We start from the raw sequence: 113321 nt of genomic DNA, 5'->3' as shown, positions 1-113321 counted from the left end.
CCACAGTACCAACTGACCATCGATGACGAACGGGCCAGCGCCCTGGGCGTGACCATCGCCGACATCAACGCCACCCTGTCGATTGCCCTGGGCGGCAACTACGTCAACGACTTCATCGACCGCGGTCGGGTCAAGAAGGTGTACATCCAGGGCGAACCAAGCGCCCGGATGAGCCCGGAAGACCTGCAGAAGTGGTACGTGCGCAATGGCGCGGGTGAGATGGTGCCGTTCTCCTCCTTCGCCAAAGGTGAATGGAGCTACGGCTCGCCGAAGCTCTCGCGCTACAACGGTGTGGAAGCGGTCGAAATCCTCGGTGCCCCGGCGCCGGGCTACAGTACCGGTGAGGCCATGGCCGAGGTCGAGCGCATCGCGGGCGAACTGCCGGCGGGCATCGGCTACTCCTGGACCGGCATGTCCTACGAGGAAAAACTCTCCGGCTCGCAGATGCCGGCGCTGTTCGCCCTCTCGGTCCTGTTCGTGTTCCTGTGCCTGGCAGCGCTGTACGAGAGCTGGTCGATTCCGATCGCCGTCGTGCTGGTCGTACCGCTGGGTATCATCGGTGCGCTGATCGCCGCCAGTCTGCGCGGGTTGTCCAACGACGTGTACTTCCTGGTCGGCCTGTTGACCACCATCGGCCTGGCAGCGAAGAACGCGATCCTGATCGTCGAATTCGCCAAGGAACTGCACGAGCAGGGCCGCAGCCTGTATGACGCGGCCATCGAGGCCTGCCGCATGCGTCTGCGCCCAATCATCATGACCTCGCTGGCGTTCATCCTCGGCGTGGTACCGTTGACCATCGCCAGCGGCGCAGGCTCGGGCAGCCAGCACGCCATCGGCACCGGGGTGATCGGCGGTATGATCAGTGCGACCGTGCTGGCCATCTTCTGGGTACCGCTGTTCTTCGTAGCAGTGTCGTCGCTGTTCGGCAGCAAGAAGCCTGAATCCGACGCCACCCCTGAAACTACTCGTTATGAGGCTGGGCAATGACCAAGTCTTTGTTATCCCTGGCGGTAACCGCTTTCATCCTCGGCGGCTGCTCGCTGATCCCTGACTACCAGACCCCGGAAGCGCCGGTGGCTGCGCAGTGGCCGCAAGGCCCTGCGTACTCGCCGACCCAGTCGGCCGAGGTGGCCGCCGCCGAGCAGGGCTGGCGTCAGTTCTTCCATGATCCTGCGCTGCAGCAGCTGATCCAGACTGCGCTGGTCAACAACCGTGACCTGCGCGTCGCCGCCCTGAACATCGATGCCTACCGGGCCCAGTACCGCATCCAGCGGGCCGACCTGTACCCGGCGGTATCGGCCAATGGCAGCGGCAGCCGCCAGCGGGTACCGGCGAATATGTCGCAGACCGGCGAAGCGGGCATCACCAGCCAGTACTCGGCTACCCTGGGTGTCAGCGCCTATGAGCTGGACCTGTTCGGCCGTGTGCGCAGCCTGACCGAACAGGCCCTGGAGACCTACCTCTCCAGCGAGCAGGCCCGCCGCTCCACGCAGATCAGCCTGGTCGCCAGCGTGGCCAATGCCTACTACACCTGGCAGGCCGACCAGGCACAGCTCAAGCTGACCGAAGAGACCCTCAAGACCTACGTCGAAAGCTACAACCTCACCCGCCGCAGCAATGAGGTGGGTGTGGCGTCAGCGCTCGATGTGAGCCAGGCCCGCACCGCCGTTGAAGGCGCGCGGGTCAAGCTGGCGCAGTACCAGCGCCTGGTCGCCCAGGACCTGAACAGCCTGACCGTGCTGCTGGGCACCGGCGTGCCGGCCGACCTGCCGGCACCGCTTCAGCTCGACGCCGATCAGTTGGCCGAAGTCCCGGCCGGCCTGCCATCGGATCTGCTGCAACGTCGTCCGGACATCCAGGAAGCCGAGCACCTGCTCAAAGCCGCCAACGCCAATATCGGCGCGGCCCGCGCCGCGTTCTTCCCGAGCATCAGCCTGACCGCCAACGCCGGTACCCTGAGCCCGGACATGGGCGGGCTGTTCAAAGGCGGGTCGGGTACCTGGCTGTTCCAGCCGCAGATCAACCTGCCGATCTTCAACGCCGGCAGCCTGAAAGCGAGCCTGGACTACTCGAAGATCCAGAAGGACATCAACGTCGCCAAGTACGAAAAAACCATCCAGACCGCCTTCCAGGAAGTCTCCGATGGCCTGGCCGCACGCAAGACCTTCGAGGAACAGCTGCAGGCCCAGCGCGACCTGGTGGCCGCCAACCAGGACTACTACCGCCTGGCCGAGCGCCGCTATCGCATCGGGATCGACAGCAACCTGACCTTCCTCGATGCCCAGCGCAACCTGTTCAGCTCGCAGCAGTCGCTGATCAACGACCGGCTCTCGCAGCTGGTCAGCGAAGTCAACCTGTACAAGGCCCTCGGTGGCGGCTGGTATGAGCAGACCGGGCAGGCCAACCAGCAGGCTTCGGTGGAAACACCGAAAGGCTGATCGACCCGCTAGCAGCATCAAGCCCACCCTAGCGGTGGGCTTTTTTGTGGGGCAGCCCACCCCGGCGACCTGAATTAACCATCAAGAACATTCCGTTCGATAATCGCCCCGTTCCGCATTGGGCGAATTGCCTCGCCCTCACCTTCCACCGCACCATCGCCCACGCAACGTTGCACACGCTCTCACAAAAGACGCCCCACCCTGCGGCCCGCACCCGCAGCGCACCGGCTCGCCCGAATAAAAACAAGAGATCCGCAACCGATGAGCACTTTGCAACCCGCACGCCAACTGCTGCCCGGCCTGTTGGCCCTGTCCTGCGCCCTGCCCTCCCTGGCCGCTGAAAGCGGTTTCGTGGAAGGTGCCAAGGCCACCCTCAACCTGCGCAATTTCTACATCAACCGCAACTTCGTCGACCCGGCCAATCGCCAAGGCAAAGCCGAGGAATGGACCCAGAGCTTCATCCTCGATGCCCGCTCCGGCTTCACCCAGGGCACCGTCGGTTTCGGCTTGGACGTGCTTGGGCTGTATTCGATCAAGCTCGATGGCGGCAAAGGCACAGCCGGCACTCACCTGCTGCCCGTGCACGACGACGGCCGCCCCGCCGATGATTTCGGCCGCCTTGGCATCGCGCTCAAAGCGAAGGCATCGCAGACCGAACTGAAGGTCGGTGAATGGATGCCCGTCCTGCCGATCCTGCGCTCGGACGATGGCCGCTCACTGCCGCAGACCTTCCGCGGCGGCCAGCTCACCTCCCAGGAGATCGCCGGACTGACCCTGTATGCTGGCCAGTTCCGTGGCAACAGCCCGCGCAACGACGCCAGCATGGAAGACATGTCGCTCAATGGTCGCGCTGCCTTCACCTCCGATCGTTTCAACTTCGCCGGCGGCGAATACACCTTCAACGACAAGCACACGATGGTTGGCCTGTGGAATGCCCAGCTCAAGGACATCTATCGCCAGCAGTACGTCAACCTGGTGCACAGCCAGCCTCTGGGCGACTGGACCCTGGGCGCCAACCTCGGTTATTTCGTCGGCAGCGAGGACGGTGCCGAGCGCGCCGGCAAACTGGACAACCGCACCGCCTCGGCCATGCTCTCGGCACGCTACCAGGGTCATACGTTCTACGTGGGCCTGCAGAAGGTGAGCGGTGACGACGCCTGGATGCGGGTCAACGGGACCAGCGGCGGCACCCTGGCCAACGACAGCTACAACTCAAGCTTCGACAACGCCAAGGAACGCTCCTGGCAGGTGCGTCACGACTTCAACTTCGTCGCTCTCGGCGTGCCCGGCTTGACCCTGATGAACCGCTACATCAAAGGCGACAACGTGCAGGCCGGCGGCGTCACCGACGGCAAGGAATGGGCACGGGAAACCGAGCTTGCCTATGTGATCCAGGCCGGTACCTTCAAGGACCTGTCGCTGAAGTGGCGCAACTCCACCATGCGCCGGGACTTCAGCACCAACGCGTTCGACGAGAACCGACTGATCATCAGCTATCCCCTGAACCTGCTCTAGCCAGGCCACGTCGCAGGTAAACCCGCTCCAACAAAGAGCACCGCCAACTTTGTGGGAGCGGGTTTACCCGCGCATCGTTCGATCGCCATTAAATAGCCAAAAAGAATAATCAAATCAAATAACATTCTTTGACGCTATATGTAACAACCCGCTAAAACCGAGCCCTGATCCCCGCACCAGAGCCCGAACATGGACCTTCGCCAACTGCGCTACTTCATTGCCCTGACCGAATACCGCAGTTTCGTTCGCGCCGCCGAAGCCATGGGCATTACCCAGCCGGCCTTCAGCCGCGCCATCCAAGGCCTGGAGCAGACCTTGGGTTGCCCGCTTGTCGACCGCGCCAGCAAGGCGCTGCAGCCCACCCCTGAAGGGCAGGTGGTACTGCAACATGCCAGGCGACTCGTCCAGGGCGCCGCGCAACTGAGCAACGATGTGCTCCAGATGACCAAGCTCGACGCCGGCGAGCTGCATTTCGGCAGCGGGCCGGCCCTGGCTGCACGCTTGGTGCCCGAGGCTCTACGCCACTTCATCGAGGCCCACCCTGGGATCCTCACCCGCTTGCAAGTGAACAACGCAGAGCAACTGGGCCAGGCACTACGCCGTGAGCAAATCGAATTCTTCGTCGATGACATCCGCCCCTTCGAGGCCGATCCGTACTTTCATACCGAACCGCTGACGCCACGCCCTGGCCTGTTCTTCTGCCGCCCCGGGCACCCCTTGCTGGCCAAGGACAGCCTGTCGACCAACGACCTGTTCGCCTATCCACTGGCCAGCGCCCTGCTCGTTTCCGGTGTGCGCAAACGGCTGGCCAACTTGAGCGGGCGCAGCGACTTCACGCCTCACCTGCAAACCGAGCACTTGGCCGTGCTGCGCAGTGTCGTGCTGGCCAGCGACGCCATCGGCAACGCCAGCGAAGAGGCGATCGCCGAGGACCTGGCAGCCGGGCGCCTGGTTCGGCTGCACTGGCGCAACCTGCCGCCAGGGCTGGAGGTGCTGAGCGTGCGATGTGGGGTAATCAGCCGCAGTGGCTACCGGCTGTCGCCTGCGGCACGGGCCATGATCGAGACCCTGGTGCGGCTCGACACGCCCGCACAGCCTTGCGCCCGCAGCCTGGGGTAGCGCCATTCGCTGCGGTGATGGCGCACCATCACCTGCATCTGGTTCCAGCGCTGATGACCGGGCGCTATGCTCAGCATGAGCCCTTTCGCGGACGAACCTGCGAATACGCCGGGACAGGCATCAGCCAATCAGGCCCCCAGGGAGGAACAACAGTGAAAGCCCTCGTCGACCACCTGAGCCAGTACGCCAGCTACCACCGTGACCCACGCAATATCGCCACCCATTTCGTCGGGATTCCGCTGATCGTGCTGGCGGTGACCATCCTGCTGTCACGCCCCGGCGGCTCAATGCTGGGTGTGTGGTTTTCCCCGGCGCTGCTGGTCGCCGCCGCCTCGGTGTGGTTCTACCTGCGCCTGGATGTACGCTTCGGGCTGGTGATGGGCGCGTTGCTGGGCGTGTGCCTGTGGATTGGCCAGGCGCTCGCGGTACAGGCCACCGGGCTGTGGCTGAGCGCCGGGCTCGGCGCCTTCGTGGTGGGCTGGATCATCCAGTTCGTCGGCCACTATTACGAAGGCCGCAAGCCGGCGTTCGTGGACGATATCAGCGGGCTGATCATCGGGCCGCTGTTCGTGGTGGCGGAGCTGGCGTTCATGCTGGGGCTGTGTCCGGCGCTCAAGCGCGCGGTGGAGGCCAAGGCAGGTCCTGTGGCGGTGCGCCAGAAGAAAGCCGCAGCCTGACGTCACACGCCTGCGAGGGGCCGCAAAGCGGCCCTGTCAGGATTCACTGCCGCGACTCGACCCCCAACTCATCCCACACCGACTCGGCCAGGTGGAAGGTGGCATTGGCCGCCGGGATCCCGCAGTAGATTGCACTCTGCATGATCACTTCCTTGATCTGCTCTCGCGTCACGCCGTTATTGGCGGCCGCGCGCAGGTGCAGCTTGAGCTCCTCGTTGCGGTTCATGCCGATCAGCATGGCGATGGTGATCAGGCTGCGGGTATGCCGGGGCAAACCCGGGCGCGTCCAGATATCGCCCCAGGCATGCCGAGTGATCATCTCCTGGAACTCGCCATTGAAGTCGTTGAGTTTTTCCAGGCTGCGGTCCACATGGGCATCGCCAAGCACGGCGCGGCGTACCTGCATGCCTGCCTCGTAGCGTTGTTTCTCATCCATTGCCAATTCCTCAGCAGGCCAGCAGAAAATCGAGCACCCGGCGGGTGAACGGCGCGCCGATCTCGACATTGGACAGGTGCGCCGCGGCAAACTCCACATAGGCCGCCCCCGGGATCTGCGCCTGCATGAAGCGACCGTGTTCCGGGGTGGTCACCACATCCTCAGTACCCGCGACGATCAGGGTCGCTACCTTAACGCCGACCAGTTGCTCACGAAAATCCGCATCACGCACCGCAGCGCAATTGGCCGCATACCCCTGGGGGGAAGTCTGCGCGAGCATCTGGCAGATACGTTGGGCCTGTTCGGGTTGGGCCTGGGCAAAACCTGGGGTGAACCAGCGGGCAATGGAGGCGTCGCGCAAATCGACCATCGCCTGCTGACCGCCCTTGAGCACCGTGTCGATACGGGTGTTCCACACCTCATCGTTGGCGATCTTGGCCGCGGTGTTGCACAGGGTCAGGCTGAGCAGGCGGTGGCCGGCATTGATGCCCAGCCACTGGCCGATCAGGCCGCCCATGGACAGGCCGACGAAGTGGGCCCGCGGGATATCCAGCGCATCGAGCAGCGCCAGCACATCGCGGCCCAGCTGTTCGATGCGGTAGGGGCCTTCGGTGACCTGCGAGCCGCCATGACCACGGGTGTCGTAGCGCAACACGCGAAAATGCTCGGCCCACGCTGGAATCTGGGTGTCCCACATGTGCAGGTCGGTACCCAGCGAGTTGGACAACACCAGCACCGGGGCGTGCTCTGGGCCGTCGAGTTGATAGTTCAATACGCCATCGGCCAATTGCAGTTGCGCCACAGCGGTCTCCTTCAGGCAGTGAAACGTTGATGTTCGGCCACGGCCCGCGCCACCCAGACGCGGGCCTGACCCAGGTAATGAGCAGGGTCGAGCAGACGGTCGAGTTCTTCGGCGCTCAGCTCGGCGCTGACCTGCGCGTCCTCGCCCAGCACCGCACGCAGATGGCGTTGTTCGACCACTGCACGTTGGCAGCAGTGCTCCAGCAGATGGTGGGCGCGATCACGCCCCAGGCGCTGGGCCAGGACGATGCTCACCGCCTCGGCCAGCACAAGGCCTTGGGTCAGGTCCAGATTGCGGCGCATGCGCGCGGCATCGACCTCCATGCCGTCGGCGATCACCTGGGCCTGGCGCAGGGCGCCGGACACCAGGCAGCAGATTTCCGGCAGGGTCTCCCATTCGGCGTGCCACAGGCCCAGGCTGCGCTCGTGCTCCTGAGGCATGGCGGCGAACATCGTCGATACCAAGCCAGGCACCCGCGTGGCGGCGCCGATGAGCACAGCGGCGCCGACCGGGTTGCGTTTGTGCGGCATGGTCGAGGAGCCGCCCTTGCCCGGCGCGGAGGGCTCGAACACCTCCCCCGCCTCGGTCTGCATCAGCAGGCTGACATCACGCCCGAATTTGCCCAACGTGCCGGCCACCAGCCCCAGTACCGACGCGAACTCCACCAGCCTATCGCGCTGGGTGTGCCAGGGTTGCTCGGGCAGGCTCAGGCCCAGTTCCGCAGCGAGTCCTTCAGCGACCGGCAGAGCCTTGCTGCCCAAGGCCGCAAGACTGCCGGAAGCGCCGCCGAACTGCAGGCACAGCAGCCGTGGGCGCAGTTCTGCAAGGCGCTGGCGATGGCGGGTCAACGCTCCCAGCACGCCGGCCAGCTTCATGCCCAGGGTGACGGGGGTGGCATGTTGCAGCCAGGTGCGCCCCACCAAGGGGGTATCGGCATGCAGCAGGGCCTGGCGCGCCAAAGTCTCGGCCAGCTTGGCAAGATCGGCCTCGATCAGCGCCAGGGCATCGCGCAATTGCAGTACCAGACCGGTGTCCATGGCGTCCTGGCTGGTCGCGCCCAGGTGAACGTAACGCTCGGCCTCCGGTACGCCGCTGGCGATCACTTTGCCCAAGGCCTTCACCAAGGGGATCGCCGAGTTGCCCGCCGTGGCGATGGCCTCAGCTAGGGCGCGGGTGTCATAGCGCTCGGCATGGCAGGCGGTCTCGATGGCCGCCACGGCGCTGTGCGGCACCAGCCCGACGGCCGCTTCGGCGCGCGCCAGGGCAGCCTCGAAATCGAGCATGCCCTGCAGGCGACCGCGATCGCAGAAGATCTCGCGCATGGCGGGCGCTGTGAAGTAAACGTCGAAGAGCTGGTGGGTCATGCAACGTCCTTAATGATCATGATGCAGGTACGCAGCCTGCTTCGGCAGGCGCAGACTGAACAGGAAGGCCACCGCCATCATGGCGGTCACGTACCAGTAGAAGGTGTTCTCCATTCCCAGGGTTTTCAAGCCCAAGGCCACGTATTCGGCTGAACCGCCGAACACCGCGTTGGCCACCGCATAAGCCAGGCCGACGCCCAGGGCACGCACTTGCGTGGGGAACATCTCGGCCTTAACCAGGCCGCTGATCGAGGTGTAGAAACTGACGATGCACAGCGCCAGCGTCACCAGGACGAAGGCCAGGAATGGGCTGGTCACGGTCTTGAGCGCCATCAGCAGCGGCACGGTGAACACCGTCCCCAAGGCGCCGAACAACATCATCGAGTTACGCCGACCAATGCGATCGGACAACATGCCGAACACCGGCTGCAGGATCATGAACAGGAACAGCGCCCCGGTCATCACGAAACTGGCGCTCTTGGCGTTCATCCCGGCGGTGTTGACCAGGAACTTCTGCATGTAGGTCGTGAAGGTGTAGAAGATCAGCGAACCGCCGGCGGTATAGCCCAGCACGGTGATGAACGCCGGGGCGTGGTTACGGAACAGCCCGCTGATGGTGCCGGCATCTTTGTCCTGACGGGTTTCGGCGCTGCTGGTCTCTTTCAGCGAGCGGCGCAGCATCAGCGAGATCAGTGCGGCGATGGCGCCCACCACGAAGGGGATACGCCAGCCATAGGCACGCAGCTCGTCCTCGGTCAGCAACTGCTGCAGGATCACCACCACCAGTACCGCCAGCAACTGCCCGCCAATCAATGTCACGTACTGGAACGAGGCAAAAAAGCCGCGCTGCCCGCGCAAGGCCACTTCACTCATGTAGGTCGCGGTAGTGCCGTATTCACCGCCCACCGACAGGCCCTGGATCAGCCGCGCCAGCAACAGCAGAGCCGGCGCCCAGGTGCCGATGCTCGCATAAGTAGGCAGACAGGCAATGATCAGCGAGCCGCCGCACATCATCAGCACCGAAATCATCAGGGAATTCTTGCGCCCGTGGCGGTCAGCCAGACGGCCGAAGATCCAGCCTCCGATCGGACGCATCAGGAAGCCTGCGGCGAACACCCCAGCAGTATTGAGCAACTGCACGGTGGGATCGTCCGAGGGGAAGAACGCGGGGGCGAAATAGATCGCGCAGAACGCATAGACGTAGAAGTCGAACCATTCCACCAGGTTGCCCGAGGAGGCACCGACGATGGCGAAAATGCGCTTACTGCGTTCTTCGCCTGTGTAATAGCTAGAGGTCATGACGTGCTTACTCCTGGAAGGTCACTGCTAAGTCTAGACACACCCAGTAACAGTCTCGTTCCACTGCCCTGCCTGCCCCTAACGTGGAGCAAGGTTCCAGCAGTCCCATTCGCGGGTAAATCGAGGCGGCGGTTCGGCGCTCCGATTTACCCGCGAATGGTCCAAACCTACCGGACACCTACCCGATCAAACGCGCTCGATCGCCAACGCCAATCCCTGCCCCACGCCCACGCACATGGTCGCCAGGCCTTTGCGCCCGCCGCGCTTCTCCAACTGATGCAGTGCGGTCAGCACCAGGCGGGCCCCGCTCATGCCCAGCGGATGGCCCAAGGCAATGGCCCCGCCGTTGGGGTTGACCTGAGGGGCATCATCGGCGACGCCCAGCTCGCGCAGTACGGCCAAGCCCTGGCTGGCGAAGGCTTCGTTCAGCTCGATGACATCGAAATCCGCCACCGCAATGCCCAGTCGCTCCGTCAGCTTGCGCACCGCAGGCACCGGGCCGATTCCCATCACCCGAGGCGCCACACCGGCGCTGGCCATGCCCAGCACCCGCGCACGCGGGGTGAGGCCGTGCTTTTTCACCGCATCAGCCGACGCCAGGATCAACGCGGCCGCACCGTCGTTGACGCCCGAAGCGTTGCCTGCAGTGACCGTCTTGTCCGGGCCGTTGACCGGCTTGAGCTTGGCCAGGGCCTCCAGGGTGGTCTCCGGGCGCAGGTGCTCGTCCTGCTCGACCAGGGTCTCGCCCTTCTTGTGAACGATACGCACCGGCACGATTTCTTCGGCGAAGAACCCAGCCGCCTGGGCTGCCGCAGCCTTCTGCTGGCTGCGCAGGGCGAAGGCGTCCTGGTCAGCGCGCGAAACCTGATAGTCGTCGGCTACGTTGTCGGCCGTCTCGGGCATGGCATCCACGCCGTACTGGGCCTTCATCAGCGGGTTGATGAAGCGCCAGCCGATGGTGGTGTCCTCAAGCTTCATGTTGCGCGAGTAACCGCTCTCGGCCTTGCCCATGACGAACGGAGCACGGGACATGGACTCCACCCCGCCAGCGATGGCCAGCTCCATCTCGCCGCTGGCAATGGCACGGAACGCGGTGCCGACAGCATCCATCCCCGAGGCACACAGGCGGTTGAGGGTCACGCCCGGAACGCTTTGTGGCAGGCCGGCCAGCAGCAGCGCCATGCGCGCCACGTTACGGTTATCCTCACCGGCCTGGTTGGCACAGCCCAGGAACACCTCGTCGAGCTGCGTCCAGTCGACCTGCGGATTGCGCTCGATCAATGCCTTGAGCGGCACTGCGGCCAGGTCATCGGCACGCACGCCGGCCAAGGCGCCGCCGAAGCGGCCGATCGGGGTGCGGATGGCGTCGCAGATGAATACGTCACGCATCAGGCTTCTCCTGCCGTCTGGCCATGAGCAGCGGCGGTACGGGCTTCCAGGTCGCGCAACGCGCCCAGCTCGACCTCCGTGGGAGCATCGGTGGTCTGCACGCTGTCGGCAAAGCGGATCGGCCAACCGGTGGCGGCAATGATCTGCTCGCGGGTCACACCTGGATGAATCGAGGTGACCACGAACTCATGGGTGCCGGCTTCCGGCTCCATGATGCACAGGTCGGTGATGATCCCGACCGGGCCATCGCCCGGCAGCCCCAGGCGTTTGCGCGAATCGCCGCCCTCGCCGTGGCCGACCGAGGTGATGAAGTCCAGCTTCTCGACGAACGCGCGAGGCGACTGCTTGAGGATGATCAGCACCTGCTTGGCGGAACCGGCAATTTCCGGCGCGCCGCCAGCGCCCGGCAGGCGGGTCTTGGGCGCATGGTAGTCACCGACAACGGTGGTGTTGATGTTGCCGAAGCGATCGACCTGGGCAGCGCCAAGGAAGCCCACATCAATGCGCCCACCTTGCAGCCAATAGCGGAAGATCTCGGCAGTTGGCACCACGGTATCGGCGGTTTCGGCCAGCTCGCCGTCACCGATCGACAGTGGCAACACACTGGGCTTGGCACCGATCGGGCCGGATTCGTAGATCAGCACCACGTCCGGAGAGGACGTCAGGCGCGCCAGATTGGCGGCCTTGGACGGCAGGCCGATCCCCACGAAGCAGACCGCGCCGTTACGCAGGCGACGGGCTGCGGCGACAGTCATCATTTCGGAAGTGGAATAGCTCATTGCGCAGCCTCCGCGGTGCTGGCCAGCTTGGCCTTGAATTCAGTGAAGTCGGCGGTGCCACGGATGTAGGTGTCGATCCAGGCAGTGAACGACTCACGGTTACGGGCGATCGGGTCCCAGGCTTGGTAGAAGCGGTTGTCGCGCTCGTAGTAACCATGGGCGTAGGACGGATGGGCGCCACCGGGCACCAGACATACGGCGCTGAGCGCCCAGGTCGGCAGTACACAGGCGTTCATCGGGGCCTGCAGGTCATCGACGATTTCCTCGACCGTGACGATGCAGCGCTTGGCCGCCAGGGCCGCTTCCTTCTGCACGCCCAGGATGCCCCAGAGCAGTACGTTGCCCTTGCGGTCGGCTTTTTGTGCGTGGATCACGGTGACATCCGGGCGCACCGAAGGCACGGCGGCGAGTACTTCGCCGGTGAACGGGCAGGTCACGCTCTTGATCAGCGGGTTGACCTTTGGCAGATCGGAACCTGCGTAGGCGCGCAGCACGGCAAAGGGCAAGCCCGAGGCACCGGCGACGTAGGCGTTGGCCAGGTCGGCGTGGCTGTGCTCTTCGATTTCGATGGCGTGAGGCCAATGTTTTTCCACCGCATCGCGCAGGCGGTGCAGCGAGCCCACACCTGGATTCCCGCCCCAGGAGAAGATCAGCTTGCGCGCGCAACCGGCACCGATCAACTGGTCGTAGATCAGGTCCGGGGTCATGCGCACCAAGGTCAGGTCCTGCTTGTTCTGACGGATGATCTCGTGGCCGGCGGCGGTCGGGATCAGGTGGGTGAAGCCTTCGAGGGCGACGGTGTCGCCATCCTGGATGAATTGCTTCACGGCGTCATGAAGCGAGAGGATTGCTGCCATTGGAGACTCCTGGTCAGGACGAGTCGGGTCAGGGAGCAGCGGGCCGATGCATCGCTGCGATGGGCTCAGATTAAGGAGGACGCCGGGGTGCTTACAATCCGATAATCGCACTTTTGTGCGATTATCGAACCATTTGTTGTTCTGCTATCCATTCGTTCCAGACCGTAGCGCACGCCCTAAGAGAGCGGGCTTATCCACGAATGCGTCGGTGAGTGCATCCTCGAATTTGTGGGTAACTCCGCTCCTTCACTCCCTGAGCGGTCAGGTCGCGTCGGCGTGGCTCACCAGCCCCTTCACCACCACACCCACGGTGGCCAGCGCCGCCGGCACCAACAGCGCGGTCAGCACCTGCTCGAAGTTCCAGCCCAGCCCCAGCAACGTCGCGCCGCTCCAGGCACCGAGGATTGCGCCGAACCGGCCGATGCCAAGCATCCACGACACCCCGGTGGCACGCCCTTGGGTAGGGTAGAACCGCGCTGCCAGCGAGGGCATGGCCGATTGCGCGCCGTTGATGCACATGCCCGCCACCAGCACCAAGGTGGCCAGCAGAGTCATGTTGCCCAGGCTCTGCCCGACCGCGTAGGCGAATACACCCGCCAATAGATAGAACAGACCAATGACCTTGTGCGGGTTGAAGCGGTCCATCGCCCAGCCCACGCCAACCGCGCTGAGTACACCACCGAACTGGAACAAGGCGCCAATGAACGCGGCCTGCTCCATGCTGGCACCACTGTCACGCATCAGGGTCGGCAGCCAGCTGGTCAGCAAGTAGACGATGACCAGCCCCATGAAGTAGGTCAGCCAGAGCAAAACGGTGCCCAGGCCGTAGGTGCCGGAGAAGATCACCGTGAACACGTTGCCGGCGGCTACCGCCTTCTGTTCCGGCACACTGAAGCTCGCCGCCTCGGCGACTTTGGCAGGTGCGATTGGAGCCAAGGCCTTGCGGACCTTGTCGATCCCGCGATTGCGCACCACCAGAAACCGCGCGGACTCCGGCAACCACACCAGCAGCACCACCGCCAACAGCAGCGGCAGTACGCCACCGAGCAACAGCAGGCTATGCCAGCCGTAGGCGGGGATCAGCTTGGCGGAAATGAAGCCACCGCCTGCCATGCCCAGATTGAAGCCACAGAACATGCTGGTCACCAGCAACGACTTGAGCCGCTCGGGGGTGTACTCGGAGAGCAGCGTGGTGGCATTGGGCATACCAGCGCCCAGCCCCAGGCCAGTGAGAAAACGCAGCACCAGCAGTTGATCGACGTCGGTGGCATAGGCCGAGGCCAGGCTGAAACCGCCAAACACCAGCACCGCCCCGACCAGCACGCCCTTGCGCCCGAAGCGGTCAGCCAAAGGCCCCGACCCCAGGGCACCGAACACCATGCCGATCAGCGCAGCGCTCATCACCGGGCCAAGGCTTGCGCGATCAATGCCCCACTCCTGGGACAGGGCCGGAGCGATAAAGCCCATGGCCGCGGTATCCAGGCCATCGAGGAAGACAATCAGAAAACACAGGATCACCACCCGCCACTGATAGCGGGACAGCGGCTGGTCGTTGATGAAGGACTGGACGTCGAGGCAGTTTCCGACAGCGGTTTGCGGTCTATTCATTGTTGTTGTCCGGAAAATGAGGCGCAGGCAGGCCACTGCACACGGAGGATGTGCAGGGAGCAGGATAAGCGAATGCGTCGGTGGATCAGCCGGAAAGCGGCGACGCTGCAGGCGGGTGCGGCCGCGACAGCGAAAGGACAGTGCTCATGGAGTGCGTCTCGAATGTTGTTATTGTCCGGTCGGCAAACCGACCGTTGCGCAAGACATTAATCAGCACATCCCTGGTGCGCAATTCACGGGAAACGAGACTGTGCGTTAATCGAACAGGAAACGCGTGGCGCCGTTCGGCCTGTGGATAATCGCAGGCCGTGAACGGGCCGCAAAGCGGCCCCGGTACGCTATCCAAACAGCTGGTGGCAGAGGTCGCGGCTGGCCGCCAGCAGGATCGGCAGGAAGCGCTGCTCCAACTCGCTGCGCGTCACCCGGCCCACGTGGGTACTGACGTTGAGCGCCGCCAGTACCTGCCCCGAGGCGTCGTAGATCGGCACCGCGATCGAGCGCAGGCCCTGTTCCAGCTCCTGGTCCACCACGCACCACCCTTGGGCGCGCACCTGCTGTATGCAGGCGAACAGTGAGTCCGGATCGTGCAGGGTTCGACTGGTGCGGGCTTTGAGGTCGGCGCGTTCGAGGTATTCCCAGAGACTGGCATCGTCCAGTGCTGCCAGCAGGATACGCCCCATCGAGGTGCAGTAGGCCGGCAAGCGGCCGCCCACCGAAAGGTCGACCGAGATCAACCGCTCCACCGTTGCCGAACGGGCGATATACAAAATGTCGTCACCTTCGAGCGTCGCCATGTTGGCCGCCTCGTGCAACTGATCGCTGATCCGATCCAGGTAAGGCTGCGCGGAGACCGCCAGAGGTGTCGAGGACAGATACGCATGCCCCAGGGTCAGGACCTTGGGCAACAGCGAATAGGTGCGCCCATCGGTGGTCGCGTAACCCAGTTTGATCAGGGTATGCAGACAGCGGCGCACCGCCGCCCGGGGAATCTCGGTGCGATGGCTGATCTGTGCGATGGTCAGGTGGCGCTTGCGCTCCTGGAAGGCCTGGATAACCGCCAGCCCACGGGCCAGGGAAGTCATGAAATCCGGATCGCCGGTAAAGGCCTGGATACGCTTGGCGGGCGAGGCCACGATCGGTGGGGCCAGTGCAGGCGCTGCGGTACGTCCCGGCTCCGGATTGGCGGAAGCCTTGTCCTGGGTTTCTTCGCTCATGGTGAACCTCAAAAAAAACGGTCGCTTGTGCGATTATCGAACCAACGGCCGATAATCGCAATTGACCGCTGACACTTTTACTTATACCTTTCTCCTGCCACATGTGGCTTCTTTGGAGAGACTGGTCAGGTACCCACCGTAGAAGTCCCCAGGCAACGGCCTCGTTACCCACGAGGCCGTTTTTGTTTCTCTTGTTGTTCGCCCGAACTTTCACGGGCGAGCACACCTCAAACTTTCACGGCCAATCTGATTATCGCCAGTGTGCCCCGTACATAACTTTGAATGTTTTGGGACCTGTCGCTAAAGAATGATGGCCATTGACTTATCGATTGCTATAATCGAACTCGCTGGCCGGATCGCTCACTCAGAACGACCTCGTCGACGTTTCCACCGAGACGCCGCCAGCCAGGTGCAGGGCTCAGGGCCTACTCCCCGTTAATCCAAGTGCCATGTACCTCATGGATCCTGTCGCTGCGACAGCATGTTCGCCTTGGCGACGTAGCCGTGTGCATAACGTTGCATGATGAACGCCAAGGCAAAATATCAACCTATTCGGGTATTACTGTGACGAAAGAAGAACTGCGCGCGGAACTCGAGCGCCAGGCTGAACGTTACAAGGAAGTATACGGTGGTGAAGTGACCACCTACGCCGCGCAATCGGAACCGGAGCGCAAACCCTGGCGCAAGCGCGCCACTGTCCAAGACCAGGTCTTCGCCCAAGAACTGGAAAAAATGGAAAAGGAATTGCGCAGCGAGCACACCTGACCCGTGTGCCTTGCGAAGCAGCGCACCACCGCCCTCAAGGCGTTGGTGCGCGCTGGCGCTTTTTATCGAAGTGCCATGGATGAAATGGAATTACACAAATTTCATACGATCGTTTGAAACACACATCCTATCCATGATTGCGGGTTTTACCTGCTTTTTTATGGATTTTTAGCGATTTTGCTCGTGAAAAACCCCACCTATCTTGCATCAGCTCGCCGCGTCCATGGGATGTTGTCCGTCTCGTCGATCGGTTGCAGGGGCATCGATTGCCAAGGTTTTCTGGCATAATCGCGCCCCCCTATGACCGCCAGACAACCTTCATGATCGATTTATTCAGCGGACTGGATGCGTGGGTGCTGGTGAGCTTGCTGCTCGCTCTGACCTTCGTACTCGCATTCGAGTTCATCAATGGCTTTCATGACACCGCCAACGCGGTAGCCACTGTCATCTATACCAAAGCCATGCCACCGCACCTGGCCGTATTCTTCTCCGGTGTCTTCAACTTCCTCGGGGTTCTGCTCGGCGGCGTCGGGGTGGCCTATGCCATCGTCCACCTGCTGCCGGTCGAACTGCTGATCAATGTGAACACCGGCCACGGGCTGGCCATGGTCTTCTCGTTGCTGGCCGCGGCCATCACCTGGAACCTGGGCACCTGGTATTTCGGCATTCCCGCATCCAGTTCCCATACCCTGATCGGTTCGATCCTGGGCGTGGGCCTGGCCAATGCCCTGCTCAACGACATACCTCTGGGCGATGGCGTCAACTGGCAGAAGGCGATCGACATCGCCATGTCGCTGGTGATCTCGCCCATGGCCGGCTTCGCCGTCGCGGCCCTGGTATTGATCGGCCTCAAATGGTGGCGCCCGCTGTCGAAGATGCACAAGACACCGGAACAACGCCGCAAGCTGGACGACAAGAAGCACCCGCCATTCTGGAATCGCCTGGTGCTGGTGATTTCCGCGATGGGTGTCAGCTTCGTGCACGGCTCCAACGACGGCCAGAAAGGCATCGGCCTGATCATGCTGGTACTGATCGGTATCGTTCCTGCCAAGTTCGTCCTCGACCTGAACAGCACCACCTACCAGATCGAGCGCACCCGCGACGCCACCCTGCACATGAGCCAGTTCTACCAGCGCAACGCCGCCACCCTGGGCGAGTTCCTGGCACTGGGCAAGGCCAAGTCGACCGACCTGCCGGAGCAGTTCAGCTGCAATCCGCAGCAGACCGAGCCGACCATCGCCGCCCTGCAATCGTCGCTGCACGGCGTCACCGACTACCGCGACCTGAGCGCGGAGAAGCGCGTCGAAGTCCGTCGCTACCTGCTCTGCCTGGATGACACCGCCAAGAAGGTCGGCAAGCTCCCAGGTCTGGAAAGCCGTGAAAAGGCCGACCTCGAGAAGCTGCGCAAAGACCTGACCGCCACCACCGAATACGCACCATTCTGGGTGATCGTGGCCGTCGCCCTGGCCCTGGGCCTGGGCACCATGGTCGGCTGGAAGCGCGTGGTGCTGACGGTCGGCGAGAAGATCGGCAAGCAAGGCATGACCTACGCCCAGGGCATGTCGGCTCAGATCACCGCGGCCTGCGCCATTGGCTTGGCCAACGTGTTCAGCCTGCCAGTCTCGACCACCCACGTATTGTCGTCGGGTGTCGCCGGCACCATGGTCGCCAACAAAAGCGGCCTGCAAGGCGGCACCGTGAAGACCATCCTGCTGGCCTGGGTCCTGACCCTGCCGGCGTCGATGGGCCTGGCTGCCGGCCTGTTCTGGCTGGCCTCCAAGGCGATCGGCTGATCGATACCGCTATCATGAAAAAGGCGCCTTCGGGCGCCTTTTTCATGTATTCATGATGCCGAACACCTGTGGGTGCTGGCAGCACCAGCCCACTACCGCCGTTTGCCGCCCAGCAGCGAGCCCATCAGCCCACGCACCAATTGGCGCCCCAACTGATTGGCCGCCTGGCGTACCGCCGACTTGATCGCCTGCCCCGCGGCACTCTGCAAAAACTCTCCGGCCTTGTCGGCAAAGCTCTCCTCATCGGCCTTGGGCTGCGGCGCGGGCTCCACCGGCTCCCCCTTGCGAGCGGTTAACATCTCGTAGGCCGATTCACGGTCGACTGGTTTGTCATAACGCCCCGCCAGTGGCGAGGCTGCAACCAGCGCTTCGCGCTCGGCCTCGGTCAACGGTCCGATACGCGACTGCGGCGGCGCCACCAGTACCCGCTGGACCATTTCCGGCGTGCCTTTCTCCTGCAAGGTCCCCACCAGCGCCTCACCGATACCCAGCTCGGTCAACACGGCGAGTGCATCGAACGCCGGGTTAGGACGGAAACCGTCGGCCACGGCCCTGAGCGACTTCTGCTCCTTGGCGGTGAACGCACGCAGCCCATGCTGGATCCGCAGCCCCAACTGCGCCAGCACCGCATCGGGCAAGTCTCCTGGCGACTGGGTCACGAAATACACCCCTACGCCTTTGGAACGGATCAGTCGAACCACTTGTTCGAGGCGATCCTGCAGAGCCTTGGGGGTGCCGTTGAACAGCAAGTGCGCCTCGTCGAAGAACAACGCCAACACGGGCTTGTCGGCATCACCGCGCTCGGGCAACTGTTCGAACAGCTCGGCCAGCAACCATAAAAGGAAGGTGGCATAGACCTTCGGCGCCTCATGCACCAGCCGGCTGGCATCGAGCAAGTGGATACGTCCACGCCCATCGCGATCCGGGCGCAGCAGATCCTCCAATTGCAGGGCCGGCTCGCCGAACAGGGCCTCAGCCCCCTGCTGCTCCAGAGTCGCCAGGCGACGCAGCAGGGCCTGGGTGGAGCCCGTGGTCATCAATGCACTGTCCTCGCCCAACAATTGCGGGTTGTCCTTAAGGTGCCCGAGCAGCGCCTTGAGGTCCTTGAGGTCCAGCAGCAACAGCCCTTCACGGTCAGCCACCTTGAAGGCCGCGTACAACGCCGCCTGCTGGCTGTCGGTCAGTTCCAGCAAGTTGCCCAACAACAGGGGCCCCATTTCGCTGAGTGTCGTTCGCAAGGGATGGCCCGACTCCCCTGCAATATCCCACAAGGTCACGGGATAGGCCTGAGGGCGATGGCCCAACCATGGCATCCCGGCAATACGCTCGGCCACCTTGCCCTGGGGGGCACCGGCCGCTCCCAGGCCGCACAGGTCGCCCTTCACGTCGGCGGCGAACACCGCGACTCCCGCATCGCTGAAGACCTCGGCCAGGCGTTGCAGGGTCACGGTCTTGCCCGTCCCTGTGGCACCGGCAACCAGCCCATGGCGGTTGGCCAGGCGCATGGCTTGGCTCACTGGCTGGCCGTCAGGCCCCGCCCCTACAACTATTTGCGAAGTATCCGACATCTTCTTTCATCCTCTACTCAAGCTTTGCCGCCTAACGGCCGATATGCCGTGGTGATACTCACTCTGAAAGACAGGAACATCCCGAAAAGGACCTCCGGCGATTGTTGCACTGTTTTCAAACAACCTTCGTGCGAACGACCCGATAAAAACCTTAGCGGACCACGCCATGAACAAAAGCCTTCGTTTCAGCCACAAGATTCTCTTGGCGGCGTCATTGATCGTGATACTCGCGTTCAGCCTGTTCACCCTCTACAACGACTACCTCCAGCGTAATGCGATTCGCGAGAATCTCGAGAGTTATCTGGCTGAAATGGGCGGGTCTACCTCGACCAACATTCGCAACCTGTTCGATGGCCGAATCAAGTTGGTGGAAAACCTGTCGCAGAACATCGCACAGAATCCGGCCAATGCCGAAACCTTCATGGGTCAGCAAGCCCTGCTGTCGAGCTTCCTCACCGTTTACCTGGGCAAGGTGGACGGCGGTTTCAGCGTGCGCCCCGACTCCAAGATGCCCGACGGCTACGACCCTCGCGTGCGTCCCTGGTACAAGGACGGCATGAACGCCAGTGGCGCCATGCTGACCGAACCCTACATCGACCTGACCACCAACAAGATGGTCATCGGTATCCTCAGCAAGGTCTCGAGCAGCGTCGGTGTGGTCGGTGGTGACCTGGCCCTCGACGGCCTTGTGGAAATCATCAATTCGCTGGACTTCGGCGGCATGGGCTACGCCTTCCTGGTCAACGACCAAGGCAAGATCCTGGTGCACCCGAACAAAGACTTGGTGATGAAGTCGCTGTCGGACCTGTTCCCACAGCAAACGCCCAAGCTGTCCGGCGAGCTGACCGAAGTCGAATCCGACGGCCAGGCGCGCTTGCTGACCTTCACCCCGATCAAGGGCCTGCCTTCGGCCAACTGGTACATCGGCCTGTCGGTGGATAAAGACAAAGCCTTCACCATGCTCAGCACCTTCCGTACCTCGGCGGTGATCGCGACGATCGTGGCGGTTGTCATCATCATTGCCCTGCTGGGTTTGCTGATCCGCGTGCTGATGCAGCCCTTGCACACCATGACCCGCGCCATGGAAGACATCGCCGAGGGTGAAGGCGACCTGACCAAGCGCCTGCAGATCCATCAACACGATGAGTTCGGCATCCTCGGCACAGCGTTCAACCGCTTCGTCGAGCGTATCCACGCCTCGATCCGCGAAGTGTCCTCGGCCACCGAACAAGTCAACGAAGTGGCCCTGCGGGTGATCAGTGCTTCCAACTCGTCGATGACAAACTCCGACGAACAGGCCAACCGCACCAACAGCGTCGCCGCCGCCATCAACGAGCTGGGCGCTGCCGCCCAGGAGATCGCCGGCAACGCGGCCCAGGCTTCCCAGCACGCCACCTCGGCGCGTCTGCTGGCCGAAGAAGGCCAGCAGGTGGTAGAGCGCAACATCGAGGCGATGAATCGCCTGTCCGACCTGATCGTCACCTCCAGCGCCCACATCGAGACGCTCAACAACAAGACCGTCAACATCGGCCAGATTCTCGAGGTGATCACCAGCATCTCCCAACAGACCAACCTGCTGGCGCTGAACGCGGCGATCGAGGCCGCCCGTGCAGGCGAGGCTGGCCGCGGTTTCGCCGTGGTCGCCGACGAAGTGCGCAACCTCGCCCACCGCACCCAGGAATCGGCGCAGCAAGTGCAGAACATGATCGAGGAGCTGCAGGTCGGTGCCCGTGAGTCGGTGGAGACCATGGGTCAGAGCCAGCGCCACAGCCAGGACAGCGTGGAGATCGCCAACCAGGCCGGCGAGCGCCTGGACAGCGTGACCGTGCGTATCGGCGAGATCGACGGCATGAACCAGTCGGTGGCTACAGCCACCGAGGAGCAGACCGCCGTGGTCGACTCGATCAACATGGACATCAACGAAATCAACATGCTCAACCAGGAAGGCGTCGAGAACCTGCAGGCTACCCTGCGCGCCTGCTCGGACCTGGAACAGCAAGCCACCCGCCTCAAGCATCTGGTCGGCAGTTTCCGGATCTAGAGCTTCAAGCCGCAAGCTTCGAGCTTCAAGCAGCAAGAAAAGCAGGCGGGGCGCCGCTGGCTCTTGCAGCTTGAAGCTTGCAGCTCGCAACCTGCAGCTTGACGCTTTCCGCTGCCTACCTCCGATCGAACAAACTATCCTTCAGTAAGGTCAACCTTTAGGCGCGTTATCGCCTGCTCATCGCAGCCCGATGACAGACCCGAAGACGATCCCGGAGGGATGCTGATCGTGCACATCGCTGACATCACCATGTTCTACGCCCCGGCCAGTGGCGGCGTACGTACCTATCTTGATGCCAAACATCGCCGACTCGACGCCAGGCCTGGCGTGCGTCACAGCCTCTTGATCCCCGGCGCCAGCGCCACCGATGCCGACGGCATCTACCAGGTGCCGGCACCGCCCCTGCCCTTTGGCAACGGCTACCGTTTTCCGGTGCGCCTGGCCCCCTGGTGCAACGTGCTGCGGCGCCTGCAGCCTGACCTGATCGAAGTCGGTGACCCCTACCTCACGGCCTGGGCGGCCCTCGAAGCGCGGCGCAAGCTCGACGTGCCGGTGATCGGTTTCTATCACTCCGACTTGCCGCTGCTGGTGAGCAACCGCATGGGCAACTGGTTCACCCCCAACGTCGAGGCCTATGTCAGCAAACTGTACGGCAACTTCGACCGTGTACTGGCTCCCAGCCAGGTGATGGCTGACAAGCTGTGTCGGCTAGGCGTCAAGGAGGTGCATGTGCAGCACCTGGGCGTCGACCTGAGTACCTTCAACCCCGAACACCGCGACCCGGGCCTGCGTGCCGAACTGGGGATCCCTGATACCACACGCCTGCTGGTGTTCGCCGGGCGTGGCTCGCGGGAGAAGAACCTGCCGGTGCTGCTTGACTGCATAAGGCGATTGGGCCGCCACTATCATTTGCTGTTGGTAGGCTCGAACATGCCCGCCAATGTGCCGGACAATGTCAGCGTCATCGACCATTTCTGCCCACCTCAAGAGGTCGCCCGGCTGTTCGCCAGCGCGGACCTGCTGGTGCATGCGGGCGATCAGGAAACCTTCGGCCTGGTCATCCTCGAGGCCATGGCCAGTGGCCTGCCCGTGGTGGCGGTACGGGCCGGCGCCTTCAGCGAGATCGTCGATGAACGCTGCGGACGCCTGTGCACGCCCAACGACGCCCAGGCCATGGCGAACGCTGTGCGCGAAACCTTCGAGGCCGGAGTACGTCGGCTGGGCGCCCAGGCCCGCCGCCATGCAGAGCTGCACTACGCCTGGGACCACGTGGTCGATGGCCTGCTGGAGCACTACCAGGCCGTGCTCGGCCACCAGCCGCAGGTACGCGCCCATGGTTGAGACAGATGCCGCGCCGCGCAGCCTGATGCTGGTGCTGCACGATGTCGCGCCCGAAACCTGGCCGGATTACCAGCCGTTCGTCCAGGCCGTGGAAGACCTGGGCACTGTGCCCATGACATGGCTGGTGGTACCGGACTTCCATCATCGCAATCCCCTGTCCCGCTCGCCGACCTTCTGCCGCGTGCTCGAACGACGCCTGGCCCAGGGTGACGAACTGGCCCTGCACGGTTACTTCCATGCTGATGACGGGCCACCACCGCGCAGCGCCCGCGAGTTCTTCATGCGTCGGATCTACACCCATGAGGGTGAATTCTATGGGCTAGACGAGGCCGAGGCCTTGCTGCGCCTGGAAGCAGGCCTGGAAGTGTTCGACCGCCACGGCTGGCCTGTGGCCGGCTTCGTCGCCCCCGCCTGGTTGATGAGCGAGGGTACGCGACAGGCCCTGCGTCGGTTGCCGCTGCGCTACACCAGCACGCCCCAGCACCTCTATCGCCTGCCGGAGTTCACCGCCATCCAGGCCCCAGGCATGGTGTGGAGCGCCCGCAGTGCTTGGCGGCGGGGGCTTTCGCGGATGATCTGCGACTGGCAGGGGCGACGCTGGCGCAATGCAGCCACGCTGCGCCTTGGCCTGCATCCCGTGGATATGCGCCATCCGGACTCCCGCGATTACTGGTTGCAGACCTTGCAAACGTTGCTGGCGCAGGGACGTCAACCACTGACCAAATCCGCCTGGCTGGCGCGTCAGGTCCAGGCATGAGCCGCCTGGGCTGGCTGGGTCTGGCACTGCTGCTGGCATTGCTGGTGCCCACCTTGCTCGGTGGCAGCGATCTGCTGACGCGCCTGCGCGCCTTCGCCCCAAGCCTGATGGCTGTGCTGCTGGGCATGATCCTGCTGTGCTGGGTGATCAATGCCGTGCGCCTGCGACTGCTGCTCGGCCAGCAAGGGGCACGCCTCGGTCGAGTACGCAGCCTGGCGGTGGTCATGGCCACCGAGTTCGCCATCTGCACCACCCCTGGTGGCAGCGGCGGACCACTGACCCTCATGGCCCTGCTGGCGCGCGAGCGTATCGGCCCGGCGCGCAGCGGCGCGGTGTTCGCCATGGATCAGTTGAACGATCTGGTGTTCTTCTTCTGCGCGATGCTGGCCATTGCAGGCTACGCCCTGTTTCACAGCCTGGGGCATAACCAGCAGAGCATGCTGTTGGGCAGCGCCCTGTTACTGTGTTTGGCGCTGATGGCGATTCTCGCGTTGCTGCACTACCGGCATACGGTGATGCGCCTGAACGGCCGGCTGCTACGCCGGTTGGGCATGTCCGTGCAGCGCAGACGGCGATGGGCGCGCAAAGTGTTGCGTTTCGTCCACGCACTGACGGACACCTGGCGCCTGCCCAAGCGCATCCTGATTCTGGTTTTCAGTTTGACCTGTGTGCACTGGAGCCTGCGCTACAGCGTGCTGTACCTGGTTCTGCGAGGGCTGGGCGTCGAGCTTTCGTGGATCCCAAGCTTTCTGGTGCAGATCCTGTCGCTCAGCGCCGGGCAGTTCAGCCTGCTGCCAGGCGGCGCCGGGGCCGCCGAATTGACCTCGGCGAGCCTGCTGACACCCCTGGTGGGCAGCTCGACGGCGGCGGCAGCGATCCTGATCTGGCGCGCGGTCACCTACTACTTCTATCTGATCGCCGGGGGCCCGGTGTTCGTTTGCCTGCTGGCGCGTCCGTTGCTGGCGCGCTGGCGTCGTCAGGCGAGTTGAGCTGGCGCCAGAGCGCAGCGGCACCCGGGAAGTGGGTGCCTGCCTCTTCGCTCATGCGCTCGAGGTCGAAGCGAGCGAGGCAACCCTCGCCCAAGGTGGGCGGCGCCACCGCCGCGGCCTTGTCGCGGGGATCGGCCATCTTCGCTTAGTCGAACACCACGGTCTTGTTGCCGTGCACCAGAACGCGGTCTTCCAGGTGGTAGCGCAGACCGCGGGCCAGCACCATCTTCTCCACGTCACGACCGAAACGCACCATGTCTTCGATGCTGTCGGCGTGGGTGACACGCACCACGTCCTGCTCGATGATCGGACCGGCGTCCAGCTCTTCGGTGACGTAGTGGCAGGTCGCACCGATCAGCTTCACGCCACGCAGCGCCGCCTGGTGGTACGGCTTGGCGCCGACGAACGAGGGCAGGAAGCTGTGGTGGATGTTGATGACCTTTTCGGCGTATTCCTGGCACAGCTGCGGCGGCAGGATCTGCATGTAGCGCGCCAGAACCACGACATCGGCCCCATGCTCCTGGACCAGACGCGAGACCTCGGCAAAGGCCGGTTGCTTGTCCTTGGGATCGACCGGCACATGGAAGAACGGGATGCCGTGCCACTCGACCATACTGCGCAGGTCGTTGTGGTTGGAGATCACGCAGGGGATTTCGCAATCGAGCTCGTCGGTGTGCCAGCGATGCAGCAGGTCGGCCAGGCAATGGGATTCGCGGCTGGCCATCAGCACCACGCGCTTCTTCTGGGCCGAGTCGGTGATACGCCAGGTCATGGAGAACTCTTCGGCGATCGGCGCGAACGCCTCGCGAAACGCTTCGATGCCAAAGGGCAGGGATTCGGCGCGGATCTCATGGCGCATGAAGAACCAACCGCTCTGCTCATCGGAGTGGTGGCTGGCTTCGTTGATCCAGCCGTTGTACAGGGCCAGGAAATTACTGACTTTTGCCACGATGCCGACACGGTCGGGGCAGGCAATCACCAGTCGATAGGTGCGCATGAAGGGGACTCCGGAAACTTCGCAAAGGCGCACATTCTAACGGCCCGCCAGGAAAAACGCAGTAATGATTGCCCCCACTACAGCACACACGCCCGGTCCGCGAGGGGCAAAGGTGCCAATTGAGCCGCCCACGTAGGAAACGATGAATTTGTCGGGCGATATGTAAAATTTTCTTAACCAAATGCCTGCAAAGCCCCACGGCAATTAACAGTTTATTGCCTTTTTAATTGTTTACTTGAGAGTATCGCCTGTCTATTATTGGCCCGAACTGTTTCTCTTTGAACATTGCACTAAGGACCACTCCATGTCCCTGATCAACGAATACCGCGCTACCGAAGAAGCCATCAAGGAACTTCAGGCCCGCCTGGCCAACCTGTCGCAAGATGACAAACTGAAGAAAGAACTGGAGTTCGAAGGCAAACTGCGCGCACTGATGGGCGAATATTCCAAGTCCCTGCGTGACGTGATTGCCCTGCTGGATCCAGAATCCAAACTGAGCAAAGCACCGCGCGGTGCGGTCAAGGCCACTGGCACCAAGCGTGCTCGCAAGGTCAAGCAGTACAAGAACCCGCACAATGGCGAAGTGATCGAAACCAAAGGCGGCAACCACAAGACCCTGAAAGAATGGAAAGCCAAATGGGGTGGCGATGTGGTTGAAGGCTGGGCAACCCTGCTGGACTGACTGACAGCTGGCTGCCTCTCGCACGCCCAATAAAAAACGCCGGCACATTGCTGGCGTTTTTTATTGGGTGTGTACCTTAGCGTTGATACAGCGCCTTCAACTGCTGAACATGTGCCTGCCAGGCCTCCAACACCTCCCTTCCGGCAGCATCTGCAGTTGCCAGGGCGCTCTGGCAAGCCTGCTCGAAGTCACCCAGCGTGTTGGGGGCGCCTAGCCGCGGGTCACTCAAGCGCTGCTGGCAGAACGAGAACCAGCGCTGCCGCTCCTCGGCGTTCAAGGTATCGGGGAAGTTTCTTGCCCGGTAACGGAATAAAAGCTCCGACATCCTGGGGTCATCGAACATCCAGTGCCCCTGCCCCAATTGCACAGGTTCAAGGGTGCGCACTTGTTCACAGAGGCGACGATCCCGGTCCCCCAGAAAACCGTCATACAACTGTTGCTCAGGATCCTCGCTGGGCGCGAACTCATCGCCGCTGTAAATGGCTTCGAGCTTGTCCTGCCAAATATGCTGTTGCTCGGCCAATTGTTCCCCGCGGCGTTGCAACTGCGACATATCCAGACCCAACCGCTGCTGATCGACAGGGCGCAATACCGACAACGGCGCCACGACCGGGCAACGATTGATGTGCACCAACTTCAGCGGAACGGGTAATTGTCCATCAGGCAATTCGTCACGCCGGGTATACAAACATTGTCGTAATGTTTCTGGGGTCTCTTGCAACAACGGCAAGGTATCCAGGTGCAGGTCGCACACAATCAGTGCATTCCGATTACGTGGGTGCCAGGCCAATGGCAATACCACCCCCAGATAATTACGCTCTGCAGAGAAACGGCCGGATACATGTACCAGCGGCTGCAAAAGACGGATCTGCTCCATCACCTTGTGCTTGCTGCGCAATTGGAACAACCAGTCATATAACTTGGGTTGCTTCTGGCGAATCAGGCGGGCCAAGGCGATCGTTGCCCGTACGTCGGAAAGCGCTTCGTGGGCGTGGCCATGATCGATGCCGTTGGCCTTGCTCAGTAATTCAAGGCGCAGGCTGGTGCGACCGTCCTGCTGTGGCCAGACGATGCCTTCCGGGCGCAAGGCATAGGCGGTGCGCACCACGTCGATCAGGTCCCAGCGGCTGTTGCCCCCCTGCCATTCACGGGCATAGGGGTCGAAGAAGTTTCGGTAGAGGCTGTAGCGAGTGACCTCGTCATCGAAGCGCAGGGTGTTGTAGCCCGCGCCACAAGTGCCAGGACGGGCCAACTGCGCATGGATCCGGGTCATGAATTCGGCTTCGCACAGACCGTCGCGGGCCAGTTGCGCGGGAGTGATGCCCGTGACCAGGCAAGCGGCCGGGTGCGGCAGGATATCGTCGCTGGGGCGACAATAAAGGCTGATGGGCGCCTCGATCTCGTTGAGTTCAAGGTCCGTGCGCACGCCGGCGACTTGCAGCGGGCGGTCGCAGCGTGGATTGATGCCGGTGGTTTCGTAGTCGTGCCAGAAGATGCTGGAGCTCACGGGGGCTTCCTGTAACAAGGTCGACCAGAGTCTAGCGACCTGACAGGCCGGTTCACACCCTCGAATTCGCTGCAGCGCGTTGCCGAAAGCTCAGGCGGAGGCGTTGATGGGGCGGAAGCTGAAGTAGTTGCGCAGAGCCTGGACGAAATCATCGTACTCACGCGGGGGCTGCAACAGCATGAAGCCGGCATCATAGTGGCCGGGGGTCTGATCCTCCCGGCACCACAGGCAACTGGCGGTGAGATTGATGCACTGCACCCCGCCACCGACCACCGGCAGGCGCAGTTGCAATTCGAAATCCGGCCCCACCAGTACCGGCAGATGGCTGATCAACATCATGCCATCTTCCGAAGCATTGCCCAGGTAGCCGATCTGCTGGTCGGTGAACCGGTTGTAGACCTTGAGAACACAAGGCAACTGGTGGCGTTCTATATGGCGTTGAATAAACATGGCGTGGTGCGGTCCGTACCTGATGCCAGGAAGACAAGGTACTGGCGGTGAGCGTTACATCTTGTTAACAGATTAGCTCAGCGCGACTCGGCATTTCCATGAAATCAAGAACACCTTGGTGTTAACGCCAAGGTGTACCGGTCGCAGGCGTCGCCACCGCCGACTCGCCTCGCAGGTGCCCAAGCTGCTCGAGGGTCTGCAGGCGCGCCTTGGCGCGGTAGGCGTACTCGTTCTGTGGATAACGCTGTATCAGATACTGATAAGTCTGGGCCGCGTCCATGTAGAGCTTCTGACGCTCCAGGCACTGGCCACGCAGCATCGAAACTTCCGGATGGATGAACGGTCGCGCCCGGCTGGTGCGGTCCACCTCCGAGAGTTCCAGCATCACGCGTTGGCAGTCACCTCGGTCATAGGCTCGGTAGGCATTGTTCAGGTGATGGTCCATCGACCAGCGGGTGCAGCCGACGACACTGGCCGCGACGGCTAAAACGATCAGGGCTCGCATGGGGGATCTCCTTTGATGGACAGTGTATCGGCCTGGCGCGGCAAATCTTCACACGCATCTGCAAGCATACCCCGACCGTTCAAACGCCACCCTGACAAGCGGTGAGGTAGTGCAACGGAACAATGACTACAGCGATATTCAGGAGTAGCCTTTCGCTGCGCTTCACTATAGGAGTCTGTGCATGACCATCCGCCGTACCAAAATCGTCGCCACCCTGGGCCCCGCCAGCAACTCACCGGAAGTGATCGAACAACTGATCCTTGCCGGCCTGGACGTGGCACGCCTGAACTTCTCCCACGGTACTCCAGACGAGCACAAGGCCCGCGCCCGCCTGATCCGCGACATCGCCGCCAAGAATGGCCGCCACGTCGCGCTGCTGGGCGACCTGCAGGGTCCGAAGATCCGCATCGCCAAATTCAGCAACAAGCGCATCGAATTGAAGATCGGTGACAAGTTCACCTTCTCCACCGCCCATCCGCTGACCGAAGGCAACCAGGAAATCGTCGGTATCGACTACCCCGACCTGGTCAAGGACTGCGGCGTCGGCGACGAGCTGCTGCTCGACGACGGCCGTGTGGTCATGCGCGTCGAAACCGCGACCGCCGACGCCCTGCACTGCGTGGTGATCATCGGTGGCCCGCTGTCCGACCACAAAGGCATCAACCGCAAAGGTGGCGGCCTGACCGCGCCGGCCTTGACCGAGAAGGACAAGGCCGACATCAAGCTGGCCGCAGAGATGGACCTGGACTACCTGGCCGTTTCCTTCCCGCGTGACGCCAGCGACATGGAATATGCCCGCAAGCTGCGCGACGAAGCCGGTGGCACCGCCTGGCTGGTGGCCAAGATCGAGCGCGCCGAGGCCGTCGCCGACGACGAGACCCTGGACAACCTGATCGCAGCCTCCGACGCAGTCATGGTCGCCCGTGGTGACCTGGGCGTGGAAATCGGCGACGCCGAGCTGATCGCCATCCAGAAGAAGATCATCCAGCACGCCCGCCGCAACAACAAAGCGGTGATCGTCGCGACCCAGATGATGGAGTCGATGATCCAGAACCCGATGCCGACCCGCGCCGAAGTGTCCGACGTGGCCAACGCCGTGCTGGACAACACCGACGCGGTCATGCTCTCCGCCGAAAGCGCCGCCGGTGCCTACCCGATCGAAGCGGTCAAGGCCATGGCCCGCGTCTGCCAAGGCGCCGAGAAGCACCCGACCAGCCAGAAATCCAGCCACCGCCTGCACACGACGTTCGAACGTTGCGACGAGAGCATCGCCCTGGCCGCGATGTACACCGCCAACCACTTCCCGGGCGTCAAGGCGATCATCGCCCTCACCGAGAGCGGCTACACCCCGCTGATCATGTCGCGCCTGCGCTCGCACGTCCCGATCTACGCCATGTCGCCGCACCGCGCGACCCAAGCGCGTGCATCGCTGTTCCGCGGCGTCTACCCGATCGCCTTCGACCCAGCCTCGCTGCCGGCCGAAAAGGTCAGCCAGGCGGCCGTCGACGAGCTACTCAAGCGCGGCCTGGTGCAACAGGGTGACTGGGTAATCCTGACCAAGGGCGACAGCTACCACACCATCGGTGGCACCAACGGCATGAAGATCCTGCACGTGGGTGATCCGCTGGTCTGATGTTGTAGCACCCAGGGGCCGCTTCGCGGCCCATCGCAGGTTTGGCCAGCGCCCACCGCTGTACCTGTGGGTGCGGCCTTGCAACGCGAAAGGAGGGCAACGCCCTCCTCTGTTCACTCAGGCATGCTCGGTGAACACATCGGCAAACACCTGGTTCCTCGGCACACCGGCAATGAACAGCCGCCGCGCGAACTGCTCCACACTGCCCGGCGCTCCGCACGTCAGTGCCACCGTCTGTCGCGACGACGGGCGCAGCCCCGCCAACGCATCCTGCATCACATCTGCGGTCACGCACCACACATCCACCTGTGGATATCGGCTTGCCAGCTCATTCAAGGGGCCAGCCAGATAATGCCCCTGGCGATCCCGCGCCACGTGCATCACCTTGATCTCCTCCTGATGCCCCTGTCGCAGTGCCTCGCGCAGAATCCCCCACAACGGCGCCATCCCCGTCCCTGCCGCCAGCAGCCATAGCGGCCGATCCTGCCACCCGGCATCGTAGTGCAGGGCACCGCCCCTGAGCTCGCCCAGGCGCAGTTCGTCACCAACGGCCAAATGCCGGGCTTGGTCGCAAAAGGCCCCCGGCAGGCGGCAGTCCAGATGAAACTCCAGGCACGCATCTTCGCCTGGCAGGCTGGCCAGCGAATAAGGCCGTGCAACACCCTGCAGCCACAGCACCAGATGCTGCCCTGCCTGATAGCGCAGAGGCCGCTCGGGTTGCAGACGCAAACGCAATACGTCACCGAACCAGTCCAACTCGCAGACCCGCGCAGGCAGGCCGTCGGCCAGCGGGTCGAAGACGGCGACCTGCAGATCGCCGTTCACCCGGCACTGGCAGGCCAGGCGCCAGCCCTGCTCACGCTGCTCGGTGCCCAAGGCCTCGGGCATGGCATCCTCGGGCAGGCCTTCCAGGCAATGCACCAGGCAGGCGTGGCAACTGCCAGCGCGGCAGCTGTAGGGCACGGCATAACCGGCCTCGTTGAGGGCGTCGAGCAGGTTGCTGGCAGCCGGCACGCTCCAGCGGTGCTCGCCGACGCGAAGTTCGGGCATGATCGAGACATCTCCACACATCACTGCGCCCACTCTAGGGCTTGGCCGGCAATTGAGCAAAAAGGATGCCCACAGCATGCCGACCTTGGTCCAGACCACACGCAGGTGTGCCGGGCACCGATGCACGCTATACTGCCGCGCCCTTTTGCGTCGGCCACTGCCTGCCGGCGCGCCTTGCAAGGTGTTTCGACGCGCTGGTCGGCTGTGTCGAAAGAGCCTTTTTGAATGTTCCCGTCTTTAAGAGGAGCGCGCTGCATGACCGTGATCAAGCAAGACGACCTGATTCAGAGCGTTGCCGACGCCCTGCAATTCATCTCGTACTACCACCCCGTCGATTTCATCCAGGCGATGCACGAGGCTTATCTGCGTGAAGAGTCGCCCGCTGCGCGCGACTCCATCGCCCAGATCCTGATCAACTCGCGCATGTGCGCCACCGGCCACCGCCCGATTTGCCAGGACACCGGTATCGTCACCGTGTTCGTGCGCGTGGGCATGGACGTGCGCTGGGATGGCGCCACCATGAGCGTCGACGACATGATCAACGAGGGTGTGCGTCGCGCCTACAACCTGCCTGAAAACGTCCTGCGCGCCTCGATCCTGGCTGACCCCGCCGGTGCCCGCAAGAACACCAAGGACAACACCCCGGCCGTCATCCACTACTCCATCGTGCCCGGCGACAAGGTCGAGGTCGACGTCGCAGCCAAGGGCGGCGGCTCGGAGAACAAGTCGAAGATGGCCATGCTCAACCCATCCGATTCGATCGTCGACTGGGTCCTGAAGACTGTCCCGACCATGGGCGCCGGCTGGTGCCCGCCTGGCATGCTGGGTATCGGCATCGGCGGCACTGCCGAGAAAGCCGCGGTCATGGCCAAGGAAGTGTTGATGGAGTCCATCGACATCCATGAGCTCAAGGCCCGTGGCCCGCAGAACCGCATCGAAGAACTGCGCCTGGAGCTGTTCGAGAAGGTCAACCAGCTGGGTATCGGTGCCCAGGGCCTGGGCGGTCTGACCACCGTGCTCGACGTCAAGATCATGGACTACCCGACCCACGCCGCCTCGCTGCCGGTCTGCATGATCCCGAACTGCGCCGCCACCCGTCACGCCCACTTCGTGCTGGACGGCTCCGGCCCGGCCGAGCTGGAAGCGCCGTCGCTCGACGCCTACCCGGAAATCGTCTGGGAAGCCGGCCCGAGTGCCCGCCGCGTCAACCTCGACGCGATCACCCCAGAAGAAGTCGCCAGCTGGAAGCCGGGCGAGACCCTGCTGCTCAACGGCAAGATGCTCACCGGTCGCGACGCCGCGCACAAGCGCATGGTCGAGATGCTCAACCGCGGCGAAGAACTGCCGGTCGACCTCAAAGGCCGCTTCATCTATTACGTCGGCCCGGTCGATCCAGTCGGTGACGAAGTGGTAGGCCCAGCCGGCCCGACCACCGCCACCCGCATGGACAAGTTCACCCGCCAGATCCTCGAGCAGACCGGCCTGCTGGGCATGATCGGCAAGTCCGAGCGTGGCCCGACCGCCATCGAGGCGATCAAGGACAACAAAGCGGTGTACCTGATGGCCGTTGGCGGCGCCGCCTACCTGGTGGCCCAGGCGATCCGCAAATCCCAGGTCCTGGCCTTCGCCGAGCTGGGCATGGAAGCGATCTACGAGTTCGAGGTCAAGGACATGCCGGTCACCGTCGCGGTGGACAGCAACGGTGAGTCGGTGCACATCACCGGTCCCGCCCTGTGGCAGAGCAAGATCGCGCAGAGCCTTGCGGTTGAAGTGAAGTAAGCCTGATGTAGCAGCGGCGCCTTCTTCGCGGCTGAACCCACTCCACAGGGCATCCACTGAATCCAACAACAGTGGAGCGCTGGTAGGAGCCGGTTCACCCGCGAAGGGGCCGCAACTGTTCTATCCGATTCTGTCGAACTGCTCCGGCCAGTCCCGCCGGATGAACACCTGTCCTTCACGTCGAACCCGGCGTACCCCCTCCAGATCGACTTCACCCAGCAGCCAGCGGCTGCCCTTAGGGCAAAGCTCGGTGCTCTCGGCAATCACCCCATTACTCGGCATGCCGTAATCCGGCGGCACGAACAGCCCTGCCCGTCCGATATTCTCGTCAAGTGCCGGCGACCAGGCTGCCATGCCCACCGTCGGGCTTTGCAGCACCGCGATCTGGTTCTCCAGTGCTCGGGCCTGGGCTCCAATGCGCACCCGGTGATAACCAGCCTCGGTGTCAGTGCAGCTCGGGGCCAGGATCAAGTCGGCGCCCCGTTCGGCCAAGTGCCGGGCAAGCAGGGGAAACTCGTTGTCGTAACAGATCAGGATGCCCAATTGCCCCAGCGCCGTGTCGAACACCTTGAGCCCTTCCCCGGCAGCGATGTCCCATTGCTCACGCTCGAAGCGGGTCATGATCAGTTTGTCCTGATAACCCAGCACACCGTCCGGTCCGAACAGCCAGGCGCGGTTGCGGTAGCGCCCGTCCGTCTCGAGCAGCGGCAGGCTGCCCGGCTGCAGATAGATCCCCCAGCGCCGGGCGATTCCCTCGCACAAGGCAAGCCAGGGCTCGATCAGCGGCTGGATCCCAACGATCGACCCCTTCAGGTCGCTCCGTTGCTCAGGGGGCAACTGCCCGCTGAGGACCAACCCCGCATACTCAGGCAACAGCAACAACTGCGCGCCGCCCTCGACAGCCTCGGCGCACAAGCTCTGGAGGTGCTCGGCATAGGCCGCCCAGGTCTCGTGCAGCTCTATGGCGTACTGGCAAGCGGCCAGACGGATCACAAGGGCAGTTCCTTGAGCCAGAAGGACATGATCTTCGCCGATGCCTGCTCCTCGTCGAGGTCGCGCCAGGCATAGGTGGTGCGCAGCGACGGCTCATGCAGGAAGCCACGATTGCGCCAGAAACCGTGCAAGGGCTTGTAGTCAGCAGGACGCCGAGGATGCCCGGCCGGCCGCTCGACCGAGCAGAACGCGCAGTAATCGAACTCGGCGAGCTTGTGAGCATAGGACTCGCGCTCGATGAAAAAGCGCACGCCCAGCCCCTGGCCCCGGTAGGCCGGCAATAGCACCGACTCGCCGAAGTAGTAGACGCTCGCGGGGTCGCGCCCCTGGGCCAGGAACGGCTGCTGGAACTCAGGCGTCTCGTCGACCAGAGGCAGGCCCGTGGAGGCCCCCACCACCTGCCCTTGGTCGATGGCCAGCACCGCCAGGCTGCGCCCGGAGCGGGCGTAGGTGGACAAGTAGTCGGCCTCGTACTGCGGCGTACCGTCGTAAAGGTAGGGAAACTCGCGAAACACCGAAAGGCGCAGGCGAGCGAGGTCATCGATGTAAGGCGCAATCGCGGCGCCGTGCAACAGGCGGATTTCCATGCTTAGCGGTCGTTTTGTCGATGTGGATGACGCGCTCGGCTAAGCCGGGCTTGAGGGGAAACCCTATCATCCGGCCCAAGCCATCCCCTTTCCCGTACACGACAGGAACATTGCCATGACCGCTACCGAACTTGTGAACGCTTACTACGCCGCCTTCAACGCAGGCGACATGCCCACCTTCCTCGGATTGCTCAGCGAAGATGTGATTCATGACGTCAACCAGGGTGAGCGGCAGATGGGCAAAGCGGCGTTCGCGGCGTTCATGGACAAGATGAACCGCTGCTACCGGGAGCGTCTAGTGGACATCGTGGTCATGCAGAATGCCGATGGGAGCCGTGCAGCGGCGGAGTTCACCGTCCATGGGGAATACCTAGCCGACGACGAAGGGCTGCCGCCGGCCAACGGGCAGACGTATGTGCTGCCGGCGGGGGCGTTCTTCTATATCCATTGTGGGAAGATTGCTCGGGTGACCAATTACTACAACTTGAATGATTGGGTTGAGCAGGTGGTTTGAGTTTTTGAGGAGCGTGTGAATATCCAATATTGGTGGTGGCGCTGATCGCGCTTTTCGCCTTTACGGCGACCTACGTTGCTCGCGGGCAAAAGTAGGTCACCGTAAGGGCGGAACGGTGAGTCAGCGTCAACAACTCAAATGGATAAACCCACCAACACCAACCCAGCCCCAAAAAACTATCCAAGCACCCGCAAAAACGCCGCCAACCAAGCAGGGTGCGCCGGCCAGGCAGGCGCCGTCACCAGATTCCCATCCACATGTGCCTGGTCCAAAGCGATATCCACAAACCGCCCCCCCGCCAACCGTACCTCAGGCGCACACGCCGGATACGCACTGCACTCACGCCCCTCCAGCACACCTGCCGCCGCCAGCAACTGCGCCCCGTGACACACCGCCGCAATCGGCTTGCCCGCCTGGTCGAAGGCCTTGACCAGCGTCAGCACCCGCTCATCCAGGCGCAGGTACTCAGGCGCCCGGCCACCGGGAATCACCAACGCGTCGTACCCCTCGGCTCGAACCTGCACGAAATCGAAGTTCAAGGCAAAGTTGTGCCCGGGCTTCTCACTGTAGGTCTGGTCGCCCTCGAAGTCATGGATCGCCGTACGCACCGTCTGCCCGGCCAGCTTCTCCGGACACACCGCATGCACCGTATGCCCGACCATCTTCAGCGCCTGGAACGGCACCATCACTTCGTAGTCCTCGACGAAGTCACCCACCAGCATGAGAATTTTCTTGGCCGTCATCGCATCCACTCCTTCCGTTGCATGGGAACAATCCCTGCACGATAGTCCGCTTCAGCGCGTACGGGTACTCACCACAGCTCTAGTCGCGACGATTGAGTAGATTGACCACCAGCCGGTCGAGCCACCCCCACAGCCGCTGCTGCAGCCGACGCCAGAAGGGCCGGGCATGCCAGCGCGCCAGGTCGACTTCCTGGCTGAGGGCGAAGTCTCGCTCGAAGCTGGCGGCCACCGCCGCAGTCAGAGGCGGGTCGAGGGCTTCTACGTTGGCCTCGAGGTTGAAGTGCAGGTTCCAATGATCGAAATTGCATGACCCCACGCTGACCCACTCGTCCACCAGCACCATCTTCAGGTGCAGGAAGCACGGTTGGTATTCGAAGATCCGAACGCCGGCGCGCAGAAGACGGGGGTAATAGCGGTGCCCGGCGTAGCGCACCGCCGGGTGGTCGGTGCGCGGGCCGGTGAGCAGTAGGCGCACGTCGATGCCCTTCTGCGCCGCTCGCCGCAGGGAACGACGCACGCTGAAGGTCGGCAGGAAATACGGCGTGGCCAGCCAGATGCGCCGTTGGCCGCTGTTGAGGGCCCGCACCAGCGAGTGCAGGATGTCTTGATGCTGACGGGCGTCGGCGTAGGCCACCCGGCCCATGCCCTGGCCTTGGGCGGGCACCCGCGGCAGGCGGGGCAGGCCAAAGCCCTCGGCCGGGCGCCAAGCGGTGCGACGGTTGTTGGCGTGCCACTGGCGATCGAACAGCAGTTGCCAGTCGGTGACGATGGGGCCTTCCATTCGCACCATCACTTCATGCCATTCGCTGGTGTCGACGCCTGGGGTCCAGAATTCATCGGTAACGCCCGTCCCGCCCACCACCGCCCAGCATTCATCGACCAGCAACAGCTTGCGGTGGTCCCGGTACAGGTTGCGAACCCCACGTCGCCAACGCAGGCGGTTGTAGTAACGCACCTGCACGCCCGCCGCCTCCAGGCGCTGGCGCAACGCTGAGGGGAAGGCCAGCGAGCCGTAGTCGTCGAACAGGCAGCGTACCCGCACGCCACGGCTGGCGGCCTGCTCCAGGGCCTCGACCACCGCATCTGCACAGCGGCCGGCTTCGACCAGGTACAACTCCAGATCGACCTGGAATTCGGCGCGCACGATCGCCAGGAGCATGCGCGGAAAGAACGCAGGGCCGTCGATCAGCAGTTCGAACTCGTTGCCATCCCGCCAGGGGAAGACCGGCCCCGGCATGTCAGCGGGCGGAGAAGATCAGCACCGCACTCACCGGCACCGATGGGCTGATGGACGCAACACCGGAAAGCTTGCGCAGGGTCGCAAGACCCGGCAACAGATCGAAGTCCTCGGCGCGCAGGATCAACGGCTCCATGGTCACCACCTGGAAACGACGTTCGTCCAGGCGGGTGGCCAGCAGCAAGGTGTTGTAGCGGTGCGATTGCCCGTGCAGGGTCACAGTCACCGGCAGGCGAAGTTCAACCTGGGCGCCATTGGCCAGGTCGTTGATCGGGCGCAGGTCGATCTTCGTCTGTACAAGAGCCTCGGGGAACTTGGCGACCTGGAACAGCTCGTTGCGCATGCGCTCGTCACGTAGCGGTATGCCACCGCTGACCGAATCCATTTCGATGCTGACCTGGGCATTGCCTTTGCTGTCGACCTTGCCATGGAACACCAGGAAGCGGTGCACCTCCGAAGTATCGGCATTCTTGCTGGTGACGAAGGACAAACGCGAGGACTCGCCATCCAGGTGCCAACTGGCATGGGCAGGCAGGCACAAGGTCAGGAGCAGAGCAGGCAGCAGGCGGGGCAGTTTGAACATGTGAAATCTCGTGTAACAAGGCCGTCAACCTTACCCGCCCGCCTTCACTGCAGCAAGCGGCAGCCCTCCCGCGCGCCCACCCAGGCTGCCTGGTTGCGACGCCCCAAGCCTTCAGCGAGCACCTGACGTCGCGCGTGGTCCTCCTCCAGCCTGCCCAAAGGGAGATACTGCTTTACATATCCCCGGCAGTAGGTCTCATCGAAGCCCATGACAAAGCGGCACGAGCAGTACTCCTTGGCCGAGTAGGCCGACAGGATGCTTGGAAAATCCGCCAACGCCCGACGCTCGTGCCACGCCCACCCCAGCAATGCCACCACCAGCAACAGCACGACGCGCCTCATCCGCCCTCCCCGGCAACAGCCGCCAACACCCGCTTGAGCAGTTCGTTGTGCTGGAAGGTGCCGTCGCGGTCATCGCCGTAGCGCACGATCACCAGCTTCTGCGACGGTACCACGTAGAGCGCCTGCCCCCAGTGACCAAGCGCGGCATAGGCGTCTTGCGCAACGTCCGGCCAAGGCGCCGGTTGGCCCGGCAACCGCTGGTTGAGCCACCAGTGCCCGCCCGGATTGGCCTCGCCTGGGATCGCCTCGGCCCGCTCGAACAGCTGCCGATTGAACGCCACCCAGTCCCTGGGCAACAGTTGCCGCGCTTGCCAACGCCCATCACGCAGCATCAGCAGGCCGATGCGGGCCAGGTCTCGCGCACTCAGGTAAAGGTAGGACGAGCCCACGTAGGTGTCGGCGCCATCGCGCTCCCAGACCGCGTGGCGAATGCCCAAGGGCTCGAACAGCGCCTGCCATGGGTAGTCGTCATAGCTGTCGGCAGGCAGCATGCCACGCAAGGCCGCGGCCAACAGGTTGCTGTCGCCACTGGAGTAGCGAAAGCGCTCGCCCGGTGCCACCTCGGCCGGCTGCGCTGCGGTGAAGGCAGCCATGTCGGCGCGGCCACGGGTATAAAGCATGGCCACCACCGAGGACTTGAGCGGTGCGTATTCGTAGTCTTCCTGCCAGGCCAGGCCGCTGGCCCAATGCAGCAGGTCGACGATGCGCAGTTCGGAATGCACCTTGAGCGGCGGATAGTAGCGCCACGCCGGCTCATCGAGGGTAAAACGCCCTTCGCCGTAGGCCACTCCCAGCACAGTGGCCAGCACGCTCTTGCTGATCGACCAGGTCAGGTGCGCCGTGTCGGCACGGGTGGGCGCGACGTAGCGCTCATACAGGATGCGCCCGTCACGGATGACCAGCAGCGCATCGCTGCGCACACCCGTGCGCCCGGTCTCGTCGCGGTCGGGAAAGGCGTAGGCCTCGACCGTCTGCCAGTCGATGGCCGCAGGTTCGCGCTGCCAGTCCGGATCCGGCCATGACTCGGCCCACGCCGAAACGCTCACCCATGCCAGAATGCCCAGCAATTTCCCCAGCCTGCCCATGGCCGCCCCTCACGTGGCTGAACGGGCGAGCCTGCCAGGGTTTCATGACAATCCGACGGCGGCCCAGGCCTTGTGCAGGCGTTTCTCCCGCGCCGCCGTGGCCAGCGCCAGCACGCCCTGGTCGCGCTGCCACAACTGCATCCAGTGGGGCGGCCCGCCCGCCAGGGCTTTGTCGATCGCCTCGCGCAGCGCATGGAACTGGGCGAACAGACCGCCCAGCAGCAAGTGGCAGGCGGCGCTGTCGGCGCACTGTCGGCTGCCCTCGGCGCACCCACCCAGTAGGCCCAGTAAACGCAGCCGCAGGTCCTGGGGCCAGGCGCTTTCCTGACCGACGCCATACAGCCAGGCCACCAATGCGGCGAGCACGTAGAGGTCTTCCAACGAGCGGAAGGGTTTGACGTAGGCATCCCAGCCATCACCGGCAAGCCGTTCGCTGGCGGCCTGGTGCAACTGCAGGCGCGCATGACCGACTTCGGGCATCAACGGCAAGGTGGGCAAGGCCTCCAGCGTCACCCCTGCCTCACCCGGATAGACCACCGCCAGTTGCAGCCGGGGCTTCTCTCCATCGGCCTCACTACGCGCCGCCACCAGCAGCCATTCGGCGTCCAGCCCGGCGGTGACGAAATCCTTGCTGCCGTTCAGGCGCAGGTTGTCTAGCCGGGTTTGCATGTCCGCCGGGCGCACGCTGCGCCGCTCGGTGGCGCACAAGGCACCCAGGCTGGCCGGGGCACTGGGCCACAGCACACGCAGAGCTGCCTGGTAGCCGACCAGAAAGGCCAGCCCCGGCGTGGCCATCGCCCGACCACCGAGCACCGCCAGCTCGAAGGGCGAGACCTGCCCGAGACGCTCGAGCAGGGCGGCGTAGCCTTCACCCAGGCTCTGGGCCTGGGGCTGGCGGTAGGGGTCGTTGACTCGTTGCAACCAGGGCATCGCAGGCTCCTCGTCAGGGGTTGTCACGCAAGCATCACCAAAGCTTCACGGGGGTGACACCGCGCGTACCTAGGCTGACTTTGCACAACAAAGTCGACCGGCCGCAACCCTTGGCTGGCTCATGGAGACTCGCAATGACTCGGACCGCACGCTCTGGCGACACCAGCACTGAACGCCGTCTGCAAGCCGAACGCCTGGTCGGCGCCACGGCGCTGCAGGAAGCACAGGCCCTGCGCTTCAAAGTGTTCAGCGCCGAATTCCAGGCCAAGCTCAAGGGCGCGGAACTGGGCCTGGACATGGACGACTACGACATCCATTGTCGCCATATCGGCGTGCGTGACCTGGCCACCGGCCAACTGGTCGCCACCACCCGCCTGCTCGACCACCAGGCCGCCAGCAGCCTGGGGCGCTTCTACAGCGAAGAAGAGTTCAGCCTGCACGGCCTGCTGCAACTGCAAGGGCCGATCCTGGAGCTGGGTCGTACCTGCGTCGACCCGGCCTACCGCAATGGCGGCACCATTGCCGTGCTCTGGGGCGAGCTCGCCGAAGTGCTCAACGAAGGCCGCTACAACTACCTGATGGGGTGCGCCAGCATCCCCATGCAGGACGGCGGCGTGCAGGCCCAGGCCATCATGCAGCGCCTGCGCGAGCGCTACCTGTGCACCGAACACCTACGGGCCGAGCCGAAGAAACCATTGCCGACCCTGGCCCTGCCGAACAACGTCATCGCCGAGATGCCGCCCTTGCTCAAGGCTTACATGCGCCTGGGCGCGAAGATCTGCGGCGAGCCGTGCTGGGACGAGGATTTCCAGGTCGCCGATGTGTTCATCCTGCTCAAGCGCGACGACCTCTGTCCGCGCTACGCCCGCCACTTCAAGGCGGCGGTCTGATGCCTGGATTGCGGGCAATCGCCCGCCTGTCGCGTCTGCTGCTGGTACTGGCACTGGGCATCGTCATGGCCAGCGTGATCGCCCTGGGCGAACGCCTGGGCCTGAAGCCCTCCTGCGAACGCCGCCAGCACTGGACATGCCTGTTCATGCGGTATCTGGTCGCCACCCTGCCCTTCGAGGTCCGGGTGATCGGCCCTTTACCGTTGCGGCCGATGCTGTGGGTCAGCAACCATGTGTCCTGGACCGACATCCCCCTGCTCGGCATGCTGACGCCGCTGTCGTTCCTGTCCAAGGCCGAAGTGCGCCACTGGCCGCTGGCCGGTTGGCTGGCGGAAAAAGCCGGCACCCTGTTCATCCGCCGTGGCGGTGGTGACGGCCAGCGTCTGTCTCAGCAGATCGGTGAGCAGTTAGGCCAGCAACGGCCGCTGCTGATCTTTCCGGAAGGCACCACCACCGATGGCCGCGCCCTGCGCACCTTCCATGGCCGGTTGCTGGCCGGCGCCATCGACCAAGGCACACCGGTGCAACCGGTGGCGATCCAGTACCTGCGCGACAGTCAAGCGGACCCGATCGCACCGTTCATTGGCGATGACGACCTGGTGTCTCACCTGATGCGTTTGTTCCGCGAGCCGCGCGGGGAAGTGATCATCCAGCTGCTGGAGCCGATCCCCAGCCTAGGCAAGGAGCGGGCGGTGCTGGCGTTCCAGGCGCAGCAGGCAGTTCAGCTGGCCTTGTATGGGGACGACGAGTGGGAAGCGGTGCCGCGACGCCAAGCGAAGGCGGCCTGAGTCGTGTGGCGGTCCAATCGGCCCTTTCGCGGGTAAACCCGCTCCGATAGGGGTGGCGGTGATCCTTGAGGGTTTACCCGCGAAAAGGCCCGTACGGTCGTATGAACGTTCACCGACTCGCCAGCGCAAAAGCCTGCAACTGCGGATAGAACTCGCGAAAATCTGCCAACAACGGCTCGTACAACACCTCCAACTCCCCCATCACCCCGTCCATGCCTTCAGGCCGTGACAACCGCCGGGCGATACCGCGGAACACTTGCTCCAGCGTGTCGAAATCGCCATAGGCGCCCAGCCAGTCGTCCGCGGCCATGAACGGGGCGATATGCGCCAGCCGCCCGGGCAGTGCCGGCTCGGCGAGCAATACGCGGTAGAAGTCTCCCGTGAAGGCGCTCAGCGGCTGTTCGGCGTAATCGCCCCAGTGCCGCGCCAGGCAGTGGTCGAAGAACACATCCAGGACGATCCCGGCAAAACGCCGCCGCTCACGGGGAAAGCGCGCCAGCGCCGTCAGTACCAGCGGGTGGCTGTCGGTGTAGCTGTCGATGTGACGGTGCAGGCGAATCGACGCTTCGAGGGCCGGCGGGAAGCGCCCTTGCAGCGAGCCTTTGACGAAATCGCCATACAGGCTGCCGAGCAGTTGTTGCGGCTCACGACCGCCTAGGTGCAGGTGTGCGAGGTAGTTCATGGCGCTCAGTCTAGCACTCACGCGCCCCATATCGTTATAACGCGATATAGCGATTCGCGCTCAGCTCAGAACCTCTTCATATTTGTATATCGCGAAATACCGATTTATATTTCGCCTCATCGCGATATAACGCTACACACCACGAGTCCCACCATGCCTCTTGATCTCGACGAAATAATAAAAGCCCTCTCCCACCCGGTACGGCGAGAAATCCTCACCTGGCTCAAGGACCCGGCCGCGCAGTTTCCTGACCAGCAGCACAGCACCGAGTACGGCGTCTGTGCCGGGCAAATCGACCAACGCTGCGGCCTGTCGCAGTCGACCGTCTCCGCCCATCTGGCCACCTTGCAGCGCGCGGGTCTCATCAGCAGCCAGAAGATCGGCCAGTGGCACTTCTTCAAACGCAACGAGGACACCATCCAGGCGTTCCTCCAGCAGATGAGCCAAGAGCTCTGACAAGGACCTTGCAATGCCTCTTTCCCTGATGATCCTGGCGCTCAGCGCCTTCGCCATCGGCACCACCGAATTCGTCATCATGGGCCTACTGCCCGATGTGGCGCAGGACCTGGGCGTGACCATCCCCGGTGCCGGCTGGCTGGTGACCGGCTACGCCCTGGGCGTGGCCATCGGCGCACCGTTCATGGCATTGGCCACCGCGCGTCTGCCGCGCAAGGCCGCGCTGGTGACGCTGATGGGCGTGTTCATCGTCGGCAACCTGCTGTGCGCGGTCGCCGCGGACTATGACTTGTTGATGTTCGCCCGTGTGGTGACCGCCCTGTGCCATGGCGCCTTCTTCGGCATCGGCTCGGTGGTGGCGGCAAGCCTGGTACCGGCCAACCGCCGCGCCTCGGCCGTGGCCCTGATGTTCACCGGCCTGACCCTGGCCAACGTGCTGGGCGTGCCCCTGGGTACTGCGCTGGGCCAGGCCGCTGGCTGGCGCTCGACCTTCTGGGCGGTGACCGCCATCGGCGTGATCGCGCTGATCGGCCTGGTGCGCTACCTGCCGCTGCAACGCCAGGAAGAGAAAGTCGACATGCGCGCCGAGCTGGGCGCCCTCAAGGGGGCTGGCATCTGGCTGTCGCTGAGCATGACCGTGCTGTTCTCAGCCTCGATGTTCGCCCTGTTCACCTACGTCGCGCCCCTGCTCGGCGACGTCACCGGCGTATCGCCCCATGGCGTCACCTGGACCCTGCTGTTGATCGGCCTGGGCCTGACCGTGGGCAACATCCTTGGCGGCAAGCTCGCCGACCGCCGCCTAGGGGCGACCTTGGTGGGCGTGTTCGCCGCCATGGCAGTGGTGTCCACGGCTTTGAGCTGGACCAGCACGGCCCTGGTACCTGCCGAGATCACACTGTTCCTCTGGGCCACCGCCGCCTTTGCCGCCGTGCCTGCCCTGCAGGTCAACGTGGTGACCTACGGCCAGGCCGCACCCAACTTGGTTTCGACCCTGAACATCGGCGCCTTCAACCTGGGCAATGCCCTGGGCGCCTGGGTCGGCGGCAGCGTCATCGCCCACGGCTTCGGCCTGACCCGCGTGCCACTGGCCGCGGCGGCCCTGGCGGTCCTGGCGCTGATCGTCACCTTGATTACCTTCCACCAGCGCGGCGGCAACGCCGAACTGGCCACCGCTTCCAACTGACCCTCGCGAGGCTACGACAATGACCACGCTCTTCGATCCGATCACACTGGGCGACCTGCAACTGCCCAACCGCATCATCATGGCCCCGCTGACCCGTTGCCGCGCCGACGAAGGCCGGGTGCCCAACGCGCTGATGGCCGAATACTACGTGCAGCGCGCCAGCGCCGGGCTGATCCTCAGCGAGGCCACCTCGGTGACCCCCATGGGCGTCGGCTACCCCGACACCCCCGGTATCTGGTCGGACGAACAGGTGCGCGGCTGGACCAACGTCACCAAGGCCGTGCACGGGGCTGGCGGACGCATCTTCCTGCAGTTGTGGCACGTCGGGCGCATCTCCCACACCCATTACCTCAACGGCGAGCTGCCGGTGGCCCCGAGCGCGATCCAGCCCAAGGGCCACGTCAGCCTGATCCGCCCGATCACCGAGTACCCGACGCCGCGAGCCCTTGAGACCGAAGAAATCGCCGACATCGTCGAGGCCTACCGCACCGGTGCCGAAAATGCCAAGGCGGCCGGCTTCGATGGCGTGGAGATCCACGGAGCCAACGGCTACCTGCTCGACCAGTTCCTGCAGAGCAGCACCAACCAGCGCACCGACCGTTACGGCGGCTCCCTGGAAAACCGTGCTCGTCTGCTGCTGGAAGTGACCGACGCGGCGATCGAGGTGTGGGGCGCCCATCGTGTGGGCGTGCACTTGGCGCCACGGGCCGATGCCCATGACATGGGCGATGCCGACCGGGCCGAGACCTTCAGCTATGTCGCTCGGGAATTGGGCAAGCGCGGCATCGCATTCATCTGCTCGCGGGAGAAGGAAGCCGACGACAGCATCGGCCCGCTGATCAAGGAAGCGTTCGGTGGCCCGTACATCGTCAACGAGCGCTTCGACAAAGCCAGCGCCAACGCGGCGCTGGCCAGCGGCAAAGCCGACGCGGTGGCCTTTGGCATTCCGTTCATCGCCAACCCTGACCTGCCCGCCCGTCTGGCCGCCGATGCGCCGCTGAACGAGCCGCGCCCGGAGACCTTCTACGCCAAGGGGCCGGTGGGCTACATCGACTATCCGCGGATGTGATCGAAAATCCGCTCCTACAAGCCTTGTGGGAGCGGGTTCACCCGCGAAGACAGCTCAGTAGATTCAGGGCCGGGCGTTGATCTGCTGTTGCAGGTTCTGGATCTGACTCTGCAAGGTATTGAGGTTGCGGGTCACCTGGCTGCGGAAGGCATCGAACTCCTGCACCGAAGCCCCACCGGCGCTAGGCGCCGGGCGGTTGTCGATCTGACTCTTGAGCACCAGCACATCCTGCTCCAGGCTCTCGATCGCCGCACTGGGGTTACCCTGTTTCTTCAAGCTCGCCACTTCGCTGCTCAGGCTCTTGATCTGGCCGTCGAGCTTGCCGCCATCGAGCTGGCCGGACTTGAGCGCGGCCAACTCGCCATTGACCGCCTTGAGCTGCGCCTGCAACTGGCTCTGCAATTCTGTCACCGCTTTTTGCTGTGCACGGGTATCGGCCAGGACCTGCTCCAGGCGCTTGCCCAGATCCCCCGTCTGGCCCGCCACGCCCTGCTGCTGCTTGCTCTGCTCGGCCAGGCTGGCCTTCAGCTGGCGGATCTGCAGCTTCAAGGCCTCGCTACCGGTGTTGACACTGGACTCGCTGGCTTCGACTTTGCCGCTGATCGCCTGCAGCCGCCCCGCGGCTTCTTCGCTGATCCGGGCGAAGCTCTCCTGGGTCGCTACCAGTTGCTGCTCCATCAGCGAGATCTGTTGGAAACTCCACCATCCCAGGCCTGCCAGGGCGATGACCGAGGCCCCCAGCAGCGCCCACAGCGGGCCCGTGCTGGCCGGACGCGCGGCCTTGCGCCGGCTCCGTGCCACGTGCGCCGGGAGCAGTTCATCATCATCCGGGGTACCGGCACGCAGGCTCGGTACATCGTCGAAATCGTCGAGAGGGTCGTTACGCATGGAGGCTTTCAACCACAGTAATAGCAAAGAGGCATGAGTATAAACCGCCAGAGCGGCGCACTGATGACCATTATCCTCAGCCGGGGTTCACTGCTGGCCAGGCACGTTCTTCCACCAAGCGCAGAATTCATCCAGCGCGGTCCACAGGCTGACCTTGGGCCGGTAGTCCAGATGTTGCCGCGCGCGGCTGATATCCAAAGTGAAATCCTTGCTCATCATTTGCGCCCCCAGGCGCGACAGGGCAGGTTGCGGACGGCCTGGCCACAGCAGGCAGGCGGCTTCGTTCAACGCGCCCAGGCTGTAGGCCAGGCCGTAGCCACGGTAGCGGGTAACCTGGGGCAGTTGCATCTGGCGCATCACGTAATTGATCACATCCCACAGCGGCAGCGGCTGGCCGTTGCTGATGTTGTAGGCCTGGCCAAGCGCCTGTTCATCGGCGAACAAAGCGCTGAGCAAGGCTTCGTTGAGGTTGTGCACGCTGGTGAAATCGACCTTGTTCAAGCCATTGCCGATGATGGCCAGACGGCGCTTGCGCTGCAGCTGCATCAGCCTCGGGAAGAAACCGGCATCGCCCGCGCCGATGACCCGCTGCGGGCGCAAGGCCAGCACTTCCAGACCGAACTCCTGGGCGCCGAAGACCTTCTGTTCGGCCAGGCGCTTGGTCGCCGCATGAGAGTCATGAAAGCGCCGAGGCAATGGCTCCTCACGGATATCCAGGCGCGAGGAGCCATTGAAGTACACCGACGGCGACGACAGATGCACCAGGCGCCGCACATGCTCCTTCAAGCAGCCTTCCACCACGTTCTCGGTGACCACCACGTTACCCTGGTGAAAATCCTGATAGCGGCCCCAATGGCCGGTGGCGCCAGCACAATGGACCACCGCGTCGATGCCTTGGCACAGCCGCCGGGCAAGTTCGGCATCGCCCAGGTCGCCTGGAATGAACTGGGCGCCGCGCTTGACCAGATGCTCCACACCCTCGGCGCGTCGGCCATTGACCCGCACCTGCAGGCCCTGCTCCAAGGCAAAGCGCGCAAAGCGCCCGCCGATGAAGCCGCTCGCACCGGTGACCAGAATTCGCATGTAACACTCCGCCTTGCCAGATTACAGATGCAGCTGACGCCGTCCGCGCCTACAAGGGCACCAGCCAGCTCGACGCCGTATGGCGCAGGTGCTCGGTCAGCTGAGCGAGCAACTGCCCGCCATTGCGCCAATGATGCCAGTACAACGGCACGTCGATGGGGGTATCGGTGCAGATTTCCACCAATTGGCCGCTGGCCAGTTGTTCGCGGGCCTGCAATTCAGGCACCAATCCCCACCCTACGCCGGCCTCGGTCATGCGCAGAAACCCTTCGGACGAAGGGCACAGGTGATACAGAAAACTGCCCTCGATCCCCAACGAAGCCAGGTAGCGGTGTTGCAGGAAATCATCCGGGCCGTACACCACTGCCGGGATCCGTGCCAGGCGCCGGGCCTCGAACCCCTGGGCAAAGTGCCGGGCCATGAACGCGGGGCTGGCCAATGCCCGGTAACGCATGGCCCCCAGCAACAAGCTGCGCGCGCCGGCCACCGGCCGCTCGCTGCCACACAGGCACGCCGCCACTTCACCCGCACGCATGCGCTTGAGGCCGACCTCCTGGTCTTCGACCACCAGATCGAGCAATACCTGCTGCCCCGCGCAGAAATCCCCCACCGCACCCGCCCACCACGTCGCCAGGCTGTCGGCGTTGAGAGCGATACGCAGGCGCTCGGGCAGGCCTTCCTCGTCCAGCGCCGGGACCTGGCGCTGCAGGTCACGCTCAAGCAGACGCACCTGCTGCACATGGTTGAGCAACTGTCGCCCCACCTCGGTGGGGCTCGGTGGCGTGGCCCGCACCAGCACCGGCTGGCCGACCCGCGCCTCGAGCAGCTTGATGCGCTGGGAGATGGCCGATTGCGACAGGCCCAGAACTTGAGCAGCACGTTCGAAACCGCCTTGTTCGATGACGGCAGCGAGGGCGGCGAGCAGCTTGTAGTCGAACATCGATTTCTCTAATGCCAGATCAGCTTTATTTGTTTTTCTTATACAGGGTATTTCCTCACAATAGCCAGCATCTTCTTTTGGCAATCAACGCCGGCGCTTGGTCGGCGTCAGTGGAGTGTTCCTGCAATGTGGCAAAGCTATCTGAACGGCATGCTGGTGGCCTTCGGCCTGATCATGGCCATCGGCGCACAGAACGCCTTCGTCCTGGCCCAGAGCCTGCGCCGCGAGCATCACCTGCCGGTGGCCGCGCTGTGCATCATCTGCGATGCCATCCTGGTGGCCGCCGGGGTGTTCGGCCTGGCCACGGTCCTGGCTCACAACCCGACCTTGCTGGCGGTCGCACGCTGGGGCGGTGCGGTGTTCCTCATTTGGTACGGGGCCAAGGCCCTGCGTAGCGCGTGCTCCAAGCAGAGCCTGCAACACCAGCAAGGCCAGGGCATGCGCTCACGCCGCGCGGTGTTGCTCAGCGCCCTGGCAGTGACCCTGCTCAACCCCCATGTCTACCTCGACACCGTGCTGCTGATCGGCTCGCTAGGCGCCCAACAGACCGTACCTGGGGCCTATGTGGCTGGCGCCGCCAGTGCCTCGCTGGTGTGGTTCTCGACCCTTGCGCTGGGCGCGGCCTGGCTTGCGCCATGGCTCGCCCGTCCAGCCACCTGGCGCCTGCTGGACCTGATGGTGGCAGTGATGATGTTCGCCGTCGCAGCGCAGTTGATCTTTTCTTGAGGGGTGAGTTCTAAGCTGCGAGCTGCAAGGCAAAGGCAGACACGGAGCTTTCTTCCAGCTTGAAGCTTGGAGCTCGCAGCTAACCACTATTCCCTATGTTTGTTGCGTGGTTATGCGCAAGGGCCGGTGCTATGATCCAGCCCTTGCGTCGCAAAGCGTGCCAAACGCGCTGACGCACCTCGGGCCGCCCGTGATCGGCCTTGCGCAAACCGCGAACAGACCTGAATCAGGAGATCCACCATGGCTTTTGAATTGCCGCCGCTGCCGTACGCCCACGATGCCCTGCAGCCGCACATCTCCAAGGAAACCCTGGAGTATCACCACGACAAGCACCACAACACCTATGTCGTGAACCTGAACAACCTGGTCCCAGGCACCGAATTCGAGGGCAAGTCCCTGGAAGACATCGTCAAGACCTCCTCGGGTGGCATCTTCAACAACGCCGCTCAAGTCTGGAACCACACCTTCTACTGGAACTGCCTGTCGCCAAACGGCGGCGGCCAGCCAACCGGCGCCCTGGCCGATGCCATCACCAAGGCTTTCGGTTCCTTCGACAAGTTCAAGGAAGAGTTCACCAAGACTTCCGTTGGCACCTTCGGTTCCGGCTGGGGCTGGCTGGTGAAGAAGGCCGACGGTTCCCTGGCCCTGGCCAGCACCATCGGCGCCGGCAACCCGCTGACCAGCGGCGACACCCCACTGCTGACCTGCGACGTCTGGGAACACGCCTACTACATCGACTACCGCAACCTGCGTCCCAAGTACGTCGAGGCGTTCTGGAACCTGGTCAACTGGGCCTTCGTGGCCGAGCAGTTCGAAGGCAAAACCTTCAAGGCCTGATGCCTGGGTAACCTTCGATCCAAGAAATCCGACGCTCATGCGTCGGATTTTTTTTGTGCAGGTTTCGCCAATGACGCCCTCGCACACAAACCCGCCTCGCCGGCGCTTGCCCACACCCGATAGCGCGCTAACATGAATCTTCTGGAAAGTTGATACCGCGCACTCAAGTCGCCAGTCCCCACAACCGATATATTGCCAATGACAGGATTAACGACGGCCGTCACCTGTCGCGACAATCAGTCGATAGTGTATTGCCAAGGGTAATGGCAAAATAATGGCACGCGCATGGATTAAGGAAACCCCATTGAAGCTGGAATTTCGGGACAGCTTGTCGGTCAAGTTGCTCAGGGTCGTGCTGCTCTCGGCGCTGGCTGTCGGCGTTGTCCTCAGCTGCGCGCAGATCGTCTATGACGCCTACAAGACCCGCCAGGCCGTCCACAACGATGCCCAACGTATCCTCGACATGTTCCGCGACCCGTCTACCCAGGCGGTCTACAGCCTTGACCGGGAGATGGGCATGCAGGTCATGGAAGGCCTGTTCCAGGACGCTTCGGTGCGCGCGGCCTCCATCGGCCACCCCAACGAAACCATGCTCGCGGAAAAATCCCGTCCGCTTCAGGACACGCCCGCGCGCTGGCTGACCGACCTGATCCTCGGCCAGCAAAGCACTTTCACCACCCAACTGGTCGGCCGCGGTCCCTACAGCGAGTACTACGGCGACCTGAGCATCACCCTGGACACCGCCACCTATGGCGAAGGTTTTCTGATCAATGCGGTGATCATATTCATCTCCGGCGTGTTGCGCGCGCTGGCCATGGGCCTGGTGCTGTACCTGGTCTATCACTGGCTGCTGACCAAGCCGTTGTCCAAGCTCATCGAGCACCTCACCCAGATCAATCCCGACCGCCCCAGCCAGCATGAGATCCCACTGCTCAAGGGTCACGAGAAGAACGAGCTGGGGCTGTGGGTCAATACCGCCAACCAGTTGCTGGCCTCCATCGAACGCAACACCCACCTGCGCCACGAGGCGGAGAACAGCCTGCAACGCATGGCCCAGTACGACTTCCTCACCGGGCTGCCCAACCGCCAGCAGTTGCAGCAGCAGTTGGACAAGATCCTCGTCGATGGCGGCCGCCTGCAGCGCCGGGTCGCGGTGCTGTGCGTGGGCCTGGACGATTTCAAGGGCATCAACGAGCAATTCAGCTATCAAGTCGGCGATCAGTTGCTGCTGGCCCTGGCTGACCGCCTGCGCGCCCACAGTGGCCGCCTCGGTGCCCTGGCGCGGCTCGGAGGGGACCAGTTCGCCCTGGTCCAGGCAGACATCGAACAGCCCTACGAGGCCGCCGAGCTTGCCCAGAGCATCCTCGACGACCTGGAAATGCCCTTCCCCCTGGATCACCAGAACATCCGGCTGCGCGCCACCATCGGCATCACCTTGTTCCCCGAAGATGGCGACAGCACCGAGAAGCTGCTGCAAAAAGCCGAGCAGACCATGACCTTGGCCAAGGCCCGCTCCCGTAACCGCTACCAGTTCTATATCGCCAGCGTCGACAGCGAGATGCGTCGGCGCCGCGAGTTGGAAAAAGACCTGCGCGAAGCCCTGCCGCGCAACCAGTTGTACCTGGTGTACCAACCCCAGATCAGCTACCGCGATCACCGCGTGGTCGGCGTCGAAGCCCTGCTGCGCTGGCAGCACCCGGAGCTTGGCATGGTTCCGCCCGACCAGTTCATCCCTCTGGCCGAACAGAACGGCAGCATCATCGGCATCGGCGAGTGGGTGCTCGACCAGGCCTGCCGCCAGTTGCGCGAATGGCACGACCTGGGCTTCAGCGACCTGCGCATGGCCGTAAACCTGTCCACCGTGCAGCTGCACCACAGCGAGCTGCCACGGGTGGTGAACAACCTGTTGCAGATCTACCGCCTGCCCCCGCGCAGCCTGGAGCTGGAGGTGACCGAAACCGGCCTGATGGAAGACATCAGCACCGCCGCCCAGCACTTGCTGAGCCTGCGCCGCTCCGGGGCGCTGATCGCCATCGATGACTTCGGGACCGGCTACTCCTCGCTCAGTTACCTGAAGTCGTTGCCACTGGACAAGATCAAGATCGACAAGAGCTTCGTCCAGGACCTGCTGGACGACGATGACGACGCCACCATCGTCCGGGCTGTCATCCAGCTGGGCAAGAGCCTGGGGATGCAGGTGATCGCCGAAGGCGTGGAAACCGCCGAGCAGGAAGCCTACATCATCGCCCAGGGTTGCCATGAGGGTCAGGGCTATCACTACAGCAAGCCGCTGTCGGCTCGCGAACTGACGGCCTTCCTCAAACACGCGCAGCGCAACCAGGTCACCGCGTTCTGACCCCAACGACCGCTTGATCGCGAAAGCGACCCTTGCGCATGATTGCGCACCTGCCCCTTTACACAAAATGCAAATCTTTCGCATTATGTTGCGGTTTCGCAGGCCACACTGTCCAACCTCACGACGCAGGATACCTACAATGATTCGAATGCCTCTGGCCTCCGCCAGTCTGCTGGCCATCGCCATCGCCCTCGCCGGTTGCGGTGAGAGCAAGGATGACAAGGCTGCCGCGCCGCAAGCCCAAGCACCGGCTGCCGCCAGCGCCACCGCAGCGCCTGGGGCTGTCGACGAAGCGGCCGGCAAGGCCGTGGTCAAGCACTATGCCGAGATGGTCCACACCGTCTACAGCGACGCGCTGAGCACCGCCAAGACCCTGCAGACCGCCATCGACGCCTTCCTGGCCAAGCCCAACGACCAGACCCTGAAGGCTGCCAAGCAAGCCTGGGCAGCGGCTCGTGTGCCGTACCTGCAGAGCGAAGTGTTCCGCTTCGGCAACACCATCATCGACGACTGGGAAGGCCAGGTGAACGCATGGCCCCTGGACGAAGGCCTGATCGACTACGTCGACAAGAGCTACGAGCACGCCCTGGGCAACCCGGCGGCCAGCGCCAACATCATCGCCAACACCGAAGTCCAGGTCGGCGAAGAGAAGGTCGACGTCAAGGACATCACCCCTGAGAAACTGGCCAGCCTGAACGAGCTGGGCGGTTCCGAGGCCAACGTCGCCACCGGCTACCACGCCATCGAATTCCTGCTGTGGGGCCAAGACCTCAACGGCACCGGCCCAGGCGCCGGCAACCGCCCGGCATCGGACTACCTGGAAGGCCAAGGTGCCACCGGCGGTCACAACGAGCGCCGTCGCGCCTACCTGAAGGCTGTGACCCAACTGCTGGTCCAGGACCTCGAAGAAATGGTCGCCAACTGGGCGCCGAATGTCAGCGACAATTACCGCGCCAAGCTGGAGGCCGAGCCAGTGGCCGATGGCCTGCGCAAGATGCTGTTCGGCATGGGCAGCCTGTCGCTGGGTGAACTGGCCGGTGAGCGCATGAAGGTCTCCCTGGAGGCCAACTCGCCAGAAGACGAACAGGACTGCTTCAGCGACAACACCCACTACTCGCACTTCTACGACGCCAAGGGCATCCGCAACGTCTACCTGGGTGAGTACACCCGCGCCGACGGCTCCAAGCTGACCGGTCCGAGCCTGTCGGAGTTGGTCGCCAAGGTCGATCCGGCCACCGACGCTACCCTCAAGGCGGACCTGGAAGCCACCGAGGCGAAGATCCAGGTCATGGTCGACCACGCCCTCAAAGGTGAGCACTACGACCAACTGATCGCGGCCGACAACGCGGCTGGCAACCAGATCGTGCGTGACGCCATCGCATCCCTGGTCAAGCAGACCGGCTCTATCGAGCAAGCCGCCGGCAAGCTGGGCATCGCCAACCTGAACCCGGACACCGCCGATCACGAATTCTGATCCGGATGCAGTGGTTCGACAGAGGCGGCCTTCGGGCCGCCTTTTTCATGGCCGCGAAAAGTCCACTGCCGCAGACGCGGGCAACGCCAACCTGACACCGATTTCATCAAGGCAATTGCAAATTGCTCTTATTCAAATTCCATCACCCTGCTAAGCTTGCACGCCGGTTTTTTAGCACTCATCCAGGATCCTCGATGCCCGCGTCGCTGCTCCGACTCTCTCCCTTGCTGCTGGTCGCCGCCCTGGCCGCCTGTGATGACGCCCCGCGTTTCACCCAGGCCGAGCCCGGCGAAGCCCTTTCCGCTGGCAAGGCCACCGTGCAACGCAGCGACCGCAACGCCTTTTCCCTACCCTCGGCCAATCTCTCGCCAGAGCGGCGCCTGGACTTCAGTGTCGGCAACAGTTTCTTCCGCAACCCCTGGGTGATCGCCCCCTCCACCACCACCGCCCGTGATGGCCTGGGCCCGCTGTTCAACACCAACGCCTGCCAGAACTGCCATGTGCGCGATGGGCGTGGCCACCCACCGGAGCCCGACGCCAGCAACGCGGTCTCGATGCTGGTGCGCCTGTCGATTCCCGATCAGCCGCAATATGCCAAGGAAATCGAACGCCTGGGCGTGGTGCCGGAGCCGGTGTATGGCACGCAACTGCAAGACATGGCCGTCCCCGGCGTAGCACCGGAAGGCAAGGTGCGGGTGGAGTACACCACCGAGACCGTCACCTTCGAGGACGGCCATGTGGTGGAGCTGCGTCGTCCGGCGCTGCAGATCACCCAGCTCGGCTACGGGCCGATGCACCCTGATACCCGTTTCTCCGCCCGGGTGGCCCCGCCGATGATCGGCCTGGGCCTGCTGGAGGCGATCCCGGAGGCCGCAATCCTTGCCAATGCCGATCCGGACGATCACAACGGCGATGGCATCCGTGGACGCCCCAACCAGGTCTGGGACCAAACGGCGAACAAGACCGTGCTCGGCCGCTTCGGCTGGAAGGCCGGGCAGCCCAACGTGAACCAGCAGAACGTCCATGCCTTTGCCGGCGACATGGGCCTGACCAGCACCTTGCAGCCGGTCGATGACTGCACGCCTGCCCAGGTCGATTGCCTGGCCGCCCCCAACGGCGACGGCGCAGGCGGCGAGAAAGAAGTCAGCGACAACATCCTGCGCCTGGTCACCTTCTACACCCGCAACCTGGGCGTGCCGGCGCGCCGCGACGTCGGCGCGCCCCAGGTATTGGCCGGCAAGAACCTGTTCTTCCAGGCCGGCTGCCAGGGCTGTCACACCCCGCAGTTCACCACCGGCCCCGACACCCACGAACCCGAACTGGCCAACCAGGTGATCCGGCCGTACAGCGACCTGCTGCTGCACGACATGGGCCCTGGCCTGGCCGACAACCGCAGCGAATTCAAAGCCGCCGGGCAGGACTGGCGTACCCCTCCACTGTGGGGGATCGGCCTGACCGAAACGGTCAGTGGCCACACCCAGTTCCTGCATGACGGCCGTGCCCGCAACCTGCTCGAGGCCGTGCTTTGGCACGGCGGCGAAGCCGAAGCGGCGCGCAAGCATGTACTGACCTTCAATGCCGAGCAACGCGCTGCGCTGCTGGCCTTTTTGAACTCACTTTAACGCGCAAGGAGCCGGGCAATGTTCCGACCCAAACTGTTGTTCACCAGCCTCGCCGCACTCGCTCTCGGTGCCTGCTCGCCCCAGGACCCACAGGCCGTGACCTCCGCCGCCATCGCCAAGCAGGTGATCCTGCCGACCTACAGCCGTTGGGTCGAAGCCGACCGCCAACTGGCCGCCAGCGCCCTGGCCTACTGCGAAGGCAAGGAGTCCCTCGAGACCGCGCGCGCCGACTTCCTCAATGCACAAAAGGCCTGGGCCGAGCTGCAGCCGCTGCTGGTTGGTCCGCTGGCCGAAGGCAATCGTGCCTGGCAAGTGCAGTTCTGGCCCGACAAGAAAAACCTGGTCGGCCGTCAGGTCGAGCAACTGGTCGCCGGCGACAAGCCGATCGACGCCGAGACACTGGGCAAGGCCAGCGTCGTGGTCCGCGGCCTGTCCGCCTACGAATACATCCTGTTCGACAGCAAGCCTGACGTCGCCACGCCTGAGCAGAAGGCCCGCTATTGCCCACTGCTGGTGGCCATCGGCGAGCACCAGAAGGCCCTGGCCGAGGAGATCCTCAAAGGCTGGAACAGCACCGATGGCATGCTCGGGCAGATGACCAAGTTCCCCAACCAGCGCTACGCCGATTCCCACGAGGCGATCGCCGATCTGCTGCGTGCCCAGGTCACCGCCCTGGACACCCTGAAGAAGAAGCTCGGCGCCCCGATGGGCCGCCAGAGCAAGGGCATCGCCCAGCCGCTGCAGGCCGAAGCCTGGCGCAGCCAGTCCTCGCTCAAGAGCCTGGAAGCCAGCCTCAAGGCCGCCCAGGCGGTTTGGGTCGGCGTCGACAACCAGGGTCTACGCGCACTGCTGGGCAAGGACCAGGCTGCCCTGGCGCAGAAGATCGACGACGCCTACGCCGCCTCGCTCAAGCTGCTGGAGGCCAACGACAAGCCGTTGGGCGAACTGTTGGCCGACGATGCCGGCAAACAGACCCTCGACCAGATCTACGACAGCCTCAACGCCGTCCACCGCCTGCATGAAGGCGACCTGGCCAAGGCGCTCAACATCCAGCTGGGCTTCAATGCCAACGACGGTGACTGATCATGCTGCGACGCCAGGCCCTCAAACTCGGTAGCGTCGTGCTCAGCGCCCTCACCCTGGGCGGCTGGAGCCTGTTTCGCAACAGCGGCAGCGCCCCCCTGCTGCTCTCGGCGCGCGACGATGGCGACGGCAGGCACTATGCCGTCGGCTACCGCCTGGACGGCACCCAGGTGTTCGCCACCCAGGTGGCCCAGCGTTGCCATGACATCATCAACCACCCCGAGCGGCCGATCGCCCTGTTCGTCGCGCGTCGTCCAGGTACCGAAAGCTACCTGATCGACCTGCGCGACGGGCGCCTGCTGCAGACCGTCACCTCGCAACCGGACCGGCACTTCTACGGCCACGCGGTGATTCATAAAAGCGGTGAGTGGCTGTACGCCACCGAGAACGACACCACCGATCCGGGGCGTGGCGTGCTGGGCATCTACCGCTTCGAAAGTGATCGCCTGGTCCACAGCGGTGAGATCCCGACCCACGGCATCGGCCCACACCAGGTATCCTGGCTGCCGGACGGCGAAACCCTGGTGGTGGCCAACGGCGGTATCCGCACCGAAGCCGAAAGCCGCGTGGAAATGAACCTCGACGCCATGGAGCCCAGCCTGGTGCTGATGCGCCGCGACGGCACCCTGCTGAGCAAGGAAACCCTGGCCCAGCAGATGAACAGCGTGCGCCACCTGGCCATCGGCAGCGACGGCACCATCGCCGCCTGCCAGCAGTTCATGGGCGATGCCCACGAGACCGCCGAACTGCTCGCGATCAAGCGCCCCGGCGAGCCGTTCAAGGCCTTCCCGGTGCCCGAGCGACAGTTGCAGTCGATGGCCCAGTACACTGCCAGCGTCGCCATCCACAGCGACCTGCGCCTGGTGGCGTTGACCGCACCGCGGGCCAACCGCCTGTTCATCTGGGACCTGGACAGCGGTGCGGTCAAACTCGACGCGTCGATGCCGGACTGTGCGGGCGTGGGCGCGGTGAAGGACGGCTTCGTGGTCACCTCCGGCCAAGGGCGCTGCCGGTTCTATGACTGCCGCAAGGCCGAGCTGGTCGGCCAGCCGATGAACCTGCCGTCCGGGTTCTGGGACAATCACCTGCACCTGGCCTAGAGGACCGCACGGCCCTTTCGCGGCCAAACCCGCGAAAGGGCTGCAAACCAGCCTGTTCGCCCGTCGGCGACCACCTGTCCATCCCTGCCTTCCCCCATCCCTGAAAAACAGGCAATACTTCTCCCATCCGCACGTGGGCAGGATCGCCCGTTGTCGTGCCAGACGAACAACAACACTATCCAAGGAACCGGACTATGCTGCGCCGCCGCATGCTGATCATGTTGGCCGTGGTCCTGCTGATCGTACTGACCTTAGGTGGCATCAAGGCGTTCTCGATCTACAAGCAGATCCAGATGTTCTCCGCACCGAAACCACCGGTCAGCGTCGCTGCGGCAGTGGCCGAAGAGCGCCAGTGGCAGGAGCGTCTGCCTGCGGTCGGCAGTCTCAAGGCATTCCAGGGCGTCGAGCTGAGCCTGGAAGTGGCCGGCACAGTCAAGTCGCTGCACTTCGAGTCAGGCCAGAAGGTCAAGGCCGGCCAGCTTCTGCTGCAACTGGACCACGACCAGGAGACCGCGCTGCTCGGCACCGCCCAGGCAGACCTGGGCCTGGCCAAGGTGGACTTCGGCCGGGGCAGCCAACTGGTGGGCGACTCAGCGATTTCCCGCGGCGAGTTCGACCGCCTCACCGCCCAGTACCGACGCAACCAGGCCGTCGTAGACCAGCTCAAGGCCTCCCTGGCCAAGAAAAGCATCAGCGCCCCCTTCAGCGGCACCATCGGTATCCGCCAAGTGGACGTGGGCGACTACCTCGCCAGCGGCACGGTGATCGCCACCCTCCAGGACCTCTCCAGCCTCTACGTCGACTTCAACGTGCCCGAGCAGGCCCTGCCGCAACTGAGCCTCGGCCAGCAGGTGCTGGTGCAGGTGGCGGCCTATCCGGGCCAGACCTTCCTCGCCAGCCTGAGCGCCATCAACCCCAAGGTCGAGGAAAGCACCCGCAACCTGTTGCTGCGCGCCACCCTGGCCAACCCCGACGGCAAGTTGCTGCCGGGCATGTTCGCCAGCCTGCTGCTGCTGTTGCCCGACCCACATCCCCAGGTGGTGGTACCGGAAAGCGCCATTACCTACACGCTCTATGGCAACTCGGTGTACGTGGTGGCCCAGAAGAAAGACAAGAACGGCCAGGTGGAAAAGGCCGCTGACGGCCAGCCGCAACTGCTCGCCGAACAGCGCACGGTCAAGACCGGAGAACGTCGCGATGGTCTGGTGGTGGTGGGCGAAGGCCTCAAGGCAGGCGAACAGGTGGTGACCGCCGGCCAACTGAAGCTCACGCCTGGCGCTGCCATCCGCATCAGCCACGACAAAGCCCTCCAGCTGGACGGCCAGCGCGCCCCCGGCGCCAACTGATCAGGAGGCTGGCATGGCGTTCACCGACCCGTTCATCCGCCGCCCGGTCCTGGCCAGCGTGGTCAGCCTGTTGATCCTGCTGCTGGGATTCCAGGCCTGGAGCAAGCTGCAGATCCGCCAGTACCCGCAGATGGAAAACGCCCTGATCACGGTGACCACCGCCTACCCCGGGGCCAACGCCGAGACTATCCAGGGCTATATCACCCAACCTCTGCAGCAGAGCCTGGCCAGCGCCGACGGCATCGACTACATGACCTCGGTGAGCCGCCAGAACTTCTCGGTGATCTCCGTCTATGCACGCATCGGCGCCGACACCGACCGCCTGTTCACCCAACTGCTGGCCAAGGCCAACGAGGTCCGCAACAAGCTGCCCCAGGACTCCGAAGACCCGGTGCTGAGCAAAGAGGCCGCCGACGCCTCGGCCCTGATGTACATCAGCTTCTACAGCCAGCAGATGAGCAACCCGCAGATCACCGACTACCTCTCGCGCGTGATCCAGCCCAAACTGGCCACCTTGCCAGGCATGGCCGAGGCGCAAATCCTCGGCAACCAGGTGTTCGCCATGCGCATCTGGCTGGACCCTGTGAAGCTGGCAGGCTTTGGCCTTGCAGCCACCGACGTGACCAACGCGGTCCGCCGCTACAACTTTCTCTCTGCCGCCGGTGAAGTGAAAGGCGAGTACGTGGTCACCAGCATCAATGCCACCACCGAGCTCAAATCCGCCGAGGCCTTTGCCAAGCTGCCGGTCAAGACCGTCGGCGACAGGCGCGTGCTGTTGGGCGATGTGGCGCGGGTGGAAATGGGCGCGGAGAACTACGACACGGTCAGCTCTTTCGACGGCACACCCTCGGTGTACATCGGCATCAAGGCCACCCCTGCCGCCAACCCGCTGGAGGTGATCAAGGAAGTCCGGCGGATCATGCCGACGCTAGAAGCGGAGTTGCCCTCGAATCTCAAGGTCTCCATTGCCTACGACGCGACCTTGTTCATCCAGGCCTCCATCGACGAGGTGATCAAGACCCTCGGCGAGGCCGTACTCATCGTCATCGTCGTGGTGTTCCTGTTCCTGGGCGCCCTGCGCTCGGTGCTCATCCCGGTGGTGACCATTCCGCTGTCGATGATCGGCGTCTTGTTCTTCATGCAGATGATGGGTTACTCGCTGAACCTTTTGACCTTGCTGGCCATGGTGCTGGCCATCGGTCTGGTGGTGGATGACGCCATTGTCGTGGTGGAGAACATCCACCGGCACATGGAAGAAGGCAAGACGCCCTTCGAGGCTGCCCTGGAAGGCGCTCGGGAGATCGCCATGCCGGTGGTGTCGATGACCATCACCCTGGCGGCAGTCTATGCCCCGATCGGCTTTCTCACAGGCTTGACCGGCGCGCTGTTCAAGGAGTTCGCCCTGACGTTGGCCGGCGCGGTGGTCATCTCCGGCATCGTTGCCCTGACCCTGTCGCCGATGATGTGCGCCCTGCTGCTGCGCCACGAAGAGAATCCCAGTGGTCTTGCCCATCGTCTGGACGTGCTGTTCGACGGCCTCAAGGTCCGCTACCAGCGCCTGCTGCACGGCACCCTGAACAGCCGGCCGGTGGTGCTGGTGTTCGCCGTGATCGTGCTGTGCCTGATCCCGGTGCTCTTGATGTTCACCCACAACGAACTGGCACCGGACGAGGACCAGGGGGTGATCTTCATGATGAGCAATGCCCCGCAAACGGCCAACCTGGACTACCTCAACGCCTACACCGATCAGTTCACACCAGTGTTCAAGACCTTCCCCGAGTACTACTCATCGTTCCAGATCAACGGCTTCAATGGGGTGCAGAGCGGTATCGGGGGCTTCCTGCTCAAGCCTTGGAACGAACGCGAGCGCACCCAGATGGAGCTGTTGCCGCTGGTGCAGGCCAAACTGGAAGAAGTCGGCGGCCTGCAGATCTTCGGCTTCAACCTGCCGTCGCTGCCGGGCACAGGCGAAGGCCTGCCGTTCCAGTTCGTGATCAATACCGCAGGCGACTACCCTGCTCTGCTGGAGGTGGCCGAACGGATCAAGGCCCGCGCCCAGGCATCAGGCAAGTTCGCCTTCCTCGACATCGACCTGGCCTTCGACAAGCCCGAGGTGGTGGTGGACATCGATCGGGACAAGGCCGCGCAGATGGGGGTGTCCATGGATGATCTGGGCGGCACCCTGGCAACGTTGCTGGGCGAGGGGGAAATCAACCGTTTCACCCTCGAGGGGCGCAGCTACAAAGTCATCGCCCAGGTCGAACGGCCCTACCGGGACAACGCCGGCTGGCTCAGCAACTACTACGTGAAGAACGACCAGGACCAGTTGCTGCCCCTGTCGACCCTGATCACCGTCAGCGACCGCGCCCGGCCCCGCCAGCTCAACCAGTTCCAGCAACTGAACTCGGCGATCATCCAGGGTTTTCCACTGGTCAGTGTCGGCGAGGCACTGCAGACCGTGCAGGCGATCGCCCAGGAAGAAGCACCAGAAGGGTTCTCGTTCGACTACGCCGGCACCGCACGGCAGTTCGTCCAGGAAGGCAGCGCCCTGTGGGTCACCTTTGGCTTGGCGCTGGCGATCATCTTCCTGGTGCTGGCGGCGCAGTTCGAGAGTTTCAGGGACCCGCTGGTGATTCTGGTCACGGTGCCGCTCTCCATTTGCGGGGCCCTGTTGCCACTGTTCCTCGGGGTTTCGAGCATGAACATCTACACCCAGGTGGGGCTGGTGACGCTGATCGGCCTGATCAGCAAGCACGGCATCCTGATCGTCGAGTTCGCCAACCAGTTGCGCGAGCGGATGGGCGTGGATGCGCGCGAGGCCATAGAAGTCGCCGCAGCCATACGCCTGCGGCCGGTGCTGATGACCACTGCAGCCATGGTATTCGGCATGGTGCCGTTGATCCTGGCGACCGGGGCCGGTGCGGTCAGCCGCTTCGACATCGGCATGGTCATCGCCACCGGCATGTCGATCGGCACGCTGTTCACCCTGTTCGTGTTGCCCAGCATCTACACACTGTTGGCGCACCGGACCGTGGCGACGTCTTCGCGGGTACACCCGCTCCCACCAGGTCAGCGCTGATCCCTGTGGGAGCGGGTTTACCCGCGAAGAGGCCACACAGAGATCACTGATATAAAAACGCCAGGGGCCCATCATTGGGCCCCTGGCGTTTCACCATCACGCGCTCGATCAACCGAACGGTCGCAGCCCTTGGCGCATACCGAACAGGAACAACAGCAGATCATGATCCGGCTGGACCGTGTTCTGCTGCTTCACTTCACGGGGCACCGCGCACAGGCCACCGATCTCGGCCTTGCTGAACACCGCCGGTCTAGGCTCTTCCCACGCCGCCACAGCAGCGGTGGTCACTGCCAATGCCGCGACCAGGAACAAAGCTCGAGCGATTTCTAGTTTCATTGCTCTAACCCTTTGACAGCGCTGCCAAACGCCATCTGGTAAAAATAGAGCAGGCTTTGCCACTGTGCATCGTTGAATGACGAATGGCGTCGCAGCTGTCGCAGATCCTTGGCGGCCGCGCGCTGGCGGCTGATACGCCGGCGGCACTTTTCCAGGTCCAGCAGCGCGACTTCGGCCCTGGCCTTCTCACCCTCGCCGATGACCTTGACGAACACATGCTTGCCATACAGGCAGCCGTGCTGCCAATGGCCCAGGTGCATGCGCGCCAGATTGTCGGCCAGCTCCTTGAGCATGCGTTCGTGCAGCACTTGCGGGTAACGCTCGCGGGCACCTTCGGCATGCCAGGTGTCCAGGTCGACGAACCCGTCGAGCGCCTCGCTCACCAGCAGGGCTCGCCACTGGTGGTCGGCACCGCGCTCGGCGCCAGCGAACACCAACCGCGGCACACGCACGCCAAGCTGCTCGAAACTGTTCAGGGCATCCAGCTCACGCAACACGGTCGGCCGGCCGAACGGATGGCGCAGGCTGCGATAGATGTGACCGACCTGACGCTTGGCATACAACACACGCCCCTTCGCATCGCAAAGTCGCTGCACACCGCTCTCACCGCCACGCCGCTGGTTGGGTTCCTCGACCCATTCACCTTGCTGCTGCCAGTAGTACTCGAACTCGGATCCCGTATTGATCGCTACTGCCATTGAAACCTACCCCTTGCGTAATACGTATACCCGCCACATCGCGTAGAACGGCAGGAAGTCCAGACGCTCCTGAATTCTGAATCCGGCTGTCTCAAACTCTTCTTCGATTGTATCAACAGGTAACACGAAACGATTCTGATAACTGCCCTGCTCGGCCTTTGCACTGCGCCGTTGCTCGAGTTTCTTGCGTCGCCACGCCTTGAAGTTGCCATCCACCCATAGGGACAGGATCACGCTGTCGCGGCTGACCCGATGAAATTCCGAGAGGATCGTCTTGCGGTGGGCGGCATCGCCGATGTGGTGGAACAGGCGCATGCAGAAAATGCTGTCCACGGCGTTGTCCGGCAAATCGATAGCGAATGCGGAGGTCTGCAGGGGGCGTACCCGTGCCACCACTTCTGGCGGCTGCGAGGTGCAAGCGGCCTCGATCATGTCGGCGGAGTTGTCGGCACCGATGATCACCCGATTGGGCTTTTCCGCCAATAGCGGCCAGAAACGCCCTGCACCGCACGGCAGGTCCAGTACCAGGCCAGGCTCCCCTGCCAGCGCCAGGGCGCGGCGGGCCAGTTGTTCGTCACGGTAATGGGAAAGGCGGCGCGCCAGACCATCTTGATGCTTGAGGAAGTATTCCTGGGCATGCTGACGGTCATATTTCTCGGAAAATGGGAGTTTGATCGGGCTCCGCATCGGGCATCTCCTGATTTAATTCCGCCCACTCTAGGGAGCGAAGCGTTGGAATCAGGTCATGCCGATGTGAAAAATACGTCATGCAAGCAACAGGATATTTCAGATTTTGCCCAATAGTGGGGTCTGGCCGCCTGCCTCGCTATCTGCCGCTATCACTTTGCCCTTACTCAAGTCCACCTGGAAGCGACAGCCATGAGGTAACGTCGCCGTCAGGGTGACGCGCCAGCCCTGGTCGTCACAGATCCGCTGCACCAGCGACAAGCCCAGGCCCAGGCCTTCGCCACGGCGTTCGTCACCGCGTACGAAGGGGCGGAACATCGCTTCGCGCTGCTCCTCGGGGATACCCACACCGCTGTCCTCGACGCTGAAACCGTTCGGTTCCAGGCTCAGGCGAATGTAGCCACTGTCGGTGTAGTGGGCTGCATTGCGCAAGAGGTTGCCCATTACCGATTGCAGGAAGGTCGCGTTGTACAACACCGGGCTCGCGCTGACCCGGCCATCGTAATAAAGGGTCAGGCCCTTCTGCTCGATGGTATCGCGCCATACCCCCACCAGATCGTCGGCCACTTCGCTCAAGGTCGCCTGAGAGGCGACGGCGCCTTCGTCGCGCTGGGCACGGGCGAGCATGAGGAAGGTCTTGACCAGCTCACGCATCTCCTCGGTCGCCCGCGCGATGCGCTCCACCTGGCTGCGAGAACGGCTGTCCAGGTTGGGGTTCTCCATCAGCAATTCGCAGGAGGTGGCGAGCACCATCAGTGGCGTGCGCAGTTCATGGCTGACATCGCTGGTGAACAACCGCTCGCGGGTCAGGGCATCACGCAAGCGACCGAGCGTATCGTCGAAGGCCACGGCCAACTGCCCGACCTCGTCCGCGGCATAGTCCGGCGCCAGAGGGGGCGCAAGGCCCAGCAACTGGTCACGGTGGCGGACCTGTCGGGCCAGTCGGATCACCGGTGCCATCACTCGCCTGGCCAACAGCCAGCCCAGAGTGACCGCCAACACCAGACTGAGCACGAAGCCCACCACCACGACCGCGAACAGCACCCGCTCGCGCTCTTCGAAATCGCTCTGGTCCTGCAACAGCACGTAGCGCCGACCATCGACGATCTCGACCATGGCGTGGTAGGAGAGCTGGTCGCGGAACACCTCGTGGAAACCCGGGGTCAAGTGCCGCAAATCCTTTGGCAGCTCGAAGTCGTCACGCCCCCCGCTGAAATAGAACAGTTGATCGGGACGCGGCCGATGGCTCCAGTCGCTGATGCTGTCCATGCGCAGCAAGCGTTGCAGGTCTCCACCGAGCACAGCGGAAATCAGCCGTTCTTCAACGAGGTGGACAGTCGCGACGATCCCGAAGGCGAACGCCCCCGCAACCAAGGCGCTCATCAACGCGAATGCGATGATGATGCGCTGGGCAAGGCTCTGCTTAAACTCCATCGCGGCCCTCGGCGAGGCGATAGCCGACGCCATGGACGGTATGCAGCAAAGGTTTCTCGAAGGGTTTGTCGATGACCTGACGCAACTGGTGGACATGGCTGCGCAAGCTGTCGCTGTCGGGGCAGTCGTCCCCCCAGAGGGCTTCTTCCAGCACCTCGCGGCGCAGCACGTGCGGACTCTTCTGCATCAGCACGGCCAGCAGCTTGAGGCCGACCGGGTTGAGCTTGAGCAGGCGGCCCTGGCGGGTGACCTCCAGGGTGTCGAGGTCGTAGCTCAGATCAGCGACCTGCAACGTGCGTCGGCCGCCCCCCTGGGAGCGTCGCAGCACTGCCTCGATACGCGCCGCCAGCTCCGACAGGGCAAAAGGCTTGAGCAGGTAATCGTCGGCACCGGAACGGAAGCCCTGCAGGCGATCATCGAGCTGATCGCGGGCGGTGAGCATGATCACCGGGGTATCACGGCGGGCATCTTCGCGCAGGCGTTTGCACAGGGTATAGCCATCGATCCCAGGCAACATGATGTCGAGGACGATCAGGTCGTAGTGCTCGGTCGCGGCCAGGTGCAGGCCGGACAGACCATCCTGGGCGCAGTCGACGGTATAGCCTTTCATCCCCAGATAGTCCGCCAGATTGGCGAGGATATCGCGGTTGTCTTCAACCAGTAGAATGCGCATCGGTTTCTCCTGTACGACGCTTTCGCTCTGCGCGGCAGGCGCAGCTTAAGGCCATCGTCCACGCCGCGCCAGCCTTGGCGGCATTTGGGCGTTGCTGACGTAATTTTCACTGATCCTTCACGAACCCGGGATAGCGGTAGGGCGACAATGACCGGCATTTATCGTCCCTGGAGTCGTCATGCAAGAAACCATCCGCCCCCGCCCGATCAACCTATGGTTGTATCTGGGCATTCCACTGGTCACCGTGGTGGCCCTGCTCCTGACTGAGTGGACCTCTTTGGACATGGATGTGGCCAACCTGGCGTTCGACCCGGTGGCCGGGGAGTTCATCGGCCGTCACAGCTACTTTCTGGAAAACATCCTGCATGACCGGGTCAAGCAGATCGTGATCATCATGGGTTTGCTATCCATTGTCGCCTTCATCGCCAGCTTCTTCTGGTCGCGCCTATTCAGCTGGCGTCGCGAACTGGGTTGTCTGGTGTTGGCGCTCGGCCTCTCCACGGCCTTCGTCACCCCGCTCAAGGCGGTCACCGCCGTACAGTGCCCATGGAGTCTGAGCCAGTTCGGGGGCAAGGAAACCTACAGCAAACTGCTGGAGCACCGCCCTGAGACCGACAAGCCTGGCCGCTGCTGGCCTGGCGGTCATGCCGCAACCGGTTTCAGCTTGTTCGCCCTGTTCTTTATCCTGCGTGACCGTCGTCCACGCCTGGCCCGTGCGGCGTTCACCGTGGCGTTCGTGACCGGCACAGTGCTATCCATCGGTCGGATGTTGCAGGGGGCGCACTTCTTGTCTCACAACGTGTGGACAGCCGTGTTCTGCTGGTTGATCGGGTTGGGATGCTACTACCTGGTGCTTTATCGCCGAGGCGTTGCGTTGGCGCCTATGCCTCAACGCAGCGTTGCCTGACTCACAAGATCCCCACCTTGGGTGTGCCCGCGCCTGCAAGACCGTGTTGTACCCGCGAAGGACTGCACTGCAATTGCAAAACGCAACCCACGAAAAAGCCCCGCACTAGGCGGGGCTTTTTTTGCTACGGGTGAGGCTGGCTTACATCATGCCGCCCATGCCACCCATGCCGCCCATGTCAGGCATACCGCCTGCAGCAGGCTTGTCTTCCGGCAGGTCGGCAACCATGGCTTCGGTGGTGATCATCAGACCACCGATCGAAGCTGCGGCTTGCAGAGCCGAACGGGTGACTTTGGCTGGGTCCAGGATACCCATCTCGATCATGTCGCCGTATTCGCCGGTAGCGGCGTTGTAGCCGTAGTTGCCCGAACCTTGCTTGACCTTGTCAGCGACAACGCTTGGCTCGTCGCCGGCGTTGGCAGTGATCTGGCGCAGCGGCGCTTCGACCGAGCGACGCAGCAGGGCGATACCGACGTTCTGGTCTTCGTTGTCGCCTTTGAGTTCGGCAACGGCCTGCAGAGCGCGAACCAGGGCAACACCACCGCCAGGCACCACGCCTTCTTCGACGGCTGCGCGGGTAGCGTGCAGGGCGTCTTCAACGCGGGCTTTCTTCTCTTTCATCTCGACTTCGGTGCCAGCACCGACCTTGATCACGGCAACACCGCCAGCCAGCTTGGCCAGACGCTCTTGCAGCTTCTCACGGTCGTAGTCCGAAGAGGTTTCTTCGATCTGGGCACGGATCTGCTTGACGCGTGCTTCGATGTCAGCGTCGGAACCTGCGCCGTCGATGATGGTGGTGTTTTCCTTGGACAGGATGACGCGCTTGGCGTTACCCAGGTGCTCCAGGGTGGTGGTTTCCAGGGTCAGGCCGATTTCTTCGGAGATGACCTGGCCGCCGGTCAGGGTGGCGATGTCCTGCAGCATGGCCTTGCGGCGGTCGCCGAAACCAGGTGCCTTGACAGCAGCAACCTTGACGATGCCGCGCATGTTGTTGACGACCAGGGTAGCCAGGGCTTCGCCTTCGACGTCTTCAGCAACGATCAGCAGCGGGCGACCGGCTTTGGCAACGGCTTCCAGCACTGGCAGCAGTTCGCGGATGTTGGAGATCTTCTTGTCGACCAGCAGCAGCAGCGGGCCTTCCAGCTCGGCAACCATGGTGTCCGGCTTGTTGATGAAGTAAGGCGACAGGTAGCCGCGGTCGAACTGCATGCCTTCTACGACGGACAGTTCGTTTTCCAGGCCCGAGCCTTCTTCAACGGTGATCACGCCTTCTTTACCGACTTTTTCCATGGCTTCGGCGATGATTTCACCGATGGAGCTGTCGGAGTTGGCGGAGATGGTACCTACCTGGGCGATGGCCTTGGAGTCGGCGCAAGGCTTGGACAGGCTCTTCAGCTCGGCGACGATGGCAGCAGTGGCCTTGTCGATGCCGCGCTTGAGGTCCATCGGGTTCATGCCGGCAGCAACGGCCTTCAGGCCTTCGTTGACGATGGCCTGAGCCAGAACGGTAGCGGTGGTGGTGCCGTCACCGGCAGCGTCGTTGGCCTTGGAAGCGACTTCCTTGACCAGCTGGGCGCCCATGTTCTCGAAGGCGTCTTTCAGCTCGATTTCCTTGGCGACGGAAACGCCGTCCTTGGTGATGGTCGGAGCGCCGAAGCTCTTGGCCAGGACAACGTTACGGCCTTTCGGGCCCAGGGTCGCTTTTACTGCGTCAGCCAGAACGTTAACGCCAACCAGCATTTTTTTACGGGCGGAATCGCCGAATTTTACGTCTTTAGCAGCCATGATCGTTTAATCCTTGAATTCTAGAATGCTTCTGGAAACCGGGAGGGGAATCAGCCTTCGACGACAGCGAGGATTTCGTTCTCGCTCATCACCAGCAGGTCTTCGCCGTCGACTTTGACGGTGTTGCTGCCCGAGTAAGGGCCGAAGACCACTTTGTCACCCACTTTGACGGCCAGGGCACGAACTTCGCCGTTGTCCAGGATGCGACCGGTGCCGACGGCGACGACTTCGCCGCGGTTTGGTTTTTCAGCGGCCGAACCCGGCAGGACGATACCGCCAGCGGTTTTCGATTCTTCTTCGCTGCGACGGATGACGACGCGGTCATGCAGAGGACGAAGCTTCATTGTCGATCTCTCCCAAATTGTGGTTTTCATCGGCCGGTGTCGATACCGGCGGGTTGATACGGTCCGGCGTTGCCGGTCAGGGCTCGCACGGGACGAGCCCCGTATATATGTCTGGTGTCGCCACCAGAAACCTTGCGGTGACCCATACATGTGGTCGGCAAAATCAATTACAAGGCTTGGCTCGGAAAATTTTTCATCGGCTTGAAAAAGCGATGCGGCCCCTGGAGCGTTACTTATCGTGCCGCTCGTACTCACCCTCGATCACATTGGGGCGATGGCCGGCATCGTGGGGACGCGACTGGAATGGGTCGTCCTGGAAGGCCCGCTGGCGCATGGCCTGGGCTTCGGCGCGCTGGCGCATCTTGCGTGCAGCGAGATGACGGGTGAAAGGCAACAGGCACAGCAGGCCCAACACGTCGCTGATGAAACCCGGCAGCAACAGCAGGCCACCGCCCAGCGCCAGCATCATGCCCTGGAACATGTCCTCGGCGGGCAGCTCGCCGCGCTGCAGACTCTCGCGGGCACGCAGGGCGGTGGCCAGCCCGGCCACCCGCATGACCAGCACACCCAACGCGGAACCGGCGATGATCAGCAGCAGCGCCGGGAAGAAACCGATAGCGGCGCTGACCTTGACGAAGACGAACAGCTCCAGCACCGGAAAAATCAGAAACAGCAACAGAAAAGCACGCATCAAAGGATCCTCGGCGGAAGAAAACCTTCCATTACGACCATCAGATGGATGCGTAGGCTCGCCATTTCAACCCTCGACCTTCGCCGTGGCCGGCCATTGGTCGGCGCGGGCCAGCAAGACCAAGGCTTCGCGAACCTGTATCGGCGTGTTGCAAACATGGGGGAAAGCCAACCAGTGGATACCTTGGCCGATGCGCAGGTGCATACCCTCGCTGTCGATGCCGACCATCTCGGCGGGTGCGGTGCGCGGCAGATCGGTCAGCGCTACGTAATGCGCAATGGCATTGGCGTGATCACTGTTCATGTGCTCGATCATGCTCGCCTCGACCTTGCCGGCGAAGGGGTTGGCCAAGGTGACCTGGTCGAGCCAGTGGATTGCGCCGAAGCCGCCGATGTAGCGGTGGCGCACTGGCTGAAGCACCCAGAAATCGAAATCATGGGCCTTGTGATAGTTGGCCGCTTCGGGGAAGTAACGGTAATAACGCTCTGCCGCCGCCTCGATGGCCGCCTCGTCGGTGAGCTTGTGCGCCTCGGCCATCACCGTCAGGCGCCCTACTGCCTGGACATCCTCGGCATCGCGCTCGCCCACCAGCAGTGAGCACTTGGCATCTTTGTTAAGGTTGTGCGTGTGCTGGGCGATGCGGCTGATGAGGATCAGTGGATGGCCCTCGGCGTCCAGGCAGTACGGCACCACGGAGCCGAACGGATAGCCGGGCATGGACTTGGAATGGGTCGAAAGCACGCCGCGGTATTCCTTGAGCAGGAGTTCCCGGGCGGGGCGCAGGGCGTTGTCACTCACGAAAGGCGCTCCTGGTGGCGGACTGGTTGGCTGACAAGATAAGCATTATCCCTGTCGGGTGCCATAGATTCACCACTCGCCTGGGAGCACGGCCCTGCTCCTGGGCGTCCTCTTCGCGAAAGGCTGTGCGGCAGCCCTGGCGGTTACCAAGTGACGCCAAAGCCTGCGGTGTAGCGGGTCTTGTCCAGGTCGCTGTCACGCGTGCCGCTGATGATGTCTTTCTCTGCCTTGAGGTTGAGCGAGGCCCAGTCGGTGACTTTGTAGCGCAGGCCAGCCTCTGCATCCAGCGCATAGTTGGCCACGCTCCCAAACGGCTTGCCCACCTCGCCGCTGGTGAACAGCTCGACACGCTTGCCGATGAGATAGCGGTTGTAGTCCCACTTCACGGCAGCGGAATAGAAGTTGTCCTTGCCGCCATCGCGGTACTCGAAATCCGTGCGGTTGATGAGCGTGCCAAGGGAGAAGGCGCCCAACTCGTCGTCCCAGAACTGGTAGCCCGGGCCAGTACCCACGGTGCGCTGGCGAGCCAGGTCCTCGACATGGTCACGCTTGTATTCCACACGCCCCTGCCAGAACCACTTGTCGGTGATGAAGCGGTCCAGTGCGTATTCGGCGCTCCAGTTGTTGGTGGTGGTGACTTCGTCCTTGGTCTCGCGGTTGTATTCGCCTTCGGCGTTGTGCCGCCAGCGGCCGTGGCGGGCAGTGGTCTTGAAGCTGATGTCGTAGTCGTCGGTATCGTTCTCGGCGCGCTTGTAGTCCATGGCCAGGTCCACATTGCCCTTCCACAGGAAATCTTCGACCAGCGGCTGGGGCTTCATGATCTGCTCGATGCTGGCAAGGTCCACCGTCTTGGGGGCATCGCCATTGGCCAGGGTGACCTTGCCGGGCTCGGCGGCCTTGAGCGACTTGGCCTTTTCACCGGTATAGGCGTCCTGCTTGACCAGCAGTTCCTGGTCGCTTTCCAGGGTCTGCACTTGCTTCCAGTCCAAGGCGATGGCGCCGCCGTAAGTGGTTTGCAACAACAGCTTGCCACCATCGAAGACCTTGATCGTGCCACTGAGCCTGTCACCGTTTTTCATCCATACCGTGTCGGCAAACGCCGGCACGCAGGACAACACAGCAAGAATGAAAAGCAGGGTTCTAGAATACATAAGCTGACTACAGGTTCGATTTGACGAAAAAAGCCGGGCATTATCCAGATCGCCACGACCAGAGCAAGGACAGACCCAGACCATGCCGTTGAGTTCCACTCTCATTTATCCCGACCATTGGTCCGCTTTCATCTGCAGGCCAGGGGCCCTTTGATGTCCGGCGCCTCACATGCCCCAGCGGACGATGCCCAGGCCCGACGAATGGCGCTGTACTCGGTGCTCGGCGAGATTCCACCCGGCAAGGTGGTCAGCTACGGTCAGCTGGCCGAGCTCGCGGGGCTGGGCCGCGCGGCGCGCTGGGTGGGTCGCACTCTCGGGCAACTGCCTGCGGACACCCGCCTGCCCTGGCATCGGGTGCTCGGTGCCGGTGGTCGCCTGAGCCTGGCGTTGGGTACCCCGTCAGGAGACGAACAGCGCGCACGATTGCGTGCAGAAGGCGTTACAGTCAGAAACAATCGCGTGGATATGTCGCGTCACGGCTGGCGTCCAATGGAGCACAGCGGTTAGAGTGCGCGTTTTGTTTTCGCAAACTTGAGGCAGATGTTGGCCCATGCCCCGTAAAACCTGGCGCGCTGCGCTCGCTGCCTATGCCAGCCCGTCGACCTTGGTGCTTTTGTTGCTCGGCTTCGCCGCCGGCCTGCCCTACATGCTGGTGTTCTCGACGTTGTCGGTCTGGCTCCGGGAAGCCGGTGTTGCCCGCGAAACCATCGGCTACGCCAGCCTGATCGGCCTGGCCTACGCCTTCAAATGGGTCTGGTCACCCTTGCTCGACCAATGGCGCCTGCCAGTGCTCGGCGCTCTGGGCCGTCGCCGCTCTTGGCTGCTGCTGTCGCAGATGCTGGTGATGATCGGCCTGGTCGGCATGGGCCTGTGCGACCCGCAAAAGCATCTTTCCTGGTTGATTGCCCTGGCCGTGCTGGTGGCATTTGCCTCGGCCACCCAGGACATCGCCGTCGATGCCTACCGCCTGGAAATCGCCGACGACCAACGCCAGGCCGCCCTTGCCGCCAGTTACATGGCCGGTTACCGGGTCGCCGCTCTGCTCGCCACCGCCGGCGCACTGTTCTTCGCCGAATGGTTCGGTTCCACCGGCTTCAGCTACCTGCATCAGGCCTGGACCGGCACCTACGTGCTGTTCGGCGTGCTGATGCTGCCAGCAGTGTTCACCACGCTGGTGATGCGCGAGCCGCCGGTGCCCATGCGCACCCAACTGTCGGCGGCGCGCTATGGGCTCGTGCACCAGCTGGCGTCGGTGTTCGTGCTGATCATCCTGCTGGTGTCGGTACCGGCGAGTTTCACCCAGATGTTCAATACCGGATGGTCCAGCGTGATTTCCGGCGACGCGACGGTTCTGGACCTGCTGATCGAGGACCGTGCCTTCCTGCGCCTGATTCTCTATGTGCTACTGACCTGGGCCTGCCTGTCGTCCCTGGGCCGCCGAGGCCTGGCGCCGGTGCTGACACCGGTCAACGACTTCATCCTGCGCTATCGCTGGCAGGCGCTGCTGCTGTTGGGCCTGATCGCGACCTATCGCATGTCGGATACCGTGATGGGCGTGATGGCCAACGTGTTCTACATCGACCAAGGCTTTACCAAGGACCAGATCGCCAGTGTCAGCAAGATCTTCGGCTTGATCATGACCCTGGTCGGCGCGGGTATCGGTGGGCTGTTGATCGTGCGCTTCGGCATCCTGCCGATCCTGTTCATCGGCGGCGCGGCGTCGGCGGCGACCAACATCCTGTTCCTGATGCTGGCTGATATGGGCCCGAACTTGGAGATGCTGGTGGTCACCATCTCTTTGGACAACTTCAGCTCGGGCCTCGCCACCTCAGCCTTCGTCGCCTATCTGTCGAGCCTGACCAACCTGAAATTCTCGGCGACCCAGTACGCCTTGCTGAGCTCGATCATGCTGTTGCTACCACGCTTGATCGGTGGCTATTCGGGCGTGCTGGTGGAGAAGTTCGGCTACCACGACTTCTTCCTGATCACCGCCCTGCTCGGCGTGCCGACCCTGATCCTGATCGCCTTGCACTGGCATCAGGAAGCCGGCCGAGGCAAACAGGCGCCGGTGGAAGACTCCGCGGCCGAGCGCCCTTGAGGAACAGGGGCCGCCATGTGCCCCCAAAAACCCAGGGTCTGCTTTTCAGCGAATGCGGATATATTTCGTACGGAGCCTAGGCCACGGCCCCTTCGTCCCGGCGCCCACCCACCACGTACCACAACGGCCACAGCGCCAGTGCCCCGGCAATACCTGCCGCCAAAGCGAAGTGCAGCAGGCTCGCCCCCGCCCCCAACATCGCCAGCAACGCGCCACCGAGCCCCAACAGGGCAATAGTGATCATGCCCAGCATGGCCGATACTAGCCCCTTGCTCTGCTCGCTGGAGAATAGTGTCATGCGGTACAGGACCGCATTGGCCACACCCAGGCCCAAGGCATACAGGGACATCCCCGCGACCAGGCTGGTCACCGTCGGCCAGGTCCAGGTGGCCACGACCATCAGGCACAGCCCCGCCAGGTAGGGCCACAGCGCGCCGCGCACCAGGCTGGGCAACGGATAGCGGTCGGCGATGCGGTTGATGATCAAGTTGCCCAGAATCAACCCGCCAAACACTGGCAATTGCCACAGCGCATATTCCATCGTGCTCAGGCCCTCGTCGCTGATCAACAGCACAGGCGACAGGCCGATCCAACCGATCAGGGGCAAGCCCACCAAGCCCAGTGCCGCGCTGCCCGCCACGAAGCGGCGGTTGGCCAGCAACTGGCCATAACCCGCCAGCAACGGCAACAGGTGAATCGGCGTGAAGGGCAACCGCGAGCCATCGCGCCGCTCCACGCCCAGGGTCTCTGGCATCAACCGGTACAGCAGCAGCCAGGTCAGCACCGCGCCAGCGGCGAACGCCAGGAACAACCAGCGCCAGTCCAGCCATTGCAACAGCAAGGTGCCCACCAACGGGCCCAATAGCGGCGACAGCAGGGCAATGTTGGCCAACAAGGCCATCATGCGTACCGCATCGGCTTCGCTGAAGGCCTCGTTCAGCGCCGGGTAGCTGACCGTGACGACGAAGCCCAGACCAACGCCCTGCAACAAGCGCAGCAGATTGAACAGGCCGATGTCATGTACCCAGTAGGTGGCCACGCAAGCCACGCCAAAGAACGCACAGCCGGCCAGCAACAGCGGGCGACGACCGTAACGATCGGCCAGCGGGCCGATCAGCCATTGCAACAGCACACCACCGAGCAGGTACAGGTTCAGGGCGTGGGGTATGTACTCGGGGCTGGCCTTGAGGTCATCGACCACCACGGGCATGGCGGGCATGACCGCATCGCTGGCGAGGTACGTCAGCAATTCGAACAGGGCCAGGGTCAGTGCGAACAGCAAGGCTCGCAGGGGCGTGATATGCAGCAATGGCTTCATGATGAAAAACAGCTGGAAACGGGAGGGATCAGCCTATATGCCAGAAATGACAGGATCAGGCTGTGAACAAGTGTAATGGAGAGAAAACGCATCGCGGGACAAGCCCGGCTCCACCGATCGAACGCACGCTGAACGCTTGCGCTGCATCAGTAGGAGCGGGCTTGCCCCGCGATGGGTACGTCGTGCGATGCAGCTTACTGCACAGCCGCCTCCTGCACCACGCGGATAACCCGCTGCGGGAAGGGAATGTCGATGCCTTCGGCCTTGAGGCGATCACGAGCATGTTCGTTGAGCATGAACATCACATCCCAATAATCGGCGGTCTTGACCCACACACGCAGGGACACGGTGATTGCACTGTCGCCCAAGGTGGAGATCACCGCCTGCGGGGCGGGATCCTGCAAGACCCGTGGATCCTTGGCCAGATCCAGCAGGACATTGCGGGCTTTCTGCAGGTCAGCGTCATAATCGACGCCCACATCAAAGACGACCTTGCGGGTGGGCTGGCGGTTGAAGTTAGTGACGATACCGTTGGACAAGCTGCCGTTGGGCATGATCACGGTCTTGTTATCACCGGTGCGCAGCACGGTGTGGAAGATCTGGATACTGTCGACGGTGCCGCTCACGCCCTGGGCTTCGATCCAGTCGCCGATACGGAACGGGCGGAACAGCAAGATCAGCACGCCGCCAGCGAAGTTCGCCAGGCTACCCTGCAGGGCCAGGCCGATGGCCAGGGCGGAACCACCGATGGCCGCCACGAACGAGGTGGTCTCGATGCCGATCATCGAAGCCACGCTGATCGCCAGCAGTATCTTCAGCACGATGTTGGCGATGGTACTGATGAAGCTTTGCAGCGCCGGATCAGGGTTGCGCATCCCAACCAGCTTGCCCAGGCGGGCGCTGAGCTTGTTGGTGACCCACCAACCGATGGCCAAGGTCACCAGCGCGAGCGCCACACGGCTGCCGTATTCCATGATCAAAGGGATCCAGGTCTGCGATTGGCGGACCAGCTGATCGACTTCAGCGTTCAAATCCATATTCATCTCCTGATGCCGGATGACACATACACGAAAAAACAGGCCGCGGAAGTTCCGCGGCCTCAGGGACCCATGGACATCAATACGCCATCAAGGTTCCTGCGATACCTGATCAGTCGCGGAAGTTGTTGAACTGCAGCGGCATGTCGAATTCCTTGGTGCGCAGCAGGGCGATGGCTTCCTGCAGGTCGTCACGCTTCTTCCCGGTGACGCGCACCTGCTCGCCCTGGATGGCTGCCTGGACCTTCAGCTTGCCGTCCTTGATGGTGGCGACGATCTTCTTGGCCAGGTCCTTGTCGATGCCCTCGCGGAACTTGGCCTCCTGCTTCATTTCCTTACCCGAGGGATAGGCGTCCTTGACTTCCAGGCACTTGACGTCGATCTTGCGCTTGACCAGGGCCAGGCGAAGGATCTCGATCATCGCCTCGAGCTGGAACTCCGCCTCGGCGGTCAGAAGCACGGTCTGCTCCTTGTCCTTGAACTCGAAGCTGCCCTTGCCCTTGAGGTCGTAGCGACGGTCCAGTTCCTTCACCGCGTTGTCCACGGCGTTGGTGACTTCGTGCTTGTCCAGTTCCGATACCACGTCGAACGAAGGCATGGTTGTTCTCCAAAAATAAAAGCGCGCTCGGTCGGATGGAGCGCGCCAGGTTTGACGGTTAAAATGCGGACTCATTATAACGGGTTGCGAAACGCAGATGAGCAGCACCTGGCATATTCTCGGCGCCGGTAGCCTCGGCAGCCTCTGGGCCTGTCGCCTGGCCCGCGCGGGCAAGGCGGTCCGCCTGATACTGCGTGACGGGCAGCGCCTGGCCGCGTACGAGGCCGCCGGCGGCCTGACCTTGCTGGAGCAGGACCAGACCAGCCACTACGCGATTCCCGCCGAAACCGACCAGGCCCACGCGCCCATTCACCGCCTGCTGGTGGCCTGCAAGGCGTATGACGCCGCGCCTGCCATCGCCCGTCTGGCGCCTCGCCTGGCCGAGGGCGCCGAATTGGTGCTGCTGCAGAACGGCCTGGGCAGCCAGGATGAAGTGGCCGATCAGGTGCCTCACGCCCGTTGCATCTTCGCCTCCAGTACCGAAGGCGCCTTCCGTGAAGACGATTGGCGCGTGCGCTTTGCCGGGCAAGGCTTCAACTGGCTGGGCGATCCCGTGAACCCGTCGGTTCCGGAATGGTTCGACGATTTGCACGATGCTGCCATCCCCGCCGAATGGACGGTGGATATCCTTACCCGCCTATGGCGCAAACTGGCACTCAATTGCGCAATCAACCCGCTGACCGTACTCCACGACTGCCACAACGGTGGTCTGCTGGCACACCTGGGGGAGGTCTCCACCCTGTGCGTCGAACTGGCCGATCTGCTACGTCGCTGCGGCCAGCCAGAAGCCGCCGAGGGGCTGGATGAACAGGTGCAACGGGTGATCCTGGCCACTGCGGCCAACTACTCTTCCATGTACCAGGATGTACGCCATGGCCGTCGCACCGAAGTGCACTACCTGCTTGGCCACGCCTGCCGGGCCGCTGCCCGCCATGGCCTGGAGCTGCCGCACCTGGAACAGTTGCACCAGCGCCTGGTCGATAACTTGAAGGCCCGTGGCCTGCCCAGCGACTGACGCTGGCCCTTCAACCGCACAGAGGACACGCCCTCGCCCATGACCTTGCGCCAACGCCTGGAAAATCTCCCGGTCGGGCAGAAGCTGCTGGCGGCCCTGCTGGTATTGCTGGTCACCATCCTGCTGGTGGCCAACCTGACGTTCATCAGCGCCGCCTACTGGATCACCCAGGAAAGCATGGCGCCCCAGGCCCTGCAGACCATCGGTCGGCTGGTGTCCAACCCGCAGCTGTCGGCCCGCGCCGGCGACTCACCGCAAACGGCCACGGCACTGCTCAAGGCGCTGGACAGCTACACCCCCTTGCGCGCGGCGGCCTTGTACGGCAGCGATGGGCGCATGCTGGCCCAACTGCAACATGGCGAGCCGCTGGCGCTGCCCAAGCGCTTTCGCAACATCGATGGCTGGCGCCTGATGGAGTTTCGCAGCACCCAGCTGATCCGCCTGCCTCGCGACGGAGGCCCGCCAGCGCACCTGTTGTTGGTGGCCAGCAGCGAACTGCCCGTGGCCTTCTACACCGGCACCCTGACCGCCAGCCTGGCGATCCTGGTGTTCAGCATCCTGCTGTGGATGGTCATTGCCCGGCAGATCAAGCGCCTCATCACCCAGCCGATCAACCAGCTAGAAGAGCTCAGCCGTCAGGTCACCCGCGAGGAGAGCTACGCCCTGCGCGCCCAGCGAGGCAACGACGACGAGATCGGCAGCCTGGCCGAGGCGTTCAATACCATGCTCTCGCGCATCGAGGCGCGCGAGCAGCAGCTCAAGCGCACGCGCGATGAGTTCCAGATGGCCTATGACCAGGCCCAGGGCCTGGCCGAGGAAACCCGACATACCAACCGCAAGCTGGAGCTGGAAGTCCAGGTGCGCAGCAAGATCGAGAAAAAACTTACAGGCTTTCAGAACTACCTCAACAGCATCATCGACTCCATGCCCTCGGCCCTGATCGCCCTGGACGAGCAGCTCTACGTGACCCAATGGAACCACGAAGCGACCGTGCTCTCGGGCACGCCCCTGGATGAGGCGCTGAACCAGCCGATCTTCATCGCCTTCGAACCGCTCAAGCCGTTCCTCCCACAGCTCAAGGAAAGCGTCGAGAAACACCGAGTGGCGAAAATCGAACGGGTCACCTGGCCCAAGGGCGAGGACCTGCGCCACTATGCCCTGACCTTCTACCCCCTGACCGGCGGCGGCGGCCGCGGCGTAGTGATTCGAATCGACGACATCACCCAGCGCCTGTCGCTTGAGGAGATGATGGTGCAATCGGAGAAAATGCTGTCGGTGGGGGGACTGGCCGCCGGCATGGCACATGAGATCAATAACCCGCTCGGTGCCATCCTGCACAACGTGCAGAACATTCGCCGACGGCTATCGCCTGAGCTGCCACGCAACCAGGAGCAGGCCGCAGAGCTGGACATCGACCTGGCGACCGTCAACCGCTACCTCGAAAGTCGCGACGTACCGCAGTTGCTCGACGGCATCCAACAGGCCGGGGCGCGGGCGGCGAAGATCGTTACCCACATGCTCAGCTTCAGCCGCCGAAGCAACCGACAACTGGTGCCCTGCGACTTGCCGGCACTAATAGACCAGGCCGTGGAAATCGCGGGCAACGACTTCGACCTGACGGTCGGTTTCGACTTCAAGGGGCAAAACATCGTGCGCCAGTTCGACCCCGCGTTGGGGCCGGTGCCCTGCACCGCCAATGAGCTGGAGCAAGTACTGCTGAACCTGCTCAAGAATGCCGCCCAAGCCATCCACCAACGGCCGCAACCAGCCGAACCTGGGCGTATTGTCCTGCGTACCCGACTTAACCCGCCCTGGGCGGAAATCCAGGTTGAAGACAACGGCGTCGGCATGCCCGAATCGGTGCGCAAACGCACCTTCGAACCGTTCTTCACCACCAAGGAGATCGGCCAGGGCACAGGGCTTGGCCTGTCGGTTTCGTACTTCATCATCACCAACAACCACAAGGGGCAGATGGAGGTTCACTCCGCACCCGGCCAGGGCACCTGTTTCACCCTGCGCCTGCCCCTCGGCCAGCCGGCACCGATGGCGTCGGCCAACACGGAGGCATGACATGGGCTATCGGCTGTCGAAGATCTACACCCGCACGGGCGACAAGGGCGAAACAGGCCTTGGCGACGGTCGTCGGGTGCCCAAGGATCATCCGCGGATCGAGGCGATCGGCGAGGTGGACAGCCTCAACAGTCAACTGGGCGTGCTGCTCGCCGGGCTGCAAAGCGAAGGGCTGGAGGAGTTGATCGAGACTTTGGCGCCTTGTCAGCACCGACTGTTCGACCTGGGCGGCGAACTGGCGATGCCCAGCTATCAAGCCTTGGACCAAGTCGAAGTAGAGCGGCTGGAAGCGGCCATCGACCGCTGGAACGAGGAACTCGGCCCCCTGAAGAACTTCATCCTGCCCAGTGGCTCGGCGCTGGTGGCCCAGGCCCATGTGTGCAGAAGCCAGGCGCGCAGCGCAGAGCGTCGATGCCAGCAGCTGAATGCCATCGAGCCGCTGGAAGGGGTGGGCTTGGCATACATCAACCGGCTGTCCGATCTGTTGTTCGTCGCAGCGCGGATCATCGGGCGTCGCCAAGGGGTCGCAGAGGTGCTGTGGCAGGCTGCGGCCAAACCGCAGGCCTGATATCGCGGTTAAACCCGCTCACACAGGGTTGGCGGTGCCCCTTGTGGGAGCGGGTTTACCCGCGGATGACCGAGATCAAGCCTGCGGCCAGAACGCCCGGATGCCTGCAACGCCTTGGGCACCAGTTGCCCAGGCACGCTCCCGCTCCCCGGCTCCGACCCCTCCCAGCAGGAACACCGGATGATTGATCCCCTGGATCAACCGACCAGCCTCCTCCCAGCCCAACGGCGTAGCTTCTGGATGAGTCTGGGTCGCCTGCACCGGCGACAAAGTGACGAAGTCCACCCCCATCTGCTCGGCCAGGGCCAGCTCTTCAGCGTTGTGGCACGAAGCGGCCAACCAGCGCGTCTTCGGGAACGGCCGCCCATTGGCGGCGTACTTGCGCAGTTGCGCGGACGTCAGGTGCCAACCCGCCGACGGGAAGTCGCCCAGCCACTCCAACGGCCCCTTGAGCATCAGCTGGGCCTTGCCGGCACACAGCCCGACCGCATCCACCGCCACATCACGGTATTTGGGGTCGTACATGTCCGGCGCACGCAGCTGGATCAGGCGGATGCCTGCTGCAATGGCCTTCTGGATGCCGCGCAGCAATTCGGGCGCCTCCAGGCCATCAGGGGTGATCAGGTACTGGTCCGGCAGTCGCGCGGCAGCGACGATCGGCTTGTTGGCCTCAGGGAATTCGTATTGCCCAAGGTCCCGCGGCGCCACCCAGGCCAGGGGCTGGCCCTCGGCACCATGGGGTTGGCCGATGAAGGCATCCACCTCACGGACATCCAGCAGCACCTGTTTGTCCGGGTAGTCGTGGCTGACCTTGATAAGTGGTCGAGAGCCCGTCACCTCGATACCCAGCTCTTCGCGCAACTCGCGCGCCAGCGCCGCCTCGACGGCCTCCCCCTCTTCCACCTTGCCGCCCGGGAACTCCCACAGGCCGCCCTGGTGCTGGGTATCGGCGCGTCGGGCAATCAAGATGCGCCCGTCGGCGCCACGAATGACCGCCGCAACAACATGAATCCGTTTCACCCTTCTCGCTCCGCCAGACCAGCCTTCTGCCAGGCCTGGAAGGCCGGCCATTGATAAATGGTTTCAATGTAAGCGGCCGCTTCGGCCGGAACTTCGACGCGGTAGGTGCGCAGACGCACCGCCACCGGCGCGAAGAACGCATCGGCCAGGCTCGGCTTGCCGAACAGGAACGGCCCAGGCTCCTTGGCTGCCAGCCGGCACTCAGACCACAGGGCAACGATTCGGTCGATATCGACTTGCACGTCCAGCGGCATGTTTTCCAGCGCTTCATCGCGCGACAGATCGAACGGCATCGTGCTGCGCAGCGCCATGAAACCACTGTGCATCTGCGCACACGCTGAACGCGCCTGGGCACGGGCAGCGATGTCCGCCGGCCACAGCTGGGCCTCGGGATGACGTTCGGCAAGGTATTCGGCGATGGCCAAAGAGTCGGCGATGACGCCGTGCTCGGTCTTGAGCAGCGGCACCTTGCCGGTAGCGGAGAATTCGAGAAGACGTTTGCGGGTATCGGGCTGGTTGAGGGTGATCAACGTTTCTTCATACGGCACGCCAGCCAGCTCGAGGGCCAGGGCACCGCGTAGCGACCAGGATGAATACAGCTTGTCGCCGATGATCAGGTGATAGCTCATGGTTCGGCTCCATTGGATCGGAATACTAGGGGCTGCTTTGCAGAGCTTCGCGGGCGAACCCGCTCCCACAGAGCTTGCACAGGCTCCGTGGGAGCGGGTTTACCCGCGAAGAGGCCATAGAGTCCTATGAATCAGGTGCGGTATTCGGCGTTGATCTTCACATACTCGTGGGACAGGTCGGTGGTCCAGATGGTTTCGCTGCATTGGCCACGGCCAAGCTCGATGCGAATGGTGATTTCCTCCTGGGCCATCACCTTGGCGCCCTGGTCCTCGGTATAGCTCGGGCTGCGGCCGCCCTTGCTGGCAATGCACACGTCATCAAGGAACACGTCGATCAGGCTGACATCCAGTGCGGGCACGCCGGCACGGCCGACAGCGGCAAGGATGCGGCCCCAGTTGGGGTCGGAGGCGAACAGCGCGGTCTTGATCAGCGGCGAGTGGGCTACGGCGTAGCCGACGTCCAGGCACTCCTGGTGATTGCCACCACCGTTGACCTGAACGGTAACGAACTTGGTCGCGCCTTCACCGTCGCGAACGATAGCCTGGGCCACTTCCATGCACACCTCGAAGACAGCCTTTTTCAGGGCTTCGAACAGCGCACCGCTGGCCTGGGTGACTTCCGGCAGATCGGCCTTGCCGGTCGCGATCAACATGCAGCAGTCGTTGGTCGAGGTGTCACCGTCGATGGTGATGCGGTTGAACGACTTGTTGGCGCCATCGAGCAGCAGATCCTTGAGCACCGCAGGAGCCACCTTGGCGTCGGTGGCGATGTAGCCGAGCATGGTGGCCATGTTCGGACGGATCATCCCGGCGCCCTTGCTGATGCCGGTCACGGTGACAGTCACGCCGTCGTGCTGGAACTGGCGGCTGGCGCCCTTGGGCAGGGTGTCGGTGGTCATGATGCCGGTAGCGGCCTCGGCCCAGTTGTTTTCCGACAGGTCATCCAGGGCAGCCTGCAGCGCACCCTCGATCTTCTCGACCGGCAGCGGCTCGCCGATCACGCCAGTGGAAAACGGCAGCACAGCGCTGGCATCCACGCCCGCCAGTTCCGCCAGCTTGGCGCAGGTGCGCTCGGCAGCGGCCAGGCCCGGTGCGCCGGTACCGGCGTTGGCGTTGCCGGTGTTGGTCAGCAGGTAGCGCACGGTGCCCTGCACGCGCTGCTTGGACAGGATCACAGGCGCTGCACAGAAGGCGTTGAGGGTAAACACACCGGCGACGCTGGAGCCTTCGGCGCAACGCATCACCACCACGTCCTTGCGCCCAGGGCGCTTGATACCCGCCGAGGCGATGCCGAGTTCGAAACCGGGAACCGGGTGCAGGGTGGGCAAAGGACCAAGACCAACAGCCATGTAAGCGCTCCTAGAGAAACCAAAGGGGGATGTGGCGATGCCGCACGATCTTAATGGCGGCCAACGCGGTGATGGAAGAGCGGGACCGCTATGCGGCCCTTTTGCGACACAAGGCCGCTACCACAAGGTTGCGGCGCTTTGGAGTCAAGCGCTGCACCTGTGGTAGCGGCCTTGTGTCGCGGTGGGCTGCAAAGCAGCCCTGATCAACAGTCAGTGCCAGGGCTGTTCGATCACTCGATCTGACCGTGGCAGTGCTTGAACTTCTTGCCCGAACCGCACCAGCACGGCTCGTTGCGACCCATCTTTTGCTCGTTGCGTACCGGCGCGGCAGCCACAGCCACCTCGGCGCCTTCCTCGGCGAGCTGCTGCTCGCTTTCCAGGCCAGGAGCGGCAGCATGCTGGAACTGCATGCGCTGAGCCAGTTCCTCGGCTTCGCGGCGCAGACGGGCTTCTTCTTCGGCCGGATCCTCGCGGCGAACCTGAACGTGGGAGAGCACGCGGATGGTATCGCGCTTGATCGACTCCAGCAGCTCCTGGAACAAAGCGAAGGATTCGCGCTTGTACTCCTGCTTCGGGTTCTTCTGCGCATAGCCACGCAGGTGGATACCGTGGCGCAGGTGGTCCATGGTCGACAGGTGGTCTTTCCACAGGTCGTCCAGCACGCGCAGCAGGATCTGCTTCTCGAAGGTGCGCAGGGCATCGATGCCAGCCTGGTCCTCCTTCTCGTTATAGGCATTGGTGATTTCGTGGAGCAGCTTCTCGCGCAGGGTCTCTTCGTAGAGGCGCTCGTCCTCGTCGAGCCACTGCTGGATCGGCAGCTTGATGGCGAAATCACTGGCCAGCGCAGCCTCCAGGCCTGCCACGTCCCACTGCTCAGGCAGCGATTGCGGCGGGATGTGCTGGCTGATGGTGGCATCGAGCACTTCCTGGCGGAACTCGGCGATGGTGTCACCGATGTTCTGGGCGGCCAGCAGGCTGTTGCGCATGTGGTAGATCACCTTGCGCTGTTCGTTGGCCACATCGTCGTATTCGAGCAACTGCTTACGGATGTCGAAGTTGCGACCCTCGACCTTGCGCTGGGCCTTCTCAATGGCATTGGTGACCATGCGGTGTTCGATGGCCTCGCCGGACTGCATGCCCAGCGCCTTCATGAAGTTCTTCACGCGGTCGGAGGCAAAGATACGCATCAGGCTGTCTTCGAGCGACAGGTAGAAGCGGCTGGAGCCCGGGTCGCCCTGACGACCGGCACGACCACGCAGCTGGTTGTCGATACGACGGGACTCGTGACGCTCGGACGCGATCACATGCAGGCCACCGGCTTCGATCACCTGTTGGTGGCGCTTCTGCCAGTCGGCCTTGATCTGGGCGATCTGCTCGGCGCTCGGGTTTTCCAGGGCGGCGACTTCTGCCTCCCAGTTGCCGCCCAGCAGAATGTCGGTACCACGGCCGGCCATGTTGGTGGCGATGGTCAGCGCACCTGGCGCACCGGCCTGGGCGATGATCTCGGCTTCTTTTTCGTGATACTTGGCGTTGAGCACCTTGTGGTCGATACCTTCCTTTTTCAGAAGGTTAGACATGTGCTCGGAGGTCTCGATGGTGGCGGTACCGACCAGCACCGGACGCCCCTGCTTCATGCTTTCCTTGATGTCGGCGATGATCGCGGCGTACTTCTCGTCGGCGGTCAGGTACACCAAGTCGTTGAAGTCCTTGCGCGCCAATGGCTTGTTCGGCGGAATGACCATCACATTGAGGTTGTAGATCTGGGCGAACTCGAAGGCCTCGGTGTCAGCGGTACCGGTCATGCCGGACAGCTTGGTGTAGAGGCGGAAGTAGTTCTGGAAGGTGGTCGAAGCCAGGGTCTGGCTCTCGGCTTGGATGTTCAGGTTTTCCTTCGCTTCGATGGCCTGGTGCAGACCCTCGGACAGGCGGCGGCCCGGCATGGTACGACCGGTGTGCTCGTCGATCAGCAGGACCTGGCCGTCCTGGACGATGTACTCGACGTTGCGGTGGAACAGCTTGTGGGCGCGCAGACCGGCATAGACGTGGGTCAGCAGGCTCAGGTTGTGCGCCGAGTAGAGGCTCTCGCCCTCGGCCAGCAGACCGGCCTGGGTCAGCATATCCTCGATGAACTGGTGACCGGCTTCGTTGAGCTCCACCTGACGGCTCTTTTCGTCGATGGTGAAGTGGCCTTCCTGGGTGACCTGGCCTTCGACTTCCTCGATGTGCTGCTTCAGGCGCGGGATCAGGCGGTTGATCTCGATGTAAAGCTTGGAGCTGTCCTCGGCCTGGCCGGAGATGATCAGCGGCGTACGGGCTTCGTCGATCAGGATCGAGTCGACTTCGTCGATCACGGCGAAGTTCAGCTCACGCTGGAACTTCTCCTCCTGGCTGAAGGCCATGTTGTCGCGCAGGTAGTCGAAACCGAATTCGTTGTTGGTGCCGTAGGTGATGTCGGCGGCATAGGCGGCGCGCTTTTCTTCCGGCGGCTGGAATGCCGAGACGATGCCCACGGACAGACCGAGGAACTCGTACAGCGGACGCATCCAGTTGGCATCGCGGCGGGCGAGGTAGTCGTTGACGGTCACCACGTGCACGCCCTTGCCGGACAGTGCATTGAGATAGACCGCCAGGGTACCGACCAAGGTCTTGCCTTCACCGGTACGCATTTCTGCGATCATGCCCTCGTGCAGGGTCATACCGCCGATCAGCTGCACGTCGAAGTGACGCATGCCCATGACACGCTTACCGGCCTCACGGGCAACGGCAAAGGCTTCCGGCAGCAGTTGGTCGAGGGTCTCGCCTTTGGCCAGGCGTTCCTTGAACTCTGCGGTCTTGCTCCGCAGCTGCTCGTCGGAGAGGGCCACCATCTTCTCTTCGAAGGCATTGACGATGTTCACCGTCTTGAGCATGCGTTTGACTTCACGCTCGTTCTTGCTTCCAAAAAGTTTTTTTAACAAAGGCGCAAACATATCGGCAGGATCTTCCACACGTAGGGATGGAGGGCGGCCCCATGAGTCGCCCGTGCAGCCCTGAGGCCGCATGCGAACGAGCATTCTACCCGGAAACGATGGTGAGGAAAGTGGTGGATTTCCACGATGCTGGCACAGCGCTTTGGCGGGGGCCCTCCTAACATAAGGGCTTTTCGAGCAAGTTCAAGGTGCTGGAAGATGAAACGTATCAGGGACATTTCCCAAATAGATCATGGGGTTGCCGCCCGTGCAGGTCAGCCTGCCCCTGCAATTGACCGACCAAACTGCCGCAGCGGGCTTGCCCTGCGGTCAATCCAGCGCCCTGGCTTCTGTTAAGATGGCCAACCTGTAACCAGCTGCGTACCCCCATGGCCTACAAGCCCTCCCCCGCCCAGCCTCCAGCCGCGCTGTTGCGTCAAGCCAGGCCGCTGCGCCTGCTGCTCAACCAGGCCGAGCGCCTGGCTCATTTGCAGCGTCTGCTGGAAAGCCAGCTGCAACCAGCCGCCCGCGAGCATTGCCATGTGGCGTCCTGGCGAGATGGCACCTTGTTGCTGGTGGTGACGGATGGCCACTGGGCCACGCGTCTGCGCTATCAGCAAAAGCGCCTGCAGCGCCAGCTGCAGGCACTGGAGGCGTTCGGCAATTTGCAGCGCATCCTGTTCAAGGTGCAACCCCCGCTCGTGCCGGCCAAACGGGATGGCCAAGGTGTGGAGCTGTCCAGCAAGGCCGCCGAGAGTATCCGCGACTCGGCCGAGGGCATCGCCGACCCCAAACTGCGAGCGGCCCTGGAACGGCTGGCGGCGCATGCCCAGGGCAAGGAAAAGAGCTGAAAGCTCCCTATAAAAAAGGCCACCCGAAGGTGGCCTCAATGAACTAGAGAGTGTTCGAACTTACACGGCCGCAACAGGGCGCATGTAGGAGATCGGTGCCGTACTGGCATCTTCGAAAGTGACCACTTCCCAGGCGTCCTTCTCAGCGATGAGCTTGCGCAGCAACTGGTTGTTCAGCGCGTGCCCGGACTTGTAGCCCTTGAACTCGCCGATCAGGCTGTTGCCCAGCAGGTAGAGATCACCGATGGCATCGAGGATCTTGTGCTTGACGAATTCGTCTTCGTAACGAAGGCCGTCTTCATTGAGCACGCCGTCCTCATCGACCACGATGGCGTTTTCCACACTGCCGCCCAACGCAAGGTTGTGCTTGCGCAGGTACTCGATGTCGCGCATGAAACCGAAGGTACGGGCGCGGCTGACTTCCTTCACGAACGACGTGCTGGAAAAGTCGACACTGGCGCTCTGGGTCCGGTTACGCAGTACCGGATGATCGAAGTCGATCTCAAAGCTCACCTTGAACCCGTCGAAAGGCAGGAAGGTGGCGCGCTTGTCGCCCTCCTCCACCGTCACTTCGCGCAGGATGCGGATGAACTTCTTGGCGGCGTCCTGTTCTTCCAGGCCGGCGGATTGAATCAGGAATACGAAGGGGCCCGCGCTGCCATCCATGATCGGTACTTCCGAGGCGGAGAGCTCGACGTAGGCGTTATCGATGCCCAGGCCCGCCATGGCGGAGAGCAGGTGCTCGACCGTATCGACCTTTACGTCACCGTTGACCAGCGTCGTCGACATGGTTGTCTCGCCGACGTTGGCCGCACGGGCCGGGATCTCGACGACAGGGTCGAGGTCGGCACGGCGGAAGACGATGCCGGTGTCCACAGGCGCTGGCTTGAGGGTCAGGTAGACCTTCTCCCCGGAGTGCAGGCCGACACCTGTGGCACGGATGGTATTCTTCAGGGTGCGTTGTCTAATCATGGCTTTGGCCGCTTCAGCGCAAATTGCGAACAGGTATCAACAAAGGCTGGGGATGATAACAGACCCGGCCTTTGCTGAACACCAATCACCCCTATACCCCTGATAAATTCCATTAATCGGCCTGGCGACGCAGGAACGCCGGGATGTCGAGGTAGTCCAGATCATCCTGTGGGTTGAGTTTAGCCGCTGCTGCGGCACCCCCGTGGGCCTGGTTGCGCATCACGGTCGGACGCTCCAGGTCGCGGTAGTTGACGGCAGGCTGCTCCTGACGCACCGGTGCAGGGTTGGACGCCTCATAGGCGGCGGCCGCGCTCTGCAGGGTGTTGTCGACGACTTTGACCGGCTTCTCGATACGTGCGCCCAGACCAGTGGCAACCACGGTCACGTGCAGCTCGTCGCGCATATCCGGATCGATCACGGTGCCGACCTTGACCATGGCATGGTCGGAGGCGAAGGCTTCGATGATGCTACCGACGTCGGAGTACTCGCCCAGGGACAGGTCCGGACCTGCGGTGATGTTCACCAGGATGCCGCGGGCGCCCTGCAGGTTGACGTCTTCGAGCAGCGGGTTGCGGATCGCCGCCTCGGTGGCTTCGCGGGCACGGTTCGGACCGCTGGCGCAGCCGGTACCCATCATCGCCATACCCATCTCGCCCATCACGGTGCGCACGTCGGCGAAGTCGACGTTGATCATGCCCGGACGCTTGATGATGTCGGAGATACCACGCACAGCGCCAGCCAGTACGTCATCGGCCTTGGCGAAGGCCGACAGCAGGCTTGCATCCTTGCCCAGGATGGTCAGCAGCTTCTCGTTGGGGATGGTGATCAACGAGTCGACGCTTTCGGCCAGCATGCGGATGCCTTCGTCGGCGATCTGCATGCGCTTGCGACCTTCGAATGGGAACGGACGGGTCACTACCGCAACGGTGAGGATGCCCATTTCCTTGGCCACTTCGGCGATGATCGGCGCAGCACCGGTACCGGTACCGCCACCCATGCCGGTGGTGATGAAGACCATGTTGGTGCCCTGAAGCACCTCGGCGATGCGCTCACGGTCTTCCAGCGCGGCCTGACGGCCGACTTCCGGATTGGCACCGGCACCCAGGCCCTTGGTGACACCGGTACCCAGCTGCAGGATGGTGCGTGCGCCGATGTTCTTCAGCGCTTGGGCATCGGTGTTGGCGCAGATGAACTCGACGCCTTCGATGTTGCTTTTGACCATGTGGTTGACGGCGTTGCCACCACCACCACCGACACCGATCACTTTAATGACCGGACTTTGCGGGACGTTGTCTACGAGCTCGAACATTTTCCCTCTCCTTAACTGTTCTCTAGTTTTTGCGCCTACCACTACTGCTTTGAAACTTAGAAGTTGCCCTGGACCCAACGCTTGAATCGTTCAAGCACCGGAGCCTTCGGTTCATCGCCATAGCTGTTGTTGCTGCTGTTGCCGGTCAGAGGCAGGTCCTCGGTCTGCTTTTGCAGGCCGTAGGTGAGCAAGCCCACGCCGGTGGAATAGATCGGGTTGCGCACCACATCGCTCAGCCCCCGAACGCTATGCGGCACGCCAAGGCGCACCGGCATGTGGAAGATTTCCTCGGCCAGTTCCACAGCGCCTTCCATCTTGGCGGTGCCGCCGGTCAGGACGATGCCGGCCGGCACCAGGTCCTCGTAGCCGCTGCGACGAAGCTCGGCCTGGATCAAGGTGAAGAGCTCGTCGTAACGGGGCTCCACCACCTCGGCCAAGGCCTGGCGCGACAGCTCGCGCGGTGGGCGGTCGCCCACGCTCGGCACCTTGATGGTCTCGCCCGCGCCGGCCAGCTTGGCCAAGGCGCAGGCGTAGCGGATCTTGATTTCCTCGGCGTACTGGGTCGGGGTACGCAGGGCCATGGCGATATCGTTGGTCACCTGGTCGCCCGCGATCGGGATCACCGCGGTGTGGCGGATGGCACCTTCGGTGAAGATGGCGATGTCGGTGGTGCCACCACCGATGTCCACCAGGCACACGCCCAGTTCCTTCTCGTCATCGGTCAGCACCGAATAGGCCGACGCCAGTTGCTCGAGGATGATGTCGTCGATTTCCAGGCCACAGCGGCGCACGCACTTTTCGATGTTCTGGGCGGCGTTGACCGCGCAGGTGACAACGTGGACCTTGGCTTCCAGACGCACGCCGGACATGCCCAGGGGCTCGCGCACGCCTTCCTGGTTGTCGATCACGTAGTCCTGCGGCAGGGTGTGCAGCACCCGCTGGTCTGCCGGAATGGCCACGGCCTGGGCGGCGTCCAGTACGCGCTCGAGGTCAGCGGTGCTGACTTCGCGATCGCGAATCGCGACGATGCCGTGGGAGTTCAGGCTGCGAATGTGATTACCGGCGACGCCGACGAACGCCGAGTGGATGCGGCAGCCGGCCATCAGCTGCGCTTCTTCCACCGCGCGCTGGATCGACTGCACGGTGGACTCGATGTTCACCACCACGCCCTTTTTCAGACCGCGGGAGGGATGGGTACCGATGCCCACGATTTCCAGTGTGCCGTCAGCGGCCACTTCACCCACCAGCGCCACCACCTTGGAGGTGCCGATGTCCAGCCCGACGATCATTTTGCCGCTATGCGCGTTTGCCATGGTCCTGCCTCTCTCTAATTCTTCGCAACGGCGGGTTGGGCCGTCGTCGGTGCAATCGGTTCCCGCCAGCCAACGGCAAGCCCGTTGGCGTACCGCAGATCAACGCGGGCGATGTTGGTGATCTGCTCTTTGAGTGTCTTGTCGTAAATGGCAATGAAACGGCGCATCTTCTCCACCAGATGGTCGCGCCCCAGCAGCAGCTCGATCCCGGGGCCGGCGCTGCCCGCGCCGGTGGTGAGGAACCAACTGCCTCGCTCGCGCAGCTCCAGGCGAGCGATGGAAAAGCCCAGGGGGCGCAGCATCTGGCTCAATACCTGATACTGCTGCATGACTTGTTGCTGAGCGCGCTGCGGCCCGAACAGCTGCGGCAGGTGCTCGTAGTTGGCCAGCTCACGCGGGGTGAAGGCCTGGCCCTGGTTGTTGAGCAAGGCTTCGTCGCCCCAGCGCGCCACCGGCAACTGTTCTTCCAGACGGATCACCACCTCGTCCGGCCATACCCGGCGGACTTCGGCATGGGCGATCCATGGCATCTGTTCGAGCTCCAGACGCATCGCCGTGAGGTCGACACTGAAGAAGCTTGCGGCCACATACGGCGCGATCCGCTGCTGCACCGCCTGCTGGCTGATGTAGCTCAGGTCGCCCTGCACGGCGATCTTGGTGATCGGCCGGTCCGCATACGGCATCAGACGCACGGCGCCTTCGTAGGCACCGAAGCCTGCAGCGACCAGCAGTACCGGCCACAGCAAGCGTTTGAGACCACCCAGGCTGGGCCGCGGCAGGCGCGCCGATACGGGCTCGTCGGCCACCAGTCGGCTGGCACCACGCGGCACCGGCTTGCTACGGCCGGTAACGGGTTGCTGCTGACGTATCATCGCGCCGTGCATGGCTCTTAACCTCGCGTCGCTACGCTTTCGGCCAGGATCGCCAGCACCAGTTGCTGGAAGTCCAGACCGGCCGCGCGGGCCGCCATGGGCACCAGGCTATGGTCGGTCATGCCGGGTGCGGTGTTGACTTCGAGCAGCCAGAACCGGCCCTGCTCGTCCTGCATCACGTCCAGCCGCCCCCAGCCTTCGATGCCAATGGCATCGCAGGCGCGTGCGGTCAGTTCGATCAGTTCCTGTTCCTTGGCGTTGTCCAGGCCGCACGGAATGCGGTACTGGGTATCGTTGGCCAGGTACTTGGCGTCATAGTCGTAGAACACGTGCGGCGTGCCCAAGGCGATCGGCGGCAGCACCTGACCACGCAGCACGGCCACGGTGAACTCCGGACCATGGATCCACTGCTCGACCAGCACCTGGGAGTCGTAACGGGCGGCATCGCGCCAGGCAGCGACCAGCTCCTGCTCGTTGTTCACCTTGGCCATGCCGATACTGGAACCTTCATGGGCCGGTTTGACGATCAACGGGAAGCCCAGTTCCTTACCGGCCTCGACACAATCGTGCTCGCTGCCCAGCACGGCATGGCGCGGGGTCGGAATACCCAGGCTCTGCCAGACCTGCTTGGTACGCAGTTTGTCCATCGCCAGCGCAGACGCCAGGATGCCGCTGCCGGTGTAAGGAATGTCCAGGCACTCCAGCAGGCCCTGCATGCTGCCATCCTCGCCCCCACGGCCGTGGAGGATGATGAAGGCGCGGTCGATCTTCTCGCTCTGCAGGCGTGCCAGCAGGTCATCGCCCACATCGATGCCGACCACGTCGACACCGGCACTGGTCAGCGCTTCGAGCACCGCCTTGCCGGACTTGAGCGACACCTCGCGCTCGGCACTCTTGCCGCCGTACAGCACAGCGACGCGACCGAAGGCTTTTACATCGAGGGTCGAGTGCAATTTGTCGTAGGCGCTGCTCATTTCGACTTCTCCTGGCTGGCAACGGCGCCAGCGAACAGCGGGCTCTTGATCAGTTGCGGGGCCAGGCCGCCGATGTCACCGGCGCCTTGGCACAGCAGGATGTCGCCAGCTCGCAGCAATGGCTTGACCAGCGGCGCAAGGTCGACACCCCGTTCGATGTAGATCGGGTCCAGTTGCCCGCGCTGACGGATGCTATGGCACAGCTGACGGCTGTCGGCACCTGGGATCGGCTCCTCGCCGGCCGGGTAGACCTCCATCAGGAGCAATACGTTGGCATCGGCCAGTACCTGTACGAAGTCGTCGTACAGATCGCGGGTGCGGCTGTAGCGGTGCGGCTGATAGACCATCACCAGACGCCGGCTCGGCCAACCGCCACGCACGGCCTTGATTACCGCAGCCACTTCGGTCGGGTGGTGACCGTAGTCGTCGACCAGCATCACGCTGCCGCCTTCGACCGGCAGCTCGCCGTACACCTGGAAACGCCGGCCCACGCCCTGGAAGCCGGACAGGCCCTGGACGATGGCGTCGTCGCTGATGCCTTCGTCGGTGGCGATGGCAATGGTGGCCAGTGCATTGAGCACGTTGTGGTTGCCCGGCATGTTGACCGAAACCTCCAGCGGCTCGCAGTCGCGGCGCAGCACGGTGAAGTGGGTCTGCATGCCTTCCTGGCGAACGTTGATGGCGCGCACATCAGCTTCTTCGCTGAAGCCGTAGGTCACGGTCGGACGCTTGACCTGCGGTAGGATCTCGCGCACCACCGGATCGTCCAGGCACATCACGGCCAGACCGTAGAACGGCAGGTTGTGCAGAAACTCGACGAAGGTTTTCTTCAGTTTGTTGAAGTCACCTTCGTAGGTGGCCATGTGGTCGGCGTCGATGTTGGTGACGACCGCAACCATCGGCTGCAGATGCAGGAAGCTGGCGTCGCTCTCATCGGCCTCGGCGATCAGGTAGCGGCTGGTGCCGAGCTGGGCGTTGGTGCCGGCTGCGGTCAGGCGCCCACCGATGACGAAGGTCGGGTCCAGGCCGCCTGCGGCGAACACCGATGCCAGCAGGCTGGTGGTGGTGGTCTTGCCATGGGTACCGGCCACGGCGATGCCGTGACGGTAGCGCATCAGCTCGGCGAGCATCTCGGCGCGCGGCACCACAGGAATGCGCCGCTCGAGGGCGGTGGCGACTTCCGGGTTGGCCGGATTGATGGCGCTGGACACCACCAGCACATCAGCGTTGGCGGCGTTCTCGGCACGGTGGCCGACGAAGATCTCGGCGCCGAACGACTCCAGGCGCTCGGTGACCGGGGACGCCTTGAGGTCCGAACCGGACACCTGGTAACCCAGGTTCAGCAGCACTTCGGCGATGCCGCACATGCCCACGCCGCCGACACCGACGAAGTGGATGCGACGGATACGGCCCATTTTCGGCTGGGGCATGGCTTTCTGGCTCTCAACCATGGGCCACCTCCAGGCAGATATCGACCACGGTGCTGGTTGCGGCAGGTTTGGCCAGGCGCCGTGCGGTGCTGGCCATGGTGTTGAGTTTCTCGGGTTGCATCAGCACCTCGTTCAGGCGTTCAGCGAGCTGCGCTGCGCCAGTTGTCGCTTGTGGCATCAGGAAGGCAGCGCCTTCACGAGCCAGGTATTGGGCGTTGTGGGTCTGGTGGTCATCGATGGCGTGGGGCAAGGGCACCAGCACCGAGGGCAGGCCTGCCGCAGCCAGTTCGCTGACGGTCAGGGCACCCGCCCGGCATACCACCATGTCAGCCCAGCCATAGGCATGGGCCATGTCCTTGATGAAGGGCTCTACCTGAGCCTCGACCCCGGCCTCGCGATAACGCTCGGCGGTGATCGGCGCGTGCTGCTTGCCAGCCTGATGGAATACCTCGGGGCGCAGGCTCGCAGGCACTTCCGACAGGGCCTTAGGCAGCAATTTGTTCAATGGTTCCGCACCCAGGCTGCCACCGAGCACCAACAGGCGTGCGCGGCGCTCGGCCAATGGGGCGCGTTGCGCCTTAAGGAACAGCTCCGGACGCACCGGATTGCCGGTGGTGCGGCGCTTGCCGCTGGCCTGGAAGGTGTCCGGGAAAGCTTCGCAGACTCGTGCAGACAGCGGCACCAGCAGCCGATTGGCGGTACCGGCGCGGGCATTCTGCTCATGGATGACCAGCGGCACGCCACACAGCCGCGCGGCGACACCGCCCGGGCCGGTCACGTAGCCGCCAAAGCCCAGCACACAGACGGGCTTGAGCTGACGGATGATGCGCCGTGCCTGGAGCACTGCCTTGACCAGCGTGAACGGCGCCTTGAGCAGCGAAAGCTTGCCTTTGCCGCGCAGGCCGCTGACCTGGATCAGGTGCAGGGGCAGACCTGCCTGGGGCACGAGTTCGTTCTCTATGCCGCGCGGGGTGCCCAGCCAATGCACACTGTAGCCACGGGCCTGGAATTCACGGGCGCAGGCCAGGGCCGGGAAGACATGCCCCCCGGTGCCACCGGCCATGATCAGAACGTTCTTGCCGTCAGCGGCCATGGTAGGTCTCCTCGGCAAAATCGCTTTCCTTGAATTCGTGCTCCTCGCTGCCCAGGTGCGTCCGGCTTTCCCATTCGATGCGCAACAACAATCCCACGCAGGCACAGCAGATCACCAGCGAACTGCCACCGTAGCTGAGGAACGGCAGGGTCAGGCCTTTGGTCGGCAGCAGGCCGACGTTCACGCCAATGTTGATCAGGAACTGGCCGATCCACAGGAACGCCAGGCCGAACGCCATGTAGGCGGCAAAGAACTGCTTGGCTTTTTCCGCCCACAGGCCGATGTACAGGGCCCGCACGGTGACGAAGACGAACAGCGCCACGGTGCACAGCGAGCCGACCACGCCCAGTTCCTCGGCCAGGACCGAGAACACGAAGTCGGTGTGCGCTTCAGGCAGGTAGAACTGCTTCTGCACGCTGTTGCCCAGGCCCACACCCAGCCATTCGCCACGCCCGAAGGCAATCAGTGCCTGGGTCAGCTGGTAGCCGGAACCGAACTGGTCGGCCCAGGGGTCGGTGAAGGTGATCAGGCGCGCCATCCGGTAGGGCTGGGCCTGGACCAGAATGAACACCGCCACCACCGCCAGCACCACCATCAAGCTGAAGCGGAACAACCCCACCCCGCCGAGGAACAGCATGGCTGCGGCTGCGCCCATCATCACAACGGTGGCGCCGAAGTCTGGCTCCATCAGCAGCAGGCCGGCCATCGGCAGCAGGACGATGAAGGGTTTGAAGAAGCCCATCCAGCTCTCGCGCACCTCCTGCTGCCGGCGCACCAGGTAGCCGGCCAGGTAAATGACCACGAAGACCTTGGCAATCTCAGAGGGCTGGACGTTGAAGAAGCTGAAGCCGATCCAGCGCATGGAACCGTTCACTTCACGGCCAATGCCTGGCACCAACACCAAAAACAGCAGACCGAAGGCACCGACCAGCATCATGAAGCCCATGCGCTGCCAGGTGGCGATCGGCACCATCATGGTCGCGCCACAGGCGACCAGGCCCAGGGCCACGTACACCAGATGACGGAACATGTGATACAGCGGGTTGCCCGACTGCACTGCGGCCACTTCCGAGGAGGCCGAGGTGATCATCACCAGGCCCAGGCCCAGCAGCGCCAGGCAACCGGCGAGGAAGGCGAAGTCCAGGTCGATGCCGCGGCCGCTGATCAGCGGCGATGGATAAGGCTTGAGGATGCCGAAGATCATGCCAGCCCCTCCACTGCCCGGGCGAACAGACGTCCGCGTTCTTCGAAGTTCTTGAACATGTCGAGGCTGGCGCAAGCCGGCGACAAGAGCACGGCATCGCCAGGCTCGGCCAGCTCGGCGCATTGCTGCACGGCTTCGTCCAGGGTCTTGACCCGAACCTGGTGCACGCCCTCGCCCAGCGACTGGGCCAAACGCTCGGCATCACGCCCCAGCAGGACCACAGCGCGGCAGAAACGCGCCACCGGCTCACGCAATGCCGAGAAGTCCGCCCCCTTGCCGTCGCCCCCGGCGATGAGCACCAGTTTGCCGTCGATATCCGCCCCCAGGCCTTCGATGGCCGCCAGGGCAGCGCCAACGTTGGTGGCCTTGGAGTCGTCGTACCAGTTGACGCCGTTGCGCTCACGCACCCATTGGCAGCGGTGGGCGAGCCCGGTGAATTCACGCAGCGCGTCGAGCATCGGCGCGAACGGCAGGCCCACGGCATGACCCAGGGCCAGGGCGGCCAGGGCGTTGCTCTGATTGTGGGCACCGCGGATCTTCAGCTCACGCACCGGCATGAGGGTCTGGAATTCGAAGGCCAAGTACTTCTCGCCGTCCACTTCACGCAGGCCGAAGGCCTTGAAGTCTGGAACGTTCAAGCCAAAGGTCCAGCACGGGCGACCCTCGACTGGCAACGGTCGGCTCAGGGCATCCTGGCGGTTGACCACGACTTGGCGAGCGCCACGGAAGATCCGGTGCTTGGCCAAGTGATAGGCCGGCAGGCCGCTGTAGCGGTCCATGTGGTCTTCGCTGATGTTCAGCACAGTGGCCACTTCAGCGTTGAGCTGGTCGGTGGTCTCCAGCTGGAAGCTGGAAAGCTCCAGAACATACAGTTCCACCGTGTCATCCAGCAGGTCCAGTGCCGGCGTACCCAGGTTGCCGCCCACTGCCACACGCTTGCCAGCCTTTGCAGCCATCTCCCCGACCAGGGTGGTCACGGTGCTCTTGGCGTTGGAGCCGCTGATCGCCACGATGGGCGCCTTGGCATACCGCGCGAATAGCTCGATGTCGCCGGACAGCGTCACGCCGCGGGCTGCGGCCTGCTGCAGCGCCGGGGTGGCCAGGGCCAGCCCAGGGCTGACGTAGAGTTCGTTGGCGCGGCACAGGAAGTCCACGTCCAGCTCGCCACAGCGCACTTCCACCTGCGGGTATTCACGACGCAGGGTGTCCAGTTCCGGCGGCTGCTCGCGGGTATCGGCGACCGCAAAGGCAATGCCCCGGCTCGCCAGGAAGCGAACCAGGGACATGCCGCTCTTGCCGAGGCCGACAACGATGCGGAATTGGTCGGAAGCGATCAGTGACACGCTCATCTACCTCAGTTTCAGGGTGGCAAGGCCGATCAGCACCAGAATTACGGTGATGATCCAGAATCGGACGATCACCCGCGGCTCGGGCCAACCCTTGAGTTCAAAGTGGTGGTGGATCGGCGCCATGCGGAACACCCGCTTGCCGGTCAACTTGAAGGAGGCCACCTGGATCACCACCGACAGGGTCTCCATGACGAACACACCGCCCATGATGAACAGGACGATTTCCTGGCGAACGATGACGGCGATGGTGCCCAACGCAGCGCCCAACGCCAGCGCGCCGACGTCACCCATGAAGACCTGGGCCGGGTAGGTGTTGAACCACAGGAAGCCCAGGCCGGCACCGATCAGCGCGCCGCAGAACACGATCAGTTCACCGGCACCCGGTACGTAAGGGATCAGCAGGTATTCGGCGAACTTAACGTTGCCGGACAGGTAGCAGAAGATGCCCAAGGCACCGCCGACCATCACGGTTGGCATGATCGCCAGGCCATCGAGGCCGTCGGTCAGGTTGACCGCGTTGCTCGAACCGACGATGACGAAATAGGTCAGCACGATGAAGAACGCGCCCAGCGGAATGGTGAGGTCCTTGAGCATCGGCACGATCAGGGTGGTCTCGACGCTGGTCGGTGCGGTCATGTACAGGAACACTGCCGCGCCCAGACCGAACACCGATTGCCAGAAGTACTTCCAGCGGCTCGGCAGGCCACGGGAGTTCTTCTCGATCACCTTGCGATAGTCGTCGACCCAGCCGATGGCGCCGAACAGCATGGTCACGATCAGTACGACCCAGACGTAGCGGTTGGTCAGGTCTGCCCACAGCAGCGTGCTGATGCCGATGGCGGACAGGATCAGGGCGCCGCCCATGGTGGGGGTGCCGGACTTGGACAGGTGCGATTGCGGGCCGTCGTTACGGACAGCCTGACCGATCTGGCGGATCTGCAGGGTGCGGATCATCCACGGCCCAAGCCACAGCGCCAGGGACAGCGCGGTCAACACACCCAGGATCCCGCGCAGGGACAGGTACTGGAAGACCGCGAAGCCCTTGTAGAACTGTTGCAGATACTCGGCCAACAGCAGCAGCATTAATGTTTCTCCCCGCTGGGACCGCACAAGGCCGCCACGACGTTTTCCATCGCAGCGCTGCGCGAGCCCTTGATCAAGATAGTGGTGTCACTGGCAGTCTCGGCGCGAACGGCATCGATCAGCTCAGCCTGGGTAGCGAAATGGCGGCCATTGGCGCCGTACGCCGCGACCGCGTGGGCCATGTTGGTACCCACCGCATACAGGGCGTCGACCTTGCCGCGGGCGTAGTCACCCACCTGACGGTGGCCTTCTTCTGCCCATTGCCCCAGTTCGCCGATATCCCCGAGCACCAGGACGGTGCGTCCGGAAAAGCCGGCGAGTATATCAATGGCAGCGCACATCGAGGTGGGATTTGCGTTGTAGCTGTCGTCGATCACACGCACGCCGTTTGCGGCGATCTGGGCAACGGTCCGGCCCTTGACCGGCTGGACTGCCTCCAACCCGGCGGCAATACCCTCCAGGCTCACGCCCAGGGCATGGGCAGCGGCGGCGGCGGCCAGCGCATTGCTGACGTTGTGGGTGCCCAGCAGGTTCAGTTGCACCTTCACCGAGCCTTGTGGCCCGTTCAGGGTAAAGGACGGGCAGCCACGAACGTCGCGCCCGATGTCACCGGCATGGAAATCAGCCTGTGGATTGTCCAGTGCAAAACTGAGGATGCGGTGCTGACCGGCGCGCTTGCGCCAGATCTCGAAGGCTTTGTCGGCCAGATTAAGGATGGCCGTGCCGCCCTCGCCCAGTCCTTCGAGGATCTCGCCCTTGGCCTCGACGATCTTCTCGGGGCCGCCGAACTCGCCAACGTGGGCGGTCCCGGCGTTGTTGATGATGACCACCTGAGGCTGGGTCAGGCCGACGGTATAACGGATCTCACCGATGCGCGAGGCGCCCAGCTCGATCACCGCAGCACTGTGCTCCGGGGAAATTTCCAGCAAGGTCAGCGGTGCGCCGAGGTCGTTGTTCAGGTTGCCCCGCGTGGCCAGTACCAAGCCACGCGTGCGCAGGATGCTGGCCAGCAGCTCCTTGACCGTGGTCTTGCCGCTGGAACCGGTGATGGCCGCGACCGGCTTGTCGAAGGCAGCGCGGTTCAGGGCGCCGAGCCGACCCAAGGCCAGCCGGCTGTCGGCAACCACCAGCTGTGGCAAGTCGACGCCTTCCACTTCGCGCTCCACCAGCGCTGCCACGGCGCCCTTGGCCTGGACGTCGGCCAAGTAGTCGTGACCATCGAAGCGCGGCCCGGCCAGGGCGACGAACAACTGCCCGGCCCCCACGGTGCGGCTGTCGATGCTGACGCCGCTGAAGCTCGCGTCGGCACCGACATGGCGTCCCGCGAGCGGCGCGACCAGCTGGCTGAGTGTCATGGGCTTAAGCATGTGGAGCCTCCCAGGCTGCAAGTGCCTTCTCGGCTTCGACCAGGTCGGAGAAGTCGTGGCGTTCGCCATTGATCTCCTGATAATCCTCATGCCCTTTGCCAGCGAGGACGATGACATCGTTGGCGGCAGCGGTGGCGATCAGATGTGCGATGGCATCGCCTCGACCGGCGACGAATTCGACGTCGGCAGGCTTGGCGAAACCAGGGCGAATATCATCGAAGATCCGCTGCGGGTCTTCGGTGCGCGGATTGTCGTCAGTGACCAGCACGCGGTCAGCCAGGCGCTCGGCCACTTCCGCCATCAACGGACGCTTGCCGCGATCACGATCGCCACCGCAGCCAAACAGGCACAGCAGTCGACCATGGGCATGCGGGCGCAGGGCTTCGAGGACTTTTTCCAGCGCATCGGGCGTGTGGGCGTAATCGACCACCACCAGCGGCTTCTCGCCTCCCCCCAGGCGCTGCATGCGCCCGATGGGGCCCTGCAGTTGCGGGGTGACCTTGAGGATTTCATCCAACGGGTAGTCCAGCGCGAGCAGGGTGGCCACCGCAGCGAGCATGTTGCTCAGGTTGAAGCGGCCCAGCAGACGACTGCGCAGCGCGTGCTCGCCCTGCGGGGTCACCAGCACCGCACGCACGCCGTCGTCATCGAAGCGGGCTTGCTTGCAGAACAGCGTGGCGGCCGGATCCAGCAGGCTGTAGCTGATCAGACGGGACTCGCCGTGGCTCTGGGCCAGGCGACGACCGAATTCATCGTCCAGGTTGACCACGCGGCAACGCAGGTCCGGCCAGGCGAACAGCTTGGCCTTGGCGGCCTCGTAGGCCTCCATGCTGCCGTGGTAATCCAGGTGATCGCGGGACAGGTTGGTCATCACCGCGATGTCGAATGCCAGTGCCGCGACACGGCCTTGCTCCAGGGCGTGCGACGACACTTCCATGGCCACGGCCTTGGCGCCGCCATGCTTGAGGTCGTTCAGGGTCGCCTGCACGGCGATCGGGTCAGGTGTGGTCAGGCGGCCGCTGCGCAGCTCGCCATAGAAGCCGGTGCCCAAGGTACCGATCAGCCCGCAACGCTGCCCCAGGGCATCGAGGGCCTGGGCCACCAGCTGGGTAACGCTGGTCTTGCCGTTGGTGCCGGTGACACCCACCAGGTCCAGCTGACGGCTCGGTTCGCCATAGAAGCGCCCGGCGATTTCCGACAACTGGCCAATCAGGCCGCGCACCGGAATCAGCGGCGCCTCAGTGATCGGCAGAACGCTCGCGCCCTGCTCTTCATAGGCCACGGCGGCGGCACCACGGGCCAGGGCATCGGCGATGTGCTCGCGGCCGTCGACCTTTGCCCCGGGAACAGCCAGGAACAGATCGCCCGGTCGCACCTGGCGACTGTCGAGCGTCAGCTCGCGGATTAGTGGATCGCGGCTGGCATGGGCGAAAAGCTTGCTCAATGGCATTGTCATCAACCACGCCCTCCATTGGCGGGTACTGCGCTGGCCTGCTGGGTCGCGGGTGGCGGCAGGTTGTCTGGCGGAACGTTCATCAGGCGCAGGGTGCCCGACATCACCTTGCTGAATACAGGCGCCGAGACCAGGCCGCCGAAATAGCCACCTTTGCTCGGCTCATCGATGACCACCACGATGGCGTAGCGCGGGTCGCTCATCGGACCGAAGCCTGCGAACAGCGAACGGTAGGCGTTTTCGGTGTAGCCCTTGGAGCCGACAGTGGCCTTACGCGCGGTACCGGACTTGCCACCCACGTGATAGAACGGCACCTGGGCACGGAACACCCCACGCGGGGCTTCGATGACCTGCTGCAACATGGCCTGGACGGTTTCGGCGGTGTCGGCCGGAATCGCCTGTACGGCCTCCGGCGCTTTGTCGACCTTGAGAATCGACAGCGGCACCATCTTGCCGTCGTTGGCAATCGCCGCGTAGGCATGCACCAACTGCAGGGCCGTCACCGAAACGCCATAGCCGTAGGACAGCGTGGCGGTCTCGGCTTTTCGCCATTCGCGATGGTTGGGCAGATTGCCGACACGCTCGCCCGGGAAGCCCAGGCCGGTGTACTGGCCCAGGCCGACTTGGGACATGACCCGATAGATCGCCTCGCCACCGATGTCGAAGGCAATCTTGCTCATGCCGACGTTACTGGAGTTGATCAGGATGCCCGTCAGGTCGAGGATCGGGCCCTCGCTCTTGGACACGTCCTTGATGGTGTAGCGGCCGATCTGCAGGCTGCCCGGATACACCTCGACCTTGTCGGTGGGTTTCCAGCGGCCGCTCTGCAGGGCCGCACTCATAGAGATCGGCTTGACGGTGGAACCCGGCTCGAACACGTCGATGATCGCCCGGTTGCGCATGGCCGCGGGGAACATGCTGCGGCGGTTGTTCGGGTTGTAGGTCGGCTGGTTGACCATCGCCAGGACCTCGCCGGTCTTGACGTCCATGATCACCAGGCTGCCGGCCTTGGCTTCCTGCTCGGCGATGGCATTGCGCAACTCGCGAGTGGCCAGGTACTGCAGACGCAGATCGATGGACAACGCCAAGGTCTTTCCGGCCTTGGCGTTCTTGGTGACCTGGATGTCCTTGATCAGCCGACCGCGCCGATCCTTGATCACCTGGCGCTTGCCAGGCACCCCGGCGAGCCACTCGTCATAGGCCAGTTCGACCCCTTCGCGACCGTGATCATCCAGGTCGGTGAAGCCCACCATGTGCGCGGTGACATCGCCCGCCGGATAGAAGCGGCGGAACTCTTCCATGCCGTAGACGCCCGGCACCTTGAGGTCGAGCACCTGCTGGCCCTGCTCCGGCGTCAGGCCGCGGACCAGGTAAATGAATTCTTTGTTGGCTTGCTGGGTCAGGCGCTCGGTCAGCTGTTGAGCGTTCTGCCCGAGTGCGGCAGCCAGCTGCGGCCAGCGATCACGGGCGACCTGCATTTCCTTGGGGTTGGCCCACAGGGTGGTGACCGGCGTACTGACGGCCAGCGGCTCGCCGTTGCGGTCGGTAATCAGGCCGCGGTGTGCGGGAATAGGGATATGACGCAGGCTGCGGGCATCGCCCTGGCCCTTGAGGAAGTCACGGTCGATCACCTGCAGGTCGATGATGCGCCAGGCGATGGCGCCGACCATCAGCGCCAGCAAAGCGATCACTACCCGGAAGCGCCAGGGGTAGAGTGCGCCTTCGAGCTTCATCATGGCGCCACCATCCGCACTTCGTCAGCGGCCGGGACGCGCATTTTCAGTTGCTCGCTGGCCAGGTTTTCGATACGGCTGTGGGCAGTCCAGGTGCTTTGCTCGAGGATCAACCGCCCCCACTCAGCCTGGGCCTTGTCGCGCTCGTTAAGCTCGCCATAGAGGGTGTTGAGCAACTGGCGGTTCCAGTGGGCGCTGTAGGACACGGCGATCGCCGACACCAGCACACCGATAAACAGCAGAAGCATCAGGAAGCTTCCACCTGGCAAAGGTTTGGCAAACAGCCGGCTCACCGCAGCTTCTCCGCCACCCGCATCACGGCACTGCGTGCGCGCGGGTTGGCCTGAAGCTCTGCATCGGAGGCGAACTGCGCCTTGCCGATCAGGCGGATCCGGGGTTCGAAGACCTTGTGCTGCACCGGCAGATTGCGCGGCAAGTTGTCTGCCTCGCCCTTGGCCAGCTTGCGCATGAACAGCTTGACGATGCGGTCCTCGAGCGAATGGAAGCTGATCACCGCTAGCCGGCCACCGACTTCCAGCGCCTCGATTGCAGCCTCAAGGCCGGCCTCGAGATCGCCCAGTTCGTTGTTGACGTGAATACGCAGTCCCTGGAAGGCGCGGGTGGCGGGATTCTTGCCCTTTTCCCAAGCGGGGTTGGCGACCTTGAGTACTTCGGCAAGATCACCCGTACGGGTGAACGGCTGCTGCTCGCGGCGCTGCACCACGGCGCGCGCCATGCGCTTGGCGAAACGCTCCTCGCCGTACTCCTTGAAGACACGGGCGATTTCCTCTTCGGGTGCGGTGGCGATGAACTCGGCGGCGCTGATGCCTTGGTCGGGATTCATGCGCATGTCCAACGGGCCGTCATTGAGGAAACTGAAGCCACGCTCGGGGTCATCCAATTGCGGCGAGGAGACGCCCAAGTCCAGCAGAATGCCGCTGACCTTGCCATCGAGACCACGCTGCGCGACTTCATCGCCCATCTCGGCAAAGCTGCGCTGCACAATGACAAAGCGGCCGTCTTCGGCCGCCAGCGCTTGCCCCGTCGCAATCGCTTGTGGATCTTTGTCGAACCCCAGCAACCGTCCTTGCGGCCCGAGCTTGCTGAGAATAAGGCGGCTGTGCCCACCCCGGCCGAAGGTGCCATCCAGATAGCAACCGTCGGCGCGCAGGGCCAATGCCTCGACAGCCTCGTCGAGCAGCACGGTGATGTGGTTGAAGCCGCTATCTATCGTCACAGGATCAGGTCACGCAAATCATCGGGCATGGCGCCCGGTTGTTGAATAGCTGCAAGGTCGGCTGCCGAAACCGCGTTCCAGGCATCCTCATCCCACAGCTGGAATTTGTTCAGTTGCCCCACCAGCATCGCCTTCTTGTCGAGCTTGGCGTATTCGCGCAGGCGGGGCGGCACCAGGAAACGACCACTGCCATCGAGCTCCAGGTCCACCGCATTGCCGATCAGCAAACGCTGCAGGCGGCGGTTTTCCTCACGCAACGACGGCAAGGCACGCAACTTGGCTTCGATCTGTTCCCACTCATCGAGGGGATAAACACACAAGCAGGGGTCTACTGCGTCAATGGTCACGATCAATTGACCATTGCAACGCGAATCGAGCTCGTCACGGTACCGACTCGGCATGGCGAGTCGGCCCTTTGCATCGAGGCTGACGGCGTTGGCTCCGCGGAACACGGCTGCGATTCCCCACTGATGTTAGCTTTATTTGGTCAGAAAACCCACTTCATCCCACTTTCTGCCACTTGCGCACACTATAGGAATCCGTCCGCCACACCGTCAAGGCACGTTCATAAGGAAATCCCTTACAGGACGGCGATTTAGCGCAACAAAGGAAGGAGGAACGACTACCAGCGAAGAAATTTGGCGAGAAAAATCAAAGACACGCGGACACATGCAGCGCGAAGTTAAAGTGATTTATTAAGAGTAAGAATTTTTCGGTATTACCACGACATATCTGCTATCGATTCAAGCAGGGAAGGAGGGAGGTGGAGAGTCGATCTGTAAGCCGGGTTCTGTCGAGGACAGTCATTCCTCTACGACGGCCATCACTGGACGCCTTTAGCAACCTACCCGGTTCCGACGCGGGCCACGCCGTAAGGAACCCTATTTGGTCTTGCTCCGAGTGGGGTTTACCTAGCCACGAACTGTTACCAGTCGTGCGGTGCGCTCTTACCGCACCTTTTCACCCTTACCGGCACCGAAGTGCTTAGGCGGTTGTTTTCTGTGGCACTTTCCGTAGGCTCGCGCCCCCCAGGCGTTACCTGGCACTCTGCCCTATGGAGCCCGGACTTTCCTCCCCCCTCTTTTGCGGAACAAAAGAAGGCAGCGACTGTCCGATCGACTCTCCGACGACAAGGTTAACGGCAGGCGCGCCCAAGAACAAGTGACGCCACTAAAGAATATCAATTTGCCACTATTCGGATTTTTGTTTTTCCAGGGCAATTTGATAGAGCAAGTTCTTGCGAACACCGGTGATTTCCGCCGCCAGCGCAGCCGCGCGCTTGAGCGGCAACTCCGCCAGTAACAGATCGAGCACCCGCTGCGCTTCGCCGCTGATAGCTTGCTCATCCTCAGGCGCGCTCCAGCCACCGACCAATACCACACATTCACCGCGCTGCTGATTGCTGTCGCCCTCGACAAAGGCGCGCAACTCACCCAGGGGCAAACCCTTGAGGGTCTCGAAGGTCTTGGTCAATTCACGCCCCAGCACTGCCGGGCGATCTGCGCCGAGCACCGCTTCCATGTCCTCCAGGCATTCGAGGATGCGATGCGGTGCTTCATAGAAAATCAGGGTCCGCGGCTCCTCCTTGACCAGCTCGAGCCGAGCACGGCGACCCGCCGCCTTGGCCGGCAAGAAGCCTTCGAAGATGAATCGGTCAGACGGCAGCCCCGCCGCCGACAGCGCGGCGATCAATGCACAGGCGCCCGGCACTGGCACCACCTGCACCCCCGCCGCACGCGCCTGGCGCACCAAGTGGTAGCCCGGATCGGAGATCAGCGGCGTGCCGGCATCCGACACCAGAGCCACGTCGTCTCCCGCCAGAAGCCGAGTGATGAACCGCCCGCCTTCATCTCGCTCATTGTGTTCGTGGCAAGCTGCCAGTGGGGTATCAATACCGAAATGCTGGAGCAGGCGCACCGAGTGACGGGTATCTTCGGCAGCGATCAACGCCACGTTCGCCAGGACCTTGAGGGCCCGGGCACTCATGTCGTCCAGATTGCCGATCGGCGTAGCGACGACATAAAGCGTCCCCATCATGGATTTCGAAGCCCCTGCAACATCAGTCACTGCGCACACCTGTCTTGTGGATCAAAGGCGCCATTGTAGCCCGAGCACCCGTAACAGCGCGCAAAGAACTTCACGAGCCCACGCCTCCAGACGACCTATAGTGAACGATTCCACGTCAGCAACATCGCGCCCCGGGCGACGCTTGGGTACAATTGCCGGCCACCTTGATCGAGTAACAGGACCTTTACATGATCGCTTGCCTGCGGCTGTTCACAGCCCTCTGCTTCGCTGCCCTGCTGGCAGCTTGCGCCAGCTCGCCCTCATCCAGCCTGGGCGAACTGCCGCGCACCCCGGATGCCAGCATCGAGCAACTGCTCGACAAGGCAGCCACCAGCAAGTCCGCGGAAGATGCCGCGCTGCTGCGCCTTAGCGCCGCCGACCTGGCCTACAAGCAGAAGGACTACCCACGCGCCGCACGCATTCTCGAGCAGGTCCCGACGGACTCGCTCAAGCCTGGCCAACAAGTGTTCGCCAGCACCCTGGCCGCCGAGCTCGCCATGAGCCGCAACCAGCCCAAGGCGGCGCTGAGCGCCCTCTCCCACCCGAGCCTGCAACGCCTGGACGAGCTGCCAAAGGACCAGCAGGCACGTACCTACAGCGTCCACGCCGCAGCCCTGGAGGCCGACGGCCAGACCCTGGCCGCCGCCCAGCAACGCGTACTGCTTGCCCCCCTGCTCAGCGACAAGGCCGCCGCCGCGAACGACAACGCCATCTGGGCCCTCGTCGCTTCTCTGCCGGCCGAGCAGCTGCAACAGCCTGCCAGCAATGAAACCCTCGCCGGCTGGACCAGCCTGGCCCTGGCCGTCAAGCGCGCCGGCACCCTGGAGCAACAACAGGCCGCCATCGATACCTGGCGCGATCAGCACCCGAATCACCCAGCCGCCAAGCAACTGCCACAGGCCTTGGTCAAGCTCAAGGAACTGGCCAGCCAGCCGCTGACCAAGATCGCCCTGCTGCTGCCCCAGGAAGGCCCGCTGGCAGGCGTTGCCCGCGCCCTGCGTGACGGCTTCATGGCTGCCCACTTCCAGGCCCAGCAGTCCGGCCAACCCGCGCCGGCCGTACAGGTCTTCGACAGCTCGCGCATGACCTCGCTCGACGAGTTCTATCGACAGGCCCAGGCCGCCGGCGTACAACTGGTCGTCGGCCCACTGGAAAAACCCTTGGTGAAAAAGCTCGCGGCCTACCCACAATTGCCGATCACCACCCTGGCACTGAACTACGCCGATGCTGGCCAGAAAGCACCGCCACAACTGTTCCAGTTCGGTCTTGCCGCCGAGGACGAAGCCCGCGAAGTCTCCCGCCGCGCCCGCGCCGATGGCATGGTACGCGCCGTGGCACTGGTGCCGCGCGGCGAGTGGGGTGACCGCGTACTGGCCGCCTTCCGCCAGGACTGGGAAAGCCATGGCGGCACCCTGCTGGCTGCCGAACGCATCGCCCAGCCGGTCGCCCTCGCCCAACAGATCGCCGAGCTCTTCCAACTGCGCCAGAGCGAAGGTCGCGCCAAGAGCCTGCAGAGCACTGTAGGCGGCACCATCGCCGCACAACCGTCGCGTCGCCAGGACATCGACTTCATCTTCCTCGCCTCTACCCCGCAACAGGCGCAGCAGATCAAGCCGACCCTGAACTTCCAGTACGCCGGTGACGTTCCGGTCTACGCCACCTCGAACCTGTACAGCGCCAGCGGTGACGTGAACCAGTACAACGACATGAACGGCATCCGCTTCTGCGAAACCCCGTGGTTGCTCGACTCCACCAACAGCCTGCGCCAGCAGGTGGTTCAGCAGTGGCCTCAGGCCGCAGGCAGCCTTGGCCGCCTGTACGCCATGGGTGTCGACGCCTACAGCCTGGCGCCGCGCCTGAACCAGCTCAAGGCCCTGCCCGACAACCGAGTCGAAGGTCTCTCCGGCAGCCTGACCCTGAACCCCAGTCAGCGCGTTGAACGCCAACTGCCCTGGGCCGAGTTCTCAGGCGGCCAAGTCAAGCGCCTGCCGGATACCCCTCGCTGATGCCCGAGGCATCGCCTGCCAGCGCAGGCCAGGCTGCGGAAAACCACGCCCTCGCGTTTCTTCGAGGGCAGGGTTTACAGCTGCTGGCGCGTAACTGGCGATGCAAGGGCGGCGAGCTCGATCTGGTCATGCTCGACGCCGATACAGTAGTATTCGTCGAAGTCCGCTACCGGTTGCATGCGGCCTTCGGCGGAGCCCTCGGGAGCATCGACACGCGCAAGCAGAAGCGACTGGCGCTAGCCGCCAACCTGTTCCTGCAGAAGGAGCCACGCTGGGCCGATCAGCCCTGCCGCTTCGACGTTGTCGCCCTGCAGGGCAGCCACCACGCGGGCCAACCGCTGCAATGGCTGAAAAACGCCTTCGAATGCTGAACCCATTCCGATTTTTTAGCTCTATGTTTCGCGGGCTGGTTCCTGTCGCGCGTCGCGCTGGCCACCGCCCCTCTTAAGGTCACACCAGATGGACATGCAATCCCGAATTCGCCGGCTGTTCCAGGCCAGCATCGATACCAAGCAACAGGCGATGGACATCCTGGCACCTCACATCGAGCAGGCCAGCCTGGTCATGGTCAATGCCCTGCTCAACGAGGGTAAGATGCTCGCGTGCGGCAACGGCGGCTCGGCCGGCGATGCCCAGCATTTCTCCTCGGAGCTGCTCAATCGTTTCGAGCGTGAACGCCCGAGCCTGCCAGCCATCGCCCTGACCACCGACAGCTCGACCCTCACCTCGATCGCCAACGACTACAGCTACAACGAGGTCTTCTCCAAGCAGATCCGTGCCTTGGGCCAGCCTGGGGATGTATTGCTGGCGATCTCTACCAGCGGCAATTCCGCCAACGTGATACAAGCGATTCAGGCCGCGCACGACCGTGAAATGATCGTCGTGGCACTGACCGGGCGCGACGGTGGAGGCATGGCCTCGCTGCTGCTGCCTGAAGACGTGGAGATCCGTGTGCCGTCGAACGTCACCGCGCGAATCCAGGAAGTCCACCTGCTGGCGATCCATTGCCTGTGCGACCTGATCGACAGCCAACTGTTCGGGAGTGAAGAATGATCCCCAAGCACCTCGGCCTGATGGCCCTGACCCTGTGCCTGAGCATCTCAGGCTGCAGCTCGGTACTGACCTCCACCCGCAACTCGCCCATCGAGGACGATCGCGGCACCCGCACCATCGGTAGCAAGATCGATGACTCGCTGATCGAGACCAAGGTTTCGGTCAACATCGCCAAAGCCAATGCTGACCTGGACAAGGGCTCTCACATTGTCGTCAGCAGCTACAACGGCATAGTCCTACTGGCCGGCCAAACCCCACGTGCCGACCTGAAGAGCCTGGCCGAACAAACCGCCAGCCAGGTCCAACGCGTCAAGAAGGTCCACAACGAGCTGCAGGTCATGCAGCCATCCTCGATCCTCGCCCGCAACAACGACGCCTGGCTGACCACCAAGATCAAGACCCAGATGCTGGGCGATGCCAACGTGCCCAGCACCCGCATCAAGGTGATCACCGAGAACGGCATTGTCTACCTGCTCGGCCTGGTGACCCAAGGGGAAGCCAACGCCGCCACCAACGTGGTACAGGGCGTGTCGGGCGTACAGAAGATCGTCAAGCTGTTCGAGTACATCGACTGACTCACCTCGCTGCGTAACGCCTGACTGCGATACCAGCCCGCTCCTGCAGGGGTCACATCTCTCCTGCGGAGCGGCAACCCTGCCCCAGATCCGTTCCACCCCTCGTTACCCTCAGGAAGTACCCATGAAGAAGTCCCTGCTGTCCGTCCTCGCGATCGGCGCCTGCGCAGTCCTGGCCGGCTGCTCGACCCCAAGCCAGATCACCCTCAACGATGGCCGTGAAATCCAGACCGTCGATACACCGAAGTACGACAGCGATGCCGGCTTCTACGAGTTCGAGCAACTGGATGGCAAGCGCACCCGCGTCAACAAGGACCAGGTCCGCAGCATTCAGGACTTGTAAGCCAGGCCCCGAAGCCAATAAAAAAGGCGATCCATCCGGATCGCCTTTTTTATTACTTGACCACCTTGAGGCTGGGTCGACCACTGGGGCGTGGCGGCTGGCCACCCCCCTCCGGCGGACCATCATCATCCGGCTCGACACCATCGTCGTCCAGTTCGTCGCCGTCCAATGGCGGCTCCAGTTCGAAGACCATGCCCTGGCCGTTCTCCCGGGCATAGATACCCAAGATCGCCCCCACCGGCACAAACAGCGAATGCGCCACGCCGCTGAAACGACCTTCGAAACTGACCGCATCGTTGTCCATGTGCAGGTTACGCACGGCATTGGGGGAAATGTTCAGGACGATCTGGCCATCGCTGGCAAATCCCTGGGGAACCTGGACCGCTGGAAACTCAGCATTGACCAGCATGTGGGGGGTGCAATCGTTGTCGACGATCCACTCGTACAGCGCTCGAACCAGATAGGGGCGACTGGAGTTCATCAACGGCTCCTTAAAGCTTGCGCATTTCACGTTCTGCAGCGGACAGGCTCGCCTGGAAAGGCTCGCGGGCAAACTGCCGCTCCATGTAATCCAATAGCGGCTTGGCCTGCCGCGGCAATTCGATACCCAATACCGGCAACCGCCACAATATGGGCAATAGACAACAATCGACCAGGCTTTGCTCCTCGCTCATGAAGCAAGGGAACTCCCCGAACAACGCAGAGACGCCGGTCAGGCTTTCGCGCAACGCTTTGCGCGCATCAACGCGCGCCGCCTCCGTGCTGCGCGCATCGAGGATCGTATCGGCCAGCGCGCACCAGTCACGCTGGATGCGATGCATCAGCAGACGACTGTTGCCGCGCGCCACCGGATAGACCGGCATGAGCGGCGGATGCGGATAACGCTCCTCGAGGTACTCCATTACCACGGTCGATTCGTACAGCGCCAGATCGCGATCGACCAGGGTCGGCACGCTGGCGTAGGGGTTTACTTCGACCAGCTTGGGCGGCAGACGTGCAGGGTCGACATCGACGATCTGCACGCTGATACCCTTCTCGGCGAGAACAAGGCGTACCCGGTGAGAATAATGATCAGCGGGATCGGAATAGCAGGCTAACCGGTTGGTTGCGCCCATGTAGCGCCTCCTCGCATGGGGATGCTTTGTGAAACTCTAAATGCAAACGCGCCCTGGAGGGCTCCACCGCATCAGCGATGGAGCACCCCAGGGCGCGTTCAACTACCAGAAACTACTGCGTGATCAGTGCACGTCCTTCCAGTACTCGCGCTTGAGCAAATAGGCGAATACGAAGAAGAAAGCCAGGTACAGCAACACATAGGTACCGATGCGCTGGCTTTCCAGTTTGACCGGGTTGGCCGAATAGGCCAGGAAGGTCACCAGGTTCTTGACCTTCTCGTCGAACTGCTCGGACGTCAGGGTACCGGATTTCGGCTCGATGGTCAGCTGGTCACAGGCCTCATGGGTCAACGGGCTACCGGTCAGCGGATCAAACTGCTTCTTGCCGTCGACCACCATCTGCACCTGCTTGCAGCCGATCACCTGGTTACCCTGCAGGCCAACCAGGACGTTGGGCATGCCCACGTTCGGGAACACCTTGTTATTCACCCCATAAGGACGCGACTTGTCCTCATAGAAGCTGCGCAGATAGGTGTACAGCCAGTCGGTGCCGCGCACACGAGCGACCAGGGTCAGGTCGGGCGGTGCCGCACCGAACCAGGTCTTGGCATCGCTTGGCTGCATGCCGATCTTCATGTGATCGCCGATCTTGGCACCGGTGAACACCAGCTTCTCAAGCATCAGCTCGTGCGGAATGCCCAGGTCATCGGCCACGCGCTCATAGCGCTGGAACTTGGCACTGTGGCAACCCATGCAATAGTTGGCGAAGGTACGCGCGCCGTCCTGCATGGCAGCTTTGTCGGTCAGGTCGATATCGACCTTATCCAGCGCCGGGCCATGCTCGCTGGCGGCGAAGGACAAGGCGGGCATCATTGCCAGGAACAGTACTGCAATTAGCTTTTTCATCAGCCAGTCACCCTTTCCGGAACCGGTTTGGTCTTCTCGAGCCTTGTGTAGAACGGCATCAGCAGGAAGTAGGCGAAATACAGCACGGTGCAGACCTGAGACAGCAAGGTCCGACCCGGCGTAGGCGCCAGTACACCCAGGACACCGAGAATCACGAAGGCAATGCAGAACACCAGCAGGAACACTTTGCTCAGCCAGCCCTTGTAACGCATCGAGCGCACAGGACTGCGGTCAAGCCAGGGCAACACGAACAGCACGGCAATGGCAGCCCCCATGGCGATTACGCCGAACAATTTGTCAGGAACCGCACGCAAGATCGCGTAGAACGGGGTGAAGTACCAGACGGGCGCGATGTGTTCAGGGGTCTTGAAGGCGTTGGCCTGCTCGAAGTTCGGTTTTTCCAGGAAGTATCCGCCCATTTCAGGGAAGAAGAACACCACCGCGCAGAACACGAACAGGAACACCACCACGCCGACGATATCCTTGACGGTGTAGTAAGGGTGGAACGGGATACCGTCGAGCGGAATGCCGTTTTCATCCTTTTTCTTCTTGATGTCGACGCCATCCGGGTTGTTCGAACCCACTTCGTGCAGAGCGAGGATGTGCAACACCACCAGCCCCAGGATCACGATCGGCAGGGCCACCACGTGCAGAGCGAAGAAGCGGTTCAGGGTAATACCTGAAATCAGGTAGTCGCCACGGATCCACTGGGTCAGGTCCCCCCCGATCACCGGAATGGCACCAAACAGCGAGATGATCACCTGGGCGCCCCAGTACGACATCTGCCCCCATGGCAGCAGGTAGCCCATGAACGCCTCGGCCATCAGCGCCAGGTAGATCAGCATGCCGAACAGCCAGACCAGCTCACGCGGCTTCTGGTAGGAGCCGTAGAG

106 protein-coding genes, 1 other RNA gene and 1 pseudogene (2 of these 108 cut by a window edge) are annotated in these 113321 nt (G+C 63.2%); 42 read left to right on the top strand and 66 right to left on the bottom strand.

Going from position 1 to position 113321, the window contains the following annotated elements; genetic code table 11:
* The 5 genes from ttgB to ABOA88_RS11495 all read left to right on the top strand — a co-directional run.
* A protein-coding gene (ttgB, locus tag ABOA88_RS11515; RefSeq protein WP_196170912.1) for a multidrug efflux RND transporter permease subunit TtgB crosses the window boundary here: on the top strand, nt 1–987 show its final stretch. It extends 2166 nt beyond the left edge of the window; the window shows 987 of its 3153 coding nt (coding positions 2167–3153); its start codon lies off the left edge, out of view; it ends in the stop codon at nt 985–987.
* Nucleotides 984–2438, top strand: coding sequence for an AdeC/AdeK/OprM family multidrug efflux complex outer membrane factor (locus ABOA88_RS11510; protein ID WP_367851548.1), 1455 nt, complete (start codon nt 984–986; stop codon nt 2436–2438). The genes ttgB and ABOA88_RS11510 overlap by 4 nt, the downstream gene beginning before the upstream one ends.
* Nucleotides 2439–2699: 261 nt before the next feature.
* Nucleotides 2700–3953 carry an OprD family porin gene (locus ABOA88_RS11505; RefSeq protein ID WP_196170910.1) on the top strand — a complete coding sequence of 418 codons (1254 nt, stop codon included), beginning with the start codon at nt 2700–2702 and terminating at the stop codon, nt 3951–3953.
* A gap of 189 nt (nt 3954–4142) precedes the next feature.
* The gene (locus tag ABOA88_RS11500) at nt 4143–5072 is read left to right on the top strand and encodes a LysR family transcriptional regulator (protein WP_367851549.1); all 930 of its coding nucleotides are present in this window, start codon (nt 4143–4145) and stop codon (nt 5070–5072) included.
* Between the two features lie 152 nt (nt 5073–5224).
* Entirely contained in the window at nt 5225–5749 is a 525-nt protein-coding gene (locus tag ABOA88_RS11495) for an Mpo1 family 2-hydroxy fatty acid dioxygenase (protein WP_196170908.1), read from the top strand.
* Nucleotides 5750–5792: 43 nt separating this feature from the next.
* On the opposite strand, the gene pcaC is transcribed toward ABOA88_RS11495, so the two are convergent.
* From pcaC to pcaR, 9 genes are all read right to left on the bottom strand, one after another.
* Entirely contained in the window at nt 5793–6185 is a 393-nt protein-coding gene (gene pcaC / locus ABOA88_RS11490) for a 4-carboxymuconolactone decarboxylase (protein WP_043206417.1), read from the bottom strand.
* Between the two features lie 10 nt (nt 6186–6195).
* Nucleotides 6196–6987 (bottom strand): 3-oxoadipate enol-lactonase, encoded by a 792-nt coding sequence (gene pcaD, locus ABOA88_RS11485; protein WP_196170907.1) that lies wholly within the window; start codon nt 6985–6987, stop codon nt 6196–6198.
* An 11-nt stretch (nt 6988–6998) separates the two neighbouring features.
* The gene (locus ABOA88_RS11480; RefSeq protein ID WP_196170906.1) at nt 6999–8351 is read right to left on the bottom strand and encodes a 3-carboxy-cis,cis-muconate cycloisomerase; all 1353 of its coding nucleotides are present in this window, start codon (nt 8349–8351) and stop codon (nt 6999–7001) included.
* A 9-nt stretch (nt 8352–8360) separates the two neighbouring features.
* Nucleotides 8361–9650 (bottom strand): MFS family transporter, encoded by a 1290-nt coding sequence (locus tag ABOA88_RS11475; RefSeq protein ID WP_196170905.1) that lies wholly within the window; start codon nt 9648–9650, stop codon nt 8361–8363.
* A 186-nt stretch (nt 9651–9836) separates the two neighbouring features.
* Nucleotides 9837–11042 carry a 3-oxoadipyl-CoA thiolase gene (gene pcaF, locus ABOA88_RS11470; RefSeq protein WP_196170923.1) on the bottom strand — a complete coding sequence of 402 codons (1206 nt, stop codon included), beginning with the start codon at nt 11040–11042 and terminating at the stop codon, nt 9837–9839.
* A complete protein-coding gene (locus ABOA88_RS11465; RefSeq protein WP_196170904.1) occupies nt 11039–11818 on the bottom strand; it encodes a CoA-transferase subunit beta in 780 nt (259 codons plus the stop codon). Before ABOA88_RS11465 ends, pcaF begins: the two co-directional genes overlap by 4 nt.
* Nucleotides 11815–12675 (bottom strand): CoA transferase subunit A, encoded by an 861-nt coding sequence (locus ABOA88_RS11460; RefSeq protein WP_196170903.1) that lies wholly within the window; start codon nt 12673–12675, stop codon nt 11815–11817. The genes ABOA88_RS11465 and ABOA88_RS11460 overlap by 4 nt, the downstream gene beginning before the upstream one ends.
* 261 nt (nt 12676–12936) lie before the next feature.
* A complete protein-coding gene (locus ABOA88_RS11455) occupies nt 12937–14283 on the bottom strand; it encodes an MFS transporter (RefSeq protein ID WP_196170902.1) in 1347 nt (448 codons plus the stop codon).
* A 338-nt stretch (nt 14284–14621) separates the two neighbouring features.
* A complete protein-coding gene (gene pcaR / locus ABOA88_RS11450; RefSeq protein WP_070576040.1) occupies nt 14622–15497 on the bottom strand; it encodes a pca regulon transcriptional regulator PcaR in 876 nt (291 codons plus the stop codon).
* A gap of 564 nt (nt 15498–16061) precedes the next feature.
* Here pcaR and ABOA88_RS11445 point away from each other — a divergent pair.
* Entirely contained in the window at nt 16062–16262 is a 201-nt protein-coding gene (locus tag ABOA88_RS11445) for a hypothetical protein (protein WP_196163104.1), read from the top strand.
* 320 nt (nt 16263–16582) lie between these two features.
* Nucleotides 16583–18055, top strand: coding sequence for an inorganic phosphate transporter (locus tag ABOA88_RS11440; protein ID WP_043206408.1), 1473 nt, complete (start codon nt 16583–16585; stop codon nt 18053–18055).
* A gap of 92 nt (nt 18056–18147) precedes the next feature.
* Here the strand turns inward: ABOA88_RS11440 and ABOA88_RS11435 are convergent, their stop codons facing one another.
* Entirely contained in the window at nt 18148–19623 is a 1476-nt protein-coding gene (locus ABOA88_RS11435; protein WP_196170901.1) for a helicase HerA-like domain-containing protein, read from the bottom strand.
* 166 nt (nt 19624–19789) lie between these two features.
* Here ABOA88_RS11435 and ABOA88_RS11430 point away from each other — a divergent pair.
* The 5 genes and pseudogenes from ABOA88_RS11430 to ABOA88_RS11410 form a co-directional block, all read left to right on the top strand.
* A pseudogene (locus ABOA88_RS11430) lies at nt 19790–20809 on the top strand (cache domain-containing protein); the annotation flags it as partial.
* A 90-nt stretch (nt 20810–20899) separates the two neighbouring features.
* Nucleotides 20900–21664 carry a methyl-accepting chemotaxis protein gene (locus ABOA88_RS11425; RefSeq protein ID WP_372340684.1) on the top strand — a complete coding sequence of 255 codons (765 nt, stop codon included), beginning with the start codon at nt 20900–20902 and terminating at the stop codon, nt 21662–21664.
* Between the two features lie 228 nt (nt 21665–21892).
* Nucleotides 21893–23005, top strand: a complete 1113-nt coding sequence (locus ABOA88_RS11420; protein WP_437437092.1) for a glycosyltransferase family 4 protein — start codon at nt 21893–21895, stop codon at nt 23003–23005.
* A complete protein-coding gene (locus ABOA88_RS11415; protein WP_367851551.1) occupies nt 22998–23762 on the top strand; it encodes a DUF2334 domain-containing protein in 765 nt (254 codons plus the stop codon). Before ABOA88_RS11420 ends, ABOA88_RS11415 begins: the two co-directional genes overlap by 8 nt.
* Nucleotides 23759–24751, top strand: a complete 993-nt coding sequence (locus ABOA88_RS11410) for a lysylphosphatidylglycerol synthase transmembrane domain-containing protein (protein WP_196170897.1) — start codon at nt 23759–23761, stop codon at nt 24749–24751. The genes ABOA88_RS11415 and ABOA88_RS11410 overlap by 4 nt, the downstream gene beginning before the upstream one ends.
* Before the next feature lie 145 nt (nt 24752–24896).
* Here the strand turns inward: ABOA88_RS11410 and purU are convergent, their stop codons facing one another.
* Nucleotides 24897–25748 carry a formyltetrahydrofolate deformylase gene (gene purU / locus ABOA88_RS11405; RefSeq protein ID WP_043206402.1) on the bottom strand — a complete coding sequence of 284 codons (852 nt, stop codon included), beginning with the start codon at nt 25746–25748 and terminating at the stop codon, nt 24897–24899.
* A 304-nt stretch (nt 25749–26052) separates the two neighbouring features.
* Here purU and mvaT point away from each other — a divergent pair, with 304 nt between their 5' ends.
* Nucleotides 26053–26430 (top strand): histone-like nucleoid-structuring protein MvaT, encoded by a 378-nt coding sequence (gene mvaT / locus ABOA88_RS11400; protein ID WP_196170896.1) that lies wholly within the window; start codon nt 26053–26055, stop codon nt 26428–26430.
* Between the two features lie 76 nt (nt 26431–26506).
* Here mvaT and sbcB read toward each other — a convergent pair whose 3' ends face one another.
* The 3 genes from sbcB to ABOA88_RS11385 form a co-directional block, all read right to left on the bottom strand.
* Nucleotides 26507–27937, bottom strand: a complete 1431-nt coding sequence (gene sbcB / locus ABOA88_RS11395) for an exodeoxyribonuclease I (protein ID WP_196170895.1) — start codon at nt 27935–27937, stop codon at nt 26507–26509.
* 90 nt (nt 27938–28027) lie between these two features.
* The gene (locus ABOA88_RS11390; protein WP_196170894.1) at nt 28028–28387 is read right to left on the bottom strand and encodes a PilZ domain-containing protein; all 360 of its coding nucleotides are present in this window, start codon (nt 28385–28387) and stop codon (nt 28028–28030) included.
* Nucleotides 28388–28508: 121 nt separating this feature from the next.
* Entirely contained in the window at nt 28509–28892 is a 384-nt protein-coding gene (locus tag ABOA88_RS11385; RefSeq protein ID WP_196170893.1) for a tetratricopeptide repeat protein, read from the bottom strand.
* A 181-nt stretch (nt 28893–29073) separates the two neighbouring features.
* Here ABOA88_RS11385 and pyk point away from each other — a divergent pair, with 181 nt between their 5' ends.
* Nucleotides 29074–30525 (top strand): pyruvate kinase, encoded by a 1452-nt coding sequence (gene pyk / locus ABOA88_RS11380; protein ID WP_043214932.1) that lies wholly within the window; start codon nt 29074–29076, stop codon nt 30523–30525.
* 117 nt (nt 30526–30642) lie between these two features.
* On the opposite strand, the gene ABOA88_RS11375 is transcribed toward pyk, so the two are convergent.
* On the bottom strand, nt 30643–31575 hold the full coding sequence (locus tag ABOA88_RS11375; protein ID WP_367851552.1) for an iron-sulfur-binding ferredoxin reductase: 933 nt from the start codon (nt 31573–31575) through the stop codon (nt 30643–30645).
* 255 nt (nt 31576–31830) lie between these two features.
* On the opposite strand from ABOA88_RS11375, the gene ABOA88_RS11370 reads away from it, so the two are divergent.
* Complete coding sequence (locus tag ABOA88_RS11370; RefSeq protein WP_043214937.1) at nt 31831–33354, top strand: fumarate hydratase; 1524 nt, start codon at nt 31831–31833, stop codon at nt 33352–33354.
* 120 nt (nt 33355–33474) lie between these two features.
* Here ABOA88_RS11370 and ABOA88_RS11365 read toward each other — a convergent pair whose 3' ends face one another.
* Nucleotides 33475–34347, bottom strand: a complete 873-nt coding sequence (locus ABOA88_RS11365; protein ID WP_367851553.1) for a carbon-nitrogen hydrolase family protein — start codon at nt 34345–34347, stop codon at nt 33475–33477.
* Nucleotides 34344–34934: a GNAT family acetyltransferase gene (locus ABOA88_RS11360; RefSeq protein WP_043214941.1), complete on the bottom strand. Its 591-nt coding sequence runs from the start codon at nt 34932–34934 to the stop codon at nt 34344–34346. The genes ABOA88_RS11365 and ABOA88_RS11360 overlap by 4 nt, the downstream gene beginning before the upstream one ends.
* Nucleotides 34935–35049: 115 nt before the next feature.
* On the opposite strand from ABOA88_RS11360, the gene ABOA88_RS11355 reads away from it, so the two are divergent.
* Nucleotides 35050–35448: a nuclear transport factor 2 family protein gene (locus ABOA88_RS11355; RefSeq protein ID WP_196170890.1), complete on the top strand. Its 399-nt coding sequence runs from the start codon at nt 35050–35052 to the stop codon at nt 35446–35448.
* Nucleotides 35449–35624: 176 nt separating this feature from the next.
* Here ABOA88_RS11355 and ABOA88_RS11350 read toward each other — a convergent pair whose 3' ends face one another.
* From ABOA88_RS11350 to ABOA88_RS11325, 6 genes are all read right to left on the bottom strand, one after another.
* Nucleotides 35625–36191: a DJ-1/PfpI family protein gene (locus ABOA88_RS11350; protein ID WP_196170889.1), complete on the bottom strand. Its 567-nt coding sequence runs from the start codon at nt 36189–36191 to the stop codon at nt 35625–35627.
* 79 nt (nt 36192–36270) lie between these two features.
* Nucleotides 36271–37428, bottom strand: coding sequence for a phospholipase D-like domain-containing protein (locus ABOA88_RS11345; protein ID WP_196170888.1), 1158 nt, complete (start codon nt 37426–37428; stop codon nt 36271–36273).
* A 1-nt stretch (nt 37429) separates the two neighbouring features.
* Complete coding sequence (locus ABOA88_RS11340; protein WP_196170887.1) at nt 37430–38011, bottom strand: YceI family protein; 582 nt, start codon at nt 38009–38011, stop codon at nt 37430–37432.
* A 44-nt stretch (nt 38012–38055) separates the two neighbouring features.
* Complete coding sequence (locus ABOA88_RS11335) at nt 38056–38352, bottom strand: amidase (RefSeq protein WP_196170886.1); 297 nt, start codon at nt 38350–38352, stop codon at nt 38056–38058.
* Nucleotides 38349–39428 (bottom strand): serine hydrolase domain-containing protein, encoded by a 1080-nt coding sequence (locus ABOA88_RS11330; protein WP_367851599.1) that lies wholly within the window; start codon nt 39426–39428, stop codon nt 38349–38351. Before ABOA88_RS11330 ends, ABOA88_RS11335 begins: the two co-directional genes overlap by 4 nt.
* Before the next feature lie 51 nt (nt 39429–39479).
* Complete coding sequence (locus ABOA88_RS11325) at nt 39480–40367, bottom strand: acyl-CoA dehydrogenase (protein WP_196170885.1); 888 nt, start codon at nt 40365–40367, stop codon at nt 39480–39482.
* A gap of 134 nt (nt 40368–40501) precedes the next feature.
* On the opposite strand from ABOA88_RS11325, the gene olsB reads away from it, so the two are divergent.
* Complete coding sequence (gene olsB / locus ABOA88_RS11320; protein ID WP_196170884.1) at nt 40502–41257, top strand: L-ornithine N(alpha)-acyltransferase; 756 nt, start codon at nt 40502–40504, stop codon at nt 41255–41257.
* Nucleotides 41257–42045: a lysophospholipid acyltransferase family protein gene (locus ABOA88_RS11315; protein ID WP_367851554.1), complete on the top strand. Its 789-nt coding sequence runs from the start codon at nt 41257–41259 to the stop codon at nt 42043–42045. The genes olsB and ABOA88_RS11315 overlap by 1 nt, the downstream gene beginning before the upstream one ends.
* Nucleotides 42046–42154: 109 nt before the next feature.
* Here the strand turns inward: ABOA88_RS11315 and ABOA88_RS11310 are convergent, their stop codons facing one another.
* On the bottom strand, nt 42155–42727 hold the full coding sequence (locus ABOA88_RS11310; RefSeq protein ID WP_196170882.1) for an ACP phosphodiesterase: 573 nt from the start codon (nt 42725–42727) through the stop codon (nt 42155–42157).
* 153 nt (nt 42728–42880) lie between these two features.
* On the opposite strand from ABOA88_RS11310, the gene ABOA88_RS11305 reads away from it, so the two are divergent.
* Genes ABOA88_RS11305 through ABOA88_RS11295 form a run of 3 tightly spaced genes read left to right on the top strand, consistent with a single transcriptional unit; the run spans nt 42881 to nt 45435 of the window.
* Nucleotides 42881–43183 (top strand): ArsR/SmtB family transcription factor, encoded by a 303-nt coding sequence (locus ABOA88_RS11305; RefSeq protein WP_043213583.1) that lies wholly within the window; start codon nt 42881–42883, stop codon nt 43181–43183.
* Nucleotides 43184–43196: 13 nt separating this feature from the next.
* Entirely contained in the window at nt 43197–44366 is a 1170-nt protein-coding gene (locus tag ABOA88_RS11300) for an MFS transporter (RefSeq protein WP_367851555.1), read from the top strand.
* Nucleotides 44367–44385: 19 nt separating this feature from the next.
* On the top strand, nt 44386–45435 hold the full coding sequence (locus ABOA88_RS11295) for an alkene reductase (RefSeq protein ID WP_196170880.1): 1050 nt from the start codon (nt 44386–44388) through the stop codon (nt 45433–45435).
* A 63-nt stretch (nt 45436–45498) separates the two neighbouring features.
* Here ABOA88_RS11295 and ABOA88_RS11290 read toward each other — a convergent pair whose 3' ends face one another.
* The 3 genes from ABOA88_RS11290 to ABOA88_RS11280 form a co-directional block, all read right to left on the bottom strand.
* Complete coding sequence (locus ABOA88_RS11290) at nt 45499–46323, bottom strand: ATPase (RefSeq protein ID WP_367851556.1); 825 nt, start codon at nt 46321–46323, stop codon at nt 45499–45501.
* An 87-nt stretch (nt 46324–46410) separates the two neighbouring features.
* Nucleotides 46411–47406 (bottom strand): NAD-dependent epimerase/dehydratase family protein, encoded by a 996-nt coding sequence (locus tag ABOA88_RS11285; protein WP_367851557.1) that lies wholly within the window; start codon nt 47404–47406, stop codon nt 46411–46413.
* Between the two features lie 49 nt (nt 47407–47455).
* Entirely contained in the window at nt 47456–48346 is an 891-nt protein-coding gene (locus ABOA88_RS11280) for a LysR family transcriptional regulator ArgP (RefSeq protein ID WP_196170878.1), read from the bottom strand.
* A 126-nt stretch (nt 48347–48472) separates the two neighbouring features.
* Here ABOA88_RS11280 and ABOA88_RS11275 point away from each other — a divergent pair, with 126 nt between their 5' ends.
* From ABOA88_RS11275 to ABOA88_RS11235, 9 genes are all read left to right on the top strand, one after another.
* Nucleotides 48473–49072, top strand: a complete 600-nt coding sequence (locus ABOA88_RS11275) for a LysE/ArgO family amino acid transporter (protein WP_043213572.1) — start codon at nt 48473–48475, stop codon at nt 49070–49072.
* A 240-nt stretch (nt 49073–49312) separates the two neighbouring features.
* Nucleotides 49313–49909 carry a superoxide dismutase gene (locus ABOA88_RS11270; RefSeq protein WP_043213571.1) on the top strand — a complete coding sequence of 199 codons (597 nt, stop codon included), beginning with the start codon at nt 49313–49315 and terminating at the stop codon, nt 49907–49909.
* Between the two features lie 304 nt (nt 49910–50213).
* Nucleotides 50214–52265 (top strand): putative bifunctional diguanylate cyclase/phosphodiesterase, encoded by a 2052-nt coding sequence (locus ABOA88_RS11265; protein ID WP_196170877.1) that lies wholly within the window; start codon nt 50214–50216, stop codon nt 52263–52265.
* 139 nt (nt 52266–52404) lie between these two features.
* Nucleotides 52405–53739, top strand: a complete 1335-nt coding sequence (locus ABOA88_RS11260) for an imelysin family protein (protein WP_196170876.1) — start codon at nt 52405–52407, stop codon at nt 53737–53739.
* Between the two features lie 194 nt (nt 53740–53933).
* Complete coding sequence (locus ABOA88_RS11255; RefSeq protein WP_196170875.1) at nt 53934–55361, top strand: di-heme oxidoreductase family protein; 1428 nt, start codon at nt 53934–53936, stop codon at nt 55359–55361.
* An 18-nt stretch (nt 55362–55379) separates the two neighbouring features.
* Complete coding sequence (locus ABOA88_RS11250) at nt 55380–56444, top strand: imelysin family protein (protein WP_196170874.1); 1065 nt, start codon at nt 55380–55382, stop codon at nt 56442–56444.
* A gap of 2 nt (nt 56445–56446) precedes the next feature.
* Nucleotides 56447–57544: a DUF1513 domain-containing protein gene (locus ABOA88_RS11245; RefSeq protein WP_367851558.1), complete on the top strand. Its 1098-nt coding sequence runs from the start codon at nt 56447–56449 to the stop codon at nt 57542–57544.
* Between the two features lie 194 nt (nt 57545–57738).
* Entirely contained in the window at nt 57739–58890 is a 1152-nt protein-coding gene (locus ABOA88_RS11240) for an efflux RND transporter periplasmic adaptor subunit (protein WP_367851559.1), read from the top strand.
* Nucleotides 58891–58903: 13 nt separating this feature from the next.
* Nucleotides 58904–61969, top strand: coding sequence for a multidrug efflux RND transporter permease subunit (locus ABOA88_RS11235; protein WP_196170871.1), 3066 nt, complete (start codon nt 58904–58906; stop codon nt 61967–61969).
* A 108-nt stretch (nt 61970–62077) separates the two neighbouring features.
* Here the strand turns inward: ABOA88_RS11235 and ABOA88_RS11230 are convergent, their stop codons facing one another.
* From ABOA88_RS11230 to colR, 5 genes are all read right to left on the bottom strand, one after another.
* Complete coding sequence (locus tag ABOA88_RS11230; RefSeq protein WP_196170870.1) at nt 62078–62305, bottom strand: hypothetical protein; 228 nt, start codon at nt 62303–62305, stop codon at nt 62078–62080.
* Complete coding sequence (locus ABOA88_RS11225) at nt 62302–63003, bottom strand: lipopolysaccharide kinase InaA family protein (protein ID WP_196170869.1); 702 nt, start codon at nt 63001–63003, stop codon at nt 62302–62304. The genes ABOA88_RS11230 and ABOA88_RS11225 overlap by 4 nt, the downstream gene beginning before the upstream one ends.
* Nucleotides 63004–63009: 6 nt before the next feature.
* Nucleotides 63010–63690: a class I SAM-dependent methyltransferase gene (locus ABOA88_RS11220; protein WP_196170868.1), complete on the bottom strand. Its 681-nt coding sequence runs from the start codon at nt 63688–63690 to the stop codon at nt 63010–63012.
* A 99-nt stretch (nt 63691–63789) separates the two neighbouring features.
* The gene (locus tag ABOA88_RS11215; RefSeq protein ID WP_196170867.1) at nt 63790–65124 is read right to left on the bottom strand and encodes a sensor histidine kinase; all 1335 of its coding nucleotides are present in this window, start codon (nt 65122–65124) and stop codon (nt 63790–63792) included.
* A complete protein-coding gene (colR, locus tag ABOA88_RS11210) occupies nt 65114–65797 on the bottom strand; it encodes a two-component system response regulator ColR (protein WP_043213544.1) in 684 nt (227 codons plus the stop codon). Before colR ends, ABOA88_RS11215 begins: the two co-directional genes overlap by 11 nt.
* 178 nt (nt 65798–65975) lie before the next feature.
* On the opposite strand from colR, the gene ABOA88_RS11205 reads away from it, so the two are divergent.
* Nucleotides 65976–66704: a phosphatase PAP2 family protein gene (locus ABOA88_RS11205; protein WP_196170866.1), complete on the top strand. Its 729-nt coding sequence runs from the start codon at nt 65976–65978 to the stop codon at nt 66702–66704.
* A 141-nt stretch (nt 66705–66845) separates the two neighbouring features.
* Here ABOA88_RS11205 and groL read toward each other — a convergent pair whose 3' ends face one another.
* The 5 genes from groL to ABOA88_RS11180 all read right to left on the bottom strand — a co-directional run bounded on the left by groL (nt 66846) and on the right by ABOA88_RS11180 (nt 71473).
* Complete coding sequence (gene groL, locus ABOA88_RS11200; protein ID WP_196170865.1) at nt 66846–68489, bottom strand: chaperonin GroEL; 1644 nt, start codon at nt 68487–68489, stop codon at nt 66846–66848.
* A gap of 50 nt (nt 68490–68539) precedes the next feature.
* Nucleotides 68540–68833, bottom strand: coding sequence for a co-chaperone GroES (locus ABOA88_RS11195; protein ID WP_009395550.1), 294 nt, complete (start codon nt 68831–68833; stop codon nt 68540–68542).
* A gap of 229 nt (nt 68834–69062) precedes the next feature.
* Complete coding sequence (locus ABOA88_RS11190) at nt 69063–69524, bottom strand: FxsA family protein (protein WP_367851560.1); 462 nt, start codon at nt 69522–69524, stop codon at nt 69063–69065.
* Between the two features lie 66 nt (nt 69525–69590).
* Nucleotides 69591–70322, bottom strand: coding sequence for a HugZ family pyridoxamine 5'-phosphate oxidase (locus ABOA88_RS11185; RefSeq protein WP_196170365.1), 732 nt, complete (start codon nt 70320–70322; stop codon nt 69591–69593).
* Between the two features lie 143 nt (nt 70323–70465).
* Nucleotides 70466–71473, bottom strand: coding sequence for a DUF481 domain-containing protein (locus ABOA88_RS11180; RefSeq protein ID WP_367851561.1), 1008 nt, complete (start codon nt 71471–71473; stop codon nt 70466–70468).
* A 153-nt stretch (nt 71474–71626) separates the two neighbouring features.
* Here ABOA88_RS11180 and ABOA88_RS11175 point away from each other — a divergent pair, with 153 nt between their 5' ends.
* Both ABOA88_RS11175 and ABOA88_RS11170 read left to right on the top strand, forming a co-directional pair.
* Nucleotides 71627–71980 carry an MGMT family protein gene (locus ABOA88_RS11175; protein ID WP_196170363.1) on the top strand — a complete coding sequence of 118 codons (354 nt, stop codon included), beginning with the start codon at nt 71627–71629 and terminating at the stop codon, nt 71978–71980.
* A 43-nt stretch (nt 71981–72023) separates the two neighbouring features.
* Nucleotides 72024–73571, top strand: a complete 1548-nt coding sequence (locus ABOA88_RS11170) for an AmpG family muropeptide MFS transporter (RefSeq protein WP_043213525.1) — start codon at nt 72024–72026, stop codon at nt 73569–73571.
* Between the two features lie 76 nt (nt 73572–73647).
* Here ABOA88_RS11170 and ABOA88_RS11165 read toward each other — a convergent pair whose 3' ends face one another.
* The 3 genes from ABOA88_RS11165 to ABOA88_RS11155 all read right to left on the bottom strand — a co-directional run bounded on the left by ABOA88_RS11165 (nt 73648) and on the right by ABOA88_RS11155 (nt 76524).
* The gene (locus tag ABOA88_RS11165; RefSeq protein WP_196170362.1) at nt 73648–74889 is read right to left on the bottom strand and encodes an MFS transporter; all 1242 of its coding nucleotides are present in this window, start codon (nt 74887–74889) and stop codon (nt 73648–73650) included.
* 194 nt (nt 74890–75083) lie between these two features.
* Nucleotides 75084–75926 (bottom strand): mechanosensitive ion channel family protein, encoded by an 843-nt coding sequence (locus ABOA88_RS11160; RefSeq protein ID WP_196170361.1) that lies wholly within the window; start codon nt 75924–75926, stop codon nt 75084–75086.
* Between the two features lie 112 nt (nt 75927–76038).
* Entirely contained in the window at nt 76039–76524 is a 486-nt protein-coding gene (locus tag ABOA88_RS11155) for a YajQ family cyclic di-GMP-binding protein (protein ID WP_043213519.1), read from the bottom strand.
* 97 nt (nt 76525–76621) lie between these two features.
* On the opposite strand from ABOA88_RS11155, the gene ABOA88_RS11150 reads away from it, so the two are divergent.
* From ABOA88_RS11150 to ABOA88_RS11140, 3 genes are read left to right on the top strand one after another with little or no spacing between them, the layout of a single operon-like run.
* A complete protein-coding gene (locus tag ABOA88_RS11150) occupies nt 76622–77539 on the top strand; it encodes a putative 2-dehydropantoate 2-reductase (RefSeq protein WP_196170360.1) in 918 nt (305 codons plus the stop codon).
* Nucleotides 77540–77578: 39 nt separating this feature from the next.
* On the top strand, nt 77579–79609 hold the full coding sequence (locus tag ABOA88_RS11145; protein WP_196170359.1) for a sensor histidine kinase: 2031 nt from the start codon (nt 77579–77581) through the stop codon (nt 79607–79609).
* Between the two features lies 1 nt (nt 79610).
* Entirely contained in the window at nt 79611–80177 is a 567-nt protein-coding gene (locus ABOA88_RS11140) for a cob(I)yrinic acid a,c-diamide adenosyltransferase (RefSeq protein WP_367851562.1), read from the top strand.
* Between the two features lie 75 nt (nt 80178–80252).
* Here ABOA88_RS11140 and ABOA88_RS11135 read toward each other — a convergent pair whose 3' ends face one another.
* From ABOA88_RS11135 to secA, 4 genes are all read right to left on the bottom strand, one after another.
* A complete protein-coding gene (locus ABOA88_RS11135; protein WP_367851563.1) occupies nt 80253–81197 on the bottom strand; it encodes a Nudix family hydrolase in 945 nt (314 codons plus the stop codon).
* A complete protein-coding gene (locus tag ABOA88_RS11130; protein WP_196170356.1) occupies nt 81194–81826 on the bottom strand; it encodes a glutathione S-transferase family protein in 633 nt (210 codons plus the stop codon). The genes ABOA88_RS11135 and ABOA88_RS11130 overlap by 4 nt, the downstream gene beginning before the upstream one ends.
* A 131-nt stretch (nt 81827–81957) precedes the next feature.
* The gene (gene argJ, locus ABOA88_RS11125) at nt 81958–83175 is read right to left on the bottom strand and encodes a bifunctional glutamate N-acetyltransferase/amino-acid acetyltransferase ArgJ (RefSeq protein ID WP_196170355.1); all 1218 of its coding nucleotides are present in this window, start codon (nt 83173–83175) and stop codon (nt 81958–81960) included.
* Between the two features lie 230 nt (nt 83176–83405).
* The gene (secA, locus tag ABOA88_RS11120) at nt 83406–86144 is read right to left on the bottom strand and encodes a preprotein translocase subunit SecA (RefSeq protein WP_196170354.1); all 2739 of its coding nucleotides are present in this window, start codon (nt 86142–86144) and stop codon (nt 83406–83408) included.
* Between the two features lie 368 nt (nt 86145–86512).
* Between secA and ABOA88_RS11115 the strand changes: the two genes are divergently transcribed.
* Nucleotides 86513–86974, top strand: coding sequence for a DUF721 domain-containing protein (locus tag ABOA88_RS11115; RefSeq protein ID WP_196170353.1), 462 nt, complete (start codon nt 86513–86515; stop codon nt 86972–86974).
* A gap of 60 nt (nt 86975–87034) precedes the next feature.
* Here ABOA88_RS11115 and lpxC read toward each other — a convergent pair whose 3' ends face one another.
* The 18 genes from lpxC to rsmI form a co-directional block, all read right to left on the bottom strand.
* Nucleotides 87035–87946: a UDP-3-O-acyl-N-acetylglucosamine deacetylase gene (gene lpxC, locus ABOA88_RS11110; RefSeq protein ID WP_070092350.1), complete on the bottom strand. Its 912-nt coding sequence runs from the start codon at nt 87944–87946 to the stop codon at nt 87035–87037.
* Nucleotides 87947–88058: 112 nt separating this feature from the next.
* A complete protein-coding gene (ftsZ, locus tag ABOA88_RS11105; protein WP_043207523.1) occupies nt 88059–89255 on the bottom strand; it encodes a cell division protein FtsZ in 1197 nt (398 codons plus the stop codon).
* Nucleotides 89256–89311: 56 nt separating this feature from the next.
* Nucleotides 89312–90568 carry a cell division protein FtsA gene (ftsA, locus tag ABOA88_RS11100; RefSeq protein ID WP_070092349.1) on the bottom strand — a complete coding sequence of 419 codons (1257 nt, stop codon included), beginning with the start codon at nt 90566–90568 and terminating at the stop codon, nt 89312–89314.
* A 14-nt stretch (nt 90569–90582) separates the two neighbouring features.
* Nucleotides 90583–91452, bottom strand: coding sequence for a cell division protein FtsQ/DivIB (locus ABOA88_RS11095; protein WP_043207518.1), 870 nt, complete (start codon nt 91450–91452; stop codon nt 90583–90585).
* 5 nt (nt 91453–91457) lie between these two features.
* A complete protein-coding gene (locus ABOA88_RS11090; RefSeq protein ID WP_070576174.1) occupies nt 91458–92414 on the bottom strand; it encodes a D-alanine--D-alanine ligase in 957 nt (318 codons plus the stop codon).
* Nucleotides 92411–93865 carry a UDP-N-acetylmuramate--L-alanine ligase gene (gene murC, locus ABOA88_RS11085; RefSeq protein ID WP_102081629.1) on the bottom strand — a complete coding sequence of 485 codons (1455 nt, stop codon included), beginning with the start codon at nt 93863–93865 and terminating at the stop codon, nt 92411–92413. Before murC ends, ABOA88_RS11090 begins: the two co-directional genes overlap by 4 nt.
* Nucleotides 93858–94937: an undecaprenyldiphospho-muramoylpentapeptide beta-N-acetylglucosaminyltransferase gene (gene murG, locus ABOA88_RS11080; RefSeq protein ID WP_367851564.1), complete on the bottom strand. Its 1080-nt coding sequence runs from the start codon at nt 94935–94937 to the stop codon at nt 93858–93860. The genes murC and murG overlap by 8 nt, the downstream gene beginning before the upstream one ends.
* Nucleotides 94927–96141 carry a putative lipid II flippase FtsW gene (gene ftsW, locus ABOA88_RS11075; RefSeq protein ID WP_043207508.1) on the bottom strand — a complete coding sequence of 405 codons (1215 nt, stop codon included), beginning with the start codon at nt 96139–96141 and terminating at the stop codon, nt 94927–94929. Before ftsW ends, murG begins: the two co-directional genes overlap by 11 nt.
* Complete coding sequence (gene murD, locus ABOA88_RS11070; protein WP_196170350.1) at nt 96138–97484, bottom strand: UDP-N-acetylmuramoyl-L-alanine--D-glutamate ligase; 1347 nt, start codon at nt 97482–97484, stop codon at nt 96138–96140. The genes ftsW and murD overlap by 4 nt, the downstream gene beginning before the upstream one ends.
* A gap of 6 nt (nt 97485–97490) precedes the next feature.
* Nucleotides 97491–98573, bottom strand: a complete 1083-nt coding sequence (mraY, locus tag ABOA88_RS11065; protein ID WP_070092343.1) for a phospho-N-acetylmuramoyl-pentapeptide-transferase — start codon at nt 98571–98573, stop codon at nt 97491–97493.
* Entirely contained in the window at nt 98573–99940 is a 1368-nt protein-coding gene (locus tag ABOA88_RS11060; RefSeq protein ID WP_196170349.1) for a UDP-N-acetylmuramoyl-tripeptide--D-alanyl-D-alanine ligase, read from the bottom strand. Before ABOA88_RS11060 ends, mraY begins: the two co-directional genes overlap by 1 nt.
* On the bottom strand, nt 99933–101396 hold the full coding sequence (locus ABOA88_RS11055) for a UDP-N-acetylmuramoyl-L-alanyl-D-glutamate--2,6-diaminopimelate ligase (protein WP_196170348.1): 1464 nt from the start codon (nt 101394–101396) through the stop codon (nt 99933–99935). The genes ABOA88_RS11060 and ABOA88_RS11055 overlap by 8 nt, the downstream gene beginning before the upstream one ends.
* The gene (locus ABOA88_RS11050; RefSeq protein WP_167358096.1) at nt 101396–103126 is read right to left on the bottom strand and encodes a peptidoglycan D,D-transpeptidase FtsI family protein; all 1731 of its coding nucleotides are present in this window, start codon (nt 103124–103126) and stop codon (nt 101396–101398) included. The genes ABOA88_RS11055 and ABOA88_RS11050 overlap by 1 nt, the downstream gene beginning before the upstream one ends.
* Nucleotides 103126–103419 (bottom strand): cell division protein FtsL, encoded by a 294-nt coding sequence (gene ftsL, locus ABOA88_RS11045; RefSeq protein ID WP_043207496.1) that lies wholly within the window; start codon nt 103417–103419, stop codon nt 103126–103128. Before ftsL ends, ABOA88_RS11050 begins: the two co-directional genes overlap by 1 nt.
* Complete coding sequence (rsmH, locus tag ABOA88_RS11040) at nt 103416–104363, bottom strand: 16S rRNA (cytosine(1402)-N(4))-methyltransferase RsmH (RefSeq protein WP_437437091.1); 948 nt, start codon at nt 104361–104363, stop codon at nt 103416–103418. Before rsmH ends, ftsL begins: the two co-directional genes overlap by 4 nt.
* Nucleotides 104360–104815: a division/cell wall cluster transcriptional repressor MraZ gene (gene mraZ / locus ABOA88_RS11035; RefSeq protein WP_011535546.1), complete on the bottom strand. Its 456-nt coding sequence runs from the start codon at nt 104813–104815 to the stop codon at nt 104360–104362. Before mraZ ends, rsmH begins: the two co-directional genes overlap by 4 nt.
* Nucleotides 104816–105126: 311 nt before the next feature.
* Nucleotides 105127–105486, bottom strand: an RNA gene (gene rnpB / locus ABOA88_RS11030) — RNase P RNA component class A.
* 68 nt (nt 105487–105554) lie between these two features.
* Nucleotides 105555–106400, bottom strand: a complete 846-nt coding sequence (gene rsmI / locus ABOA88_RS11025) for a 16S rRNA (cytidine(1402)-2'-O)-methyltransferase (protein WP_367851565.1) — start codon at nt 106398–106400, stop codon at nt 105555–105557.
* Between the two features lie 218 nt (nt 106401–106618).
* On the opposite strand from rsmI, the gene ABOA88_RS11020 reads away from it, so the two are divergent.
* From ABOA88_RS11020 to ABOA88_RS11000, 5 genes are all read left to right on the top strand, one after another.
* The gene (locus ABOA88_RS11020; protein WP_196170347.1) at nt 106619–108436 is read left to right on the top strand and encodes a penicillin-binding protein activator; all 1818 of its coding nucleotides are present in this window, start codon (nt 106619–106621) and stop codon (nt 108434–108436) included.
* Nucleotides 108436–108807 (top strand): YraN family protein, encoded by a 372-nt coding sequence (locus tag ABOA88_RS11015; protein WP_196170346.1) that lies wholly within the window; start codon nt 108436–108438, stop codon nt 108805–108807. Before ABOA88_RS11020 ends, ABOA88_RS11015 begins: the two co-directional genes overlap by 1 nt.
* Nucleotides 108808–108895: 88 nt before the next feature.
* The gene (locus ABOA88_RS11010) at nt 108896–109489 is read left to right on the top strand and encodes a phosphoheptose isomerase (protein WP_043207486.1); all 594 of its coding nucleotides are present in this window, start codon (nt 108896–108898) and stop codon (nt 109487–109489) included.
* Nucleotides 109486–110064: a BON domain-containing protein gene (locus ABOA88_RS11005; RefSeq protein ID WP_196170345.1), complete on the top strand. Its 579-nt coding sequence runs from the start codon at nt 109486–109488 to the stop codon at nt 110062–110064. The genes ABOA88_RS11010 and ABOA88_RS11005 overlap by 4 nt, the downstream gene beginning before the upstream one ends.
* A gap of 124 nt (nt 110065–110188) precedes the next feature.
* Nucleotides 110189–110407 carry a YgdI/YgdR family lipoprotein gene (locus ABOA88_RS11000; RefSeq protein WP_196170344.1) on the top strand — a complete coding sequence of 73 codons (219 nt, stop codon included), beginning with the start codon at nt 110189–110191 and terminating at the stop codon, nt 110405–110407.
* A 52-nt stretch (nt 110408–110459) separates the two neighbouring features.
* Here the strand turns inward: ABOA88_RS11000 and ABOA88_RS10995 are convergent, their stop codons facing one another.
* The 4 genes from ABOA88_RS10995 to ABOA88_RS10980 all read right to left on the bottom strand — a co-directional run.
* The gene (locus ABOA88_RS10995; RefSeq protein ID WP_196170343.1) at nt 110460–110888 is read right to left on the bottom strand and encodes a ClpXP protease specificity-enhancing factor; all 429 of its coding nucleotides are present in this window, start codon (nt 110886–110888) and stop codon (nt 110460–110462) included.
* A gap of 10 nt (nt 110889–110898) precedes the next feature.
* Nucleotides 110899–111522, bottom strand: a complete 624-nt coding sequence (locus tag ABOA88_RS10990) for a glutathione S-transferase N-terminal domain-containing protein (protein WP_196170342.1) — start codon at nt 111520–111522, stop codon at nt 110899–110901.
* Between the two features lie 123 nt (nt 111523–111645).
* A complete protein-coding gene (locus ABOA88_RS10985) occupies nt 111646–112428 on the bottom strand; it encodes a cytochrome c1 (protein ID WP_367851566.1) in 783 nt (260 codons plus the stop codon).
* Nucleotides 112428–113321, bottom strand: partial view of a cytochrome b gene (locus ABOA88_RS10980; RefSeq protein WP_043207474.1) — the 3' portion only. Its footprint extends 318 nt past the window's final position; the window shows 894 of its 1212 coding nt (coding positions 319–1212); its start codon lies off the right edge, out of view — the gene reads right to left on this strand; the stop codon is at nt 112428–112430. The genes ABOA88_RS10985 and ABOA88_RS10980 overlap by 1 nt, the downstream gene beginning before the upstream one ends.

Source organism: Pseudomonas sp. PKS (assembly GCF_051913525.1).
Taxonomy (GTDB): Bacteria; Pseudomonadota; Gammaproteobacteria; order Pseudomonadales; family Pseudomonadaceae; genus Aquipseudomonas; species Aquipseudomonas guariconensis_D.
Note: the sequence above shows the minus strand (reverse complement) of the source record. Positions and strands in the feature narration are given on the sequence as shown.

Excerpts from the sequence above, each read along its gene's own strand:
- ABOA88_RS11510 (WP_367851548.1), top strand. The coding sequence starts at position 984 with ATGACCAAGTCTTTGTTATCCCTGGCGGTAACCGCTTTCATCCTCGGC.
- ABOA88_RS11505 (WP_196170910.1), top strand. The coding sequence starts at position 2,700 with ATGAGCACTTTGCAACCCGCACGCCAACTGCTGCCCGGCCTGTTGGCC.
- ABOA88_RS11500 (WP_367851549.1), top strand. The coding sequence starts at position 4,143 with ATGGACCTTCGCCAACTGCGCTACTTCATTGCCCTGACCGAATACCGC.
- pcaC (WP_043206417.1), bottom strand. The coding sequence starts at position 6,185 with ATGGATGAGAAACAACGCTACGAGGCAGGCATGCAGGTACGCCGCGCC.
- ABOA88_RS11480 (WP_196170906.1), bottom strand. The coding sequence starts at position 8,351 with ATGACCCACCAGCTCTTCGACGTTTACTTCACAGCGCCCGCCATGCGC.
- ABOA88_RS11475 (WP_196170905.1), bottom strand. The coding sequence starts at position 9,650 with ATGACCTCTAGCTATTACACAGGCGAAGAACGCAGTAAGCGCATTTTC.
- ABOA88_RS11465 (WP_196170904.1), bottom strand. The coding sequence starts at position 11,818 with ATGAGCTATTCCACTTCCGAAATGATGACTGTCGCCGCAGCCCGTCGC.
- ABOA88_RS11460 (WP_196170903.1), bottom strand. The coding sequence starts at position 12,675 with ATGGCAGCAATCCTCTCGCTTCATGACGCCGTGAAGCAATTCATCCAG.
- ABOA88_RS11455 (WP_196170902.1), bottom strand. The coding sequence starts at position 14,283 with ATGAATAGACCGCAAACCGCTGTCGGAAACTGCCTCGACGTCCAGTCC.
- pcaR (WP_070576040.1), bottom strand. The coding sequence starts at position 15,497 with ATGAGCGAAGAAACCCAGGACAAGGCTTCCGCCAATCCGGAGCCGGGA.
- ABOA88_RS11440 (WP_043206408.1), top strand. The coding sequence starts at position 16,583 with ATGATCGATTTATTCAGCGGACTGGATGCGTGGGTGCTGGTGAGCTTG.
- ABOA88_RS11435 (WP_196170901.1), bottom strand. The coding sequence starts at position 19,623 with ATGTCGGATACTTCGCAAATAGTTGTAGGGGCGGGGCCTGACGGCCAG.
- ABOA88_RS11425 (WP_372340684.1), top strand. The coding sequence starts at position 20,900 with ATGACAAACTCCGACGAACAGGCCAACCGCACCAACAGCGTCGCCGCC.
- ABOA88_RS11415 (WP_367851551.1), top strand. The coding sequence starts at position 22,998 with ATGGTTGAGACAGATGCCGCGCCGCGCAGCCTGATGCTGGTGCTGCAC.
- ABOA88_RS11410 (WP_196170897.1), top strand. The coding sequence starts at position 23,759 with ATGAGCCGCCTGGGCTGGCTGGGTCTGGCACTGCTGCTGGCATTGCTG.
- purU (WP_043206402.1), bottom strand. The coding sequence starts at position 25,748 with ATGCGCACCTATCGACTGGTGATTGCCTGCCCCGACCGTGTCGGCATC.
- mvaT (WP_196170896.1), top strand. The coding sequence starts at position 26,053 with ATGTCCCTGATCAACGAATACCGCGCTACCGAAGAAGCCATCAAGGAA.
- ABOA88_RS11390 (WP_196170894.1), bottom strand. The coding sequence starts at position 28,387 with ATGTTTATTCAACGCCATATAGAACGCCACCAGTTGCCTTGTGTTCTC.
- ABOA88_RS11385 (WP_196170893.1), bottom strand. The coding sequence starts at position 28,892 with ATGCGAGCCCTGATCGTTTTAGCCGTCGCGGCCAGTGTCGTCGGCTGC.
- pyk (WP_043214932.1), top strand. The coding sequence starts at position 29,074 with ATGACCATCCGCCGTACCAAAATCGTCGCCACCCTGGGCCCCGCCAGC.
- ABOA88_RS11375 (WP_367851552.1), bottom strand. The coding sequence starts at position 31,575 with ATGCCCGAACTTCGCGTCGGCGAGCACCGCTGGAGCGTGCCGGCTGCC.
- ABOA88_RS11370 (WP_043214937.1), top strand. The coding sequence starts at position 31,831 with ATGACCGTGATCAAGCAAGACGACCTGATTCAGAGCGTTGCCGACGCC.
- ABOA88_RS11360 (WP_043214941.1), bottom strand. The coding sequence starts at position 34,934 with ATGGAAATCCGCCTGTTGCACGGCGCCGCGATTGCGCCTTACATCGAT.
- ABOA88_RS11355 (WP_196170890.1), top strand. The coding sequence starts at position 35,050 with ATGACCGCTACCGAACTTGTGAACGCTTACTACGCCGCCTTCAACGCA.
- ABOA88_RS11350 (WP_196170889.1), bottom strand. The coding sequence starts at position 36,191 with ATGACGGCCAAGAAAATTCTCATGCTGGTGGGTGACTTCGTCGAGGAC.
- ABOA88_RS11345 (WP_196170888.1), bottom strand. The coding sequence starts at position 37,428 with ATGCCGGGGCCGGTCTTCCCCTGGCGGGATGGCAACGAGTTCGAACTG.
- ABOA88_RS11340 (WP_196170887.1), bottom strand. The coding sequence starts at position 38,011 with ATGTTCAAACTGCCCCGCCTGCTGCCTGCTCTGCTCCTGACCTTGTGC.
- ABOA88_RS11335 (WP_196170886.1), bottom strand. The coding sequence starts at position 38,352 with ATGAGGCGCGTCGTGCTGTTGCTGGTGGTGGCATTGCTGGGGTGGGCG.
- ABOA88_RS11325 (WP_196170885.1), bottom strand. The coding sequence starts at position 40,367 with ATGCCCTGGTTGCAACGAGTCAACGACCCCTACCGCCAGCCCCAGGCC.
- olsB (WP_196170884.1), top strand. The coding sequence starts at position 40,502 with ATGACTCGGACCGCACGCTCTGGCGACACCAGCACTGAACGCCGTCTG.
- ABOA88_RS11315 (WP_367851554.1), top strand. The coding sequence starts at position 41,257 with ATGCCTGGATTGCGGGCAATCGCCCGCCTGTCGCGTCTGCTGCTGGTA.
- ABOA88_RS11310 (WP_196170882.1), bottom strand. The coding sequence starts at position 42,727 with ATGAACTACCTCGCACACCTGCACCTAGGCGGTCGTGAGCCGCAACAA.
- ABOA88_RS11305 (WP_043213583.1), top strand. The coding sequence starts at position 42,881 with ATGCCTCTTGATCTCGACGAAATAATAAAAGCCCTCTCCCACCCGGTA.
- ABOA88_RS11300 (WP_367851555.1), top strand. The coding sequence starts at position 43,197 with ATGCCTCTTTCCCTGATGATCCTGGCGCTCAGCGCCTTCGCCATCGGC.
- ABOA88_RS11295 (WP_196170880.1), top strand. The coding sequence starts at position 44,386 with ATGACCACGCTCTTCGATCCGATCACACTGGGCGACCTGCAACTGCCC.
- ABOA88_RS11290 (WP_367851556.1), bottom strand. The coding sequence starts at position 46,323 with ATGCGTAACGACCCTCTCGACGATTTCGACGATGTACCGAGCCTGCGT.
- ABOA88_RS11285 (WP_367851557.1), bottom strand. The coding sequence starts at position 47,406 with ATGCGAATTCTGGTCACCGGTGCGAGCGGCTTCATCGGCGGGCGCTTT.
- ABOA88_RS11280 (WP_196170878.1), bottom strand. The coding sequence starts at position 48,346 with ATGTTCGACTACAAGCTGCTCGCCGCCCTCGCTGCCGTCATCGAACAA.
- ABOA88_RS11275 (WP_043213572.1), top strand. The coding sequence starts at position 48,473 with ATGTGGCAAAGCTATCTGAACGGCATGCTGGTGGCCTTCGGCCTGATC.
- ABOA88_RS11270 (WP_043213571.1), top strand. The coding sequence starts at position 49,313 with ATGGCTTTTGAATTGCCGCCGCTGCCGTACGCCCACGATGCCCTGCAG.
- ABOA88_RS11260 (WP_196170876.1), top strand. The coding sequence starts at position 52,405 with ATGATTCGAATGCCTCTGGCCTCCGCCAGTCTGCTGGCCATCGCCATC.
- ABOA88_RS11255 (WP_196170875.1), top strand. The coding sequence starts at position 53,934 with ATGCCCGCGTCGCTGCTCCGACTCTCTCCCTTGCTGCTGGTCGCCGCC.
- ABOA88_RS11250 (WP_196170874.1), top strand. The coding sequence starts at position 55,380 with ATGTTCCGACCCAAACTGTTGTTCACCAGCCTCGCCGCACTCGCTCTC.
- ABOA88_RS11245 (WP_367851558.1), top strand. The coding sequence starts at position 56,447 with ATGCTGCGACGCCAGGCCCTCAAACTCGGTAGCGTCGTGCTCAGCGCC.
- ABOA88_RS11240 (WP_367851559.1), top strand. The coding sequence starts at position 57,739 with ATGCTGCGCCGCCGCATGCTGATCATGTTGGCCGTGGTCCTGCTGATC.
- ABOA88_RS11235 (WP_196170871.1), top strand. The coding sequence starts at position 58,904 with ATGGCGTTCACCGACCCGTTCATCCGCCGCCCGGTCCTGGCCAGCGTG.
- ABOA88_RS11230 (WP_196170870.1), bottom strand. The coding sequence starts at position 62,305 with ATGAAACTAGAAATCGCTCGAGCTTTGTTCCTGGTCGCGGCATTGGCA.
- ABOA88_RS11225 (WP_196170869.1), bottom strand. The coding sequence starts at position 63,003 with ATGGCAGTAGCGATCAATACGGGATCCGAGTTCGAGTACTACTGGCAG.
- ABOA88_RS11220 (WP_196170868.1), bottom strand. The coding sequence starts at position 63,690 with ATGCGGAGCCCGATCAAACTCCCATTTTCCGAGAAATATGACCGTCAG.
- ABOA88_RS11215 (WP_196170867.1), bottom strand. The coding sequence starts at position 65,124 with ATGGAGTTTAAGCAGAGCCTTGCCCAGCGCATCATCATCGCATTCGCG.
- colR (WP_043213544.1), bottom strand. The coding sequence starts at position 65,797 with ATGCGCATTCTACTGGTTGAAGACAACCGCGATATCCTCGCCAATCTG.
- ABOA88_RS11205 (WP_196170866.1), top strand. The coding sequence starts at position 65,976 with ATGCAAGAAACCATCCGCCCCCGCCCGATCAACCTATGGTTGTATCTG.
- groL (WP_196170865.1), bottom strand. The coding sequence starts at position 68,489 with ATGGCTGCTAAAGACGTAAAATTCGGCGATTCCGCCCGTAAAAAAATG.
- ABOA88_RS11195 (WP_009395550.1), bottom strand. The coding sequence starts at position 68,833 with ATGAAGCTTCGTCCTCTGCATGACCGCGTCGTCATCCGTCGCAGCGAA.
- ABOA88_RS11190 (WP_367851560.1), bottom strand. The coding sequence starts at position 69,524 with ATGCGTGCTTTTCTGTTGCTGTTTCTGATTTTTCCGGTGCTGGAGCTG.
- ABOA88_RS11180 (WP_367851561.1), bottom strand. The coding sequence starts at position 71,473 with ATGTATTCTAGAACCCTGCTTTTCATTCTTGCTGTGTTGTCCTGCGTG.
- ABOA88_RS11175 (WP_196170363.1), top strand. The coding sequence starts at position 71,627 with ATGTCCGGCGCCTCACATGCCCCAGCGGACGATGCCCAGGCCCGACGA.
- ABOA88_RS11170 (WP_043213525.1), top strand. The coding sequence starts at position 72,024 with ATGCCCCGTAAAACCTGGCGCGCTGCGCTCGCTGCCTATGCCAGCCCG.
- ABOA88_RS11165 (WP_196170362.1), bottom strand. The coding sequence starts at position 74,889 with ATGAAGCCATTGCTGCATATCACGCCCCTGCGAGCCTTGCTGTTCGCA.
- ABOA88_RS11160 (WP_196170361.1), bottom strand. The coding sequence starts at position 75,926 with ATGGATTTGAACGCTGAAGTCGATCAGCTGGTCCGCCAATCGCAGACC.
- ABOA88_RS11155 (WP_043213519.1), bottom strand. The coding sequence starts at position 76,524 with ATGCCTTCGTTCGACGTGGTATCGGAACTGGACAAGCACGAAGTCACC.
- ABOA88_RS11150 (WP_196170360.1), top strand. The coding sequence starts at position 76,622 with ATGAGCAGCACCTGGCATATTCTCGGCGCCGGTAGCCTCGGCAGCCTC.
- ABOA88_RS11145 (WP_196170359.1), top strand. The coding sequence starts at position 77,579 with ATGACCTTGCGCCAACGCCTGGAAAATCTCCCGGTCGGGCAGAAGCTG.
- ABOA88_RS11140 (WP_367851562.1), top strand. The coding sequence starts at position 79,611 with ATGGGCTATCGGCTGTCGAAGATCTACACCCGCACGGGCGACAAGGGC.
- ABOA88_RS11130 (WP_196170356.1), bottom strand. The coding sequence starts at position 81,826 with ATGAGCTATCACCTGATCATCGGCGACAAGCTGTATTCATCCTGGTCG.
- argJ (WP_196170355.1), bottom strand. The coding sequence starts at position 83,175 with ATGGCTGTTGGTCTTGGTCCTTTGCCCACCCTGCACCCGGTTCCCGGT.
- secA (WP_196170354.1), bottom strand. The coding sequence starts at position 86,144 with ATGTTTGCGCCTTTGTTAAAAAAACTTTTTGGAAGCAAGAACGAGCGT.
- ABOA88_RS11115 (WP_196170353.1), top strand. The coding sequence starts at position 86,513 with ATGGCCTACAAGCCCTCCCCCGCCCAGCCTCCAGCCGCGCTGTTGCGT.
- lpxC (WP_070092350.1), bottom strand. The coding sequence starts at position 87,946 with ATGATTAGACAACGCACCCTGAAGAATACCATCCGTGCCACAGGTGTC.
- ftsZ (WP_043207523.1), bottom strand. The coding sequence starts at position 89,255 with ATGTTCGAGCTCGTAGACAACGTCCCGCAAAGTCCGGTCATTAAAGTG.
- ftsA (WP_070092349.1), bottom strand. The coding sequence starts at position 90,568 with ATGGCAAACGCGCATAGCGGCAAAATGATCGTCGGGCTGGACATCGGC.
- ABOA88_RS11095 (WP_043207518.1), bottom strand. The coding sequence starts at position 91,452 with ATGCACGGCGCGATGATACGTCAGCAGCAACCCGTTACCGGCCGTAGC.
- ABOA88_RS11090 (WP_070576174.1), bottom strand. The coding sequence starts at position 92,414 with ATGAGCAGCGCCTACGACAAATTGCACTCGACCCTCGATGTAAAAGCC.
- murC (WP_102081629.1), bottom strand. The coding sequence starts at position 93,865 with ATGGTTGAGAGCCAGAAAGCCATGCCCCAGCCGAAAATGGGCCGTATC.
- murG (WP_367851564.1), bottom strand. The coding sequence starts at position 94,937 with ATGGCCGCTGACGGCAAGAACGTTCTGATCATGGCCGGTGGCACCGGG.
- ftsW (WP_043207508.1), bottom strand. The coding sequence starts at position 96,141 with ATGATCTTCGGCATCCTCAAGCCTTATCCATCGCCGCTGATCAGCGGC.
- mraY (WP_070092343.1), bottom strand. The coding sequence starts at position 98,573 with ATGCTGCTGCTGTTGGCCGAGTATCTGCAACAGTTCTACAAGGGCTTC.
- ABOA88_RS11060 (WP_196170349.1), bottom strand. The coding sequence starts at position 99,940 with ATGCTTAAGCCCATGACACTCAGCCAGCTGGTCGCGCCGCTCGCGGGA.
- ABOA88_RS11055 (WP_196170348.1), bottom strand. The coding sequence starts at position 101,396 with ATGACAATGCCATTGAGCAAGCTTTTCGCCCATGCCAGCCGCGATCCA.
- ABOA88_RS11050 (WP_167358096.1), bottom strand. The coding sequence starts at position 103,126 with ATGAAGCTCGAAGGCGCACTCTACCCCTGGCGCTTCCGGGTAGTGATC.
- rsmI (WP_367851565.1), bottom strand. The coding sequence starts at position 106,400 with ATGATGGGGACGCTTTATGTCGTCGCTACGCCGATCGGCAATCTGGAC.
- ABOA88_RS11020 (WP_196170347.1), top strand. The coding sequence starts at position 106,619 with ATGATCGCTTGCCTGCGGCTGTTCACAGCCCTCTGCTTCGCTGCCCTG.
- ABOA88_RS11015 (WP_196170346.1), top strand. The coding sequence starts at position 108,436 with ATGCCCGAGGCATCGCCTGCCAGCGCAGGCCAGGCTGCGGAAAACCAC.
- ABOA88_RS11010 (WP_043207486.1), top strand. The coding sequence starts at position 108,896 with ATGGACATGCAATCCCGAATTCGCCGGCTGTTCCAGGCCAGCATCGAT.
- ABOA88_RS11005 (WP_196170345.1), top strand. The coding sequence starts at position 109,486 with ATGATCCCCAAGCACCTCGGCCTGATGGCCCTGACCCTGTGCCTGAGC.
- ABOA88_RS11000 (WP_196170344.1), top strand. The coding sequence starts at position 110,189 with ATGAAGAAGTCCCTGCTGTCCGTCCTCGCGATCGGCGCCTGCGCAGTC.
- ABOA88_RS10995 (WP_196170343.1), bottom strand. The coding sequence starts at position 110,888 with ATGAACTCCAGTCGCCCCTATCTGGTTCGAGCGCTGTACGAGTGGATC.
- ABOA88_RS10990 (WP_196170342.1), bottom strand. The coding sequence starts at position 111,522 with ATGGGCGCAACCAACCGGTTAGCCTGCTATTCCGATCCCGCTGATCAT.
- ABOA88_RS10985 (WP_367851566.1), bottom strand. The coding sequence starts at position 112,428 with ATGAAAAAGCTAATTGCAGTACTGTTCCTGGCAATGATGCCCGCCTTG.